The sequence below is a fragment of the Photorhabdus viridis genome (genome assembly GCF_040256935.1).
GTDB lineage: Bacteria > Pseudomonadota > Gammaproteobacteria > Enterobacterales > Enterobacteriaceae > Photorhabdus > Photorhabdus viridis.
In genome coordinates, this window is sequence record NZ_JBEJZY010000010.1 from 1 (window position 1) to 115,343 (window position 115,343).

Consider the following 115,343-nt stretch of genomic DNA (forward strand, 5'->3'; position numbering starts at 1 on the left):
TATTTGCCTGCTTCGTCTGCTTCTCATTTTCTTTAAGAAACCAGGATAAAATCTCACATTTTTAGAACGAGTATTTTATTTAAAAATAAATCACATTTAATCTTAAAAACAGACTGAATGGATATTAAAGACTATTGATAAAGCCGTATTGAATGGAATAAATTATATTAATATCTGTTTATTGGTTTTTTTTCGTAAAATCGAATCCCATCCCATCTATAAGGTTTACTAGTAATTCTGAGCAGGTTTTATAGATCATCCCCCTTTATCTTGTCTTAATAAATCAGCAGTTAAATAGCTTGATGATATAAAAATACTTCTTCCTGTTTTTTCGGATAATCCTCCCCCTTTTTTCAGGGCTTAAATCCTGCCAAATTAACCGTTTTATCCCTTTTTTTATTATGTTCTTTTTGGGATTTTCCTCATAAAATAACCGACGAGAAAGTACTTGAACACCCATCAGTTCGGAAAATGTTCTTTTGCGTGCGAATTTCTTTTCAACTTTCTATTAATGGTTAATGATGTTCGATTAAAGACAATTAATTCTTCTTCTGAAAAGCTGTATTTATTGAGTTCCGCTCTGAATATAAAAGCTTTAATGTCTCTGTAGTTGCGTTGTTAAATTATTATGGCAAATTAGGTAAATGTAAAATAAGTGAGGTATAGAACCGCTGATAAATGAATTAAACATAGCACAGTAAATAAAGTGGAATTCTGTCCTAGCATTTTTATGATGGGCAGGTTTTAAGCTGTTATTAAAAGTCATTTTTTTAGCTTATGGTTTTAATTGGTATAAAGTTTTTTACCACTTTTAACGTATGTTTTTTGTTAAGTTTAATCATAATTAAGGTGATATTTGACCAGTTAAAGAATATTCAAACACTGTAGTTCGGGTAGTTGTTGGGTTAGTTCTCTTTACTTTTTAACTTCCAAAAAAGATCCTAAATTTTATACTTTTGAAATGGTTATTTTTAAGCAGAACTAGAATTTATCAAATTAAAAAATCCCCTGAAGTTATTCGCTACAGGAGATTTAGATAAGATAGTCAGCTTTATCGATTCAATTACAGAATACGATTAATCAGTCTGTCTACCCGGATACGGCGTAAACGACGGATAAGTTTACGTACTTTGACTGGATAAAGCTGGATGCTGTCTAGTTCCTGATAATTACTGACAACAGTAGTATGAGTGCGGATGCAATTTAGTTCTTTTGTACGTTGTTCCTGCATTTCTTTATTAGGATCGTGGATAAGAATTGCATTTTCTAAATCCAATCCCCAGGCACGAGGATTAAGATTATTTCCTGTAATCAACTGCCATTTATTATCTACCCACACACCTTTCAGATGATAGCTATTATCACCATCTTTCCATAGCCGTACAGTGAGTTGATTGCTGTCCACATAGCGCTGTAGCCTACTGATAAAACGGCGCAGGTTGATTTCATATAGATATGGCAATGCACCGATAATTTTAAATGGTTCTTCTGGTGGAATATAAAAATCGTTGGCAGTTTTATCGCCAACAATAATTTCCACTTTTTTACCCTGATGAAGCAGATGAACAATCAGTCGGGCAATGATAGCTGGAAGGTTAAAATACGGAGTACAAATAACCAGCTTTTGTTCTGTACTGGCGATAAGATGACTGATGGTTTTATTGAGAAGGTTTTTCTTCCCCAGACCGGCAAGTGGAGTGACAGATAATTCGTCGTTCGTTGCCTGATTATTTATCTGATAAGTCGTGTGTCGCAGAGAAAAACGAAATTGACGGATCAGCGCTTTAATTTCAGGGCTACGGGGGCGATTCTTACAATTCAGTTTTTGTACCGCGCCTGTAGCGATAATGTAATTATCAACAAAGTGCTTCATTGCTTCTGCAAGCTTTGCATTGTGGAGCAAGTGGTAGCGATCATAACGATATTTGTCATGTTGGTGGAGATAAACATCATTAATGCTCGCTCCGCTATAAATCACAGTATCATCAAAGATAAAACCTTTTAAATGTAAAACACCCAGTGCTTCACGGGTATTTACTGGTACACCTAATACTGGAATTTTTACGTCAGAATATGTTTCTGCCATGGAACAATACCAATCGGCATTAGTTGCCATTGCGACATCACCAATTCGTCCACGTTGTGCCCGATGCCAGTCAACAAGAACTTTAATATCTAGGTTAGGGCGTTGTTGTTTAGCTGCATAAAGTGCATTAAGGATATCTCTCCCTGCGTCATCGTTTTCCAGATAGAGGGAGATGATATAAATATGTTTTTCAGCGTTAGCAATTTTTTCCAGCAGGGTGCTGCGGAACACTTCGGGTTGATAAAGTGTTTTAACATCAGCAACTGACTGAGGTAGCTTAGGCAGTTGTGCAAGGTGTTGTTGGTGTTTAGCTTGTTTGAATTTAGACAACATCACAGTGCGTTTTTTCTCTTATGTTGGATGGCTGAAAATACGATTATATAGAGCAATGAATCAAATGATCTGGCGATAATACCATTAGTTTGGCTAATTGTGAGCATGATTTAACGCTCTGCTACCTAATGATTCAAGTCTGTGCGATTCATCACGTAGTTGATTTAAAGTTCGAGGGCTAAGTTTACAATACCATCTTCAAATTGAACATCTATGGTAAATTCAAGTTTTTTAGCCAGTTTTATCATAGTACGGTTTTCTGGCATGGTGATGGCGTTGAGACGGCTTATGCCATGTTCCCGCGTATAATTAATCAGTTTGATCATAAGCTGATGCCCTAACGTAATTCCTTTTAAATCAGAGCGTACCAGCACAGCGAATTCTGCCTCGATATTATCAGGATCAGCTATGGCACGGGCGACGCCGATAATTTCCGGGGTAGTATTAGGATGACGCACGGCAACAAATGCCATTTCACGGTCGTAATCAATCTGAGTCATATTTGCTAAATCATCGTGGGTGAATTCGCTGATTTCACTGAAATAACGGTAATAAAGATCTTCTTTGGTAACCTGACCGATAAAATCTTTTAGCAATGGTTCATCTTCTGGCAGAATCGGACGTAGAAGGCATTCTGCACCACCTTTCAGTTTTATGGTTTCTTCCAGTTCGCTTGGATATGGGCGGATAGCCAATCTGGTCCGTGGATCACCTTCTATAGAAGATAATTCCATTGAAACATCCAGTAGTGTGAATTCATCGCCGGAAGCCAATAATGGATGAATATCTAGTCGTACAATTTGTGGGCAATCAAGTAACAGGTTAGATACTTGAACCAAAAGTCGGCTAAGTGCCAGCACATCTAGTGATTGAGGGGAGCCCCTGAGTTTAATTTTTCTACTTTTAATGGCTTGAATAACCAGGTATCGCGCTAATGCCATATTAAGCGGCGGCAATGCTACGGCTGCTTGTGTTTCCGGTGACCATTCAACACCACCTTCTCCCAGCATAATCAGTGGACCAAATACCTCGTCTTGTTCTACTGCAATACGCAATTCTTGTGCTCCGGCACGGTTTGCCATGCTTTGAACTAGCAGTCCCTGAACTCTTGCCTGAGGGAAATTCTGATTGACACGTTCGATAATCGCTTGAGCAGAAGCTCTGACTTCATTTGCGTTGCGCAAATAAAGCATAACACCCTGAACTTCTGATTTATGCGGGATATCTGGTGAACGTAATTTCAGGGCGACAGGATAACCGATCTGTTGGGCAATACTGACTGCTTCATCACTGTTATGTGCAATCCAGGTTGGAAGTGTATTGAGGCCATAGGCTTCCAGAATAGGTTGAACTTCATGGGTATCCAGAAGTGAATTCCCCTGTTCCAGAGCTTGTTGTATGCACTGATGGGCGTGGGCCGTATTGGTTGTGATGTTTGCTGATAATGCTGGCGTTTCTGTTAATTGTTTCTGATTGCGGCGATATTCCACCATATGCATAAAAGCAGTAACAGCGCCTTCCGGAGTTCGGTAAGTTGGAATACCTGCTTCACTGAACAGACGGCGGGCTTCTTGTGAAGAATACTCTCCGCACCAGTTGGTGAAGATAGTCAGCCATTTTCCCCGCGGATGTTTACGGATTATTTCAATGACTTTTGTGGCGGTCTGAATGCCGGGAGCAATTGCGCTAGGAGAATGAATAAGTAACAGGGCATCATGGTCATGGCTGTCTAGTAAAGGTTTTAGTGCGGAGATGTAACGTTCCACCGTAGCGTCATCTCTTAAATCCAGTGGGTTGTGTAAGGCGATAGTTTCTGGCAGATGTGTTTTCAATGTCTTCGTTGTTTCTTCACCTAACGTTGCTAACTTACCGTTACGACGGAATAACTCATCCAGCGCCATTGCCGCTGGAGCTGCACCGTTGCTAATGATAAATAGCCGCTCTCCCCGTAAAGGTGACATATGACTTAATGTTTCTACAGCAGAAAACATTTCATGTGTATCTTGCACCCGCAATAATCCAGCGCGCTGAATTGCTGCGTCATAGGCAGCATCCAGATTTTGTTGTTCACCAAGTAATTTCTGGGCCTGCTTGGTGCGGCCGCTTTTAACCACCAAAATAGGTTTATTGCGGGAAGCGCTTCTGGATGCTGAAAGAAAGCGACGGGCGTCATGAATATGTTCCAGATAGAGCAGGATAGCGCTGGTTTTACTGTCACGAGCCAGAAAATCAAGCAGATGATCAATATCAATATCTACACTGTCACCCAACGCGATAAAGTAGGAAAATCCGACTCCTCGGTGTTGAGCCCAGTCAAGAATCGTATTTGATACCGCCGCAGATTGAGAGATAAAAGCCAGTTTCCCTTTGAGTATTGGAACTGGGGAAAAGCTGGCGTTTAATCCTTGCCAGGGGGCTAATAATCCCAAACTGTTTGGTCCAAGTAGCCGGATACTATAGCGCTGGCAACACTGTTTTAGCTCAGTAAATTGGGGCTCTGGCGAGGAAAGAATAATAACTGTTTTGCAACCAAGTTGTCCCAGTTGTTCCAGACTTTGCAAATTGCGGCTATGATGAGTACAAATAACAGCCAAATCTGGTGTGATCGGTAATTTATCTATTGAAGGATAGGCTAAAACCCCTTGAACGGAATCGCTATTGGGTGTTATCGGCAGTATTGGCCCGGCAAATCCCCCTGCAAGCAGGTTGCGCATCATAACTGAACCAGCTCGTTCTGGTTTTTCTGAGGCGCCAATTACCGCAATGGATTTAGGGCGTAATAAAGCTTCAAGTCCGCGCTGGCTCATCAGGAGGCTCCTTGTTAGCGATTAATTGTGGCTACTGTAACGGATTTTGTTGAGCATTGCTGTGATTTACGCTATCGGGTGATGAGGTTTACCCGCCAGATATTGTTGATGAAAATAGCTAAAATGAGTAAGCAGCCACTTCCGCGGTATAATGTTGTTCTTCTCTAGTGGGCATCCGCAGTAAAGTAAGAAGAATGTCAGCAATCAATTTACCTGTATTACTGGGTTTCATTGGCTCGGTATCAAACATGATAAGGCAAAAGCGGCTGGCGGCATTCGCCGGTTTGATTGTATCGCACAGACAACTTTTCTGTGGCAGTAGACAATAAGAGCAACGTTCATACGATAACCACGGGCACGAAAGGGGCGAGTAGAACGAGCGAGGCGCTGCTGACGCAGTTGGAAAACGGCATTATCATTCATAAATCAGGAATCTGGGTCCTTCAGGTAAAAGGCAGGAAAAAAAATTAAAGGCATATTTTAATGGATTGTGGTTGTCAGAGGTAGCTTACCATGCACACATCAGGTAATCTTCGCGCCATAAAGTAGTTGGAGAGACGAATGAACGATTCATACAGTGGTAAAAATGGCAAAGTCAAAGTGATGTATGTCCGCAGTGAGGACAATAATGACAGCCGCAGCAATAACAAACGTCCGTCGAGCAAAGGACGCGACCAAGGTCAGCGTCGCCGGGACAATGAGCGATCATCCCGTTCTCCGCGTGTTACTGAGCGTGAAAGATCTCCCTGGAAAACAGTTTCCCGCCCTGAGAGTGATTCTTTAACGCCAGAGCATGGCGGTATCAGTGGGAAAAGCCAGATTGATCCAGAGCAGCTTCGTCGTCAGCGAATGGAAGAAACCCGGATTTATGGTGAAAATGCATGTCAGGCGATGTTTAAAAACCGTTCTGAGGCGATAGTTCGAGCCTGGTTTGTTGAGTCAGTGACACCACGTTTCCGTAATGCTCTAAAATGGATGGCTGCCAACCGTAAAGCTTATCATGTTGTGGATGAAGCTGAACTGGCGAAAGTGTCAGGTACTGAGCATCATGGCGGTGTTTGTTTTCTGATTAAAAAACGCAGTGGTTTGAGTGCGGAGGCTTACCTGAAAAGTGCTCCGGTAAAAGATTGTGTTCTGGCTCTTGAAGATGTGGGTAATCCACATAACCTTGGTGCCATTATGCGAAGCTGTGCGCATTTCGGTGTACAGGGTGTGATTTTGCAGGATGTGGCTTTGTTAGAATCTGGTGCGGCTATTCGTACAGCAGAAGGTGGCGCTGAGCATATCAAAGGTATTGATGCTGATGGTTTTACCACCACACTGAATAAATTTCGTGAAGCTGGTTACACCATTGTGACAACGTCTAGCCATAAAAGCAGCACCAATTTAGCTAAAGCTGAATTACCCGAGAAAATGGTTCTGGTACTTGGTCAGGAACATGATGGCTTGAGTGACAGTGCTTGGGAGCATGGCGATATGAGTTTGTTTGTCGGGGGCACTGGTTTGGTTGAAAGCCTGAACGTTTCTGTTGCAACTGGCGTTATGCTGGCTGAGTGGTGGCGACAGAATAGAGCCTGATGGAAAAAGCGGGAGCCGTGAGTGCTCCCGTTTTGCTATTTAAGATTTAATGGGCACCGACACTCTCTTTACTTCCTGGTGTGAATGGTGGTTTCGCGAGCCAGACGAGCATAATCAAAATTAGGAACACGCCGGCAGAGAGCCAGAATATTTCATTTGCTGAAATTATGAGCCCCTGATGAGTAATTTCTTTTGCCAGATAACCCGAAATTTGCTGGTTATTCATTCCCAAGGCTGATAATTGCTGATAAATCTGTTGAGTATCGGGGCTATACGGATTGATGTGTTCTGTAAGATGAGCATGATGCATTGATTCGCGTTGAGTCCACATGGTCGCTGTTAGTGATGTTCCTATTGAGCCAGCCAATGTTCGGATAAAGTTAGACAGACTGGATGCAGACGCCATCCTTTCTGGCCGTAAGCCAGAAAGGGTAATGGTTGTTAGCGGCATAAAGAAACAGGCGATAGCAAACCCTTGAATAAATTGAGGCCATGCGGAAGCAGCAAAATTCATTCCTGGTTCGAATGTATATGCACGCCAGTAATAACAGACAGCGTACATAACAAAGCTAAATGTCACTATGTAACGCATATCTACTCTATTACCGTACTTACCAATCAGTGGCGATATTATCAATGGCAACAATCCTACAGGCGCTAATGCCAGTCCTGACCAGGTTGCTGTATAGCCAAACACTTCCTGTAATAACTGAGGTAACAAAACAATTGTGCCGAAGTAGAGTAGATAAGCCAAACTCAAGCAGAGGCAACCAATAGTAAAATTGCGCTCTTTGAACAGCGACAAATCAATAATTGGATTGTCATCGGTCAACTCCCATACTGTCAGACATACCAAGGAGATTACGGCGATAACAGCCAATACGATAATTTCTGTAGAATTAAACCAGTCCAGCTCTTTACCCTGATCCAGCATAATTTGCAAACAACCAACCCCGACAACCAGCAACACGAGTCCTATTGTGTCGATAGGTTTGATCTCTGTTTGGGTTTCACGCCCTTTCAACGTTTTCATTGCAATCAGAATAATCGCTATACCAACAGGAACGTTGATAAAGAAAATCCATCCCCAATGATAGTTATCACTGATGTAGCCACCCAGAATAGGGCCAAAAATTGGTGCGACAATAATAGTGATGGACCATAACGCCAGCGCCATATTTGCTTTGGCGGGTGGATAGTTGTTCAATAGCAGGCTTTGCGAAAGAGGAATAAGAGGACCAGCAACTAATCCCTGAACAACCCGGAAGAAGATTAGCATTCCAAGACTGTTGGAAATTCCGCATAACCAGGAAGCGATAGCAAACAGGGCTGTTGACCAGATGAATAGCTTAACTTCACCGATGCGTTTTGCCAGCCATCCGGTAACCGGGATGGAAATCGCATTAGCGACACCGAAAGAGGTAATTACCCAGAGCCCCTGAGAATTTGATGACCCCAGATTACCTGCGATAGTGGGTATCGCTACGTTAGCAATTGTGGAATCCAAAACTTGCATGAAAGTTGCCAAGGATAGTGCAATGGTCATCCATGCAAGTTTGGCCCCTGTGAGCGGCTGTCTCATCACTGTTGCCCTCTGTCTGTATTGTTTTTAAGCGTTATTATTAATTATGTCATTGACTATTTTATTTGCAGGGGACATATCTATTGTCAGCGCAGAGGTGTGATAAGCCGATTTGGTGCGTGTTCTGTCAGACAGAACAGGGCCATCAGAACGGGTGGTATCTACTCTTACTTTAGTCGAGAGGCCGATGCGTAATGGGTATTTTTCTAATTGTCCAGGATCCAATGTAATGCGGACGGGTAAGCGTTGAACAACTTTAATCCAATTGCCACTGGCATTCTGAGCAGGCAATAAAGAGAAGGCACTGCCTGTACCCATATCAAGGCCTGTGATTTTGCCGCTGAATATTTTACTTCCACCGTAGAAATCGCTGGTGATTTCGACGGGTTGACCAATACGCATATCGGCAATTTGAGTCTCCTTGAAGTTAGCTTCTATCCACATATCGTTTGCCGAAACTATCGCCATTAGAGGTGTATTTTTATTGATTTGTGCGCCAACCTGTACACTGCGGCGTGAGACATAGCCATCAATTGGACTGACTATTTTAGTGCGTTGGAGCGCCAGCCAGGCGTTACGGACTTCTGTTGCTGCTTGTTCAACGGCAGGTTGTTTTTCTAGCGGAGTATCACGAATAATTGCTTGATTAGCGTTATATTGCTCGATAGCGATATCCAAAGCGGCTCGAGCACTGGCAACGGCTTCCTGTGCATGTTGCAGCTCCTCTTTACCAATCACTTTCTGGACGCTAAGTATTTCACGACGGTTGAGATCATTTTGAACTTTGGTCAATTCAGAGCGGCGCAGAGTGATATTAGCCTGATATTGTTTACTGTTAACTATTTGCTGATGAGTCTGACGTACACTGTTAGCCAGTGCTGTTTTTGCTTTTTCCAATGCTAACTCTGCATCACGGGGATCGAGTTGTACTAATACACTGCCGCTTTTCACAAAGTCAGTATTATCGAAGTTAACTGTGATTACGCTGCCGGTAACTTGCGACATAATCTGAACTTGATTGCCTGTAACGTAGGCATTATCGGTTTCTTGATGGTGGCGTAAAATGAGAAACCAATAAAAAAAGTAGACAACACCAAGCAGAGTAAATACAAGAGTTAGTAATACGAAGGTACGACTGCGTTGTCTTTTTTTGTTATCGGTTGGATTTTGTGGTGCTGGTACTTCAATTTCCTCATTCGTGCTCATAGTAATCTCCATGCTTGTTATCTATTTTTTGGCCACTATCATTTTTCAGCTCACTTTCCAGTAGTGGTATGTCATCACTACTGGAAAGATGAATTACACACAATCCAATGTTATCGAAGAATAATAGTTAGCTTTTGGCAGAAAAGATCATCTTGGCTAACAAGGAAATTTTTCTCGAACAACTTAACCAGAAAATTGTTGTTTGGATGAAAATTGTTCGATCAAACAATAAGTTATTTTTTGATACAATCGCCCATTGTATCAAGTCTGACCAGTAATTTTCTCATTAACGTCTCTAACTGTTTTTGTTCCTCCTGGTCAAGGCATGACCAAAGCTTTCTCAGGCAATCATGTTGAGGTGGAAGTAAACTATTTAAAAATTTTGTACCTTGATCTGTCAGGTGAAGGTGAAGACAGCGACGATCGTTATGACTTTCTTTTCTTTCAATCCACTCCTGCTTTTCTAATTCATCAGCAATACGAGTGGCGTTAGTACGAGAAGAACCTAATGCAGCACTTAATTCTGATGGTTGGATACTGTGGCTTTCTTTAGTATCAAGGATCATCAGGGCCATGAACAAAGTCTCATTGATTCCTTGAGCTTTCAACATATTATTACGGTTTTCAAGCAATTTGCTTTGGACGTGCATTGATAACCTAGTCAACAGGATCTCTTGATAAGGGATATCTTTATTTAATTTGGCTTGCTGTGCTGCACGAATATTCAGTAATTCTTCGGTAGGCGTAAACGAACTTTCCATTATTTAGATACCTTATTAGTTTCAACTGGTAAGATAACTTTTGTTATCAAACATCCAAATGGTATATTAAAAGATAAATTTAGCAATTGTAGTTATTTATTATCATCATATTTCTTTTGATATTGATACCTAATTCATAAATATTTTGAATGTTAGCCCAAAAAGTAGCGCACCGAATAGTGTTGCGAGTATAATTTTCTTTGTTTTGTAAAAAATTAAACAGATAGTTAAAAAGCCCACTAGGGTAGGAAATAGCTTTTTACTGTCTCTCATTACATCAGGTATACCTGATACGATGAGTAAAGCGCAGATAGATGCAATGCCAATACTGTCAAGAATAATGCCTGTTTTTCCGCTTTGTTTGCCGCCAGATTGACGCGCTTTACCAAAACGTAGTGGTAGATAGCGGAACAAAAAGTTGGCTAACCCAACAAATAGCCCGATGAGCAAAATTCTACTGTCAATCATTGTGTTTCCTTTTGTTCATAAGTGTCATTGCAACTGCTTCGTGGTTGTAACAATGCTGCGATACAACCACCAACAATACCTGCCAGAATGGCAACAGGGATTGAGAAAAGAGTAATTCCCAACAGTGCCCCAATCAGCGCTGCTGCAACACAATAACTGTGTTGTTTTCTGCAAGATGCAAGCAGAAAACTCAGAAATAGCGCCGGTAACATGAAAGTCATGGCAGCTTCTACCGCAGGGTAGGATTCCAGATAACCGTTGCCAAGAAATGCGCCGGCTGCTGTACCAACAACCCAGGCAAGCCAGGAACAGCCCGCAATAGCAACCATCCAGTTTTCACTCCAACTACGTTGGTTTTTAATCAGTTTTGCGGTGGCTGCGGCAAAAACTTCATCTGTTAGACCAAAAGCCCAGATAAGGGTTTTTTTCTCCGTCAGTTTACCTTTGATACGATGTCTTAAAGATGGTCCATAAAGGATATGGCGAACATCCATTGCCAGTATTGTCAGGGCAGAAACCCATAATGACATACCCGCGCTCAGTAAGGCCGTGATAACGAATTGGCTTGCGCCGGCGTAGATGATGCATGAAAAGAAAATGGCTTCTATTGGGGTGAAGCCAAGTTTGACTGCGCTAAGACCAAAAGCAAAAGCGACGGGAATGTACCCGATAACGATGGGTAAACTGTCTATTATTCCCTCAGTAAAGGAGGATTTTTGACTGGGTAAAGGCGTGAATGCGTCAGGAACAGGCATACAATATATCCGGTTATATAAATGTTGTGTAACATTAACAAAAGGAAATCAAATAGAAAATATTATCCTTACAAATGTTTCATAAATGTTTTTATTTAGACATTCTTTTGCCATAACGTGTTTCTTACAACGTTTTTGGCTCATGCTTTTTGCCTAAAAACCACACGATCAGGCTGATTATACAGATGGTCATTCCGGCGGCGGTAACGCCATACCAACCCGAATGTTTATAAGCATAACCTGAAACCAGAGAGCCGAGAGCGCCACCAATAAAATAGCTGGTCATGTAAGCAGCGGTGAGTCGGTTTCTGGCTTCTGGCATGATACGGTAGATCGTACTTTGATTGGTAACGTGAACACCCTGAACCGCAGTATCAAGGAGCAGAATACCAATTAGAAAGCCGATTAATGATTCTTTGGCGAAGCCGATCGGTATCCATGAAATAAGTAGTAGCACCAGCGAAATACTGGTGGTCAGAGAACCTTTTCCTTTATCAACCAGTTGCCCGGTTTTAGTGGCCATCAGTGCTCCTGCGGCGCCGACTAACCCAAATAAACCGATTATCCCTTCGGAGTAGTTAAAAGGAGGTGCTGAGAGCAGGAATGCCATCGATGTCCATAGAAGGCTGAAATTGGCAAATGTCAGTGCTCCCAGTATGGCGCGTACTCTTAGAAGGGGAGTTGTGGCGACGAGTTTTACAATAGAGCCAAGTAACTGGAAGTAATTGAGAGTGGTCACTTGTTTATAACGAGGCAGGCAGCGCCATAACGTCAGGGAGAGAATTATCAGTAAGATGCTGGCAACCCAAAAAATCGTTCGCCAGCCGCCAAGCGTAGTCATTGCTCCTGAGAGGGTTCTTGCCAGTAATATTCCAAGTAGCAACCCACTCATAATTATACCAACGGCTTTTCCTCGTTGATGGGGAAGAGCAAGTGTTGCCGCCAGAGGGACCAGTACTTGGGCAACTACTGAAAATAAGCCTGTCAGTGCAGTTCCCAGCAACATTTGCCAGATATTTTGTGACATAGCGGTAATCAGCAATCCAACAGCGGCTAACATTGTCATTGAGACGATCAGGTTGCGTCGTTCAAACATATCACCTAATGGTACAAGGAATATCAGGCCAACGGCGTAGCTCAACTGAGCTGTGGTTACAATAAAGCCCGCTTCGCTGACAGTCAGGTTAAATTGTAACGCGATAGTATCAAGCAGCGGTTGTGCATAGTAGTTACTGGCGACAACCAAACCTGTGGCAATTGCTATCAAAGCAATCAACCCAGGGCTTAACGGTGTACGGGAAATATTTTCTTCCATAAATGTGTTTCCTTGATGCTCGAACGGCAGGTTAGAGGGAGTGGACAACTCACTAAAAGCGAGTGCATTGTAGTGAGTTTTTATTATTAGATTCAACGATAGAACCGAGAGGATAGTAGAAAGAAATCTGCAAACATTGATTGAATTGTCCAATTTGGTGTAAGGGAAAATTGACATAAAAAATAGTGAATTGGTATAGGCCAATTCACTGTGGTATCTAGAATGTTAATTATTTTTGGCGGCTTTTGCGGCAGTTTCAATCCAGTTATCAAATAATTTTTGGTGAGTTTTGAGCCAATTGTTTGCGTGGCGCTCGATATCTGTTTGTGATGCTTCACCATTATGCATCCGCAGGTTTTGGGCGTTAATATCAGCAAGCGGTATTTTCATAATAGAAAACAACTTAGCTGCTGCTGGGTTATCTTCTGCCCATTTTCTATTGGCGGCAATATGCATAATACTTGGTGGGAAACCGTAATTAGCGCCATTTGGTAGTCTTGTGTCTGTTTTTTCACCGTCAGGCATAGCCGAGAAAGGAACTTGCAGCCAGACAACATCTCTGCCCGGTTTTAGCACATCACTGATCCAGTAAGGTGTCCATGTGTAATATAAGATGGGTTGACCTTCTTTATAGCGGGTAATGGTATCCGCCATCATGGCGGCATAATTTCCTTGATTATGTTCAATACTATTGTTCAAGCCATAAGCTTTAAGATGATGGTTAATCGCGGCTTCACAGCCCCATCCAGGGTTACAGCCGGTAAGATCAGCTTTGCCATTACCGTTGATATCAAATAATTTGGCTATTTTCGGATCTTTCAGCTGCGCAATGTTGGTGATGTGGTATTTTTCCGCTGTTTTTTTGTCGATCAAATAACCTTGAGCGGCATTTTCTACGTAATTACCAACACGATAAAATTTGGTATCTCCCCCGGCAGCCTGATATTGGTTGTTGTGTAGTGGTTCCCAACTTACCGCCATAAAAGTCGCATCACCGGAAGCGATAGAGGAATAGGCGACATTGTAGTCTACTTCTTTGATTGATTTGACATCATAGCCAAGTTTTTCCAGTGCTTTATTGACGATAAGAGTTTGAAATGTTTCTTCGGTAATGGTGCTTTGTATTGGTTGTACACTGATACCTTTACCTGGTAACTCGACAGAGAATGATTGAAAGCTTATCAGTGATGACAGGGTTATAGCCCAGATAACTATTTTGCGCATTGTTTTTCCTCCTGTAGTCGTCATCATATTTTTTAAAAACTTGCAGTTTGATATATGCCTTTGCAAAGCTATGCTTTTTTGCTGAATAAATGGGTAACTAACCCAATTGGCCCGGAGGTATACCAGTGGGTTACGCCTTTGGTGCGGCTGTCGCGACCAAGAGACTGTGTCAGACGGTCAAGGAGAATCGCAAGAATAACGATCCCGACTCCTCCTACTGCGGCAAGCCCCATATCAAGACGACCAATACCCCGCAGAACCATTTGACCTAAACCACCGACGGCAATCATTGAGGCGATAACAACCATTGACAGCGCCAGCATCAGAGTTTGGTTTATACCGGCCATAATTGTCGGCATAGCCAGTGGTAACTGAACTTTAAACAGCATTTGGCGAGGACTGGCACCAAAAGATTCGGCTGCTTCTATCAGATCTGACGGAACTTGTTTGATACCCAAAATTGTCAGACGGACAATTGGGGGTAAGGCGAAGATAATGGTGACGATAACTCCAGGTACGTTGCCGATACCAAATAGCATGACAATTGGCACCAGATAGACAAACGCCGGCGTGGTTTGCATAGCATCAAGCAGAGGTCGGATGATTTTGGCGGCTCTTCCACTGCGTGCCAGCCAGATACCAAGTGGTAAGCCAATGATGATGCAGAACAGCAGAGATGTCAGGGCCAATGCCAGAGTGACCATAGCTTCAGACCATGCTCCGATTGCACCAATAATTATCAGCGAAACAAGTGACGCAATACCCATACCAATACCTGATAGCTGCCAGGCAATCAGGGCAAAAAACAGGATTGCAACAGGTGCCGGCATTGAGGTTAGAAATTGTTCAAAATTGCTGAGAACAAAATCAATTGGGACACGCATCCCCTGAAATGCCGGGCGAAAATTCAGTACAACCCAATCAATAGCATGGGTTACCCATGAGTCTAAGGGAATAAGGGGGTGTTGGAATGGATCCATGATATTGAAATGTTCAGGTTGTACGGTTGCTGCTGGTGCATCCAGCCAGTCAGAACCGGCTGAATTGTCAACATTGGCTTCGCTACTCCAGGGATCTATGCTATCAGCCGAGGAGGGATGGGGATCCCTCGTATCTTGTGTAGGTTGAGTTTGATGTTCGTTTTGATTACCCATTTGGTGTCTCCTTATCTAAAGCCTGCAACAGCATCCCTTTGGAAATAACGCCGATGTATTTGTCGTTATCCCCAACAACCGGAATTGCACAAGGTGATTGTGCTACAACAGAAATCAATTCATTGAGAGGCATATCTGCGGTAACGGCGGTTGGCTCTGTTAGTATGGCGTGCTCGATCGGTTTTTTTTCCCATAATGCTTTTTCCAATGAATTTACGGAAACCACACCCGCGAACTTTTGCCCGCGTTCGATCAGATAACCATAATTCCTGTTCTCGTCATCCAGGACTTTCAATGCGGAAAGAGGGCCAAAACCTGGCGCAACATGAAGAAGAGAATCTGGGCGGCGGCGAGCGACATCTTTGGCACTGAATACATGGCTGATATCTACGCCCCGGAAAAAGGTTTTCACATAGTCGTTTGCCGGATTATTCAGGATTTCATCAGGTGTCCCGACTTGTACAACAACACCACCTTGCATAATGGCAATTCGATCGCCGATACGCATTGCCTCATCCAAATCATGAGAGATAAAGACGATGGTTCGTGGCTGATTACCTTGCAGACTGAGTAACTCGTCCTGCATTTCTGTACGAATTAATGGATCAAGGGCGGAAAATGCTTCATCCATCAGCAAAATATCCGGGTTATTGGCCAGTGCTCTGGCAAGCCCGATACGCTGGCGCATTCCGCCTGAAAGTTCATCAGGGTAGGATTGCGCATAGTTTTCCAGATTTACCTGTTTCAGTGCATCCAACGCTTTTTTGTGGCGTTCTTGTTTGGGGATGCCGGCAAGTTCCATACCAAAAGCTGTATTTTCTATGACGTTTAAATGTGGCATTAGTGCGAATGATTGGAAAACCATACTGATTTTGTTACGGCGAACGTCTCTTAACGCGGTTTCTGAAATCTCAGAAATATCTTCACCATCAATTAATACCTGACCACGAGTCGGTTTTATCAGACGATTGAGAAGGCGTACCATTGTGGATTTTCCGGAGCCTGATAATCCCATGATGACAAATATTTCGCCTTCTTCAATGGCCAGATTGGCATTTTGTATACCAACAGTCAGACCTGTCTTTTCAAATATCTGATCTTTATTCAAGCCAGAATTCAGTAATTTGAATGCATATTCTGGAGGGTTGCCAAATATTTTGTAGAGGTTTTTAACTTCGAGTTTAATTGCCATGAAATAGTTACTTTCCTTTCAATGGTTATTTAATGGTTTTATGCATTATTCATCTCTGCATGATTCTTTGAAGATATATACCCTAACATACTGAGAGGGCATGACAACCCTATGTTAATGTTAATTAATGTAAAAAATAGTGATATTAAATTAATTGGAGTCAATATATTTGGCATTATTTCATTATTATTAGCAAATTATTTTCTATGAATTTATTCTATTTCTGAAAGGGTGGTTTTTTCTATGTTATTGTTATTGATGTATTTTTGTGAATTATAAGTAATAGTTCGGCAATTGTATTTTAGATGGAATTGGTTATTGATTTATAATGTTGATTATATCTGATTAGAATGAAATTTAATTTACAATTAATTAGATTTATTAATGTTTATATCGTTTGATATGAGGGGAATGGTTTTTTCTGGCAACGAATGTTCACAGAAATCGTTGCAACTGTAAAAAACACCATAAAAAATATAAGGATTTTATGGCATTTTATCGTTTGAAAGACAGGCTTAATGATATTGTTTTTAAATATTATCGTATTATGGTTATCTGACGTTAAAAATATTCTATATAAAATAAAGTCATTTTCTTCAGAAATCCCAATCTTCATCCTCTGTATTAATTACTTTACCAATAACATACGATGAACCTGAACCAGAAAAGAAATCATGGTTTTCATTTGCACCAGGTGATAATGCGGAGAGTATTGCCGGGCTGACATTTGTCGTTTCTGGCGGAAATAAGGCTTCATACCCAAGATTCATTAATGCTTTATTGGCATTATAATGTAAGAATTTTTTAACATCTTCAGTCCAGCCAACAATACCATAAAGCTCTTCTGTATATTTCACTTCATTTTCGTATAAATCTAATAACAGCGAAAAGGCAAAATCTTTAATCTCTTTTTTCTCTGGTTTAGCGTATTTATCCAATGATTTTTGGAACTTATATCCAATATAATAACCATGAATAGCTTCATCCCGGATAATAAGTCGGATTAAATCGGCTGTATTTGTTAATTTTCCTCGACTTGACCAATACATCGGTAAATAGAAGCCTGAATAAAATAAAAATGATTCCAGAAAAACACTGGCGACCTTTTTCTTTAATGGATGGTTATCACAATAATAATTTAGAATAATTTTAGCTTTATTTTGGAGTGAAAAACTCTTTTCACTCCAGCGATAGGCGTCATCCACATCAGTAGTCAGACATAATGTTGAAAAGATGGAACTATAAGAACGTGCGTGAACAGCTTCCATAAAACTAATATTGGACATAACCGCTTCTTCGTGAGGTGTCAGTGCATCTTCCATCAATGCCGGAGCGCCGACTGTGTTTTGGATAGTGTCCAATAGGGTCAACCCGGTAAATACCTGGATGGTCAGTTTTTTCTCTTCTGCCGTCAGTGTATTCCATGAGGGAATATCATTAGATAACGGAATTTTTTCCGGTAACCAAAAGTTAGTTGTCAGCCGGTTCCAGACTTCCAGATCTTTGTTGTCTTCAATTCGATTCCAGTTAATTGCACATATAGGGTTACTAATCATAATAAATTTCCAGCATTAATTTTACAGTGAGCATGAAACACAGCCTTGTATTTCTGTACCTTCTAAAGCAGCTTGTCTCAGACGAATGTAATAAAGTGTTTTGATCCCTTTACGCCAGGCATAAATTTGGGCTTTGTTAATGTCGCGTGTAGTAGCACCATCTTTAAAGAAGAGTGTTAGTGACAATCCCTGATCGACATGTTGAGTCGCTGCGGCATAAGTATCAATAATCTTTTCCGGCCCTATTTCATAAGCATCTTTATAATATTCAAGATTATCATTGGTCATAAATGGAGCAGGGTAATATACTCGTCCTGTTTTGCCATCTTTACGGATCTCAATACGGGATACAATCGGGTGAATACTTGAGGTTGAATTGTTGATATATGAAATAGAACCTGTGGGAGGAACAGCCTGAAGATTCTGATTATAAATACCATGAGCCATAACTGAGGCTTTTAATTCAAGCCAATCTTGTTGACTAGGAATAGTTATTCCTGCTTGTTCAAATAGTTGACGGACTTTTTTTGTCTGAGGTTGCCATGATCTTTCCGTATATTTATTGAAGAATTCACCACTGGCATAATGGGAATCTTTAAAACTTTTAAAGTAGCTATTTCGTTCAATTGCGATCTGATTTGAAGTACGCAAAGCATGATAAGAGATGATATAGAAATAGATGTTTGTGAAATCAATTCCCTCTTCAGAACCATAGTGAATGCTTTCCCTTGCCAAATAGCCGTGAAGATTCATTTGACCCAAACCAATCGCATGAGAATCTTGATTTCCTTTCTCGATAGAAGGAACTGAACCAATATGGCTCATATCTGATACGGCAGTTAAGGCGCGAACAGCTGTTTCAATCGAAAGGGTAAAATCAGGTGAATCCATTGTATGAGCGATATTCATCGATCCCAGATTACAACTAATATCTTTTCCAATATGGCAGTAATTTAAATCATCGTTATATTCGCTGGCACTGTTAACCTGTAAAATTTCGGAACATAAATTACTCATATTGATCCGACCTTTAATTGGATTAGCATGATTCACGGTATCTTCATACATAATATAGGGATAACCAGATTCGAATTGGATTTCAGCTAACGTCAGGAAAAATTCACGGGCATTGATTTTTGATTTGCGAATTTGTTTGTTATTTACCATTTCAGCATATTTTTCTGTAATGCTAATTTCAGACATTGGTACGCCATAAACCCGCTGAATATCATAAGGTGAGAATAGATACATTTCTTCATTGTGTTTAGCCAATTTAAAAGTGATATCAGGAATGACGACCCCAATGGAGAGTGTTTTTATACGGATCTTTTCGTCGGCATTTTCCCGTTTTGTATCCAGAAAACGAAGAATATCAGGGTGATGAGCATTGAGATAAACGGCGCCTGCACCTTGGCGTGCACCCAGTTGATTGGCATATGAAAATGCATCTTCCAGCATTTTCATCACTGGAACGACACCCGATGACTGATTTTCAATCATTTTTATTGGTGCGCCGGTTTCCCGTAGATTACTTAGTAAGCAGGCGACACCGCCACCACGTTTTGAAAGCTGTAATGCTGAATTGATTGAACGCCCGATGGATTCCATATTGTCCTCAATTCGCAGCAGGAAGCAGGAAACCAGTTCTCCACGCTGCTTCTTACCACAATTAAGGAAAGTTGGCGTTGCTGGTTGAAAACGGCCACTGATAATTTCATCGACCAGACGGTCCGCCAGTACTTGATCACCTTGAGCTAAGGTCAGTGCTACCATGCATACCCGATCTTCATAGCGTTCTAGGTAGCGTTTATTATCGAAGGTTTTCAGTGTATAGCTGGTGTAATATTTGAATGCGCCAAAAAAAGTTTGAAAGCGGAATTTTTTACTATAGGCTTGCTGAAAAAGCTTTTTAACAAAAGTAAAATCGTACTGTTTTAGTACTCCAGTTTCGTAATGTCCCTTTTGCTGAAGGAAATCGAGTTTTTCTTTCAGATCATGAAAAAAGACTGTGTTTTGATTTACATGTTGGTGGAAATAGCGATGAATGGCCAGTTTGTCTTTATCAAACTGAATATTTCCTTCACTATCGTACAGATTGAGCATAGCATTGAGAGCATGATAATCCTGCCGCTCGTTAATTTGGAAAGTCATGATTATATATTCTCTGGTGAGTGATGTTGCCAGAATCTTTGGATACCATGGCGTACTTGATGCACATCTTCTTCAGTACCCAATAGTTCAAAACGGTATAGGAGTGGTATCTGACATTTTTCTGAAATTATCCGTCCAGCGATACCGTAAGCTTCGCCAAAGTTTGTATTCCCGGCGGCGATAACTCCCCGAATCAGCGCCCGGTTTCCGGCAACATTTAGAAACTGGATCACTTGTTGTGGAACCGCGCCTTTAGCACTGCCACCACCATAACTTGGTGTCAGTAAAATGTAAGGTGAAGTTACATTGAGCAGATTACCTGATTGGTTTATTGGAATACGGAGAGCTGGCATCTTTAGTTTCTGGACAAATCTGTAGCTATTTCCGGATGAACTGGAAAAGTAGACCAGCGGATTCATATTCATAGTAAACCTACAAATTCTCAGATAACGCGTTGATTTTATCAGGGCGGAACCCTGACCAATGTTGTGTGCCTGCGATGACCACGGGAACTTGCTGGTAACCCATAGTGCGGATAATCGCTAAAGCCTGTTGGTCTTCGGTTAAATCAATAATCTGATAAGGAATATTCCTTTGGTTTAGAGCCTGATAGGTTGCGTCGCATTGTACGCAGTCAGGTTTGCTATAAATAGTAATGTTCATTAATGACTCCTTTTTCAGTTTGTGAGTGTGTAATGACGAAATTTGGTTCACAGGTAACATTTTTCCAAAAGGCTATAACTTGACTTATACTATATGTAGTGAAATTTTATTTCAACCGTACTATATATAGTGTTAATTTTATATTGAGTGACTATCATCAGAATTACGGTATTGTTTATTCTCTATTTGTTGGGAGACTTTTTTCCTTTTAGGAAAATTTCAGTTTTCTAGTCGGTGGTAAGGGGGCAACTGAATTCATCATTGCAATTTATTGAAAAGACGATTTACTCTAATCCCTATAATAATTGATATTTTTTCAATGGAGGAGGTGGCTATGTATCATCAGTATTTTGATACACCTAAAGGATTCCCGAAACCGTATGTTCATATTACTGCGGATGATAAGGGAGTAACCAGTCTGTATTTTGTTGATGAAAAAACAGCGCCTGAAGTGAAAAATGATATCACTAAACAGTGCGTGAAAGAGTTACGGGGGTATTTTACGGGTAAACGTACTGCGTTTTCTGTTCCACTCAATCCGGTAGGAACTGAATTCCAACAGCGTGTCTGGTCGCAGTTATGTAAGATCCCGTTTGGCGAAGTGTGGAGTTATAAGCAGCTATCATTGGCATTAGGTTCAGTCAATTATTGTCGTGCGGTAGGAATGGCTAATTCTCGTAATCCGATCTCATTAATTGTGCCTTGTCACCGTGTTATTGGGCATGATGGTAAATTGGTGGGGTATACCGGCGGTCTGAATATTAAAAGCTGGTTACTGGAACATGAAAAAGCATAACAGTTTGCTTGTTTGATAAATTGCCTGATAAAAGACCAGGGAGGGTGATAGAATATTTACATATGTGCATTATTTGGCAGCAAAACTAAATAAAAGATAAGATCTATTGTATTTTATTACGCTTTTCGTGATCTTGGTTGTAGACAATCAACCAACTTATTTGCTGTACTGTATACGACACAGGTTTTGTGTCTTATTTTCACGTTAAAGGTAAGTTTGATGTCAAAAATTAAAGGTAACGTTAAGTGGTTTAATGAATCTAAAGGATTCGGGTTTATCACTCCAGAAGATGGTAGCAAAGACGTATTTGTGCATTTCTCTGCTATTCAGAGCAACGGATTTAAAACTCTGGCAGAAGGTCAAAAGGTAGAGTTTGAAATCACTGACGGCGCTAAAGGTCCATCTGCTGTAAACGTTGTCGCTATCTGATTTTAACTCCGTATTTTGAAAAACCCGTTGATATGACGGGTTTTTTTTGATTTTTATGATGTGTGTGTAATTTTAAAGCTCGTTCATTAGTGCGAAAGCTAAAATTGTCATCAGTAGTGAGCTGAAAAGATTAAGTAGAACTGTTCCTAATGCCCATCCCAGTTTTCCATCCAGCAACAAATAAGCGACCTCAACAGAAAACGTGGAAAAGGTTGTTAAGCCACCGCAAAAACCGGTGGTTAGCATGAGTTTCCAGATCGGATCAAGCTGGGGGGATTTATTAAAATAGGCTAACCCCAGCCCGATGATCAATGCACCAATACAATTAACGGTAAGGGTGCCAACCGCGATGTTAGTAGAAATACTATTAAGGTGGAGGCTGATAAACCAGCGTAATACACTGCCTAAGCCACCACCAATAAATACAGCCAAAATAATATTAATCATAGTAAATCTTATGATTATTTGACTTCTTCGCCTCTGGCTTGTAAATCAGCGTGATAAGAAGAACGAACAAATGGTCCGCAGGCAGCATGACTGAATCCCATAGCCAGAGCTTCTTCTTTCATTTCATCAAAGTCCTGTGGGCTGACGTAGCGCTGTACTGGTAAATGATGACGGCTAGGTTGTAGATATTGGCCTAGAGTTAACATGGTGACACCATGGCGGCGCAGATCACGCATAACATCAAGAATTTCTTCGTTGGTTTCACCAAGACCCACCATCAGGCCAGATTTGGTAGGAATATCGGGATGGGCTTCTTTGAATTTTTCGAGCAATTTCAGTGACCATTCATAGTTTGCGCCGGGGCGTACCTGACGGTAAACCCGTGGCACATTTTCCAGGTTATGGTTAAAAACGTCGGGAGGTGTTGCTGTTAATATTTCAAGTGCACGATCCATACGTCCACGGAAATCAGGAACCAAGGTTTCAATTTTAATGGATGGGTTTTTTTCACGAATAGCAGAGATGCAGTCAGCAAAGTGTTGAGCACCGCCGTCGCGCAGGTCATCACGGTCAACGGAGGTGATGACGACATAGCGCAGTGCCATATCTTTGATGGTTTGAGCCAGTTTTACCGGTTCATTGGTATCGGGCGCCATTGGGCGGCCGTGGGCTACATCACAGAAAGGGCAACGGCGGGTACAGATTGCGCCAAGGATCATAAAAGTTGCTGTACCGTGGTTAAAACATTCAGCCAGGTTAGGGCAGGAAGCTTCTTCACAGACGGAATGCAGACCATTCTTGCGCATGGCCGATTTGATACCCTGAATGCGGCTGGAATCCGCAGGAAGTTTGATTTTCATCCACTCAGGTTTACGCAAGATTTCTGTACGTTCGGTCATCACTGTTTTGACAGGGATCAGCGCCATTTTGTCTGCGTCACGGTACTTAACTCCGCGTTCCATCTGAATTGGTTTACTCATAATCGTGCTGGTTCCAGTGTTAAATTCATCAGGTTGAGATTTATCATTCAGCCTACTGTATGATAAATCCATTAAAAAATTTTTGAAAAATGTTAAAAAATTATAGCATCTTTAACTATTCGGTTTAAATCCTAACTGCTGGCAAAATTTTTCTACCAAAATGGGGTGTACTTGCTCAACAGTAATTCCAGGGACTAAATCACTCAGTTGAATCATTCTCATACCGGCATAGCCACAGGGATTAATACGCAGAAATGGTTCTAAATCCATTGCGATATTAAGTGCCAGTCCGTGGAAAGAGCAGCCTTTACGTATTCGTAATCCTAGAGAGCAGATTTTAGCTTCCTCGACATAAACACCTGGAGCATCCGGGCGGGCATAAGCTTGTACACCAAAGTGAGCAAGTGTTTTAACCACGGTATCCTCTATTGCTGTAACCAGTTGCCGTACACCAATTTTGGCGCGTTTGATGTCAATCATGATATACATAACCTGCTGGCCGGGACCATGATAAGTAACTTGCCCACCGCGATCGGATTGAATAACCGGGATATCACCGAGAGATAGCAGATGCTCAGATTTACCTGCCTGCCCTTGAGTAAATATTTTTGGATGCTGTACCAGCCAGATTTCATCGGGTGTATCAGTATCTCGCTGCTCAGTAAACAAGTGCATTGCATCAGAAATCGGCTCGTAGGGTTGTATTCCTAATTGGCGTAAGAAGATCGTTTTATGTTGCAATTGAAACATCATTTGATAGCTATAAGATTTGGTCAGTATAACCCTCAGAAGAGATTCTCACCAGTTTAGTCCACTTGAAACTATGGTGTTTCTGATAGATAAAGGATCCCCCGTGAAATTACAGGGGATTTTTCTGGCTTGTATTACAACACTACCCGTACCAGTTCAAGGTTGCCTAACTCTTCATACAGAGTTTCTACCTGTTCAATATGAGTTGCATTAATAGTAATGGATACTGAGTGGTAGCTGCCTTTGCTGCTTGGCTTCACTTGTGGGGAGTAATCGCCCGGCGCATGGCGCTGAACTACTTCAACGACCTGATTGACTAACTCAGGCTCAGCCAAGCCCATCACTTTGTAAGTGAATGAACAAGGGAACTCGAGCAGTTCATTTAATTTCGTTTTCATGGGCGCTCCTGTTTTGCTTTCCGCAATACGTACGGTCAGTCTCTTCTGTAAAATTCGATATTTTCCCCGCTTTAAATCGCGGGGATTTTTATTGTGGTCAGGCTATAAGCCTGGCTCGCTTCTATGGGTTATGTTTTTTATAGTTTAACTATTTCAAGGATTAGCCAAACCAATGATGAAATAGCAGTTTGATGTAATCGATAAAACGGCTGAAGATGCTGCCTTCTTTCACTTCATTCATGATGACTAATGGGCGTTGTTCAACAGTCTTGCCATCAAGTTGAAAATTGATGGTACCGACGACCTGACTTTTCGCTAACGGTGCATGTAATTCAGTATTATTCATGACATAACTGGCTTTCAAATCTTTCAGACGGCCACGGGGAATAGTTAGATAAACATCTTTATCAACGCCTAGCTGAACCCTATCGTTGTCTCCGAACCAAACCGGTTCAGAAGCGAATTCTTTGCCAGCTTTCAGTGGCGCGACGGTTTCAAAGAAACGGAACCCCCAAGTTAGCAGTTTCTTACTTTCTGTTTCACGACCCTTATAAGTATGGCCGCCTAATACCGCAGAAATCAGACGCATATCGCCTTCCGTTGCAGAAGCGACCAGATTATAGCCTGCGGCATTCGTGTGGCCGGTTTTTATACCATCTACATTCAGGCTTTTATCCCACAATAAGCCGTTTCGGTTTGTTTGACGGATATTATTATAGGTAAATTCTTTCTCTTTATAGATAGCATACTCTTCAGGAACATCGCGGATCAGGGCCTGACCAATCAGCGCCATATCACGGGCAGAGCTGTATTGGCCTTCCGCATCCAGACCATGAACTGTTTTGAAATGTGTATTCTGTAAGCCAAGGGATTTTGCATAGCCGTTCATTAGATTAACGAAAGACTCTTGGCTGCCGGCAACATAATCCGCCATTGCAACACAGGCATCATTACCGGATTGCAGGTTTATACCGCGGGATAACATAGAAACTGAGACCTGATCTCCTGGTTTGAGGAACATCAGGGAGGAACCTTTAAATACCGGATTACCTGTTGCCCATGCATCAGTGCCAACAGTGACCATATCATTTGGGCCGATTTTGCCTGATTTGATTGTCTGACCAATAACGTAACTGGTCATCATTTTTGTCAAACTAGCAGGATCACGGTGTGCGTCCGCGTTCATCTCAGCCAGAACTTTGCCTGAGTTATAGTCGATAAGAATATAAGCTTCAGCATCAATTTGGGGCACGCCTGGGATCATCGTTTTCAGGTTTACATCGTTCCCATCGGCAAAGGCAGAAGCACTTATTGCCAGCGCAATACCCAAGGTGGCACTTTTTATAAAACGAGAAGTGGTTGTATATTTCATGGTCGGTTGGACAACATCCGTGAGAAAAGGTTGATATCGGGCCACATCATAGCAAATGAAAAAAAATACTGACATTGGCAAATTTTAACAAGCAACAGGTTTACATTTTTTTACCTCGCTTGCTGATATCAGTGTTAAAGCCCGATATCAGCAAGCGAACAATTAAGGGCTGACGATAAAGGAAGATTGTTGTATTTGATCAGCCAGCTTCTGTTGTAAATCGGTAGCTTGCTGGCGATTGTTGAATGGCCCCAATTGTACACGATAAACGTTGCTATATTGGGTTATTCGTCCTTGAACATTAAAGCGTTGTTCCAGGGTTTGTTGCCACTCCTTTGCCCGTTGTTCACTGCTAACCGCACCAACCTGGACCATAAAACCATTTGTTGAAGGGGATGATGCAGTCGTTGTTGATATACTGTTTGTTACAGGTTTAGGCGGTTGTAACTTCATTGTAGGCAGTTGCCCAGTGACTTCCGGCTGTATCGTCAACGGTTGTGTCTGCTCCACTGGTTGATTTGCCAAAGGCTGGCTGCCCGTTTGATCGGGAATATTCTCCATTGTTGGTGTTCCCAGTGGCCCTGTTGTTAAAACTGGCCTGCCGGGTAGCGCATAACTCTGTTTAACTATCTGGCTGCCGACAGTACCGGGACCAGATAAAGAACCATCTTGGGCAACCTGAATAAAATCAATCTTAACTTTGGTACTTTGAGTCAGGTTCAGGCGTTCAGCAGAAGCTTTTGACAGATCGATAATCCGCCCCTGTTTATAAGGACCACGATCATTGATTCTGACAACCATCATACGGCCATTACTCAAGTTGGTCACACGGACATAACTCGGAATTGGCAGAGTAGGGTGGGCTGCCGTCAGAGCATAAGGATTGAAACGTTCACCAATCGCTGTCATTTTGCCGCTGGATTCTGCGCTATACCAACTGGCATAACCCGTTTCACTGAACTGAGATGGGTCTTGAACAATATGATAAATATGTCCGTTCATCTGATAATCATTATTGGCGCTGGGGTGATAAGGCTCATAATGAGGCTCGGCGCCCAGAACATCCTGCGTTGGTACTGCCGGTGACGGGGAAGATTTTTGCTCGTCAGGAGTGGTACAGCCGGATAATGAAGCCACAATCATGCCGAGTATAATCCAGTGTTGACGCATTGAAACCTCTTCTCTATAAACTTTTAGATAATAATTTTCTGTGAGTGTGAATCGACATTATAATTCCGAAACCAGCCATTAAGACGATCAATGCTGAACCGCCATAACTAACAAATGGCAGAGGAACCCCTACCACAGGCAGGATACCGCTCACCATGCCGATATTTACGAAGATATAAACAAACAAGATCAGCATCAGGCCGCCAACCATGACCCGGCCAAAAGTATTCTGTGCTCTGGTTGCGATAACCAGCCCGCGCATAATTAATAACAAATATAATGTTAATAACAGTAGCACGCCAATCAAGCCAAGCTCTTCCGATAGCACGGCAAATATGAAGTCTGTATGGCGTTCAGGAAGAAATTCCAGCTGAGATTGTGTCCCGAACAACCAGCCTTTACCTGATAAGCCTCCGGAGCCAATAGCGATTTTCGATTGAATGATGTGATAACCCTTACCCAATGGGTCAGTTTCTGGATCAAGTAACATCATTACGCGATCACGTTGGTATCCATGCATCAGAAAGAACCACAAGATAGGGATAAAACAGGCTAATAGCAGAGCAGCAATACTAATCAGCCGCCAGCTCATTCCGGCAAGGAACAGGACAAACAGACCGGAAGCCGCGACTAGAATTGAAGTACCCAGGTCTGGTTGGGCGGCGACCAGTAAAGTGGGTAGAAAAATCAGCATTAAAGCGATAGTGGTATTTTTCAGCGATGGCGGACATAAATCGCGGTTCATAAAACGGGCAATCATCAGTGGTACTGCGATTTTGGCAATTTCAGAAGGTTGGAAACGGATGATCCCCAGATCAAGCCAGCGCTGTGCCCCTTTACTGATCTGGCCGAAAGCATCGACGAAAATCAGTAAAATGACACAAACAATATATAGATAAGGCGCCCAACTTTCATAAACTCTTGGTGGGATCTGCGCCATAATGATCATAACAACAAATCCGGCGCCAATTTGGCCGATTCTGCGCTCCATCATCCCCATATCTTGGCCGCTGGCGCTCCACATAACAAAAGCGCTGTATACCAGTAGTGCCAGAATGCACAGCAGCAATGGCGGGTCGATATGTAATCTGGTCCAGAGAGGAACCTTTTTCTGGTTTTCTGTCATGGTGTTGTTCAGTCACTTTCTGTTCCGGGTGGTGCAGGGGCAGCATCCGGTAATATTGTATTGTTATCCCCTAACTGTACATGGTCGAGGATCTGGCGGACAAGAGTTCCCACTGCCGGACCTGCACCACCATTCTCTAAAATAATGGAAAGGGCTACCGTCGGATTCTCATAAGGGGCGAAAGCAATCATCAGTTTGTGATCCCGTAAATGTTCAGCAATTTTACTGGCATTGTAAGTTTCATAACTATAGACCTGTGCTGTTCCTGATTTAACGGCTGCTTTATACGGTGTGCCGATAAAACTCTTGTGTCCGGTACCATTTGGCAGGTTAGCAACACCATACATGCCACTTTTCGCCAGTTCCCAGTACCCTGAATGGATATCACCAATCTGAATATTTTTCGTTTGTTGATAAGGGATCATTTCACCTTTCAACTTTTTACCCAGTAACAGATGCGGCGTTTTCACATTACCGTCGTTAATTAAGGTTGTCAGCGCCTTGACCATTTGAATGGGGGTTGCTGTCCAGTATCCCTGGCCGATACCCACAGGAATAGTATCTCCCTGATACCAGGGTTTTTTATATTTTCTTTGCTTCCACTCTCGGGTTGGCATTATCCCTGTACGTTCTTCAGCCAGGTCGATTCCGGTGTATTCCCCATAACCAAATTTGGTCATCCACTCAGACAGACGATCAATGCCCATATCATAGGCAACTTGATAGAAGAAAGTATCGGCAGATTCCACAATGGCTTTATATGCATTGAGACTACCATGCCCCCAGCGTTTCCAGTCACGATAGCGTTTTTCTGAACCTGGCAATTGCCACCAGCCCGGATCAAAAATGGTTGTATTTTTATTGATAATGCTTGTGCTGAGTGCTGCAACGGTAATGAAAGGTTTAACGGTTGAAGCCGGAGGATAGATCCCTTGGGTCGCACGATTAATAAGCGGTCGGTCAGGGTTGTTTAATAATTCCTGATAGTTCTTATTGGAGATACCGTTTACGAACAGGTTTGGGTCATAACTAGGGTTAGATACCAGGGCCAGAATTTCCCCATTCCTTGGATCACTGACCACGACAGCGGCCCGGCTGGTTGTGAGAAGTTTCTCAATATAGATCTGCAATTCAAGATCGATAGTCAGGTAAATATCCTGTCCGGCCTGCGGCGGTTGTTCATGTAATTGACGTATCACACGGCCACGATTATTGACTTCAACTTCTTCATAACCGGTTCTGCCATGTAAAATAGACTCATAATAACGTTCAATACCCAGCTTGCCGATATCATGGGTGGCTGCATAATTGGGTAAAATCCCTTCTTTATCCAGCCGTTCCACATCTTTATCGTTAATTTTAGCGACATAGCCAATGATATGAGTCAATGCTGAACCATAAGGATAGAAACGGCGTTGATAGCCTTTTATTTCAAGGCCGGGAAAACGGTACTGGTTAACAGCAAAACGCGCCACTTGAATATGATCAAGCGACGTTTTCAATGGGATAGAGGTAAAGCGGCGTGAGCGCTTACGTTCTTTTCCAAAGTTGGCAATGTCTTCGTCAGTCAGATCGATAACATCCCGTAAATCATTTAGTGTTTGCTCAAGATGTTCTACCTTTTCAGGTACGATTTCCAACTGGTAAATTGTTCGGTTAAGTGCCAATGGTGTGCCTTTACGATCATAAATAATACCCCGACTTGGCGCGATTGGAACCAGTTTAATACGGTTTTCGTTTGAGCGTGTTTGGTAGTCTTCGTGGCGGGTGATTTGTAAATGATAAAGATTGGCAACCAAGACACCCGTCAGTACCAAGATAACAATAAACGCCACCAATGCGCGGCGGGCAAACAGGGCTGATTCAGCCGTGTAATCACGAAAAGGGGTACGTTTATTTTTCATCCCATTGCCAGAATTCGCTTTATCCGTTGGTAACCAAATTATTCCCGATGATAGGGATGATTGGTGGTAATACTCCATGCCCGGTACAGGCTTTCTGCAACTAAAACCCGGACTAAAGGATGGGGCAAGGTCAGTGGCGACAGTGACCAGCTCTGTTCTGCGGCAGCTTTACATGCCGGCGCAAGACCTTCTGGCCCGCCGATCAGCAAACTGACATCTCTGCCATCCTGTTTCCAATGTTCAAGCTGTTGCGCCAGTTGAGGTGTTTCCCAACGGGAACCAGGAATATCCAGAGTAACAATACGGTTGCTTTTGCCGACAGCAGCCAGCATTTGTTCTCCTTCTCTTTCCAGAATGCGTTTAATATCCGCGTTTTTGCCTCGTTTTCCAGCCGGAATTTCTACCAGATCAAATGGCATGTCTTTTGGAAAACGGCGCAAATAATCCATAAAGCCGGCCTGTATCCAGTCCGGCATTTTTGTACCTACAGCGACTAATTGCAGCTTCAAACTCAGCTCCAAAGCTTTTCAAGTTCATACATGCGTCGACTCTCTTCTTGCATCACATGTACAATCACTTCACCAAGGTCTACGACAATCCAGTCAGATATGCCCTGTCCCTCAACACCAAGTGGAGTCAAACCACTCGCACGACAGTCACCAACCAGATTGTCTGCGATAGACATCAGATGGCGGTTGGAGGTTCCGGTGCAGATAATCATGCAATCGGTAATGCTAGATTTCCCGTGAACATCCAGAGAAATAATATCCTGTGCTTTGGAGTCTTCAAGTTTATCAATAACAAACTGTTGGAGTTCTTTACCTTGCAAAAGGTTCATCCTTATTTTTTATTAAAATTGAGCAAATAGTGCGGAATAATAGCATGCCAGGTCACTTAAGGGTAAGCCAACTAAGTGACTAATCGGGGCAGATTTCGCTATTGGCGATATAACCCCTGTGAATCTATATACTTTTGTACTGAAGGGGGTAACAAATCATCATAACTTAGCCCTTGCTGGTGACGTTGCCGAATATCTGTTGCTGAGATACGTAACAATGGCGTATTTGCCAGATAGATATAACCGTTAGGTTTGCTACTAAGCAGAGCGGGATCGTCGATTTGATGTTGGGTAAGCCATTGCTGCATTTCGATTGTAGAAAGCTGGGTTTGATAACTGGGACGAGCACAAACTAGCAAATGGCAGATATTCAGCAGTTCTTGCCAGCGGTGCCAGGTATGTAGTGATAACAAAGCGTCTTGGCCGATTATAAATGCCAGTGGTTGATTTTCACCAAACTCTTGACGGAATGATTCCAACGTATCAATTGTGTACGATGGGGTGGTACGCTCCAGTTCACGGGTATCAATGGTGAATAGAGGATTGCCCTGTACTGCCAGCCGAACCATTTCAAGCCGTTGTTGCGCGGTGGCTTCTGGCTGTGGGCGGTGGGGAGGGATATGATTTGGCAGTAGAATCACTTGCTTTAGGCCAGTTTGATGTGCCAGGGCTTCAACTGGATGCAGGTGTCCATAATGAATTGGATCAAATGTTCCACCAAATAATGCCTGAATAACGGGATGTGTCGGACAAAGAGAATCAATGGCGTGAGACATTAAAAAAGCTCTCAGGTAATGTTTTCCCACATAACAACATGGAAATTGTTTCTAAATCTGGCCAAACGGACTGACCGTAATCTTGTTTCACCCGGAGTTCCATTTGTACAAGTAAATGGACTGCCAGCTGTAAATCATGCTGAGTTAAGCGTTGTAGTGCATTTGTTAGTAACGGACGGCGGTTTTGCCATATTCGATATTGATCTAACAGAATTTTTATAGCAGTTGTGGTGCTTTGGCGCTTTAGTGTAAGTAGCAGCAGTAATTCACGTTGTAGGGTACGTAACAGAATAACGGCCTCACAATCTTCCTGTTGTAACTGTTTCAGAATATGCCAGGCTCGTTTTGCCTTACCTGATAATAGAGAGTCTACCCAGTGATAAGGTGTAAAGTGAGCCGCGTCATTCACTGCATTTTCAATACGGTGTAAGGTCAGTTTACCATCTGGATATAGCAGGAAGAGCCGCTCAAGAGCCTGAGTCAGCGCTAATAAGTTTCCTTCATAGCAGTAACACAGCAGTTGATTGGCTTGCTCTTCCAGAGTCAATTTCATGACTTTGGCTCGTTGCGCGACCCATTGAGGCAGGCGGTTCAATTCGGGCGTTTGACAACTGATGTAAACACCGTTTCTCCCTAATGTTTTAAACCAGCTACTATTCTCCTGAGCTTTAGTCAATTTTAAACCGCGCAATATCAGCAGTATATCCGGATGAAGTAATTCCGCCAGTTTTACCAGTTGTTCAGCCATTACTGTATTAGGGCCATTTTCCGGCAACAGTAAAGTGAGTGTTTGACGACTAGCAAACAGGCTTAATGATTGGCAAACACTGAATACTTCATCCCATTCGGTATGATTATCCAGAGTATAAGTGAAGTGTTCAGTGAAAGAGTGCTGTTCAGCCGCCTTGCGAATATGATCCTGGCTTTCCTGTAATAGCAGGGGTTCATTGCCCCATATCAGATAACAGTTTCGCAGCCCTTCATTGAGCTGCGAAATCAGTTGTTCGGGATAGAGTTTGATCATTGTGCTTGCGCAGTTTGCTGTTCCGCTTGTTTTTCTCTGACTTTCTGTTTTTCTGCACTGTGAACAGTCAGTAACTGGCGAACTAACTGACGTGCAGCTTGCTCGCGCATTTCTTGATTGATCATCTCGTTTTCAGCATCTTTTGCCAGTGCTTCTAACGGGTTGTCGAAGAAAGAACGGTCAACTCTGGATCGAAGCGGGTAAATGCTACCGTTTGGCATAATAACCTGTGCATCGACATACAGTGTTAGTTGGCGTTCAGCAGCCTTACCATCCTGGAAAACGGAAACGGTGTCTTTATTTTCAGAAGAACCGATTAGCCTCAGAATAGGGATTTCGGCGCTACCATTCTCAAGAATAGTGACGTTATTCAGACGAAGTTGTTGGCGAACAGAACGGGTCAGAGGTCCATATGGATCACTGCCTGTTAATTGCAGCTTTTTGAGCTCCGGTGGTACCTGAGTGGTACCGCGCAGATGAAAACCGCAGCCAGCGGTGACTAATACCGCTAGCCCCAGCAACAACGTTAAAATACGATGCCGCACATTGCCTCCTTTATCAGCCGACGACCAGATTCAGCAGTTTGCCTGGTACATAAATGACCTTACGAATAGTGACGCTTTCAAGGTATCTCGCCACTCCATACTCTTTTACTGCCATATTATGAACATATTCTTTAGTAGAATCTGCCGGTACAGTAACACGACCACGTACTTTACCGTTAACTTGAATGACTACCAGTTTGGTGTCATCAACCATTGCTTGCTCATCAGCTTGCGGCCAGTCAGCCGTATCGATATCACCTTCACCGCCCAGAGCTTGCCACATAGTAAAACAAGCGTGAGGCGTGATTGGTGACAACATACGGACAACCGCCAACAGCGCTTCCTGCATCAGAGCGCGATCTTGCTCTGTTTCCTGTGGTGCGCGAGTCAGTTTATTCATCAATTCCATCACGGCAGCGATGGCCGTGTTGAATGCCTGACGGCGACCGACATCATCGGTAACTTTAGCGATGGTTTTGTGCAGATCACGGAACAGATCTTTCTGTTCCACGGTCAGATTTGTGATCTCCAGCGGCTGAGTTGCTCCTTTACTGCTATGTTCATAAACTAGGCGCCATATACGTTTCAGGAAGCGGTTTGCTCCTTCAACACTGGACTCTTGCCATTCCAGAGTCAATTCTGGTGGAGCAGCGAACATCATAAACAGGCGGACGGTATCGGCACCGTATTTTTCCACCATCAATTGTGGATCAATACCGTTGTTTTTGGATTTAGACATTTTGCTCATGCCGGTGTAAACCAGCTCGTGGCCTTCTCTGTCTGTCGCCTTGATGATACGACCTTTATCATCACGTTCAACAAGGGCATCAGCTGGGGAAATCCAAACTTTTTCGCCATTCTTGCCAATATGATAGAAAGCATCGGCCAGAACCATTCCCTGGCACAGCAGACGTTTTGCAGGCTCATTAGAATTGACCATACCAGCGTCACGCATCAGCTTGTGGAAGAAACGGAAATACATCAGGTGCATGATAGCGTGTTCGATACCACCGATATATTGATCAACTGGCAGCCAGTAGTTAGCCGCAGCCGGATCAAGCATACCTTTGTCATATTCTGGACAGGTGTAACGAGCGTAGTACCAGGAAGATTCCATAAAGGTATCGAAGGTATCTGTTTCACGCAGCGCTGGCTGACCGTTGATAGTGGTTTTCGCCCATTCAGGATCAGCTTTAATCGGGCTGGTGATACCATTCATGGTGACATCTTCCGGCAGAATAACCGGCAGTTGATCTTCTGGAGCCGGAACAACGGTACCATCTTCCAGCGTTGCCATTGGAATAGGAGCACCCCAATAACGCTGGCGGGAAACTCCCCAATCACGCAGGCGATAGTTGACTTTACGTTTACCTACGCCCATTTCGACCAGTTTATCAGCAATGGCGTTGAAACCAGCTTTGTGATTCAGGGCGCTGAATTCTCCGGAGTTAAACAGGACATTCTTGTCTGTCACTGGTGCTTCATGAACATTCGGTTCGTTGCCTTCACTGTCCAGAATAACCGCTTTGATTGGCAGGTTATATTTTGTCGCAAATTCCCAGTCGCGTTGGTCGTGACCAGGAACTGCCATGACAGCACCGGTGCCGTATTCCATCAAAACAAAGTTTGCAACCCAGATTGCCACTTTCTCTTTGGTTAATGGATGAATAGCAAACATGCCGGTTGCCATGCCTTTTTTATCCATTGTCGCCATATCTGCTTCAGCAACTTTGGTGTTACGGCACTCATTAATGAAAGCGGTCAGTTCAGGGTTGTTTTCTGTTGCTTGTTTTGCCAGAGGATGACCTGCGGCAACCGCGACATAAGTGGCGCCCAGGAATGTATCAGGGCGGGTGGTATAGACGGTCAGTTTCTCCTGACTGCCAGCCACATCAAAAGTAATTTCTACACCTTCAGAGCGACCAATCCAGTTGCGTTGCATGGTTTTGACCTGCTCAGGCCACTCTTCCAGTGTATCCAAATCGTTTAGCAACTCCTCGGCATAATCAGTGATTTTGATAAACCACTGTGGAATCTCTTTACGTTCAACTTTGGTGTCACAACGCCAGCAGCAGCCGTCAACCACTTGCTCATTTGCCAAAACGGTCAGATCGTGGGGGCACCAGTTAACTGCGGAGGTTTTTTTATAAACCAAGCCCTTTTCATACAGTTTAGTGAAAAACCACTGTTCCCAACGGTAATATTCAGGCGTACAGGTAGTGACTTCACGATCCCAGTCGTAACCAAAACCCAGTGTTTTCAACTGGCCTTTCATATATTCGATGTTGGCATAGGTCCATGGAGCCGGCGCGGTGTTATTTTTTACCGCTGCGCCTTCTGCGGGTAGGCCAAATGCATCCCAGCCAATAGGTTGCAGGACATTTTTGCCAAGCATACGCTGGTAGCGGGAGATAACATCACCAATAGTGTAGTTACGTACGTGACCCATGTGTAGTCGGCCAGAAGGGTAAGGTAGCATGGACAGGCAGTAATATTTTTCTTTGCTGTTGTCTTCTGTCACTTTAAAAGTTTGCTTCTCTTGCCAGTGAAGCTGAACTTGCGGCTCTATATCTTCTGGACGGTATTGTTCTTGCATGACACCGATGATCCTATGGTGAGTAAAAAGCTACGCTTGTAGCAATCATTTAGTTGGTGAAATATGAGGTCGGCATAGCATATCTGATTTGATACGCGAGCAACAGGGGTTCTGAGGGAAAATCCGGCGGCGACAGGCGCCACCACCGGAAGTGAGATAATACTAATGAAGAATTTTAGCCAGAAACTCTTTGGCGCGATCCGATTTTGGATTGGCAAAGAAATCTTCTTTCTTGCTGTCTTCAACAATTTTGCCTTCATCCATAAAGATAACCCGATTGGCTACTTTACGGGCAAAACCCATTTCGTGGGTAACAACCATCATAGTCATGCCTTCGTCTGCCAGCTTAACCATGACATCGAGTACTTCATTGATCATTTCAGGGTCGAGTGCGGAAGTGGGTTCGTCGAACAGCATGGCAATAGGGTCCATACAAAGTGCACGGGCGATTGCCACGCGTTGTTGCTGACCACCGGAAAGTTGTGACGGGAATTTGTTGGCCTGACTGGCAAGCCCGACACGCTCAAGCAGTTTCAGCCCTTTTTCTTCTGCCGCTTTTTTATCACGGTTAAGCACTTTAACCTGAGCCAGAGTAAGATTCTCAATGATGGAGAGGTGTGGAAACAGCTCAAAGTGCTGGAACACCATACCGACTTTTGAACGTAATTGCGCTAGATTGGTGTTTTTGTCATTGACTTTAATGTCATTAACCAGAATTTCACCCTGTTGGATGGATTCCAGGCCATTGACCGTCTTTATCAGGGTTGATTTGCCGGAGCCAGATGGGCCACAGACCACAACGACTTCACCTTTTTTAACTTCAGTTGAGCAGTCAGCAAGAACCTGAAATTGGCCATACCATTTGGATACATTTTTCAGGGAGATCATCAAACAGTCCTTTTCTTCAAATAGTTAACCAGCATAGATGCGGCAAAACTAATAATAAAATAGATAAAACCAGCAAACAGGATCATTTCAACCTGAGTACCATCACGCTCACCGATATTTGCCGCAGTACGGAAAAAGTCCGCTAAGCTGAGTACATACACCAGTGAGGTGTCTTGAAACAGCACAATCCCCTGTGTCAGTAATAGCGGGGTCATTGCACGGAATGCCTGAGGCAAGATCACTAGTCTCATACTTTGCATTGACGTCATACCCAATGCCAATGCCGCTGAAGATTGCCCGCGGGAAATACTCTGAATGCCCGCCCGAATAATTTCTGAATAGTAAGCTGCTTCGAAAAATGCAAACGCGACCATTGCGGAAATTAAACGAATATCTGTTTTGGGTGAAATTCCCAGAACATCTTGCAATAGGCTGGGTACAATCAAATAGAACCATAACAGTACCATAACCAATGGTACAGAACGGAACAGATTGACATATAAAGTTGCAAACCAGCTCAGGGCCTTGACAGAAGAGAGGCGCATAACGGCCAGTACAGTTCCCCAAAGGATACCGATAACGATAGCAATAATGGTGATTTTTGCTGTAATGACTAAGCCTTGCAGCAGAAAAGGGATACTGGGAACAATAGAACTCCAGTCAAACTCGTACATTTATTGACCTCCAATATTACCCGGTAAACGCACTTTCTTCTCAAGCAAGTGCATGGCAAGCATAATCACCAGATTGATTCCGATATAGGCCAGTGTGATAGCAGTAAATGACTCATAAGCATGTGCTGAGTAGTCGAGTAATTTACCTGCCTGTGCCGCCATATCCACGAGGCCAATAGTGGAGGCGATAGCGGAATTTTTTACCAGATTCATCATTTCTGAAGTCATTGGTGGAATGATGACCCGGTAAGCATTTGGCAGCAGGACGTAGCGATAGGTTTGCGGCAGGGTTAACCCCATTGCCAACCCCGCTGCTTTCTGACCGCGTGGTAATGATTGTATGGCAGCCCGAACCTGCTCACACACACGTGCAGCGGTGAAAAGACCTAAGCAGATAGTGGACGAAATAAAAAACTGGATGTTAGGATCCAGTTCAATTTTAAACCATATACTGATTTTTTCCGGCAACAGCTCAGGCATAACCAGATACCAGGTGAAAAATTGAACAATCAATGGTACGTTACGAAAAAGTTCAACATAACAGGTACCTATCCCAGATAATATTTTATTGGGAACAGTGCGTAAGATGCCGAAGAATGAACCGACAACGAAAGCGATAATCCAGGCACAGATAGACAAGGCAATTGTCACTTGAAATCCGGCTATCAACCAGCCGAGATAAGTGGTATTGCCAAAAGGGGCAGCTTGCAAAAAGATGTCCCAGTTCCAATTAATTGACATAATAATACTCCCTGCAAGGGTATGGCTTGATCCCTTGAAAACACTTGATTGGCCGAGAAAAAAAAGCGAGGTAGGGAACGGCTACCTCGCACCCTGTGATGCCAATCAAATTGTCATTTTTTTAATTATATATTTAGTTAAGTGCCTTATCATTCGGCGATTTAAATAGTTCTTTCATTTCATCAGACAAAGAGAAGTTCAAGTTCAGATTCTTGGGAGGAATCGGGTGTTTGAACCAGAGCTCAAATGATTTCTCTGCTATGCCGGAGGCTTGTGCCTGAATAATGGTTTCATCGATCAGCTTTTTGAACTCAAGATCGTCTTTGCGTAATATGCAACCGTAAGCTTCTTTAGATTGAGCTTTACCCACAATCTCCCACTGAGCGGGCTTTTTCGCTTTCGCGCGTTCACCAGCTAATAGAGCATCATCCATCATAAAGGCCACTGCGCGGCCGGATTCCAAGGTACGGAATGCGTCACCATGATCTTTTGCGCTGATGATACGCATTTTCATGTTTTTCTCATCATTGAGTTTATTCAGCAATATTTCAGAAGTCGTACCGGAGGTGACAACAACGTTTTTACCAACTAAATCTGGGAAATCTTTTACGCCGGAATCTTTTTTAGTCAGCAAACGAGTACCAACAATAAAGATGGAATTAGAGAAGGTAGCTTGTTTCTGGCGCTCAGGGTTATTGGTAGTGGAGCCACATTCGAAATCATAAGTCCCATTTTGTAGCAGTGGAATACGATTTTGAGAAGTCACTGGTATCAATTTTACTTGAAGATTTGGCATGTCCAGTTTCTTCTTTATGGATTCAACAATCAGATTGGAATAATCCTGTGAGTAGCCGACGACTTTTTGTTGATTATCGTAGTAAGAAAAAGGCACGGAGGATTCACGATGTCCCACAATGATCACGCCATCATCTTTAATCTTTTTCAATGTTCCCGTTAATTCTTCGGCTTGAGCAGCACCTGCCACGCCAAGTAACATTATGGTTAATACTAGGTTACGCATTCGCATATACAACTCCTTCGATGTGATTATCGTTTGCGATGTCATGTTTGCAAAAGTCTCTCTGTGATTTGTTTTTAATCAAGGATCATTTGCTGTTATATGTATATATGGTGTTAAAAAATAGTACAAAATGGTTAGGGAATGAAAATGAATTGTTTCCATTTCGGGAGCTGTCTCGCACTATAAATGAACAATCCTACTTATTTTGCACAATTAAGGTGTGTGATTATCACTTTTTTGGTGCACTTTCCCGTTTTTATTAGTGAAACAGGTATTTCCCTTTTTATTCATAGAGATAAAAGCAATTAACGTGCCAAAGTAATAAGGAGGGATAAAATTAATGCCAATAAATCATTTGGTTAGATTATTTTTGTAACGTCAATCATTGAGAATTGGCATGGTTAACTATTGGTGACAGTTATTTGGAGTTATTACAGAATAACCATGCCGGATTGTATCAGGAGGGGTCAATGGTGGGATTGGGCAAAGTATATTTCATACCAATTGCCAGACGATTCCAGAGATTGATAAGGCCGATCAATAACGTCAAATCGACAATCTCTTTTTCATCAAATTCAGCCAATAATGGGGTGTAATGTTCATCATTTGCCTCAATTTCGGCAATCCGGGATAAAACATCTGTCCAGCCTAAAGCGGCACGTTCCCGTGATGTGAAAATAGCGGCTTCTTTCCAGGCGCTCAGGAGGTAGAGTTTTTGCTCGCTGCTTCCTGCTTTACGGGCCGCTTTGGAATGCATATTAAGACAAAAGGCACAGCCATTGATTTGAGAAGCTCTTACCTTGATGAGTTCGATAAGCTCTTTACCGAGGGTTGATTTATAAGTTAATTCATCGACCTTGGCTATCGCGCTATAAAGTTCTGGTGAAATTTCCGCTGGCCGCGGACGGTTTGCTTGCATAACTTGTTGCTCCTTTGTTTTTTTCTATCGATTGAATGAAAAAATGGATTGAAAGTTAATTTGTTTCTGCGTGATATAAGGGAGCCATTTTGCTCCCTTTTTGTTTGTATGGATATTTGGATCAAGATTGCCGGCGGTTATAGATCAGTGCAAATAGGGTAAACAATATCGTGATTCCCCATACTGGCCAGTTACCCCAGCGTGCATATGGTGTTATCCCGGTTGCGGGTGTCACCTTAACTTCTAAAACATTACGGGTAAATTGTGGGAGTGCTGCCTGCACTTTCCCATCTGGGCCGATAACGGCTGTAATGCCATTATTTGTACCACGTAACAATGGGCGTCCTAATTCGAGGGAACGCATGCGTGCCATTTGGAAATGCTGCCAAGGGCCGATGGAGTGACCAAACCAGGCATCGTTGGAAACAGTCAGCAAGAATTCAGTATCCGGTTTGAAATTAGCACGAACTTGCTCACCAAGTATAATTTCATAACAAATGGCGGCGGTCAGATTATATCCGGCAACAGAAAGTTGTGGTTGAGTGTAGTTACCACGGCTGAATGAAGACATTGGCAAATTAAAGAATGGCGCCAGAGGTCGGAGCAGAGATTCTAGAGGAACAAACTCGCCGAATGGTACCAGATGATATTTATCGTAGCGAATGGCTGCGGGATATTGATAAGGTATTTTATCACCCAGAACAATCAAGCTGTTGTAGGTCTTATAGCTACTATCAACCGCTCTTTCATCAACAATGCCGGTAATAAGGCTGGTGTGCTGATTGCGTAATAGCATATCCAATTTTGCCAGAAAATTACGTTGGTAACTTTCCAGTGAAGGAATTGCAGATTCCGGCCAGATGATTATCGGTATTTTACCGATGTATGGCAGGCTGTTACCCATATAGATATCCAGAGTTTCACTGAGCATTTTTGGGTCCCATTTTAGGGATTGTGGGATGTTTCCCTGAACCAGCGCCACATCAACCGCTTTTTCAGACAATAGGTTGTACCACTGATAATGGCGCATTGGCCACGGTAATAGCAGAATGGCGATAGCGATAATACCAGCGACAATTTTTCGGTGCGTGATAGCCAGAACTAACAACCCGCTGATAGCCATTAACAGGAAAGTGATGGCTTCAACACCTAAGATAGGTGCAATGGCTTCCATTGGGCCATCTAACTGGCTATAGCCGAATTGTAGCCAGGGAAAACCGGTCAGAACCCAACCACGCAGGAATTCGGTGAGTTGCCATAATGCAGGTGCTGCTACCGCGAGTCTCAACCCATTCGTCTTTGCGAAAAAACGGTTGAGTAAGCCAGCAAATAAAGCAGGATAGAGTGAGAGATAGGCAGCAAGTAATATGACCAGTAGAATATTAACAGCGGTTGGCATGCCCCCAAAATTGGCAATGCTGACATACACCCAGTTTATACCTGTGCCAAACAGACCAAGCCCCCAGAAAAAAGCAATAAATGCTGCTTGCCGGACTGTTCTGTTTAAAGTCAGAAGTTGTAGCCCAAATAAGGAGATAATAGCGGCAGGCCAGAAGCCAAAAGGTGAAAAAGCCAGTGTTCCACTGGCTCCGAAAGATAGTGCCAGCAAAGAGCGAAGCCGCTGGCAATTTAGTAATGAGACTTTGTTCATCCCGATCCTATTCTTCTTCGAGGTTAGGCATTGGCGCATCGTCCGGTATCGTAACATGAACCTGAATGATTCTCCGGCTATCGGACATAGCAACTTTGAAGAGATAACCGTTGATATCAACAGACTCCCCTCTGGCGGGTAAGTGACCGAATGCCTGCATAACCAGACCACCAATAGTATCCACTTCCTCATCGCTGAATTGGGTACCAAAGGCTTCATTAAAGTCTTCAATCTGGGTTAGCGCTCTCACCGTATAGGTATGACGGCCCAAGGCCCGAATATCGACATCTTCTTCTTCATCGTATTCGTCTTCAATTTCACCGACGATCAGTTCAAGAATATCTTCGATAGTGACCAGACCCGATACACCACCAAATTCATCAATGACGATTGCCATATGATAACGCAGAGAACGGAACTCTTTCAGCATGCGGTCAACCCGCTTACTTTCAGGTACAACAACAGCCTGACGCAGAACTTTATCTATGCTGAATGGTGGGGCATCGGTGCGCATAAATGGCAACAAGTCTTTTGCCATTAAAATTCCTTCAATGTGATCTTTGTCTTCGCTGATCACAGGGAAACGTGAATGAGCCGAATCGATAATCACATCCAGACATTCGTCCAGGGTTTGATTACGTTTTAAGGTAACGATTTGGGAACGGGGGATCATGATATCGCGGACACGTTGATCGGAAATATCCATGACCCCTTCGAGCATATCGCGGGTATCAGGATCAATCAGATCGTTTTGTTCAGAGTCACGGATCAGCTCCACCAGTTCATCACGGCTTTTTGGCTCGCCGTGAAAGAGCTGGTTAAGAAGAAGTGTAAAAAACCCTTTCTTAGGGCCAGGGTTATCGTTACTTGAAGAATGGTCGTCGCTCATGGCGTTTTAATGAAAATTTCCCATTAAATAAGTTGTTGTTGGTATTTTTTAGCATAAAAATGGTGAGAGGGGTTACTCTTTTTCTGCAAGATAGGGATCAGCATAACCCAGCTTTTGCATAATTTCTGTTTCCAGAGATTCCATTTCTTCTGCTTCATTATCTTCGATATGGTCATAGCCCAGCAGATGCAGGCAGCCGTGGACAACCATATGTGCCCAATGTTCTTCTACTGTTTTTTGTTGCTCCTCCGCTTCTTTTTCAACTACCTGACGACAGATAATCAGGTCACCAAGCAGGGGTAAATCAACCTCTGGTGGTGCTTCAAATGGGAAAGACAGCACATTTGTTGGCTTATCTTTACCGCGATACGTCAGATTTAAGTCGTGGCTCTCTGCCTCATCAACAATGCGGATTGTTACCTCACTTTCAGATTGAAATTGCGGTAAAACCCTATCCAGCCAGCGCTGGAACAGGGTCTCTTCAGGAAGATTTTGTGAGTTCTCACAGGCAATTTGTAAATCAAGTATTACTGAACTCATTGTGCTTCCTGTTTACGTTGTTCACTGAGTGTCTGTTTACGTTTTTGTTCCGTGGCTTCCCACTCTTCATAAGCGATGACTACTTTGGCAACAACCGGATGACGGACAACATCATCACTGTGGAAAAAGTTAAAACTCAATTCACTGACCCCTGACAGAACCTCAATCGCGTGGCGCAGGCCGGATTTCTGTCCACGAGGCAGGTCAATCTGTGTAACGTCGCCTGTGACAACCGCTTTGGAGTTGAAGCCGATACGAGTCAGGAACATCTTCATCTGCTCGATGGTTGTGTTCTGGCTCTCATCCAGAATAATAAACGCGTCATTCAGTGTTCGTCCACGCATATAAGCTAATGGGGCAACTTCAATAACGTTTCGTTCGATCAGCTTCTCAACTTTTTCAAAACCCAGCATTTCAAACAAGGCGTCGTAGAGCGGGCGCAGGTATGGATCAACTTTTTGGCTCAGATCGCCAGGCAGGAAACCCAGTTTTTCGCCTGCTTCTACTGCCGGGCGGGTTAGCAGGATACGGCGAATTTCCTGACGCTCCAGTGCATCAACCGCAGCGGCAACAGCCAAATAAGTTTTTCCTGTACCGGCAGGGCCAACTCCGAACGTAATATCATGGCTAAGAATATTAGCAATATACTGTGCCTGATTGGGCGTGCGTGGTTTCACCATGCCACGTTTGGTTCGAATATTAACGGCTTTGCCATATTCAGGTATGTTTTCGGCAGCTTGCTCCAGAACCCGGCTCTCGGTAATCGCCAGGTGAATTTGCTCTGGTTTGATATCAGGGATAACACCACGGACAGGGGCCGTTTGCACATATAAATGGCGTAGGATATTGGTGGCGGCACTAACGCTTAACGGTTTGCCCATCAATTTAAAACGGTTGTCACGACGGCTGATTTCAATGCCCAGCCGGCGCTCAAGCTGCTTTAAATTGTCATCAAACGGGCCACACAGGCTCATCAGACGCTGATTGTCGGCCGGTTCAAGGAAAATATCCTGGGTTGCGATTTGTGAATGAGTTTGTTGAATCACTGATTATCTCTATATTTCAGGCTGATAAGTGCCGACCCCGATTTCATCTTCTTTGCGGGTACGGGCTATGACGGATTCAGGTGATTCGTGTATGCGAAGATCCATCTGATCTTCGGTACGGATAACTTTACCGCGTAGTGAGTTGGCGTAGACATCAACAATTTCAACATCAACGAATTTGCCAATCATATCCGGTTGGCCTTCAAAGTTGACGACCCGATTGTTTTCAGTACGGCCGGAAAGTTCCATCACATTTTTACGGGAAGTTCCTTCTACCAGAATACGTTGTACACTACCTAACATAGCACGGCTATAGCTCATAGCTTGTTGATTGATGCGTTGTTGCAGTAGATAAAGACGCTGTTTTTTCTCTCCTTCGCTGACGTCATCAGGCAGATCCGCTGCTGGCGTTCCGGGACGGGCGGAATAGATGAAGCTGTAGCTCATATCGAAATTGACATCAGCGATTAGTTTCATTGTTTTCTCAAAGTCATCTTGGGTTTCACCTGGGAAGCCGATGATAAAGTCAGAGCTTATTAGGATCTCTGGTCGTGCTTTACGCAGTTTGCGGATAATACTTTTATATTCAAGGGCAGTGTGCGCACGTTTCATTAGAGTCAGAATGCGATCAGAACCACTTTGTACCGGCAAATGCAGGAAACTAACCAATTCTGGTGTATCTTCATAGACAGCGATAATATCGTCTGTGAATTCAATAGGATGGCTGGTGGTAAAACGAATACGATCAATGCCATCTATAGCAGCGACCAAACGAATTAACTCAGCGAAAGAGCAGATGTCACCATCATAAGTTGCACCACGATAAGCGTTTACGTTCTGACCGAGAAGATTAACTTCACGTACACCCTGTGCAGCAAGCTGAGCGATTTCAAACAAAACATCATCACTCGGTCGGCTGACTTCTTCACCGCGGGTATAAGGTACGACACAGAAAGTACAGTATTTGTTGCAACCCTCCATAATGGAAACGAATGCAGATGGACCTTCAGCACGTGGTTCAGGTAGACGGTCAAATTTTTCAATTTCCGGGAAGCTGATATCAACAACCGGGCTGCGGGTGCCTTTAACTTGGTTGATCATTTCAGGTAAACGGTGCAGTGTTTGTGGTCCAAAAATAATATCTACACATTGGGCGCGCTGACGGATGAAATCTCCTTCCTGAGAGGCTACGCAGCCACCGACGCCAATAATGATATCTGGGTTGGTGTCTTTCAAATTTTTCCAGCGGCCTAACTGATGGAAAACTTTTTCTTGTGCTTTTTCACGGATTGAACAGGTATTCAATAGTAAAATGTCTGCTTCTTCGGCGACATCGGTTAACTGATAACCGTGAGTACTTTCGAGCAGGTCGGCCATTTTAGATGAATCATATTCATTCATCTGACAGCCCCAAGTTTTAATATACAGTTTTTTTATCGTCGACATTTTCTTGTGCATCCGGGCTTTCTACAGTGCTTAAGAAGATTATTGCACTGCAAAAGCAGTTGTGTATTAGGCATAAAGTTGCCGGATATTGTAGTCATTTGAGGGAGCAGTGACCAGACTGTTAAACAGGATATTCTCTACCGAAGGATTAAAAATCCGGTACACTGTGCCAATCAATGAGTTAATAGCATGACTGATATGAATAATTCGCAACAGATTTTTGATGTAGTGGTGGTTGGTGCTGGCATGATCGGCGCTGCGATAGCATTGGGACTGGCGCAAGAAGGCTGGACAGTTGCTTTGTTGGATCATCAGCCCCCACAATCTTATGATGCACAGAGTTATCCTGATGTGCGCGTATCGGCAATCAGTTGTGCTTCTGTAGATTTGCTCAAACAACTTGGTGCATGGGATGTGGTATTACAGATGCGCAGTGCCCCGTATCGCAAATTGGAGACTTGGGAGCAAAATGACTCTAATTTGGTGTTTGATGCACAAAGTCTGGGTCTGCCTGAACTGGGCTATATGGTTGAAAACCGTATCTTGCAGCTGGCGCTGTGGCGGCAGTTTGAAAAATATCCCAATTTGACTTTGCTGTGCCCTGCGGTAATGCAATCAATGCAGCGGCAGAAAGCGGGTTGGTTGGTCACTCTGGATAATGGAATTGAAATTAATACCCGTTTGATTGCCGGGGCTGATGGCGCCCGCTCTCAGGTTCGGCAAATGGCAGGGATTGGTAGCCGTGGCTGGCAATACAAACAGGCTTGTATGTTGATTACAGTAAAAACCGAGCAGCTACAGCAAGACATTACCTGGCAGCAGTTTTTCCCTTCTGGACCAAGAGCATTTCTTCCGCTATTTGACCAATGGGCTTCTCTGGTGTGGTATGACAAACCGGCACGTATACGGCAGTTACAGTCAATGCCAATGGCTCAACTTGAGCGGGAGATTTTTCAGTCCTTTCCTGTGCGATTAGGTAAAGTGACGCCTGTTGCCGCCGGCTCATTTCCTTTGGCTCGCCATCACGCTAACAGCTATGTGCGTGAAGGATTAGTATTATTGGGCGATGCGGCTCATACCATTAATCCATTAGCAGGACAGGGAGTAAATCTTGGTTATCGGGATGTGGATAAATTGCTTAATGTTTTGGTGAAGGCCAGAGAATTAACAGAAAAATGGGATTCACTGGAAGTGCTTATGCGTTATCAGCGTCACAGAATGCCGGATAACCTGATGATGCAGGCTGGAATGGATCTGTTTTACACCGTGTTCAGTAATGAGTTACCGGGGCTGAAAGTTGCACGTAATCTGGCACTGATGGCAGCCCAACGAGCTGGAGTAATGAAAAAAGCGGCGCTTAAATATGCGTTGGGATTGTAACGTATAGATTGGTATTGGCAGCTCACAAACACGTCGTAAATCTATTTATGGCGCGGGCTGTCCATTTTTCTTTTTATATATTCTTATGTAAGTTAAGGGAGGAAGTTGAGGGGCTTGAGAAGCGAAAAACCTGCTGGAAAGCAGGCTTTCAGAATTTGGCTGGGGTACCAGGATTTGAACCTGGGAATTCCGGAATTAGAATCCGATACAATTTTTATATAAATCAATGTGTTATAAAAATTTGAAAGAATATACAGTATAAAAACGAAAATATAAATCCTTTTATCTCAGCTATTTAACTATTTCAATTCCTCTATATTCTTTCATTTTTGCTGATTTTTGGAAGGTCCAGAGTTGGGGTTATCTTTGTCTTGCGATCATAAACGTTTACTTGAGATTCGGTTTTGTGGCCACTGAATAATTGTTTGTCTTTTGAGCTCCCCTCAAAATCCGAGATTGCTTTAGCTTTGATATCATGAAATGTGAAATCAATTTCCTGCCAAGGATTTCTGAGGCTTTTATTTTTGTTTCGTTCCAGTGATTGTCGAACCCTGACTTTGTAAATTTGTTTCCTTTTGTATTGATGATCACATATGATTCTTTTGACCCAGGCGGGAATAATTTAATTGCATAGTCTATTGACGCTTGAAGCCTGTCTGTCCATTTCTTTATTTGTTTGACGCCAGTTTTACCCTGTCTGATATATATCCCTTGTTCTGATATCTGATTATGTTTTAACTTCAATATATCACCGATTCGTGATGCACATAAATATGATATCTCCATAGCTATCTTAACAATCGGAGAGGATACATCATAAGAAACTTGGTATTCTTCATCAGTGATATATTTTTCACGAATTGGAGTACTAAACTTCTTGATCCCAGAGCATGGGTTTCTTTTACAATATCCTCTCTCATACCCCCAACCAAATGCGACAGACATATAAGATAGCTCATGATTAGCTTGTGTTTTACTTTGAGTTCCTCTTATATCCATATACTGCCTGATGTGTTCTGGTTTAATATTATCAGCATTGATATGACCGAAAACTTTCAGAATATTTTTTGCTCCCTGTAATTTATCTTTCTGAGAACGTGCTGATAATTCAGTAAATGCGGGGCTGCTTAAGTGCATTCCCCATAATTTAGAAAACGTCATTATTATTTTTTGGTTTGCTATTTCTCCATCATATTTTGCCCATAACTCGATCATGCTCATTGTTAGTGGTCCAAGTATGATAGTTTTGTTATCTTTGGTTTTTAAGTAATAAGAATATTTGTTTTTTGATACGCGCGTGGGTAGTTTGTTATCATTATGATCTTTGCGTTTCCTTGCCATTAGTTAATGCTCCAAAATCAGGTGTTTCCAAATCCGCGTTAGCTTGAGTGATATATTTACCGGTAATAGTTGTTCTGATAACAATAGGTTTACCCAGTCGATTAACATAATGATGTACGTGATTGCTTATCAGCCACTTTATTTGTTGGCTTTTTTGCTTAAATCCTGTTATTGAAAAAAGTTCAATATCAGTCAGATAAATAGGAACACTCATTTGTCCATCCTTTCTTTTTGCAAATTTCTCACATAATAAACCCTCCCGACTTGAATATTATCGTGATTGCGCTTCATTTCCATTGATCGCCAAATTTGAAACCGATTTCATATAATGATTCGTCCATTTTTTCTATGAAATCGGGAACAAGGTCGTCGAATTGCTGTATGAAATCCTTATCACGCTCAACGACGACATAATGAATTCCTTCTCTTGTCATGCGTGGATCATAATTAGCAAAGTACCATTCATTTTTGCCAGTAACCCACATGCTGAATTGAATTTGTGACATATATTCAGATTTAATAGCATCAAAACCACCCAGTCTAAATTTCATAAATACGGCAGTAGTGAAGGGGCATTTGAGTTCAAGCCCCCGTCCATCACTGCAAATTCCATCCGGGGAGCATGCAGTTCTGAGTGATTCATCTTTGAATGAAATAGAAGTTTCAGTCACATTTACATCAGCTACAAATTCAAAAGTTGCTCTTGCTGATTCTTCGTAATTTTTTCCCCACGCCAATGCTTTTGCATTTACTTCCGGCGCACCGCCTGTACATATTTCACCGAGTAACGTATAGAAATATGTCAGCTTTGTGTCAGTCCATTTTGTGCCACTGCGCGGTTTTGATATCACTTTTCCGGCTTCCGATGCCGTTATTACACCTAATCTTAACCGCTGCCAATCATAACTTCCTTGTTCGACCGTGAGCAAATCAATCCCTGTTTTGCTGAGAATGAGTTCGTTGCTGATCATTTATGATGCCTTTTTCCTTAAAAAATCAGATGCTTTAATTGCCTCCGATTCTGTTAATTCGGCGGGTGATAATATTTGTCGTTTGAATATCTTTGAGCAGAGGGGAAGTAGATCATCGTCCCAAGTCTTATTCATTGTTGTAAGTAAGTTTGTTATGCTTTCGATTGTGCTATCCGCAGCGGGAGTTACATCAATGTGAGAGTTTTGATTTTTACTAAAATCAATTCCTTCGCCCGCTTCTGTGTTTACATAGTCAATAGCTTTATCTAATCGCTCCCTGCGAGGCCAATATTTAGCAGCCTGTTTGACTACGGTTTTTAAAATCATTTGCTCCTCGTCCGTAACCCACGGGCATGATTTCCCTTTGTTTTTATATGCTATCCATGCCGATGATCTATCCCTGATATCAAATATGGATGATGCTCTCATTGTGTGAGTAATGTAATCACAGTCATCTGTTTTGATTACTGTGTACGCGCCGACAATGTCCCCCCTGGATTGCGCTGTGTCGAATTCGTTGTATTCGTGAATTGGCGCAATATCAATAGATGTGCGCTTGAATATGTCATTCTTTCGAACAACAGCCGATTGACACCATTTAATAGCGCCCGATTGTTGAGCGATATGCATCAAACCCATGTAGCTGATATCAAGACACACACTCTTGTTTCTGGGCACTAGATAAGCCAATTTTTGTGCGGGGTTTAGACTAATGCCAATTGCTGCAATGTTCATTACCGCGCTACGCGCTGAAACTGGATTATTTAATGCGGTTATGGCTAAAAAATCGTTATTTGCGAATATCTGCATAGCAAATTCAGACTCACGTTTAAATGCTATGCCCGGTTCGCTACAAACTTGCTCAAATTCAGTTTTGAGCGGGTTGATGATTTCATAAACTTTTTGTACCGCTGTACTCATACATCCTCCATTTTGACTTTCATTAAACTCAGTTCGTACAAAAGAGCATTAACGAGCTCTACGGCTTCATCGTTCTCAATGAGTAGTTCGCCAAATAACTTGTTAGTTTCGATTGAAAAGATTCCAGCAAGCTCAGGAAGCTTGTTATAAATGGTTTCGGCGTCCATGCCTTGTTGTTCTAATATAACTTCCCTGTAACATTCTTCTTCTAACCGCTTTTCTTCAATTTCATCATAAACGGCATATGGGTTCATATCATAAAGCCTCTATTTTATATCCCTTTTGCTCGAAATATTCCTTCACTTCGTTGAAACAAAGATTAGTTGAATTAAGTACTTCCTCGGAATTCCCCTGTATAGTGACATTTCCGGTTATTTCAATTTCATTTGATTCGCTAATGCGATTGACTTTAAAAGAATCACAGTTGACTATAAGCATAATTACCTCAAAAAAATTAAAATTAACGTCGAGAAGAGAACTAAACAGGCAGGATATAACATAGCGAAGAGCCACTCTTTAACCATCTTCATATGCTAATCTCAGATAGTTCATAGCTATTGACCAGTTTATTTCGCTCATCAAATGACGAGCAATATAAGCTTCACATTGAGCTAAATTGAAAAGTTGTTTGTTTATTTTCATGATATATCCCCAACGCCCTCCGCTGGCTTCATTGTTCCATGTTATTTACTTTGTGTTGTTTAAATTTTTAACTTCATTTTTGAAAGTTTCGATATCCAATAAAGTTGTTCTATAAAGCAATGAAGACAAATCTGCAATAGCAGCATTTTTTGCTTTATTAAAATCATCTTCATCTAATTCTTGAATATCACCCCAGCACTGCCTGTAAACTTCTTCAGCGGGCTTTTTAAAAACGCTTATATTAAAACTCACCTCTACTTATTTTAATTAATGCATCACAATGTTGCTGAGCAGCTTCTTTTGTTAAATGAATCAGGCCTCTTTTTAATAAAGCTATATCAATGTCATTATCACCCCAGTTACATTTATAACAACCTCCAATATTAGCAGCCACCCAGCACCTGTTTTTAATTCATAATCAACAGGCTTCGGAAAACTGACTGTTCCGATTGTAATAACGTCTGGCTTTCGGCGATATACATAACCAGGGTGCCACCACGGATTAGAAGTCAAAGCCCTCCATTCTTCATCAGCGCATAATTGTTCCCACAATTTCCAAGGCTCATCAGTCTTAGAAGCATCTATCGCATATTCAAGCATTGCATCAGCGTGCACGTGTCTTTTATTGTCTGACATTGTTTAATCCTCGATTTTGGGTATGCCAATCATTTTGTTTAAGTCTTCGACTTTTACTGACAGTGAAGTGTTTATACTTCTAATTTCTTCAGAAGGAATTAAATCTTTCGCTTCCGGCCAAATTTCAATAAGTCGCTTTGTTGTAGTGATTGAATTTAAAATAGCGTGAACGTTATTTATTATTTCCTCATTCTTATTGTTTAGCTCACTGACTTTTTTTCTATCTTCGTAAATTGAATAGAGAGTTCATGACTTGCTGGAAAAAGACAATGTTTCCGCGTGGGTGTTACTAACTTAATGGCTTTTCCCAGTTCATCCTTGCCGTAATGTAATATTCCCAGCTGTAGTCCACCAAATGCCGCATGTATACCATAATCAAGTGCATGATAAATGCAAATATCGTTGTCAATATTAACTTGTAACTCTTTAATAACTTCAATTGCAGGGTGTCCGGAATGTGGTAATGAAAGCTATGTTGTGGATGATCATTGTGAGAGTTGCGGCTATGACCCCTTGGTGGTGGTGATGCCTGCTAGATATAGACCTCAGTTTGCTTTAACGGCTGAGTTATTCAAGAAAGAGCAGCCGGTAGCATTCGATTACCAAATGGGTAAACTTTGGCATTTAGATAAAGGGGATGTGCAGCTTTTTTTAAAAAGGATTGAAGGTAAATTTGGTCGAAAAGGGAAACTTCATGGTTTCATAAAAAAAGATACTCTACCTCTTTCTACACCAGATGTTTTTTTAAAATATATAAGTAAGGATTATGACTTTGAAAAGTTTGTAAATGCGATAATGAAGAAAATGAAGTTGGTTTTTCATTGCAAGCCAACTCTTGGACTGACGGGAAATGCCCATTTTATCAAAATATTAATGATTTTTGGACAGAAACAAGAAATAGCAACGCATTGCCAGAAATATACTTTATCCTGAAAGACAAACAATCATCTATTCATGATTGTGATTTATCGATTACTTGCATAAAATGTAGTATCGAAAATAGCAAATTACTGTGTTGAGAAAGATTATATTATTTTCATACCAAATGAATCTGGAGGAAAGGAGTTAGTTATAAATATATCCTGTTCTCTCAAAGATGTTTTCAGTAACACTGATATCACCGCGTGCTTAGAAAATGCTTTGGAATTTGTTAAAGTACTTTCTATAGATGATGCTCAATCACCAGAAAGAATATCAATTATGAAGTCTGCATTGTTAGATATTTTAAATGAAGATGAGCAAAAAAATATTGTTTCTATTCTTATGAAGCATGCTAAATTTTACAAAAGATATAATGAGCTGTTAGATCTATACACAAAAAGATTCTCTGTTAATAAAATATTATCTGAAATTGAACAAAAAACTTGGAATATACGACCAGAATAAATGAGTTTATATCATCTAGTCAAAATAAGGCGTTTGCAATACCAGGTGCTTTGATAGCAATAGGTGGTTTAGTTAAGTCTCCTGATTTTTTAACTTTGCTATTGATATACATTGGGTTAATTATGGTATATAAGATTACAAAAATGGCGAATGATGTCCATATGGAATCTTACGATAGTATTACTGATGATATAGATGAGTCATTTAGTAGATATTATAAGTTTGATGAAGGCGCGGAGGTTAGAGGTTCTGCTCAAAAAACGATAGAAATTCTTAAAAGAAAAATTGTAAAAGCAAAGGGTAGATTAATTAAAATTAATGAGACAGGTGAGTGGATGCTTGTGATTGGAGCAATTTATCTCTTATTAAGACTCTTTTTTAAATAATAAACTTCGGGTAGTGTCATCCAATTGAATTTTAATCATTGCCGCGCAATATCATTCTGGTTGAGATGGAGATGGTGGAGAGGAAAACATGAATTTAAGAGTTGGCAAGTTTGAGGAAAAAATAGCAGAGATAGCGATTGATACAGCGGTCTTAAAGGCAACTGTAGCTACAGAAAGCCAGTTACATAAGGCTCTTAACTCGCAAACATGGAAAATAATCGCAGCTATAGTTGTATCTGTGGCTATGGCTGTTTTATCAAAGTATTTCCTCAAATAGCCCCTTCAAACTACACGGACGTGATTTTGCATTGATTTGCAACCGATAACGGTTAAACTTTCATCACTTAAATGAAATATGAAACGAGGTGTGTGATGAAGAGGTTTATTATATTGTTTGCTATGCCATTATTATCAGGTTCCTTTACTGCCAGTGCTGAGAAGAAAACACCAGAGGAAGTTGTTGTATCGCTTGAAACATCACTTTGCATAAAGCATACAAATCAAGCAAAATGTGGCAGAGATATAGCATATATTGTCGGTCTAACGTCTACAATTTCCCATATGAGTGGATTGTGTGAAGCATCGGGCAGGGATTCTGAAGCTTGTAAATCTGCTGAAAAAGCTTATAAGTTTTTCCAGGAAGATTTCGATAAGGTTAAGAAATAATGTGGAACTTTGATGATTCTTACGATGCGTTAATTTGTAAAGCTATTTTACATGTTTTGGATTCTCGCAGGGTTTCGATTTCTGGTGTACAGCGCCAGTTCCGTATTGGTTATAACCGTGCTGCCCGGATTGTGGAGCAAATGGAATACTTAGGTGTAGTAACTATCCCAGGAGTAAATGGAAATAGAGAAGTATTGGGGCCGCCAGTTGATATTCGTCCGTATGAAGAAAAATCAGATGAAGTGAAAATATCACCGTTTGAACATGAGCGTATGCTTGAAGCAATAACAAGTAAGAAAATTGTCATCTGGTTAATGGATACAGGGAAATATAGTGAAGATGGAACGAAGATCCTCATAGTTAATTCATTTTCACCGTTTGAATATTTAGCAAATAAGCAGAAAAGGGACAAAGACTTAGATAATGATATAAATGGTGATGTTCTGCGAGGCTATCGATTTACAGCAACCATGCAGGTTAGAACTCCTCTAAAGATACTTACTCAGCATGGAAGGATAGAGTGTAAGGTGGCGCATAAACTACCTAAAATAACCAAAGAAGATTGGCAGGGGATATGGGTTCCAGAGGCCAAGAAATGGAAAGATATAGGGATAGATATGCCTGAAATGCCCGAGGGAACTATGGCATCTCAAATTGGACAAATCCCAAGGGATGGGGGAGATTATCTAAGATTTCTTATTTATGTTAACAATATTAAGGAATCGAAAGCCAGTCGAGAAGAAAAATATCAATATATTCAGTTGGGGCGTCATATGTATGGGCAAGATGGGATGCCTTTTGCTGAACATATTGGTCAAGTAACGTTTTGGTAGCGCAATCCGCGTGATGTACTATGATGCCAAGGTTTGGGCGGTTTAAATTAAGCAGCCGTGCCTGTGATCATTGATTAAGCCATCCTTGGCTTGGGGTTAGAATGGACAATTAGGAATTCTCAGACTGTGCAATATTCGCCAGTTATCCAGTTGAATCTGAATGTGTTGCACAAAGCGAGTGGTGGTAAAGATACCAAACGACCCAAGACTTGGCTCGAAACAAAACAGGCTCAGGAGCTTGTATCGGAAGTAGAAAAAGAAACTATGCAGATTTGCACTGTTTCACTTGATGGCCGTAATGGAGGCACTTTTGCCCACGAACTTCTAGCTGTTGAGTATGCAGGGTGGATTTCGTCAAAGTTCCGTTTGCAAGTTAACCAAACTTTCATTGATTACCGTTCTGGTAAGTTGGTACCTGTGTCAGTTGACCCAATGCAGGTATTGAATGATCCCGCTGCTATGCGTGGGCTGTTGCTGACTTACACAGACCACCCTTGAGAGCCAGGTTGAAGAGATGAAGCCCGATGTTGAAGCGTATGACCGTATCGCTAAAGCTGACGGTAGTATGTGCATCACTAATGCAGCTAAACATTTGCAGATCAACCTAAGCTGTTGTTCAAAACCCTGTCTGAGAAGCATTGGATTTACAAGCGCGCTGGTGGAAAAAGTTGGCTTGGATATCAAGATAAGATTCAACAGGGATGTATTGAGCATAAGGTGACAACAGTTTCCCGAAGTGATGGTAGTGAAAAAATTGTTGAGCAGGTTTTGCTGACAGCTAAGGGTATAGCCAAAGTATCTAAAATTCTGAATGGCGCGATAGCTTAAGGATTTGAGGCCAAGGATGGCACTGTAAATAAATTCAGTAGCGCAATGTAATATTGTAGATATATATATTTTGCTTTGGTATATTTTTGGCGGGCGCTTGGGACTATCTGTCTCTGGCGTGCTGGAGCGGATAGAAGAAAGCCCCAAATGATCTTTCAATCAATTTGAGGCCAGTTCTTATGCTTTGCAACATAAGATTAGCCTCTTACACGCCGAAAGGCAAGGAGACGCTAACCATGAAACAGCAAAAAGCGATACTTATCGCCATCGTTATTTGTATTGCCGCTTTAGCGGTTGTGCTGGTCACGAGGAAGGACCTCTGTGAGGTTCGCATCCGAAGCGGCCAAACGGAGGTTGCTGTTTTCATGGATTACGAACCCAGGTAAGAGCAACGGCGGGGAGTAATCCCCGCCATCTCTTGTTGTTGAGTATGGTTCTCAAGCGCCCTATCACAACTGTTAATTGTTATCCTAGCCGCTTAATTGCGGTTTTTTTTATGGGTGAAATATGGCAGAAGAATTTAAATGGCGAACTCAGATACAGAATAATCCAGCAGGTGAGTTCGCGCACAACGTCAGAAAAGTGCAATTTGGTGATGGATATTCCCAAGTTGCTATAACTGGCATTAATTCAGAATCACAAAAGTGGCCTTTTACTTATGCTGAGCATAAAGATGAAGTAATGCCGATTCTCGATTTCATCAGACAGCACATAGCTAAAAGCTTCATATGGACACCGCCTTTTGGTCAGAAAGGACTTTACAGAGTTGACGCTAGTTCTATCTCTATGACGCCATTATCTCCTACAGCTTTAACAATTAATGCAACATTTGAACAGGCATTTTCAGCATGAATATCACATCAGATGTACAAAAATTAGAGCCAGGTAATCGAATTCAGCTTATTGAAGAAGAAGGCGAAAACCTCTATATGGAGAACTGGCAGAAAGAAGGTTTTATCGAGATCACGGACAGGCCGCAAGATGGAGACCTTGTAATCATGCAGGTTCAATCTGACGTACCCAATCACGCTGGTATTTTAGTGAACAGTGGAATGCTGCTTCATCACTTATATGGACAGTTAAGCCAAATTATTCCGTATAGCGATTACTGGCGTGATAGAACAGTGAAAATAGTCAGACATAAGGAACTGGTATGAATCAGTTAAAAACAGTTCGGCTTTATGGCGAGCTTGGAAAACAATTTGGGCGTGAACATATAATTGCAATTGATTCACCGAAAGAAGCCATAAAAGCTTTGTGTGTGCGCTGTGATGGATTTGAAAAGTTTTTGAATGAAGCTCATTTGAAAGGGCTTGAATTTGCCATATTTAAAGGCAAACGAAATATTAGCAATGAAGAGCTTCACTTAACTACTAACGAAGAAATCCGTATTGCTCCAATTATAAAGGGTAACAAGCGCGGCGGTTTCTTTCAGACTATTTTGGGTGTTGCATTGATCGGTGCTGCAATGCTAACAGGTCCGGCTGGATGGGCGGCATTTAGTGCAGCGGGTACATGGGGCGGGGCGCTTGCATTGGGTGGCGCGGCTATGGCCTTGGGTGGTGTTGTTCAGATGCTTGCTCCGCAACCACCAGGTTTATCAACGCGACAAGATGCAGATAATAAACCCTCTTATGCCTTCGGTGGTGCAGTTAACACTACAGCGCAGGGCAATCCTATACCGGTGCTTTATGGTGAGAGAGAAGTTGGTGGAGCTATTATCTCAGCTGGAATATATACCGAAGATCAGCAATAACAATATTTAATTAATTTAAGTAAGGTCGCTCACGCGGCTTTTTTTATGGGTGAAATATGGCAGCTCAATTAATTCAGGGGCGTAAAGGCGGCGGGGGCAAAGGGCACACGCCTGTTGAGTCACCAGACAACTTACTGTCTACGTCTACAGCAAAAATATTACTTGCAGTCAGTAATGGTGAGATAGCAAGCGGCTTGGATGATACAAAGATATTTTTGGATGGAACGCCGATAGGAAATACTGACGGCTCAAGAAATTTTGAAGGCGTCACATGGGAATTTCGCCCAGGCAGTCAGCAACAAGAATACATCAAAGGAATGCCAAGCGTTGATAATAAAATCAATATAGGAATGGAGCTTAAAAGTGATCAGCCGTGGATACGTTCTATTAGTAACACTCAACTGTCAGCTGTGCGTGTTCGATTTTCTGTTCCGCAATTACAGCAACAGCATGAAAACGGCGACACAACGGGTTATCGCATTGAATATGCGATAGATTTAAGTACTGATGGCGCGGGATTTAAAGAAGTAATCAATGCTGCATTTGATGGAAAAACAACATCAACTTATGAGCGCTCACACCGTATTAATTTACCAAAGGCGACTACTGGCTGGCAAATCAGAATAAGAAGGCTGACGCCAAATAAGAATTCAGGGCGGTACGCTGATAGAGTTAATATTCAAGCTATTGCAGAAGTTATTGATGTAAAGCTTCGTTATCCAAATACCGCTCTTCTATTTGTTACATTTAACGCTGAACAATTTAATAATCGAATTCCGAAAATTAGTGTCTTATCTAAAGGATTAGTAATTAGAGTTCCATCAAACTATGATCCAGTTAGTCGGACTTACTCTGGAATGTGGGATGGCGCATTTAAATTGGCGCATAGTAGTAACCCCGCTTGGGTTTTTTATGACCTTTTATTAAGTAAACTTTACGGGCTCGGCGATAGACTAGATGCGGGCCAGGTTGATAAGTGGGAGCTTTATAGAATTGCGCAATACTGCGATCAACCGGTCCCTGATGGCCGTGGTGGGGATGGGAAAGAACCGCGCTTTATGTGCGACGTGTACATACAAGCTCAGAATGAAGCTTACTCTGTATTACGTGATCTCGCAGCTATTTTCAGAGGAATGACGTATTGGTCAGATAATAAAATCGTCGCAATTGCTGATATGCCGCGCGATGTTAGTCGTATTTTCACTAAAGCATCGGTTGCTGATGGAAAATTTAATGGTGGTGGTAGTCTGCGTAATCGCTATACTCATGCCCTGGTGTCATATGGCGATCCGAGCAACCACTACAATGATGCCGTTGAAGTAGTTTCTGATAATAAGCTGGTTAGACGATATGGTGTAAACCAGACTGAAATCACCGCTATTGGTTGTACGCGACAGAGCGAAGCTAATCGGCGAGGAAGATGGGCGTTGCTAACTAATGCTAATGACAGAACAGTATCATTTGCAACCGGGTTGGAAGGAAAAATACCCCTTCCCGGAGATATCATAGGCGTTGCTGATGAGTTGTTTTCTGGTCGTGTAATCGGCGGTCGGGTATCTGAATGCAACGGCAGAAACATTACGCTAGACAGAAAACCAGATGCAAAAGTTGGTGATCGCCTGTTAATTAACTTGCCGTCCGGCAAATCGGAAGGACGTACAGTTCAGGCAATAAATGGCAAGGTAGTCACTGTCACGACAGCTTATAGTGAAACACTCGCTGTTGAATCAGGTTGGGCGATTGATGCTAATGATCTCTTTGTTCAGCAATTCAGAGTTACTAGCGTACGCGATAAAAGTGATAACACGTTTGAAGTTAGCGCGGTTCATCACGACCCTGACAAATATGCCCGAATTGACACCGGCGCCCGAATTGATGAACGCCCTATCTCTGTCATTCCCCCTGGCGTTCAGCCACCAGCAAAAAACGTTCGCATATCTTCCTACACGAAAATTATCCAAGGTCTTGCAGTCACTACACTGAGAGTAACATGGGATGCAACCGAGAACGCTATAGCATATGAAGCTGAATGGCGGAAAGATAATGGCAACTGGATATCAGCCCCGCGAACGTCAGCGTTAGGCTTTGAAGTAGACAATATTTACGCCGGGCGTTATCAGGCAAGAGTAAGGGCTATCAATGCCTCTGAGATTTCCAGCATTTGGGCCAGTGCCCCGGAAACTGTATTAAAAGGTAAAGAGGGTGATCCCCCAGTACCTTTAAATTTCAGAACAACCCCAATTGTTTTCGGGATCACAATCGACTGGAACTTCGGTGATGACACATCAGACACACAACACACCGAGATTCAGTACAGTAAGACTAATGACGGCAATGATTTGATGTTGCTGTCTGACGTTCCTTATCCTCAGCGAACTTATACTATGCAGGGCCTTGCTGCGGGTGTGGCCTTTTTCTTCCGTGCACGTTTAGTTGATAAGACTGGTAATCAAAGCCCGTGGACTGAATTTGTTCGCGGAGAGTCATCTTCAGATGCGAGCTGGATAGTCGCCGCCGCTGGAGATAAATTCTTATCAACAGACGCAGGGAAAGTGCTTCAATCTCAGATTGATGATAATGCGGCCTCAGCATTTTCAAATACTGAGGCCGCGCTTGAGAATGCCGTGGCGCGTGATGCTGATATTAAACGCTGGATGAGAGAGAACGGAGACAGAAAAGCGGAGATTGTTGAAGTTCGCGAAGTGCAAGTATCAGAACAGCAGTCATTTGCACGTTATCAACAACAAGTGTCTAGTCAGTTTGAGAATACAAATTCAAGTGTATTAAATATTAAAGAATCAGTATCCAAATTAAATGAGTCAACGGCAAAAGACATTAATCAAATTAAAGCCGAGGTTAATGATAATACAAATAAAATCACTTTAGCAAAAGGACTTATTCAAGAAAATAAAAACGCAATTGCAAACACAGATAAAGCATTCTCTGAATATCAGCAGCAAGTGAAAGCTGAATTTGCCGGAAACAAGTCTCTCATTGATGAGAATAAAACAGCAATTTCTGGGACAAACAAATCTCTTGCAGAATACAAAACTCTCACTGAATCTGAATTTCAAAAACAAAAGGCAATGATTGAAACCAAAGCAACCACTGTTTTTGACATGAAAGGTGACGGTTCATCAACATGGAGCGTAAAAGCCGGGATTAACTATAACGGTCAGTATTATGGTGCGGGGATGGTCATTGGCGCCCAAGTTAAGAATGGACAAGTCAGTACAAATATTGGTTTCAGTGCAGAGACATTCGGTGTTTTTAATCCATCAAACGGTAAACTTGAATCTGTCTTCTTCATTAAGAACGGGCAAGTGTTCATGCGCAGTGCGTTCATTGACAGTGCGACCATTCAAGAGTTGCTTGTGGGTGTTGATCTGAAATCAGTAAATTACATTCAGAACAAAAGCGGTTTTAGAATTGATGCAAACACGGGCCTCATGGAAATGAATGGAACAAGCGGAGGGTATCGAACACAACTCACAAGTGGAGGGTTTTATTTGTTTGATAAAAACGGTACAGCAATAGTTGAATGCGGGGTTTTTCTATGAGTAATTACGGACTAAAAATAACAAATCCTAATGACGGAGTGCCTTTTATCTTTAATGAAAAAACATCGCCGTGTGCGATTGTGTGGTCAAGAGCTGTGGAAGTTAGCCGGGGCGATATCTTGAAAAATCCTACGGCAGGGCAGAATGGATTTTGGTATGACTGGGAGTGTCCAGTAAAAATCCCCTCCGGTTATAGATTCACAATAATTAAAAGTGGGGGGATGGCAATAATAAAACGTCGGTACACTGGGCGTGGGGTCTTTTTTGATGGCGCACTTGAGATGATTCAGTATTCTGAAAATAACGGAATAGTGACCGTGTCGGGTTTTGGCGATGATACACAAATCTTTGTTGATCGACTGGCATTAAACAATCTTATAAAAATTATAGCATGGCCCGACCCTAAATTAAAAACGCCGGGCTTAAATTATGGGTTGCGTGTTGCGGGTAACACGGTCTTTCTCAATGAAAAACCCCCAATGGGGTATGGATATGCTTTTCATAAAAAGAAAATGAATATCAATGGGATTTTTAATCCAAAAGATGTTGATCCGTCACTCACAATAGATAATGCCATATTCTTTTTCTATACAGATAATTCAGACGCTATCATGAGAGCGAGAGAAGATTATTCATATTTGGATTATTCTGTGTGGTCGGAATATGTATGTGTAAATAAAAAGACCGGCAAAGAAATGAATGCAGCATGGTGGGTGGTGGTGTTTACTAATCCGAAAGGAAATGAGTTATCTGGAGGAACGGGGGGATTAAGAATAAGAAATATCAAGGGGGAGATTACTTTTTCATCTTATTACGGTGTCTTGTCGCTTCCTGCTCAAATGCCTGGAAATAATTTTTTTGCCGGTAAAGCGGTGAGTCTGCCAAACATTAAACGCCCGATGTATATGCCAACGGTTGTCGGGCAGTCTATATTTCAGCCGAATTATGACTACTGGAATTGGGTAGAAGAAAGGTGGGAAAGGCCGACTAATTTTTATTGGATTGGGGAATTATGTTTAGGTAATAATGACAAATATTCACTGTCTCTTTTCAATCTTGCCATGGTTCAGGATGGGGCAGGTATGCAGAACTACAAAGACGGATACAGAGAAGTAAAAACCAGTCAACCAATTTTAATATTAGATGCTGAATCTTACTTTAAATTTTAATCGTTTTACATTTCAGGTAAATTTATGACTTCATACAACTTCGGCACAATTTCAATTGCGGCCAACTCAGATATTGCCATTGGCACAAATATAAAATGGAAAGATAATAAATTCGGTGTTGCTCCGGCTCAGACTATATTAATCAAAGTCGGGAATGCTTTTAAACTATCAGCAATTAAAAACGTTAATAGCGATACTGAATTAGTCTTAATCGATAAATTTCCAGATGCTGTTTCTAATGCTACATATTTCATTCAAACCTCTGTGCCGGATACGTATTCAGATGCGGCACGAAAAGTCACAGCACAACTGGGTTATACAGATGAACTGTTATTCAACTTAAACAAGTGGATGACAGAGACCGGGGTAGTCACTGTTACAACTCCGGAAGGCAAAACAATTCAGCTTAAGTCAATCAATGCACTTGCATCAGATATCAGCAACAGACTGACAAAAGACCAGAACGGCGCAGATATCCCTAATAAAGGTGAGTTTATAAAAAACCTCCTATTGTTTGGGATATTATTAAAATCGTTAATATTACCGTATTCGTCATTGCGTACCACATACACATCTGTAGCCATAGTATCCGCACGAAAAGCCAAATCTTTACTGTCATATGACAGAGATTTGGATTTTAAAACCAACGCACTAAAATAGTTTGCAATAACACTTTCACCGGTATCGTTTGTAGAGATTATTGTTGTTCTCTGCTTATTCTGTGCGTCAGCAGAAATCTTTGGAGCACTCAATTTGCACCGTTTCCGCTAAACCGACATTTTATAGAATACATAAACTGGCAGCTATCTTAATCAGATAGAGTCTTAAGCGTATGCACGGGGTCAAAATCAGATTTATCCGTGAGTCAATTAATGACCAAAATGAAAGTTTGGTGTGAAAAGTAGTAATGAGGTGAAATTGTGAACAGAGTTAATCCTTCACTGGCGCCTGATGTTGAGTGGCCGCCAGTGCCGAAGTAAAATATTCAGAGGGCCAGAAATGGCCCTTTTTATCACACCACCCTTACGATATAGTTTTTTGCTGATATTTCAGCAGCTACTGAATTAGTAATGCGCCACATGATAATATTTCGTTTACCCGTTGCTTGTTCAAATTCATCGATAGTCATATAATATTGTATAACCCGTAAATCTCCATTCTGAAACTCTGAAATTCTCTGTTTAAGAAGCCTGCTTCTCAGATTAATAAAATCTTTGATTTCGCTTTCTACATCTTGCGGGATGGGATAGCGACCTGTTTCCCAGTATTGCCAAGTGCGCGAAGATACACCGCCTACATACTCAGCTGCTTCTTTAACGTCTAGCATTAATAATTTACGAAGTGCTTGTAATTCTTTATTGTTCATAATATAACCCTGTAATATAAGTAAGACCGCTTTACGCGGCCTTTAATTAATTATTCGGACAAGGGTTTTTCAAAATCATAATACCAGTCATTTTCTGATATAACTTCACCCGATTCGATTCGTTCATGAACAGCCTTGCAAACTGTTAATATTTTTTCCGCCTTTTCATTAGAGATGTACAAATTGAGAGCGCCATCAGCAAATTTTTAAACCTCTTTAGCGCTTTCCAAATCCTCAGCACGATACTCCTTTCTTGCTGAGCCCATGAGTGCTTCAGCAATATTCAGTAATGTAGTCATTTTAAACTTCCTCTTTAGGTTTGCTTCGAGCCGTTCTCGTAAGCTATGGATACATATTACTTCGCAATCGCGAAGTTGTAAGGTGATTTACATCACATTTTTATAAGTATGCTGATATTAATTGAGCAACATAGCCAATTTCTATACGTGTGCAGGTTCATATGTGGACGGAAGTGAGAGTGGTGTGATTGTTGACAGTGACAAGCAAGAGTTGCGAATTGAAAATTATTAGATTTTCTCATTGATGGGGCGTTAAACGATATGGTTTTTCTGATGTGCAAAAACAGAAAAGCCACTTATAATAGTGGCTTGTACATCAAAAAATATTCTACCTGTATATTCTTTTTGTATTCTTTCTGTATGTTTTTTCAACACGTTACTTCACGTAACACATTGATAAATATGGCTGGGGTACCAGGATTTGAACCTGGGAATGCCGGAATCAGAATCCGGTGCCTTACCGCTTGGCGATACCCCAAAAATGGTGGCTACGACGGGAATCGAACCTGTGACCCCAGCATTATGAGTGCTGTGCTCTAACCAGCTGAGCTACGTAGCCATTTTTTACGATGCAAGAAATCTTATCGCAAAATATCAGTGGACAACATTCAGCTAATGGCTGGGGTACCAGGATTCGAACCTGGGTATGCCAGGATCAAAACCTGGTGCCTTACCGCTTGGCGATACCCCAACTGAAAGTAATCACTGAGCAACGCATTGTGTTATCAAAACGATGGCTGGGGTACCAGGATTCGAACCTGGGTATGCCAGGATCAAAACCTGGTGCCTTACCGCTTGGCGATACCCCATTTACATGATGACAACTTGATGAAAGAAATGGTGCGGGAGGCGAGACTTGAACTCGCACACCTTGCGGCGCCAGAACCTAAATCTGGTGCGTCTACCAATTTCGCCACTCCCGCAAAGATGGTGGCTACGACGGGAATCGAACCTGTGACCCCAGCATTATGAGTGCTGTGCTCTAACCAGCTGAGCTACGTAGCCATCTTTTTCGCATTACCTTCATCGGCGTTGCGGGGCGCATTATGCGTATATCAGCTAAATGCGTCAACTGCTTTTTTCTTGAAATCTGCTTAAGGTCGCTTGTTTGTTTGGCTTATAATCATTTTGATGGTAAAATCAACAAAAAATGAATATTACCCTTCGAGTAAGCGTTGTAACAGTACGCCATTAAGCATAGCACGTTTAGTCAGAGCGAAAGCGCCAATAGCGGAACAGTGAACTAATTCAGACACAACGATTGGCAGATCTTCGCGAAATTCTTTTAAAACTTGAGTATTGATACAACTTTGAATAGCGGGTAAGAGCACGTTTTGTGCTTCAGTAATTTCCCCCGCCAGAACAACTTTCTGTGGGTTAAATAAATTAATGGCGATAGAGATGGCCTTACCAAGATAATGGCCGACATTTTTTATCACTTCAGATGCTAATGGGTCATTTTGATTAGCGGCTTGGCAGATGGCTCTGATATTGCAGTTATTCAATGTTAGCTGGCTTGGAAAACCTTGCTTTAATTGATGTTGAACCCGCGCTTCAATTGCTGAGTTAGAGGCGATAGTTTCCAGGCAACCAAAATTGCCGCAATGACAACGTTCACCGAGGGGATCAATTTGAATATGACCGATTTCACCTAAGTTCCCTCTATTATTGAGGAATATCTGGCTGTTTATAATCACCCCGGCACCGGTACCCCGATGGATACGTATCAATATCGAGTCTTCACAATCACGGGTGGCGCCAAAATAGCGTTCAGCCAGCGCTAAACTGCGGATATCATGACCAACGAAACAGGTCATGTTGAAATGTTTTTTCAGGTTATCGACCAGAGTCCAGTTAGTCACTTTAATGTGAGGCATATAACGGACGATGCCGTTATTTGGATCAACTAAGCCGGGCAGGATAACTGAAATGGCAATTAATTCACGGATCCTGCGCTGATTCTGTTGAATAAAGTTTTCTATTGCGCTGATAAGCAAGTTTTCAACTTTTTGCTGGGTGGTTTCAGGCAGTGGATAATGTTCTTCAACCAATGCCTTGCCACTCATGTCATAAAGCGCGAGAGTGGCATCATGACGGCCAAGGCGGACACCGATAGTGTGGAAATGACGATTTTCTGTAACAATTGAAATTGCGCGGCGGCCTCCGGTAGAGGCTTGTTGATCCACTTCTTTAATCAAGCCGCGTTCAAGTAACTGACGAGTAATTTTAGTCACGCTGGCGGGTGCAAGTTGACTTTGCTCTGCAATTTGAATCCGGGATATTGGCCCTTGTTGATCAATTAACCGGTATACCACAGCGCCGTTAAGTTGCTTTACAAGGTCAATATTACCAATTTGCTTTTGTGTGCTGCTGTAACTCATCGGTTATTTCGTCCCTCAAAGGTCAGTTTCTTTTCCGTTAACAATGGTCTTGCAGATTTTAAAGTCGTGATTGAAAACGGTGAGGTTAGCAATTTTACCGGCTTCAATAGTGCCGAGATATTGATCAACACCAATCGCACGGGCTGGGTAGAGTGCTGCCATCCTCAGTGTTTCATCCAGAGCAATACCAACGTGTTCAACGCTATTTTTAACGGCGTCTATCATAGTGATAGAAGAGCCGCTTAACGTGCCGTTTTCATCGACACACAATCCATCTCGATAGTATATGGTTTTACCGGCAAAGGTGAAATGCTCCATTTTATTGATAGAAGTATCCATCCCGGCAGGAAATATGGCATCTGTTACTAGAATCAACTTATCTTTTTTCAGCCGTTTAGCATTGCGAATGTTTGGCCATGAAACATGCAAACCATCGGGAATAATACCCGCGTAAACGTCTGGTGTATCAAAAATAGCGCCAATCAGACCAGGTTGGCGACCAGAAATATATGGCATCGCATTATAGAGATGGGTTGAGAGGGTTATGCCATTCCGGAATCCCTGTCTGGCTTCTTCGTAACTGGCATTGGAGTGACCGGCAGAAACCACAATCCCTGATTCAATCAACTGGTGAATGTATTTCTGTTCCACCATTTCTGGTGCGAGAGTCAGTTTGGTAATGACATCAGCGTTATCGCACAGGAAATTTATCATTTCAGGTGTAGGTTTACGGATAATTTCTGGATTGTGAGTGCCTTTTTTTACCGGATTGAGATAAGGCCCTTCCAGATGCAGGCCCAAAGCCTGAAACTTATTCTGCTTTAGATAGGTACGCATTGCCTCAACAGAGGCTATCATCAATTCATCTGTGCTGGTAATCAGGGTCGGCAAGTAGCTGGTACAGCCTGAGCGTTCATTGGTTTTTTGCATGATATCCAGCGTTTTTTCTGAAATATCTTCCAACCGTTCATTAAATTGAACACCGCCACAACCGTTGACTTGCAGGTCGATAAAGCCAGGGGAAAGAATTGCGCCATTCAGATCACGTTTTTCAATCTGTTCGGGTAACTCTTGTGTTGGGCAAACCCGTTTAATTAAGCCGTCAGCAATGATAACAGCATGATTATCCAGTCTGTCATGACCGGTATAAATAGTGCAGTTGGTTAAAGCATACATCTTAGCCTCCTATGGGATTTGGAGATGATGATTGAGGATAATCAGTCTGAGATAAGTTTCAGGCTGTGTGGATTCTTATCTTCCGCTGGCAAATATGTCGATAATGTCTGCTTCCAATAGATGGAAGTACTTAACCGTTTTTACTTTCAATTCCATTGTTGCTGGTTCGTCACAAACAATGATGGATTTAGGGTGCATTTGCAGGCAGCTTACTGTCCACATATGGTTAATATTGCCTTCAATAGTTGCCTGGATTGCTAAGGCTTTATTCAAACCGGTAGCCAGGATCATAACTTCTTCCGCATCCATCAAAGTACCTACACCTACGGTTAAGGCGTATTTCGGCACCTGATTAATATCATTATCAAAGAAGCGGGAGTTGGCAGTTCGGGTTTCTACAGTCAACGTCTTGATGCGGGTGCGGGAAGTCAAGGATGATGCGGGTTCATTGAACGCAATATGGCCGTCATTACCCACACCACCCATAAACAGATGAATCTGACCATAAGACTTAATTTTGTCTTCATAACGTTTGCATTCTGCGTCAATATCAACGGCATTACCATTGAGCAAATTGATATTTTCTTTTTTAATATCAATGTGATCAAAGAAGTTATGGTGCATGAAACTATGGTAACTTTGCGGATGATTTTCGGGGATGCCGACATATTCATCCATATTGAATGTAACGACATGTTTAAAACTGACTTTTCCTGCTTTGTACAGAGTAATCAATTCCTTGTAAGTTGCCAGTGGCGTGCTGCCGGTTGGTAGTCCCAAAACGAAAGGACGCTCTGCGGTTGGGTTAAATGCATTGATTTTACTAACGATATAGTGAGCAGACCATTTACCGACATCACTTGCATTCGTTAGGGGGATTAGTCTCATAATTACCTCTTAAATCAATAAATTATCATAGTTAAAATAGAGTTATGCATTATTCTCTTAATTAATCATCTATAACCTGAATACTAAATCATTTTCATTGGCAGAGACACTCTGCGCGTTATGATATTTTAAATGATAAAATAAGATTTGTGTGTTAGCTAGCATTTTGACCAAACACTTGGCGTTTATGGTGATATTCATCACATATAATGAGGAATTAATTTGCGACGAAAAATAAATTTTCTACACTAAAATTGTAGAATAAATGTCCTTATTGCTTACTTTGATAATAATGCAGTCATAAGTAGTAAGAGACTCTGGTAATTGAGGATATAAGGGGGAGCAAGGTGAATATTCTGAGTTATTTGCAAAGAGTGGGGCGAGCATTAATGGTACCGGTAGCCACACTGCCTGCTGCTGCAATACTAATGGGGATAGGTTATTGGATCGATCCAGTAGGCTGGGGAGCAGATAATGCATTGGCAGCTTTGCTGATTAAATCTGGTGAAGCCATTATTAAGAACATGCCAATGTTATTTGCTATTGGTGTGGCTTATGGCATGTCTAAAGATAAGGATGGTGCGGCAGCACTGACAGGTTTTGTCGGTTTTTTAGTCGTAACGACACTTTGTTCTCCGGCAGCGGTATCTATGATCCAAGGTATTCCGGTTGGCGATATACCAAAAGCCTTTAGTAAAATTGATAACCAATTTGTTGGTATTTTAGTGGGTGTTGTGTCTGCTGAGCTGTATAACCGCTTTAGTGGTGTTGAACTGCCGAAAGCATTGTCATTCTTCAGCGGTCGTCGTTTGGTGCCCATCTTGATCTCTTTCCTGATGATTCTGGTTGCTTTCATCCTGATGTATGTGTGGCCGGTGGTTTATAATGCATTGGTCACTTTCGGTGAAAGTATTAAAGATCTCGGTGCGACAGGCGCCGGTATCTATGCCTTCTTTAACCGCTTGCTGATTCCTGTTGGTCTGCATCATGCCCTGAACTCTGTATTCTGGTTTGATGTTGCGGGTATCAACGATATTCCTAATTTCCTCGGTGGTCAGAAATCCATAGTTGATGGTAGCGCGATTGTTGGTATTACCGGCCGTTATCAGGCGGGTTTCTTCCCTATTATGATGTTTGGTCTACCGGGTGCGGCATTAGCGATGTATCGCTGTGCACGTCCTGAAAATAAGGCCAAAATTGCAGGTATTATGATCGCGGGTTCATTCGCTGCATTTTTCACGGGTATTACTGAGCCTCTGGAGTTCGCCTTTATGTTTGTTGCGCCAGTGCTTTATGTGCTGCACGCGATCTTGACCGGTGTTTCAGTGTTTATCGCAGCGACAATGCAGTGGATTGCAGGTTTTGGTTTCAGTGCCGGTTTGGTGGATATGGTACTCTCTTCCCGTAACCCATTGGCGACACATTGGTACATGTTGATCCCGCAAGGTCTGGTATTCTTTTGCCTGTATTATTTCGTATTTAGTTTTACTATCAAAAAATTCAACCTGATGACTCCAGGGCGTGAATTGGCTGCTGATGGTGAAATTGATGGCTATGATGTTGATGTGGACAAAAATGGTAAAACTACAGTAAATAACATCCACAATGAAGCTCATCAATATCTTGCCGCAGTGGGTGGTTCAGATAACCTGACTGCTATTGATGCTTGTATTACTCGTCTGCGTCTATCTGTAAAAAATGTCGATCAGGTCAATGACAATCTGATTAAACGCCTGGGTGCCTCCGGTATTATCCGCCTGAATAAACAGAGTGTGCAGGTTATTGTTGGTACTCGTGCAGAACTGATTGCCAGTGCTATGCGTGATGTTCTGGCAAAAGGTCCGGTTGCTGCGGCGACTGTAAGCTATCAACATCAGACAGTACAGAAAGCGAAGCCTGAAGGCGAGCGTAAAATCCTGCTGACTCTGATTGCTCCGGTCAGTGGTGAATTAATCGATTTGGCAGACGTGCCTGATGAAGCCTTCTCCAGTAGAGTTGTTGGTGATGGTATTGCTATCAAACCAACATCAAATACTGTACTTGCGCCTGTGTCCGGTACGATTGTGAAAATTTTCGATACCAATCATGCTTTCTGTATTGAAACTGATGAAGGTTTAGAACTGATTGTCCATTTGGGCATTGATACAGTTTCCCTTAACGGTAAAGGTTTTAAACGGTTGGTGAATGAAGGAGCAACGGTGAAAGTTGGGGAGCCTGTATTGAATTTGGATCTTGATTATCTGAATGCTAATGCCAAATCTATGATTAGCCCAGTTATCGTCAGCAATATTGATGATTATATCGGTGTTAATATTTTGGCAAAAGGCCAGGTAAAAGCAGGACAGACAAAATTATTTGATGTGCTGAGATAAACAACAGACAAATCCGTAAAAGTTGATAAAAAATTTTCAATAAAATGAAAAACGGGAAAAGCGCCACTTTTCCCGTTTTTCGCTTCAACTTTACTCTGAATCGCCATTTGGCAGTAACAAACGGTTGTTTCTCAGCACTGCTTGTTGGATTATAGGCGGTTATGTGACGCGCTTTCGGCATTATTGAGGTATAAAACAATGAGTGAGGCAGATGCCCGCCCGACAAACTTTATTCGTCAAATAATTGATGAAGATTTGGCAATTGGTAAACATACATCCGTACATACCCGCTTCCCGCCTGAACCCAATGGTTATCTGCATATTGGTCATGCAAAATCAATCTGTCTGAACTTTGGGGTTGCAGAGGACTATCAGGGTCAGTGTAATCTGCGTTTTGACGATACCAATCCGGTTAAGGAAGATGTTGAGTACGTTGATTCTATTAAAAATGACGTTCAATGGTTAGGTTTTGAGTGGAGTGGTGATATCCGCTACTCTTCCAATTATTTTGATACGTTGTATCAGTATGCTATTGAATTGATCAATAAAGGCCTGGCTTATGTTGATGAATTGTGCCCGGAAGAGATCCGTGAATATCGCGGCACATTGAAAGAGCCAGGTAAAAACAGCCCGTATCGTGACCGTAGTATTGGTGAAAACCTGGCACTGTTTGAAAAAATGCGTGCCGGTGAATTTGGTGAAGGTAAAGCTTGCCTGCGAGCCAAAATTGATATGGCATCACTTTTTATTGTGATGCGCGATCCGGTTCTGTACCGTATTAAATTTGCAGAACATCATCAGTCTGGTAACAAATGGTGCATCTACCCGATGTACGATTTTACTCACTGTATTTCTGATGCGCTGGAAGGTATTACACATTCGCTGTGTACACTGGAATTCCAGGATAATCGTCGTTTGTACGACTGGGTGTTGGATAACATCACCATTGATTGTCATCCGCGTCAGTATGAATTCTCGCGTCTGAATCTTGAATACACGGTTATGTCCAAGCGTAAGTTGAATCTATTGGTGACCGACAAGATTGTTGAAGGCTGGGATGACCCACGGATGCCGACTATCTCAGGTTTGCGTCGTCGTGGTTATACTGCCGCTTCCATTCGTGAATTCTGCCGTCGTATTGGTGTGACTAAACAGGACAATAATGTGGAAATGGCCGCATTAGAGTCCTGTATCCGTGATGATCTGAACGAAAATGCCCCTCGTGCAATGGCTGTTCTCGATCCGGTCAGGCTGGTGATCGCAAACAGGCCGGAAGGGGAGCAGATGCTGAATATGCCTAATCATCCGAATAAACCGGAGATGGGCAGCCGTGAAGTGCCATTCAGCCGTGAGATCTATATTGACCGGGCAGATTTCCGTGAAGAAGCTAACCGTCAATATAAACGCTTAGTTTTGGGTAAAGAAGTTCGTCTGCGTAACGCTTATATCATCAAAGCAGAGCGTGTTGAAAAAGATGCTGATGGCAATATCACGACAATCTATTGTAGCTATGATGAGCAGACGCTGAATAAAGATCCGGCAGATGGTCGTAAAGTGAAAGGTGTTATTCATTGGATCAGTGCGTCCCATGCTGTCCCTGCTGAATTCCGTCTGTATGATCGTCTATTCAGCGTACCAAATCCCGGTGCAGAGGATGATTTTCTGGCGACAGTTAACCCAGAATCACTGGTGGTCCGCCAGGGCTTTGTTGAGCCAAGTTTAGTGAATGCCAAGTCAGAAAAAACGTATCAGTTTGAGCGTGAAGGTTATTTCTGTGCTGATAGTTGTTATTCCAGAGCAGAAAGCCTGGTATTTAACCGTACTGTTGGTCTGCGTGATACCTGGACAAAAATTTCTCAGGATTAATTGAGATAATAAACTGTACCCAACGAGTTGGACATGAGGCCAACAGTTGAGGTGCAGTTTTTTTGCTAATTTCTCTTCTAATCGGGATATGATTATGAAGAAGCATTTCGATATCAATTTATTGTGTTTGCAGTAGCGGCAGCCATTACCATAATCTCAGTATTTATTTTGTTGAGGAAAGTAAAATCCCACAGTGAAAGCAAATAAAAATAATAGATTCAAAGTAATGGCTTTTTCATTCGTTAATTATATTAATAATATAGATAACCATCCTTCGGTAGCAGGAAAATGGATTGGCAATGAAACTTGAAGGATTTACGTTAATTACATAACTATTGAATATTGATTATCTTTTGATTTGTGGATTTTCATTTCATAATTATTATAGTAATTGAAATTATCTATTGTGTTTGTGCGATGGTGTGGTTTTTTTACACATTTATTCATTTTAGAAAAATAATAAACAATGTATTTTGTGAAATATCACTATACTGATTCTTGAGGTTATAAAATAAAAAATTACAGTCTGGATGTCTTATAGATATGAAAAAATAAGATATGATAATAATAAATTGATATTAATTAAGAAAAATGACCAATGAAAGCTATTTACGCACTACGTGTATGCCTAGGCTTTTTGAGTTGTTTGTGTTTACCGTTTATTCAAAGAACGGCCAGCAATAATTATGACGACTAGGATAGTTTCTAAAATATTATCATTGATAAATAATTTTGCATCTATTTTAGTTGAAAAACATTTATATTAATAAATCTATTTTTTAATGTGTATTTTATATTGTTAAGTTTTTATGGTTGTATTGTTTTTTGTTTTAATATCAATTCGATTTATAACTATTAATGTATTTTTCTTGTAATGTGTTCTTTGTCATGTTTTGTAAAAAATCCCTTTTTTACCATTGATAATTCGTGATGTGAAAAATAATCTGTATATATGTTGATCAGGTGATTTTAATTTTCTTTTTCAATTTAAATTTTTATTTTACGGATAGATTTGCATTTTTGGTTGTGATTTATTTTACTTAAAAAGTAATTAATTTTATGGTTACACATAGTACAAAAATCAGCACTAATCCAATCTATGACCAGAGTGTGTGTTTTCAAGGATTTGCCTGGAATTTTTCGGGATGAGAAAGAGATTAAATTCAACATCATCATGCCATTTATTGTCTTCTAATGGCTTGTTGCCGCTGTTTTTATATTTCTGGGCAGTGGCTTACCTTACATAACATTTGTGTTTGAAAGAGGTGACAATGAAGAAATTTAAATTGTGCACACTCGCGGCGCTTACGGCGACTGTTGGCCTGATGGGGTCTGTCTATGCCAATAATACAGCGCAGCAATTGGTTGATTCACTGAGTCAATTGAAAGTTAATTATAAGGTTGTTGATAATCAGGCTGGAGATCATGGTGTTAATTGTGCGGTATTGGGGGCGGATTGGGCCACTTGCAATCGGGTCGATATTACTTTAACCAATGGTAATCAGGCCATTAACTCATCTGACTGGGCGATTTATTTCCACAGTATCCGCCAGGTCCTGAGTGTCGATAATGAGCAGTTTAAAATTACGCGTATCACGGGTGATTTACATAAACTGGAACCAACTGAGAAGTTCACCGGTATTAAAGCGAATCAGCAGGTAAAACTACCTATTACCGGAGAGTACTGGCAGATTTACAGCACTGACTTTTTGCCGCGTTGGTATGCAACGTCAGGCGATGCGAAACCTAAAGTCCTTGTGAATACGGATACAGAAGATCTGAGCCAATTTTTATCTGTTTTCACCGGTGATCAATGGAAACGTACAAACGCGGATAACAACATTCTGATGACGCCTGAAAATCGTTATGCGAAGAATTTGCAGGTTAAAAAAGTTGAGTCAGAAAAATTACGTGGGCAAATAATCCCGACGCCAAAAGAAGTTCAGATTTATTCAGAAGACGCTGATTTATCTGGGGGTGTAAGACTGGAATTTGGCGGTTTGAATGACGAGGCGGTTATTCTTGTCAGAAAACGTTTTACCGATCAAGGCATTAAATTAGAGAATAGTGGCTATCTGGTTGCGACTCAGATTGTCTCTTCAGACTTTACCGGTGAATGGCAGGTTAAAGGGGCTTACCGCCTGAATATTACCCAGAATGGCGCTCAAATTGTTGCTTCTGACCAATCTGGGGTGTTTTACGGCCTTCAATCTCTACTGTCATTGATTCCTGTTGATGGCAGCGCGAAGATTGCGACTCTGATGGTAAAAGATGCTCCGCGCTTTGAGTATCGTGGGGTTCTCCTTGATGTCGGGCGTAATTTCCACAGTAAACAGGCAGTTCTGCGTTTGCTTGACCAAATGGCAAGTTACAAACTGAATAAATTCCATTTCCACCTGAGTGATGATGAAGGCTGGCGTTTGGAAATTCCGGGATTACCTGAGCTAACGGAAGTCGGTAGCCAGCGTTGTCATGATTTGAGTGAAACCAAATGCTTGTTGCCACAACTGGGGTCTGGCCCTGATAACAACAATATGGGGAGTGGATTCTTCAGCCGTCAGGACTACATCGACATTTTGAAATATGCCAAAGCCCGCTATATTGACGTTATTCCCGAAATTGACATGCCGGCTCATGCTCGTGCCGCAGTGGTTTCTATGGAAGCTCGTTATAAAAAGTTGATGGATCAGGGTAATGTGAAAGGCGCGAATGAATACCGCTTGCTGGACCCAACTGATACCACCAGAGCAACTTCTGTGCAGCTTTATGATCGTCGTAGTTATTTGAACCCATGTATGGATTCTTCAAAACGATTTGTTAAGAAAGTCATTGGCGAAATTGCCGCTATGCATAAAGAAGCGGGCTTGCCATTAGAGACCTGGCATTTTGGTGGTGATGAAGCGAAGAATATTCGTTTGGGAGAAGGGTTTCAGGATAAGAATGGTCCTATAGTACCGGGTAAAGGCATTATTGATAAGAGTATAGAAGATAAGCCGTGGGCTAAGTCCCAGGCTTGCCAGAAGTGGGTGGCGCAGGGTGTGGTGAAAGATATTGAGCATCTTGCCAGCTACTTTGCAATTGAAGTGAGCAAAATTGTGAATGCTAATGGTATTGAGAAGATGCAGGCGTGGCAGGATGGCCTGAAACATGCTGACAGCGCTAAAGATTTTGCGACCAAACGCGTTGGTGTGAATTTCTGGGATACTCTCTACTGGGGTGGCTTTGATTCAGTCAATGATTGGGCGAACAAGGGCTATGAAGTGGTTATATCCAACCCGGATTATGTTTATTTGGATATGCCATATGAAGTTCATCCGCAGGAACGTGGATATTATTGGGCAACCCGTTTTAATGATGAAGCCAAGATCTTTAGTTTTGCGCCAAATAATATGCCGCAAAATGCGGAAACGTCTGTTGACCGTGATGGTAATGCATTCCGTGCGAAAAGTGACAAACCGTGGCCGGGCGCTTATGGGCTGTCAGGGCAAGTATGGAGTGAAACCGTCCGTACTGATGAGCAGATGGAATATATGCTTTATCCTCGCTTATTACCGTTGGCAGAACGAGCATGGCACCGGGCTGGTTGGGAGCAGGATTATGTTCCAGGCCAGGAATATAAGGGAGGAGAAACGAATAAAGTTGATATAGATGCACTGAATCGTGACTGGATCCGGTTCGCTAACCTGATAGGGCAGCGTGAGCTTGTCAAACTGGATAGAGCAGGAATTGCTTACCGTCTACCGGTACCCGGAGCTAAGGTAAAACGCGGTGTTCTGAAAGCCAATATTGCTTTGCCAGGGTTGGTTATTCAGTATTCAACTGATGGCGGTAGTAGCTGGAAGATTTATGACAATTATAAACGTCCGAAAGTGAAAGGTAATGTGTTGATCCGTTCTATTAGTCCGGATGGTCAACGTTACAGCCGGATTGATCATGTAAGGGCATGATTTTGTCTCATCAAAAAGGAACCCATTAGGGTTCCTTTCAGAACGCTGTTGACTCCCATCGAATGTAGGCGTCCCCCGACGATTTGAAAATACTATTTACACAGGAATTTCTCACTGTTCAGATAGTCCTTTAGTCATATAGTATTCATCTGTCAGTTCACCATTTATAAATAGTGAGCTAGTTCTGATGCCAGAAAAAATAAAACCTGATGACAAATACAGCTTTATTGCCAATGTATTTTTTATTGCAACGGTTAACTCAAGTCTATTAACTCCATTTTTCCGTGACCAATCTTGTGCTTTGTCGAGTAGGGTCCTCGCTATGCCTTTATTTCTATATTCTTTTTTTACGCCAAGAGCAATAGAACCCAGATGCCTGTTTCTATTGAACACCCCTCTAGATACAACAATAAATCCAACAATGTTTTTGCTATCTTCACATATTAACATTTGCCTGTCTTTTCCGAATCCTTTTATTATATCTGCCTGTTCTTCAATACTTATTTTTCTTTCTTCCGGCTCAAGCAACATAAATTCCGATGTGTTATCCAAATCGTTAAAAAAAACAATGAGATTATTTGCGTCTTCTACGTTAACTTCTCTAAAAACAAAGATTTCTTTTTCCATAGCAGATACCATATTAATGAAATTAGCGTATATAATATATTACTGCATACAAAAGTCAATAAGATCTCGAATGATGTTGGACTAATTAATGTAGAGGTGACCACAAGAACGGTAATAATAGGAATTACTTTAAGATATACAGATTTTGAGTTTGGTGATTTGCTCCTTATTCTGTTAATAATAGATACAGAAGTCAAGTCAAAGAATATAACTAATGCACAAGTTATTATGTTTATTGTTTCTGTTAGCGTGTTGAATACCATCAAACTAATTAATGGTGAGGTGGCTGAAAAGATAATAAGGTAAAATAAGTTGGTACCTATCGCGATATTTAAAAAATTGTTCTCACCATTTCTGTAATTTGAAGCCAATGAAATAACAGCAGAAAAGCCCGTGACAAATAGGTAATTCATAATCCCCATGTAAACAAATAATTTTGATAATTCTATGTTTGAAATTAATGTTGAGACAAACCTTATTAAAATAGACATCAATATTACTAATGATGTAGATGTCAAAGCTTCGTTTATTCCTATATTCACAATATCCTTAATGTAAGGCAAGTCAACTTTTTTCCATTTTATAAATTTTATTAATGGGATTGAAGATGAGATGGCCATATATACTCTTGAAATACTGATAGCAAGAGCAATAGAAAATATTAAATCACCAGTAAATAAGTATAATGCAATCAAGGCGAATAAATTTGTTAATATACTGAATAAGTTGACTTTTACCATGTACCTTTCTTGTTTTGTAGACTCTAGAATTGCACAGTTAACAGAATATATACATAATGGTATAATGCCGATTGATAGTATCAATGCTGTTCTTTTTGTTACTGCATGGTCACTGTAATAATGTATTGATATCCCAGATATTAGAGTTATTAATAAACCTATTATCGTCGCTGTTATTAAAAGCCAAGTGTAGTTTTCGTAAGTGTAGTTTTTATTTTTAATGTCTGATTTTATATTAATGCCTATGAAAAAGGTACATGAGGCAACAACAAATATCTGAACCAACTGTGATGATAGTAAAAAAAATCCAGCATTGTTTGCAGACAATTGATATATTAGTGCGGTAATAATGAGTTGCATTGCCATGTTTAGCATTCTACTCTTAAACATTGTTATCGATGGCAATATAATACCCTTGTCAAATATATATAATTTCTTTTCTTCTATCATGAGATCCATCATCCATAATATCAATCTTGGCTATGTATAATTTTCTCGCAATTGACGCTTTTTTTGACTTTTTTGCTATAAACTTATATCCTTCTTTAATTTTGGAGTATATTATTACCTCTTCTTTGTCGCTTTTATCAAAATAAGTCCATTGGCTTGCTGAGAAGATTAATAAATCATTAATCATTTCATCTGTAAGGTTTTTTTTATTTTCATGTCTGAAAGATAAAAAGTATGAAAATATTCTCCAGTCGAGATGATATTTCCTCTTGTTTGCCCAACGTATAAATTCCTCTGCTTCTTCAAAAGAAACTTCAGCTTTAGATCTGCTCAGAGGATTGTTTAATATACTAGTTATATTATAGATCATGAGTTTAGATAGAGAGTCTGATTTGTTTTTTGGTAGTTCTGATGCGGACTCTCCAGTTACAACATAAGAGTAACAATTTCTATTGTCTGCATAATTCGATGTCATTAATCCAGTCTCCTAATACAAAATTATCATCTCTTTCAACAGATAGTGATGTAAGGTTGCCCTTACTCTCTGTTTCTAATTTATTAAAATACTCTAATGAAAGATTAGATATTCTATGTGCATGAGTGTCAACTAAGAAACCAGGACGTAATGATGTTTCTGCATAACCACCAATGTGAAGATGGTTTATTTCTATATCAAGCCATTCTTTAAATGGGGTTCCCGTGTTTTCTTGTGCAATTACAGCATTTGATATATCAAACAAAAGTCCATTGCCGCATTTTTTTGTCATTTCTTTAAAGAAATCTGGTTGTAGCCTAGCGTTTTCATCAAGTATTGAAGGGAAGTTTTCTAAATTTTGTTTTCTTTTTGAACAATGTTGGTTCTGTAGCCTATCTCACTGATTTTACGGATCGCTTAGATGAAAAGGCTGTATTTTTTGGTATTCAAGGGTTGGTTGGAAGTGGAGCATAATTATGAAATCTTATTTAGTACTACAGCCGTAGATACCAGAAAGTTGCATTTTCCTTGATGCTCACAACTCTGAGAAACCGCATGAATTAAGCTTTTCTATGAGTGTCTTTTCTGTTGAAAAAAGTAAGTACGGCTGTAGTACTAGGCTGTGTCCCGTAATAGATTGAGATAGGATAATCATTTGGCTCTGACTTTCGGGAAAAACATGTTATAGCTCGTTATGACCTTCCTGATGAATGTTCTAGGTCAGGAATATAAGGGAGGAGAAACGAATAAAGTTGATATAAATGCACTGAATCGTGATTGGACCCGGTTCGCTAACCTGATAGGGCAGCGTGAGCTTGTTAAACTGGATAGAGCAGGAATTGCTTACCGTCTACCGGTACCCGGAGCTAAGGTAAAACGCGGTGTTCTGAAAGCCAATATTGCTTTGCCAGGGTTGGTTATTCAGTATTCAACTGATGGCGGTAGTAGCTGGAAGATTTATGACAATTATAAACGTCCGAAAGTGAAAGGTAATGTGTTGATCCGTTCTGTTAGTCCGGATGGTCAACGTTACAGCCGGATTGATCATGTAAAGGCATGATAATGTTATAGCAAGAGGGGAACCCTGACGGGTTTCCCTCTCTAGGTAGATAAAAAATTATCGGCTCAGGAATGAATTACTTCTCGTCATGTGCACTACTGTCTTCGCGGCAATTACCTGCGGAGCAATGACCATATAAATAAAGACTGTGGTTTGAGAGTTTAATCCCATAACGTTCAGCGATATTCTTTTGGCGTTTTTCGATCTGTTTGTCACTGAATTCAATGACTTTACCGCAATCCAGACAGATCAAATGGTCGTGGTGGTGTTGTTGAGTGAGTTCAAAAACCGATTTGCCACCTTCAAAATTATGACGGGTGACAATGCCGGCATCATCAAACTGATTCAACACGCGATAGACAGTAGCGAGGCCAATCTCTTCACCGTTATCAATCAGTTTCTTATAGAGATCTTCCGCACTGACGTGGTGGTATTCAGGATCCTGTAACACTTCCAGTATTTTCAATCGTGGAAGTGTTACTTTAAGTCCAGCATCTTTTAATGCCTTATTGTTGTCGGTCATGCGGATTCAGTCCTGTTACTCAGTAAAGTGAACTTAGCGATACTTCAAAAAGTACCAGTTAGTTATCAGATTATGATTATAGGCATGGCTAGTGGAAATGAAAACCACGTTAACCTTAACTATCATTACACATTTTGCCAGAATAATCATTTGTAAAACGCAGGAATAACCTTACTATTTATAATGTTTAGGTTGTTTTTTTGCCATTTTTCGTAATAAAAAGAGCGGATATGAGCAGAGTGTTGACAAAAGCGATACCACAGTGTGAGCAAAGCGAATGACTACTCACCTACTGCGTATTCACTATTGATAAGGAATGGTCTGCAACAATATACGCCTATCGGGGTAAATTCCTATCCGGCAATAATTTCCGCCAGACTCATCTCTTCGTAGATCTGTTTAGCCCAGGAATTAACGCGTTCTTCGGTTAATTCTGGTTGGCGGTCTTCATCAATAGCCAGCCCAATAAAATGGTCATCATCAGCCAGACCTTTTGATTCTTCAAAGTGATAACCCGCCGTTGGCCAGTGACCAACAATAATTGCTCCACGGGGTTCAATAATGTCACGGATAGTTCCCATCGCATCACAGAAATATTCCGCGTAATCTTCCTGATCGCCGCAACCGAAAAGAGCAACCAGCTTCCCGTCAAAATCGATCTCTTCTAGAGTAGGGAAGAAATCATCCCAGTCACACTGAGCTTCTCCGTAGTACCAGGTGGGGATGCCGAGCAGCAGAATATCGAACTGTTCGATATCTTCTTTACTGCTCTTGGCAATATCGTGGACTTCAGCAACATCGGAACCCAGAATTTTCTGGATTTTTTTGGCAATATTTTCTGTGTTGCCGGTATCGCTACCAAAGAATATACCTATAATTGCCATAAAATTATATAACCTCTTGTTTTATTCGTGTATTTCCGTTTGAGATGTATGTGTAAAATGTTAAAATCAGCAGAAAAATTCTGATTGTATTAATAAAAAAATAAAATCCTATTCTGACCAAACAGCAAGGACAATTCTGTCAAATTTGTGTGATTTCGTGCCTTCAATGCTATCAGGCAGTGATATCACTTTCTGCTAACTGGGCCAGCAAAATTTGCTCAATGAGTTCACTGCGGCTGATATTGCGTTGCTGCGCAAGAAAGTTCAGCGCATCGACTGCGTCAGCATTTATTTTCAATTCCACACGACGCAGACCACGCACCTTATCACGGCGAAGCTGGTTACGTTTATTGACTCTGAGCTGTTCATCCCTGGAAAGTGGGTTGGTTTTTGGGCGCCCCGGTCTGCGTTCATTTGCGAACAAATCCAGAGTAGTGCGATCCATTTGTTCTTTTGCCATAAATTCAACTACTAAAGGGCGTATACCATAAAATATAGCACGCCATGATACCCCAGCTTCCCGTGTATCGCTACTGCCTGACAAAGATAAAAAGCCGTGTCACTGTTTATTCGTAAAGGATGTCCATTGCGTTCCGATTTTAACGGTACTGGTATTTTCTGCGGTACTCGATTGGTGTTAATCCATTCAATTTCTTAAATAACTCTCTAAAGTAGCGAGTATCTTCATAGCCAACTTCATGGCTGATTTCTTCTATAGTCTTATTCGATTTTTCTAAGCAGTATTTTGCCAGGGATAACCGAATTTGCTGGATATATTGAATCGGTGTCTGGCCGGTCGCTGTTTTAAAGCGCCGCTTCATCTGCCTTTCACACAAATGAATTTTATCTGCCAAATCGCTGACCGATAATATGTCTGATGGAGTAGAATGCATCCAATCCTGTAGTTTGTGGATTAATGTGTCTGAATGCTGGCGGTATGGTACAAAACTTGCCAGAGTATGCGGCGGGACCCCTTTTAGATCACCAAATATCAGTTGGCTACAGGCTTCTCTGGTATTTTGACCATATATCTGTTCAATAATATGCATCATCACATCATTGTATTCATAGGTGCCGGAAGTACAAAAAATGTTGTTATCGCTGGTGACTTTTATTTCTGAATGTAATTGTACTTGCGGAAACATGTCCTTAAATAAGTTGGTAAATAGCCAGTGTGTGGTGGCTTTGCGGTTATTGAGTAAATTAGCTTTAGCCAGTACAAAAGAACCTGTACTAACGGAAACGATAGGGATATTTTTTTCTTCCATCATTTGAAGCCAATCCAAGGTTTCTTGGGTACAAAAATCGAAATCGCAATAAGGGACCCCAATTGAACCCACCAGGATAATATCTGTTTGTTTAATCTCTCCTATCAGTTTATTGGGTTTTAGCCGAATACCGCCCAGTCCGACAGCATCCTGATTATCCTGTGTGACAATATTGATTTCTGGCTCCGGCGCGCTAGCTAAACGAGCAGCAATGGTTAAAATTTCTATTGGGCCAGTAATAGAAGTTAGAGATCCTCCTGAAAATACTAACACGCTTAAAGAAACTGGGTTCCTGTCCATAAGAATTCTCCAACTTAAAAATTAAGATGTATCAAGATATTTCATTGTCTAACATCTTAATAACTTATTGTAACAATTTAAATAATTTAATTACATTGAGATATTTTTTTGAACAAATAAGTAAAATAAGAAATAGTTTCAGCCAAAACTTATTCCGTCTCTGTTAAGGATTGGCTGAATTGTTATTTAGTTTTCGCCAACTTGTTGATGCCACAGATGCGCGTATAAGCTGCCTTGCTGGAGCAATTGGTCATGCGAGCCAAATTCGACAATTTGTCCCTGATCTAACACACAAATTTTATCCGCGTGGCGAATTGTATTGAGTCTGTGAGCAATGCTGATAACTGTTCTGTTACGGCATATTTCGTCCATATTTGCCATGATTGCCGCTTCGGATTCATAGTCCAATGCTGAGGTGGCTTCATCAAGGATCAGAATAGTTGGGTTAACCAGGAGCGCCCTCGCTAATGCGATTCTCTGTCTTTGACCACCAGAAAGATTTGCTCCTTTTTCTCCAACTGGATGCGCAAAACCGTGAGGAAGGGATTGAATAAATTCAATGGCCCCGGCTAACTCAGCGGCACGATAGACTTCCTCGTCTGTTGCGTTGGGCTTACACAGCCGAATGTTATCGGTGATGCTGCCAGAAAACAGGATGCTTTCCTGGAGTACAACACTCATATTGCGGCGTAAAGAGACGGGATCAGCAATAGCTAAATCCATGTTATCAATCAAAACTTGTCCATGTTGAGGTACGTACAGCCTTTGTAGCAAACGGGTGAGAGTACTTTTACCTGAACCGGATGGTCCAGTTATACCAATAAATTGACCCGATTTTATCAATAACGATAAGTTCGCCAGAACTTCCGGTGTGTCGTCATGGTAGCGGAAGCGAATATTTTTGAATTCAATCCGGCCTTCCAGCTCAGGTACAGAAGCCAATCCCTGTTTACTGTTTTCCATTGGCTCATCAAGAATATCCCCCACACGTTTCAAGGCGATTAACGTATGCTGAAAATCCTGCCAAACCTGTGCGAGCCGGAGGATAGGCTGCGTGACGTGTCCGGCTAGCATATTGAAGGCGATAAGTTGCCCCGGAGTCAGTTCACCGCGTAAGACTTCTGTCACTCCCCACCATAGGAGGATCGCGGCGGTAAATTTCTGGACAAAATCGATTCCCTGTCCTGCGATTAAACCACTTTTCTGTGCCGCGAAGCTTTTAGTCAACTGTTGGCTGAGAATACGTTGCCACTGATGTAAGAAACGGTTTTCAGTGGCGGTGGTTTTGATGGTTTCAATTCCGGTGACGGCTTCGGTTAGAAAGCTTGTTGCATTTGCATCGGTTTCATATTCTGCTTCTACTTTGCGGCGAATAATCGGCCCGGCGGCGACCCAGAATACGAAGTAAACAAAAAGTGAGCCAATAACAATCCAGGTTAGTATCCAGGCATAATAAAACATGATGCCAATAAACATGATGACGAAAATTAAATCCAGCAACAGCATCAGGGTAGAACCTGTCAGAAACTGGCGGATTTGAGACATCTCTCTGACTCTGGCAATAATCTGCCCTGTTTGCCGTTGCTTAAAATATTGCAGCGGCAATCCTGCCAGATGACGATACAGTCGCCCGGAGAGCTCAGAATTTATCTGGCTTGCCATGTGCCCAAATACGGTATTGCGCATAAAACTATACAAAGGCTCGGCAAGGGCGATCGCCAGCATAGCTATACCTAATACATGCAGGCTGGATAAACTTCGACCTACCAAGACTTTGTCGATGATGTTTTCAAACAGGATCGGGCTAACCAGTGCAAATAACTGGAGAACGATGGCAAACAAAAACAGATCTCTTATCTGACTTTTTTGCCGGAAAATTGAGGGATAAAACCAGCTCAAGCCGAATTTGACATGTTTCTTAGTTAATTCCTGATCTGCGATTAAAAGAATCTTATATACATTCTCTTTATTACCAGTAGATGTAGATAAGGAAAGCAATTGTGTTTGTTCAGTCGCAGGATCGAGAACGGTAATATTGTCATTATCGACTTCAATAAGTACCCACCACTGTTGTCCCAATTCGATCAATGCCGGTAAGGGCAGCGTCGGTGCTGTATTGGCGGTTAACCGATCAATTTTACTGTGCAGCCCAATCGCGTTGGCGGCTTCACGCAGCTGTAAATCACTCAGATATAAGGAGTCAAAACCCAGGCTGTGTTGAAGTTGATTGATAGTGGCTGACTTATGAAATTGTTTCCCCACATAGACGATGCAATTCAGCGCCTGATTATGAGTGTCGTTACTGGAATCAGTAGCAGAAGAAGATAATAGGTTCACGATTATTTCTCCCTCAATGCTTCAGATTGATATTCTCTGATAGGGCTCAGGAGATAATCGATAACACGGCGTTGATCAGTTTTTATTTCGGCGACAATGGACATACCCGGGGTAATTTCAACCTGGGTATCGTCTATGGCAATGCTATTACGTTTAAGACTGACTTGAGCGGGAAAGACCAATCCTAACTGTTCATCTGTGGTTGAATCTCTGGATATGCTCAACAGTTCGCCGTCGATAGTGCCGTAACGTGTATATGGGAAGGCATCAACCTTAATAGTGACTTGCTGCCCCGAATAAACAAATCCGGCGTCTTTGTTCAAAATTTGCACTTCCGCCAGTTGCACATTGTCATCAGGAACGATCACCATCAAGTTTTGAGCCGGTTGCAATACTGCACCTAATGTATGGACGCTGAGTTGTTGAACTGTTCCTGTGACGGGTGAGCGAATGACTTCAAGTTGTTCTCGTACCTGAGCTTTTGCAAGCTCTTGCTCTAAAACGACTAATTGAACTTCGGCCTGTTTTCTTTTATCAAACCATTCGCGTTCTTTTTGTGTTTTCAGACTGTTTAAACGTTCTTCCAGGCTAATATATTGCGATTGCAGAACATGAAGCTCCGCATTTTGTTGGGCAATCAGGCGTTCTGTTTCCAGAAACTCTTTTTCCTGTTCAAGATATTCAACTTTACTGATCACTTGTTTTTGACTTAAGGTCTGACGTGCTTTTAAACGCTGGCTAATATTTTGCCGGAGCTTAGTGAGCGCATTGAGATCGCTTTTTCGTGATTGTTGAGAAGAGAGATTCACGTTCATCTCTGCTTTCAGATTTGTTACAACAGCGTCATATTCTCTTTTCTCACGGGAATAGTTTTCAGCAACTTGTGTTTGCTGAGATGCCGGCAAAGACTGAAACAGTTCTTGTTCTGTTGGTTCCTGTCTTTCTGTCAAAGCCTGATAACGAATTTTTTCGTGGGCTTGATATTCGATCTGTTTTAATAACCGGGTGATATCTTGGTTAACACCGAGTGTGTTGAGTGTCAGAAGTGGGGTGTTTTTCTCTACCCGCTGCCCATTCTGGACATGGATAGCGGTCACCCGGCTCTGTTCGTATGCCTGAATTATCTGAGAACGACCAGAGACAATCAGGCGACCGGTTGCGGTTGCCTGAACATCCAACTTACCCAGATAGGCCCAGAGTAAGGCTATGATGATACCGACACTGAGCGTTATCGCAGTGTAGCGGGCGAAAGGTGACGGTGGGCGTTGTGATAACGCTAAATGTGTCGGTAAAAAGTCATAGTGCTGTGGGCGATAGCGCAGCCGTGATTTTATTTTATCCTTAAACGCCTTAATCATGGCAAGGCACCTCCTGTTTTAATTCCTGTTGTAATCGCCAGAGCTTCCGGTACTGTTTGCCGTGGTTAAGCAACTGATCGTGAGAGCCTTGTTCGATAATTTCCCCCTGATTAAGCACAATAATGCGATCACAATGACGCACGGTTGAAAGCCGGTGTGCGATAGTGATAACGGTTCTGCCCCGGGCAATTTCTGCCATATTTGATTGAATGCGTGATTGTGATTCGTCATCAAGCGCACTAGTTGCTTCATCAAGAATGAGGATTTTGGGGCCAGCAAGGAGAGTCCGGGCAATAGCAAGCCGCTGACGCTGACCACCAGACAAAGAGTGCCCGCCTTCTGCGATGGTTGTGTCATATCCCATCGGCAGCCTGAGAATAAATTCATGAGCGCCTGCCAGTTTGGCGACTTTAATCACCGACTCTAGGCTGGTATCGGGTTTCGACTGAGCGATATTTTCATATACTGTTTTGTTAAATAAGAAATTTTCTTGCAGAACGACACCAACTTGTTGTCTGAGTGTTTCGATACCTATGTTTTGCAATGGAATACCGTCTATGGTGATTGTGCCTGTTTCCGGGGTATAAAGGCGGAGTAATAAACGTGCTAGCGTGCTTTTCCCGGAACCGGAAGTACCCACAATACCAATGGTTTCTCCGGCTCTGATATCAAGGGTCAGTCCTTTGATAGTTAGCGGAATATTAGGTTGATAGCGAAAGACAATATTGTTAAATGAAACTGCACCATGCAGCGTTACCTGTTGCTGGCCGGATTGCTGCTCGGTGGGCAGATTTAACATATCTCCTAATTTATCTACGGCTACCCGTGTTCTAATGAATTGTCCCCACAGCTCCACCAGCCTGGCTAATGGCTGGGAAGTGTGATTGACCATCATATTGAAGGCGATCAACTGACCGATGGTTATTTGCAGTGATAAAACCTCCGACGCACCTAACCAGAGAATCGCGGCATTAGTAACTTTTTGCAGTAGCATGACAATATGGTTTGAGCGATTATTCAATTGCTGTACTGCATAACTGGTCTTGACCATCTTCTCAGTCTGGCTATCCCAGCGGCGAATGAATCTCGGTTCTACTGCCAGGCTTTTAAGGGTTTCAGAGCCGGAAACAGTTTCAGTCAGAAAAGAGGTATTTATCGCTGCATGAGTGAACTGCTCTTCAACGGCCTTCTCCATACGGGGAGTCAGCCACCACGCCAGAATGACATAAAAAGGGATAGTGGCGATAAAAACCCAGGTAAGTGTGCTGGATAACAGGCTCATCACATAGATAAAAACAAACATAAACAGGACATCGACGGATAAAGTAAACATCGAGCCGGTCAGAAACTCCCTGACGGTATCCAGTTCACGAACCCGTGTGACAATCGCACCCACCTGACGGGATTTAAAAAAGAGTAAAGGCAGACCGAACAGATGCCTGACCAGTTTTAATCCCAGTTTGATATCGATACGGTTGGCGGTATGAGCGTATTGGTATTCACGTAACCCACGTAAAATCACCTCTATTATGCCCGCGATAATTAAGCCAAAGACTAATACATCAAGGGTTGATAATGCCTGATGGATTAAGACCTTATCCATAACTACCTGAATAACTAATGGTGAAATTAGGGCAAGAATTTGCAGTACAAAAGAAAATAACAATACTTCACCCAGGTTTTTCTTTTGTGCCAGAAATTCTGGAATAAACCAGCTGATGTCAAATTTAGTTTGTTTTTGTTTTACTTTAATCCATTTCCCATTCCACTCTTCCATTAGTTTTTCTGTAGACCACACTTCTGGGGTTTCTTCATTCACTTTCTGAATGAGTGAATTATCTTTGTTCGATTTGGCTAAAACAAAAGGCAGGCCATTATTATCAAACAAGATTGCAGGTAACGGTATGTCATGATATTTCTTTCTGACGGAGTGCTTATTTACAAGAGATAAGTTAAATTTTTTCTCTATATCCTTTATATAAGTACGGTAACAATTAGAATTTTTTAAGTTATCAATATCACTGATATTGTTCTTGCCATTGTAGATCATCAGTATTAATTTTAATGATGATAGGGTTAATTTCTCAATCTCATTCATGAATAAATGTCTTTAGAATTTGTATAAACAATATTTGCATAATATATTGATAGAAACAGATTGTTATGTTACCTGTTTGTTATGTTGTAATTTAATGTCACTTAATTATCTTATATTTGCTGTCGGTAACAGTGTGGGTAAATAGGACTATATATGGGGGGTAAAGAGACTTTTTATGTATAAAATATTGATTTTGAGTTTTTGCTCTATATTATTTTATTGATTCACTCACCCATCAAGCATTATGGATATATAAATTCAGGACATTTTTAAATTAAATTTTAATTGTTGGAAATGTTGTTTAATTTTGTTGATAAATCGTTTATTATTTGGTAAATAAAAGTATGTCTGAAAAATTCGTACAAACTATCTCTAGTGTCAATTATAACAAGGGCGTTTTTTCTCTTTATTTCGTTGGTCAGGAACAAAACCGGATGGCGAATGGAATAATGGCAGAAAATGATAATGAACTTGAATTAAAGCAAGTCATCCATATGCCTGCATCGGGATTCATGTATATGGTTTCAATGGTTAAAAATATGTTGGAAGATCCACGTATGGCGGCTGAATTTGATAAACTGGTCACGGCAGGGTTTTTACCTGCTCCGCAAGTCACAGAAGAGCAAACAGCATCAGAATCTATGGTGGAAGAACCTGCTAATTCTAAGAAACGCCCATCTAAAAACGTAAAATAACACTTGGCGGTTAGGTAACGCATGGCGATTATACATCAACCAGCGAAACTGAATGCCGCAGAAATTCAGGCAATGATCGGAGGAGTGATGCTGCTGAGCCAATATTCTCCTCTGCATCGAAGATATCTGGTGTCCGAGTGGCAACAGCGAATCTTGCCTGCGTTTGAACTGAATCAGTTTTGCTACTATGCAGATGAACAAGGGCACCCAATTGCTTTTTGTAATTGGGCTTTTTTATCTGAACAAAATCGGGAAGAGATTCTTTCTGGAGAAAGAGAGCTTACCCATACAGACTGGCGATCAGGTCCACATATCTTTTTTCCCGAAATGATTGCTCCTTTTGGTCATGGGCGTGAAATTGCCAGAGATTTGCGCCGCCGTGTATTTTTGCCGTGGAAAGGCCAGAAAGCTTGTACTGTCCGTGGAAAACTGGATGTTCAAAATAACCGCTGTATTCGTCAGGTGCAGTGGTTCTTTGTTTAATTTCTATATTATTATTTAAAGGCTTTCTATTGACATCCTCCCCCACTTTCGCACTTCGTGACTCAAGAGGGGGATCCCCGTTAGTGGGCGATGGCTGATCGCTTTGCGTCTGGTTCCTGCTTCAACGGGCGGCCTGACAGCACCGTCCCTCCACAGGCAAGCACGGCATGCCCTGCCGCTAAAATGTTACGAGCGCCGTTTACATCTGCGTTCGCGGTATATCCACATACCTGGCACTCAAATTTACTCAATAGTGAAACAATACATTCAACATCAGCGTGGCTGATGATTCTACGGGCTTTTTAAGCCCATCCAAATTCCCCTCCCGCCTGATGTTAGCGGGAGTACCCTTTGGAGGTAAAGATGGGGAAATCATCGAATAGAAGTACAGAGTATTTCTTTACTGGAAAGTATTACGACGATAATGATGGTAATAATATTACTGCAATTGGTGTTGGTGGTGATGTTTATGCTTATGGCGGAAATGATGATGTTACTGTTGGTTCATTTAAAGTCGATGTATACCATACCGATGGCGACCTTTCGGTAAAGGGAGCTTCAGGTTACACCGGCATTCGTAAAACGGGAAATGGCAGTCTGTCATTTGCGGGTGCAGCCGGTGCGGCTTTTATTGATCACACCGGTGAAAAGGGAAATTTAAATTATTCGGGTGCTGCTGGCTATAACAAACTAGTTCGTAAAGGTTTGTCTGGTGATACAAGTTTTAAAGGGGCTGGTGGATACAATAAGTTATGGCATGAAGCTAACCGGGGAGATTTAGATTTTGCCGGTGTAGGGGCATACAATAACATTGACCATACTTGGTTTAACCATTATCAAGGTTCACAGGGAAATGTGACTTTTAATGGCGCAGGCGCTGCAAACAGTATCAGTTCACGAGTAGAAAGCGGTAACGTTACATTTAGTGGGGCAGGTGCTGATAATTACATCATACGTAAAGGTAAAGAAGGTAATATTATTTTACGTGGTGCGGGGGCATCGAATCGAATTGAGCGTGTACGCCAAAATAAAGATGGGTATGAACAAACGCGTGGTGATATTACTTTTGAAGGTGTGGGAGGTTATAACAAACTTTATTCTGATGTCGCACATGGCAATATTAATTTCTCCGGTGGTGGTGCTTACAATGAAATCACCAGATTAGGTACGAATAGCGATTTCTATGGTGAAACACTGGAATTTGCTAAAGTCGAAGAGATCGTATTAACGAAGGCAACGATGGGAGGAAGCTGGATCCAAGAGTCCCATCAAGTTACAGGTATTAAATCAACCATCGAACCGGATACCTATCTTTTTGCGTTTGCTGACAAAACGTACACTAAAATCAGCAAAGTCCAGCTTCAAAATAATCCCACCACAGGTAGACTCGGTTATCATGCCACTTCTTGGTATAAAGCAGGTAACCACCTTAAAAATCTTGCTGTGAAAGAAATTTCGTCAGGCAATGGATTTGTCGCGGTAAACGCTAATGGCGCTTACCGTCTCTCCAGTTTGATCTTTGAGCATCAGCAACCCATTAAGATTCATGTTATTGAGGAAAGCCTATTAATAGATAAGTGGGTAACCTATGCGGGTGGCATGGTGATTAAAGCAGAGGATATCTCGCTAGGTGATGCCAAAATGGGGGGATATGCGATCTTCTCTGATGGTCGAAAAGTCGATGTTTCCGCAGTCAAATCGAACCGGAAGCTCAATACTTATGTGTATGCCAAGGTAATGGGGCGGTATACCAAAATCGTTGAAGTTCAGTTGAAAAACGATCCTGATACAAGGCAACTGAAATACAAAGCAATAGCATGGTACAAAGCAGGCAATCATACACGTAATTTGGCTAATGAAGTGTTTTCCTATGCTAACGGATATACCTCTATTGGTCCCGGTTACACGTTAAGCCAGCTTCAATATAACGTTAAGACGGTGCGCCGTACCTCCCATCGATTAGTACATAGTGAAGAATATAGTCAGCAAGACCTGGTAAAGTCATCCACAAGCAGCGGTTACGTGAATTTTAGCGGTGTGGGTGGTGGAAATGTTATTAAATCTAATGTCGCGCGGGGAAATGTTAATTTTAAGGGGGCTGGGGCGGCGAATGTCATTTTGCACGGCTCAAAATTCGGTGATACGAATTTTGATGGTGCTGGTGCAGCTAACGTCATTGTAAAAAGTGGTGAAAAGGGTGATCTGACATTTCATGGTGCGGGTTTAGCCAATGTTCTGGTTCACCAAAGCCAGCATGGCGAAATGGATATTTATGCCGGCGGTGCAGCAAATGTTCTTGTGCGCGTTGGGGATGGGCGATATCTGGCTCATCTTTTGGCTTATGGCAATATCTCGATCCATAAAGGTGGCGGTAACAGCCGGGTGCTGATGTTGGGCGGGTACAACACTCATACCCAAATTGGTAATGGCAATGGGAGCTGGTCCGGTGTGGGCGGTTTTAACGTCATCACCCAGGCGGGAACAGGGGATATCTCCTCCGTACTTTTGGGCGGTGCTAACGTGCTCACTAAGCTCGGTGCGGGAGATCTAGTTTCCGGTATGTTCGGTGGCGCCAATATTATCACCCATCTCAGTGATGAGACCGAAATTGCCGACACCACCATCATTGCGTTGGGCGGAGCCAACATCTTTACCAAGAAAGGGAAAGGCAATGCGCTGGCGGTAATGGGCGGTGGTACGAACGTTCTCACGCATATCGGTGATGGTAATACCACGGGCGTTATGCTCGGTGGCGCTAATGTTTTGACCAAAGTCGGAAAGGGGGACATGACCGGCATCATGTTTGGCATTGGCAGCGTGTTGACCCATGTTGGCGACGGTTTGACATTGGGCGTGATGGCTGCGGCAGGAAATGTCTTCACCAAAGTTGGGGAGGGGACATCAATTGCGGCCATAATTGGCGCGGGCAACCTGTTTACCCATGTTGGCAAAGGGGATGCCTGGACGTTAATGGGTGGTGCGGTGAACGTCTTTACCAAAGTGGGTGACGGTAATGCGCTGGCATTGATGGTAGCCGCAGGCAATGTGTTTACTCATATTGGGGATGGCGCAAGTGTTGCTCTGATGCTGGCAAAGGGCAATATCGCAACGAAAGTGGGTAATGGCATGACCTTGGCGGCGATGACCGGTAAGGCCAATATCTTTACCCATGTGGGGGATGGCAATACCTTTGCGGCCATGATTGGTGGCGCCAATGTGTTGACCAAGGTCGGTAATGATCTGACTGCTGCCTTAATGATAGGGAAAGCTAATATCTATTCGCATGTGGGTGATGGCGCCAGTATCGGTTTGTTTGCCGGTGAATTGAACGTCATGACCAAAGTCGGTGATGGCACAACACTGGCGGCAATGTTTGGCAAAGCTAATATCATGACACATGTGGGTAATGGTTTAACGGGAGTTTTAGCGCTGGGTGAGGCCAATATTGTCACTAAAGTGGGTAATGATTTTATGGGTGTTGTCGCATCGGCGAAAGCGGACGTTATTACGCATGTCGGGGACTCGACAACCGCAGGTATCCTGTTTGGCAAAGGCAATATTCTGACCAAAATAGGAGACGGTCCTACAGTCGGTCTGCTTACTTCCGATGTGGGTAACGTGATGACTCATGTTGGCGAGGGCACGACGGTGGGTTTCGCCAAAGGTAAAGCCAATATCATCACGAAGGTTGGTAATGGTACCGGCGTAAATGCCGCTTGGGGTGAGGCGAATATCCTGACCCAAGTGGGAAATGGCGACCGTTACAACTTCGCGAAAGGTAAAGCCAACCTCATCACTAAAGTGGGGACTGGACAAGAAGTCACGGTGGTTCAGGGGGATGTCAACATTATCACCCATGTGGGTAACGGTGATGATTACACCGGTGCCTGGGGCGAAGCCGACGTTATCACTAAAGTTGGTGACGGGCGCAATGTGGTGCTGGCTAAAGGTAGGGCTAACATTGTCACTCAGGTGGGTAAGGGAGACAGTTTTAACGCCTTATGGAGCGAAGGTAATATCGTCACCAAAGTAGGTGACGGTATGCAGGTGACGGCGGCAAAAGGTAAAGCTAACGTTACCACGACAGTAGGCAATGGCTTAAATGTAACCGCTGCTCATGGTGATGCAAACATTAACACCCATGTGGGTGATGGTGTTTCGGTTAACGTGGCGTGGGGTAAGTACAATGTTAATACCAACGTTGGTCACGGCTCCAATGTTGTGGTAATGAAAGGCCAAAGTAACGCTAATATCCAGGTTGGTCATGGCTTATACGTTAATGCCTCTTATGCACGCAATAACGTAGCGATTAAGATTGGTGATGGTGATTTTTACAGCTTGGCTGTTGCATCGAGTAATACAGAAAGCAACAAACTTGCCTCTTTTTTCGACAATATCAAACAAACTGTACTCGGTGTGGTAGGCAGTCAGGCGATTAACTATCTGGTGCATGGGGATGAGGCTAACACGTCAGGCACTCACAAGGGCAGAGGTGCAATTAATTTAACCGAAGTTTCTGCCATTGATGGTTTTAAGATAGATGAAATTGATCAAGTTGGTTCGGATTTAAGCGGTCGTCTAAGTAGCTCTGTAACAGCGGTAGAAGTGCCTGATATTGGCTCAATAGAAAGTTCTTTAGCAAGTTCGTTGAATCGAAAAACGCGATCGGTATCAGATCGGAACGAAAATCTGATCGTCAATGGTGACTTTGAACAAGGTAATCAAGGTTGGCAGTCAACTCATGGTGTTGAGGTATATAATCCGGCGAATGCTTACGGCCTTAATAATGCTGGTCATGGAAAGCGAGTTAGTGAACTTGATGTGGATATCAGTACCATTATTTACCAGGATCTGAAAAACCGATTTGAAGGTGAAGTTATTTCACTGAGCTTTGATTTTGCGAAACGTGCAAATATTGTTAGTTCTAATGAAGGTATGGAAGTTATTTGGAATGGTGAAAGTCAATTTACCATTACTAATGGTGATACTGCATGGCAAAGTAAAACACTGGAATTAATCGCCAAAGCAGGTACTAACCGCATCGAATTTAAAGGTATCGGTGATAATAATGGTATTGGTTATATTTTAGATAACGTTGTTGCAAAATCTGTAGGTAGATTGCCAGCTAAAATTATTACTGAACATGCTAAGCAAGACCAAGCGGCCAAAAATGCGTTAAGTGATAAAGAAAAAGCCGAAAAAGATCGCCAGTTCCTGGAGCAAGAAAAAGAAAAACAACTGGCAGCGATTGAAAAATCGCAATCTCAATTGGAATCAACGGATCAGGAAGCGCTTAACCGGAATGGGCAAGTGCAAAGCGATGCGATAAAAGAAGAAGCTCAGGTAGTGACTGAAGAGCTGACTTTAATCGCTGACAGGTTTAAACAACTTAAAGATCAGACTGATAATAGCCGTGAGTTAGATAACCACTATCTCGACTACGCGGGTGGAATCGCTGAGGAGATCCAGAAGCGGTTGGATGATATCAAGCCGACATTAGAAAAACGGCTGACGGATATACATCGGGATACTCTTAATACACAGCAAAAAGTAAAAGAGGCTGTGGCGCGATCAGAAGCAGGCGCCGAAAAAGGTAAACAAAATCGTGATAAGGCGATGCTTGATGGTGTAGACGCGCAATTCAAAGCAGATCAGAGAAAAGAAGAAGCACTTTCACAGCAGCAGCAGGCAGAAAAGGCGAAGGATAACGCTAATATTGCGTATCAGAATGCAGAAAGCCGCGGTAAGCGTGAGACCGCGTCGGCGGAAAGTAAAGCAACTCAGACCCAAGCTGATGCTAAAGGGGCGAAACTGCGTGATTCCAAACCTGCTCGCATTGGTGCAAGTGGCAGCGGCTTGTCCGGAGAAAAAGCCTATGAGTCAACAGGAGCGGGAGAAACCGGCAGCCATATTGATCCTGAATTGATGCCAGAAGCGAGAAACAGATATTATCAAGGGTTGACCGAAGAAGAATTGCAAGCGTTAGAGAATGCTAAACAAGCTGTTAACCGGTTGCAGATCAATGCGGGAATTCGTGCGAAAAATACCGGCGTTTCGTTTATTCCGCAGTCTGTTGAAACACAATCTGACAGCATTGTGGTACCTCCTTTACATGAGACGCGTGAACTCATCAGAAAAGCGCCGATAGTTTCTGGGATTAATCTGGAAGGATTGGCTGGAAGCAAAAAAAGGGAGAGCGGTTCTTCCGTACTCAGTCGTGCACAAAAAGTCGCCCACATCTACCGTTGGCTTGATAATGGCAATGCGCCGGACGGATATATTCCTGTTCCCGGATTTAAACGTGTTAATGCAGATATTTCTGATAAAACTAGGCAACGGATAGTGACTTTTATTGAAAGGTATCTCAGAAATACCAATGCCAAAAACAAAGTACCTGAGGGTGAAGCCGCATCTTTAGCGAAACTGTTTGTTGACGCTACTCTGGATTATGACTGGAATAAACGAGTTGAGTTTATTGCAAAACTAGACAGCTATGATTATAGCTTTGAACCTGCCCGCGATGACAAAAGTATTGTTTCATTCTGGTCTGGAAAGAGTTTTAGAAGTCATCGAGATGTTCTTGAGGCAGCACAACCGGATGGTAAGAAAATTGTTTACGATGTTGATGTGCAAGGAAATGCTTTTGCGATTCAACTCAATCAGCAACTCATGCGCTGGGGAATTATGTACCTCGCCGATCCGGAAAATAATGAGCATAAAGCGCTAAGAGCGGCAATTGATGCTGCTACGTATAGCAATACTGGTTTCTGGAGTTCCGTTTATGCCGCAGGATCGCGTGGTGATGTTTATTTGATCTCTGAGGGGGGCTTACGTCTTGGTAACTATTTCTGGAATGTTGAATTACCTGTATTGCGTAAATTGCAACGTGAAGGATTGGTGGGTGAAATTCGATTGCTAGATAAGCCGGCAAGTGAATATGCAGGGCTACCTACAGAAGCTATTGGCCGTAACTTAACAGAGTCGGGTATTGCTGTGCAGGCGCGCTTTGATACTTTGACTATTAAAGAACAGAAAAAACGGCTGGAGGTTAACCCTAATGGCTATAAAGCCGATACCATTGTTGATCTTGATATTAATCTCAGTGCTGTCGACAGTATGCTGAATCGAGCATTGCCGTTTTATGGATTACGTACAGAACGTAACTTATTATTGCAAAAGAGTAATGAAGGATTTGAGGTGCGTTCATGGCCTGGTAATGGTAATGAATCTAAGAGAATTATTGTAACAAATACTACCAGTAATAATCTGCTTAAAGCAGTTGAACGTTTTATTCTTGCTAATTATGACAATTATGCGCAATTACCTGATGAGTTATATTTCATTGAAGATCAGATTATATCTCATCATCAAGGACATACCCGAATTCTTACTAAGAAAGTGAATGGCGTTTGGAGGCCGGTGCCAGCATTGATGTCGGTGAGTGAGTTCCAGGAAGCTGCATCCATTGCGGGTAAAATTCGTGGTGACAGTTACCAAAAAGTAATTGATGCATTAGATAGTTATCAGAATGTCTTGCAAGGAAGGAAAGACGATGAATTGGATGTGATTGAAACATTATCCAATTTGCGCCGGCAGGTTGAAGGATATCTCTTAGGTCATCCTGACTCAGGTCGTGTACCCGCAATGAAGGCCCTGTTGTCTCAAATTGACACGCGTTTTGAAGAGTCGATGGTGCTTGCTGAATCCACTGTAAGAACCCCATACCAAGGCGATTTCAGTAGGTTGTACGATAAGCTTGTCAATGCCAATCTTAAGGATTCAAAACACCTTTATATTGATGAAAATGGTGATTTTGTGACTCGAGGTAAGGCAAATATTAATCAGAAAGTGGAAAGTGCTGATAAAGCGGTTGAGCAAGTCAAAGCGGCGGTTATTAAAGAATATGGTCAGGATGTTTCTGATGCTGTCTTCTCGAATCTGAAAGCTAGCGATTTATCGCAAGATGGTAAAGGCATTGATGTGTCTGGTTTAAGAAAGATCCATCAGGCGATTGAGAATGTGCCGATACTTTCTGGTTCTCAGAGCAAAGATCATAATGTGGAAAAGAAAAACTTATTCCAGGAAGTGGGTTATACCATTTTTGACATTAAAGCAGGTGGAAAACAATTGGCTGATTACTCATTCCACTTTAGTCAGAATAAGGATTTATTGGGGGTGCTTAAGAAGCTTATTCCAGAAATTGGTAATGTGCTCGTGACCAATGGTAATGACGTTCAGTCCAAAGAGTTTCTGGAAGGAATATGCTTTGCTCTGTCTTCCCGCTATATGATGGAAGAGCGTGTGAATGGCGCGGGAGGCGGAAAAGCTTATATGGAGTGGTTGAAGGATGTAGCTAAAGCTTACAATGACAACTCCGTGAATAAGAAAACTGATATCAACTCTATTGAATCCTCTTTGCTTAACCGATATCGCCGTCAGAAAGTCGGCCCGACTATTGAAGGATTGTTGTCAATACAACATTTTCAACATCTTGATGCTGGCAGTTTGATCGAGAAAGCGAAGGGGAATATTGATTATAGTGCAAGGCTAAAAGCAAATGGGTTAACAGGGGTGAGGATCGGTGATCCACTGAATTATGAGGTTGGTGGCTATGAATCTGTTATGGAGCAACTGCGCAATGTGAAGCAATCGACTTATATGATGTTTATGTCTGAAGATCACGCCATGTCAGTTGTTGTACATAAGAGTGAAGCTCAAACAATCTGGTCATTCTTTGATCCTAATTTTGGTGCTAAATCGTTTGATAACTATGATAATTTCCACCGTTTTATGGATTCTTTCCATAAGGGCATGATCACGGGTTACCGATCTCCTATAGGTTATAAATATGCTTCTGCCAGCCCTGAGGCCAGCGCAAAATTGAGCTTCAATATTAACTATAATACATTTGAAGATAGTGCTATTACGGGTTATGACAATACTTGGAAACAGGCGCGTGAGGGTGAGCAAAGTCATGTATTGCATGCACTGAAAGAGCGGGGAGTAATGTTTTCGCTGGATTCAGGTGCTGAAGGGTGGATCGCGGATTACCGTGAAGATGTCGTCACTCTGGAAGTCATGGATAAGAAAGGCCAAAAGGTTTCTGTTGAAGTTGAAAGCAACAACTTTAAACAAGCAGCCAGTTTCGTACAGTTGAATATTGGTAAGGTATTTGCTGACCCAACCGCCAGTAAATTGGCATTGAAAGGCTCGGAGAATAGTGATGCTACGGTATCTGTGCTGGAAAAATTATCGTCGGACGCTGTTCTAAAAAGCAAAGATGTCGAATCTTGGGGGCGTATTTCAGTCACACCACAAACCGATGGTCGAGAAACCCGCTTTGATGGTCAAATCATTATCCAGATGGAGGATGATCCTGTCGCTGCTAAAGCAGCGGCAAATCTGGCAGGTAAACACCCAGATTCTAGCGTAGTTGTTCAGCTTGATTCTGAGGGTAAATACCGTGTTGTCTATGGTGATTCATCTCAATTTAAACCATCAGACGAGTTGCGTTGGCAGATTGTGGGGCATGGTCGTAGCGAATCAGAGCAGAATAACACTCGTCTGAGTGGTTACAGTGCAGATGAGCTGGCAATAAAACTCAAACAATTTACTCAGAGCTTTAGTCAGGCGGGTAAACCAGACCACATTAGCATCGTGGGTTGTTCGCTGATTAATGATGACAAACGAGATGGCTTTGCTCGTCGCTTTATCACCGCCTTAAAAGGGCTAGATATTCACACGACTGTTTCGGCTCGTCGTAGTGAAGTTGCCGTTGATGTGACGGGCCGTAAGTTCACTCAGGATGAAAATAATCAATGGATCAATAACCTGGATGATAACAAAGTCGTATTGAGTTGGAATGAAAAAGGTGAACTTGAAACTCGTTCAGAGCGAGTGCGTCGCAATATTGCTGAAAGCGACATCAATCTTTCTCATGTCGGTATAGCGGATGCCGATACGCCACCTAAAGGTGCGATTGTGGATAATGCAGATATTTTCACTGCACCCGAGAAGCGCAAAAATCAAATTGCAACCGATTCAAGTCATCTACCGAATAACTCGCTAAGTTACTCGGGTAATATTCAAGTGGATGTGGGGAATGGTGAATTTACTGTGCTTAATTGGGGAACATCGAACGTTGGCATCAAAGTAGGTATGGGTGGTTTTAAGTCATTGGCCTTCGGAGATAATAATGTGATGGCGCACATTGGCAATGGTGACAGTAAACACAGCTTCGATATTGCAGGTTATCAAGCGCTTGAAGGAGCGCAAATGTTTATTGGTAATCGTAACGTCAGTTTCAACAAAGGTCGTAGTAATGATCTGATTGTGATGATGGATAAATCCCTGCTGACACCACCGTTGGTTAATCCATTTGATGGTGTGGCACGTATTTCTGGCGTATTGCAAGACATTGCTCATTCTGGTGAAGAGCAGGATTGGCTAGTGGTGCAAGAGCAGCAATGGACAATCGCTGGGGCGAAAAAATTTGTTCAGGATATGTCTGGTTTGGACCAAACCAGCAACGTCGATTATAAAACTCTGGTTGATTTGGATTCTCAGCATGAACGTAGTAGCCGAGGTCTGAAAAATGATATTGAAGCAGCACTGAATAAGCAATTTAACCAGTGGTTAAGCAGTAATGGCAACAGCGTTGATATGAGCAAAATGAGCCGTGCGGATAAGTTCCGCCAGGCCAACCAGAAACTGGCATTCAACTTTGCGGTAGGTGGCCAGGGAGCGGATATTCAGGTGACCACGGGTAACTGGAACTTTATGTTTGGTGACAATATCCAGTCGATTCTGGATACTAACCTAGGTTCACTATTTGGTTTGATGACTCAACAATATTCGACAACCGGTATAGCGAGAACAACGTTTACCTATAATCCGCAGGATTTGCCTCGTCAGCTTAAGAATAAATTCCTTGGTCGGTTAGCCAGTGTGAATGCAGATACCACTTTAGCGGATATCTTTGCGGTGGATTACACTGCGGATGGCCGTATTGTTTCCCGTGGAGACGAGTCAGTGGATGGCGTGGCGATTCTAAAAGAGATGATTGAAGTCATTGGAAAATTCGGTGGTGAACAACTGAAAGCCTTCACTGATCCAGATAAATTGCTCGACGGCTTGAAATCTCACCTCAATATGGGGACGGATGGTATTAAATCCTTTGCTGAGAGTCATGGTTTGAAACAGAAAGAACCTGATGGAAATGAAAAAGCGCAGAGCAGCACGCCAGCGACTGCGGTGACGGAGAACACCAAACCAGAGAGTACATTTGGCTTTCATTCGCTGAATTTACCTAACCTGTTTGCGACGATGTTCAGCAAAGATAAACAAGAAGAGATGATGTTATTAGTGACCAATCTGAAAGAAAATCTAACAGCGGATTTGCTCAATATGGAGCAGAAAACGTTTGATTTCTTACGTAACAGCGGTCATCTGCAAGGAGATAGCGATATTCATGTATCGTTGGGGAACTATAACTTTAACTGGGGCGGTGACGGTAAAGATCTCGGTGCTTACCTGGGAGACAACAACAACTTCTGGGGTGGTCGCGGTGATGATGTTTATTATTCAATCGGTACTTCCAATATCTTTGCGGGCGGTGAAGGTCATGATCTGGGTGTCCTGATGGGACGTGAGAACTGGATGTTTGGCGGTCATGGCGATGATACCGCAATAGTTGCTGGACGTATTAACCATATATTTATGGGTGAAGGTAATGACCAGACGTTTGTCTTTGGCGAAGGTGGCTTAATTAATACCGATAAGGGACAGGATTACGTTGTTACCTCAGGCAACTACAATCGAGTGGATACTGGCGAAGACCAGGATTATACCGTGACCATCGGTAATAATAACCGGGTTGAATTGGGTGCAGGCCATGACTTTGCCAAGATATTTGGTAATGACAACAGGATTGACGGCGACGCTGGTAGCGATGTGATTAAACTGATGGGCTACCATGCAATGATAAGTGGTGGTGACGGAGATGATCATCTGATAGCGGAAACTATTTCGAAGTTCAGCCGGTTTGATGGCGGTGATGGTCAGGATCTATTGGCGCTGGGCGGTTATCAGAACAAATTTACAGGCGGCTCAGGTGTAGACAGCTTTGTGGTCAGCGGCAAGGTGATTGATAATCTGGTAAATGATATCAGTGCGGAAGATATGATCGTCTTTAATGATATTAACTGGCAAAACCTATGGTTCCAGCGAAGTGGATACGATTTGGTGTTATCAGTGAACCGTCATACTCAAGACAACACGGCTCAGGGTATATTTGAATCAGTAGGCTCAGTCACCTTTAATAATTACTTTAATGGTAATCGTGCCAAACTGGTGGCTCAGATGAGTGATAAGAACACATCGGGAGAGCGTGAATTTACTGCGCTTTCAGATAACGCGGTTGATTCATTGATCCAAGCAATGAGTAGTTTTGCACCTACCGCGGGCGATAAGGGTTTTATTGAGAATTTAGACAATAAAGCGAAAGTTGCTATTACGACGGCATGGGCAGATACCACTATTGGGAAAGGAAAATTTGCTTAATTAACCTGAATTTCGCTTAAGAAGGGAATTAAAGTACTTGCAGCAAGAGTTGGTCATACTGCTGACGTATGCCAGAGTGAGCTTGAACACATGTCCGACAAACTTACTGGTTGATACGTTATTGGCATAAAAATGCTTGAGTCAATGCACGAAACGCATAGAAGCGGCATATTATACATGCCAAGCGATAAGACTGAGTCTGAATCTATGTGCTTCTGAAATTTCTGTTCTTAAGCAGAACTAAGGTTAATTAATTCTCTATACTAATAAGTATCATGAATAATGAAAATGGCTCACAGAATAGGTGAGCCATTTTCTTACATATGAATAACGAGTGGTTATTATAGATTTCTCGTTAACTAATTGTTATTTATTTGATGAATTTTTTTGCTAAAAAGTAGGATGTTATTATCTAATTTACTTACATGACTTTAATCGTTATAATTTTTAATGATTTTATGGTCATGGAATGAAGTAATTGGTTGTAATTAATAAGAATTTATATCTTAGTTTAGAAATGATTTTATTATATTCACTGTATTTTAGTTTCCTTTTGGAAGAAGACATTTACGTTAAATGCTTTTGAATTTTTATTTATTTAATTTTTCTGGGGTAAAGTAGGATAATGGATAAAATAACTTTGAATTGGTTTTTTATATAAGGGATATAATTGGTTTTTATTATTGGCACTTTTCCTGTTAAAAGATCAGAAAATTTGAACTGTTTCGTAGGAAATTGAATATCCAAAGCAACCGCTGTATTCATCAAATGCTGTGGTTTTCTGCTTAACCTCAACGATAAATTAAAGGATTATTTATGGGGAAATCATCAAATAGAAGTACAGAGTATTTCTTTACTGGAAAATATTACGACGACAATGATGGTAATAATATTACTGCTATTGGTGTTGGGGGTGATGTTTATGCTTATAGCGGGGATGACAATGTTACTGTTGGTTCATTTAAAGTCGATGTATACCATACAGATGGTGACCTTTCGGTAAAAGGCGCTTCGGGTTACGCAGGTATTTGTAAAACAGGAAATGGAGGTTTGTCATTTGCGGGTGCAGCAGGTGCGGCTTTCATTGATCATACGGGTGAAACGGGGGATTTGTATTATTCGGGGGCTGCCGGCTATAACAAACTGGTTCGTAGAGGCTTATCGGGTGACACCCGTTTTAAAGGGGCAGGTGGATATAATGAGTTATGGCATGAAACTGACCAGGGTAATTTGTATTTTGTCGGAGCAGGAGCGGCTAATGATATTGATCGTACTTGGTTTAATCATTATCAGGGAACTCAGGGGGATGTGACATTTAATGGCGCGGGTGCGGCAAATAGCATCAATTCGCAGATAGAAAGTGGTGATATCACTTTTGAAGGTGCCGGTGCGGATAATCATATTGTGCGGAAAGGCAGAGAAGGCAGCATTATCTTACGTGGCGCAGGGGCATCAAACCGCATTGAGCGTATACGCCAAAGTGAAGATGTGTATAAACAGACTCGTGGTGATATCACTTTTGAAGGTGCCGGTGGTTATAATAAACTCTATTCCGATATTGCCCATAGCAATATTCATTTCTCTGGTGCAGGAGCTTATAACGAAATTACCCGGGTGGGTGTGGAAAATGAAATAGAGTTTGCTCAAGCTCAAGATATTATCATGACATCGGCGACAATGGAGGGGCTTTGGATTCAGCAATATCAGCAAGTTAATGCGATTAAATCCACCATAGAGCCTGATACATATCTCTTTGCATGTGCCGATAGTATTAGTACTAAAGTTATTGCAGTGCGGCTTCAAAATAATCCTGAAACCGGTAAGCTCTATTATTACGCCACCTGCTGGCATAAAGAAGGAAATCATCTTAAGGAGTTAGCGGCGGAAAGGATCTCAGTAAGTAATGGATTTCTTCCGATTAAAAATGAAGGTGCTATTGGTCTTTCCAATATCAGTCTTGTTTATCGACAAAAAAACACGATACATGGCGTCGAGAAAGAGTTATTAACAAGTAAGTGGGTAACTTATGCCGGTGGTACGAAGATTAAAGCAGAAAATGTCACATTGAGTGATGCCAAAATGGGAGGATATGCAATATCTTCGGATGGTTCGAAAATTGATGTATCCGCAGTTAAATCAAACAATCTGCCGAATACTTATGTGTATGCGGCCTTTTTGGAACCCTATACCAAAGTGGTTGAGGTTAAACTGGAAAATGATTATGGAACAGGGCAACTAAAATATATTGCCAGATCTTGGTATAAAAAGGGTGACTATACTGATCGTTTAGCGAATGAAATATTTTCTTATCCTCGTGGCTACAAATCAATCGGAGCGGGTTATACGTTAAGCCAGCTTCACTATGATTTAAATGTTGATCGCAGTATTACTGATCATTTAACTTATCTTGAAGGTTATTCTGAACAAGATGTTACCCAATCATCAATAACCAGTGGTGATAGCTCCGGCGATATTTATTTTAGCGGGGCAGGTGGTGGGAACGTTATTACATCCAGTGTTACAGACGGTGATGTTAATTTCAACGGTGCGGGGGCGGCTAACGTTATTTTGCACAGATCAAAATTCGGTAATACGCATTTTGAAGGCGCTGGCGCCGCCAATGTCATTGTGAAAAGCGGTGAAGAGGGCAATCTGACATTTCGTGGCGCGGGTTTAGCTAACATCCTTGTTCACCAAAGCCTGCGGGGAGAAATGAATGCTTACGCCGGCGGTGCGGCAAATGTTCTTGTGCGGATTGGTGACGGGCGATATCTGGCTCATCTTCTGGCTTATGGCAATATCTCGATCCACAAAGGTCATGGTGATAGCCAGGTACAGATGTTAGGAGGTTACAACACCCATACCCAAATAGGTGATGGCAGTGCGAATTGGTCAGGGGCAGGCGGTTTTAACGTCATCACCCAAGCAGGAAAAGGGAATCTCTCCTCGGTACTTTTGGGCGGTGCTAACGTGCTGACTAAACTCGGTGCGGGTGATCTGGTTGCTGGTATGCTTGGCGGCGCTAACATTATCACGCATCTCAGTGATGAAATTGAAACATCAGACACCACGGCGATAGCACTGGGCGGAGCCAATATTCTCACCAAAAAAGGATCGGGCAATACACTGGCGGTAATGAGTGGCGGTACAAACGTACTGACTCACATCGGTGACGGCAACACGACTGGGGTCATGTTGGGTGGCGCCAATATCCTGACCAAAGTAGGCGACGGCAATACGACCGGGGTCATGCTTGGGGTGGGTAATGTGTTTACCCATGTCGGTGGCGAGCAGACATTGGCTGTCATGGGCGCCGCCGGCAACATCTTCACTAAAGTTGGAGATGGCGCTGCGATTGCGGCTATGCTTGGTGCGGGGAACATTTTTACTCATGTTGGCAACGGTGACGCGTGGGCGCTGATGGGGAGTGCCGCAAACATCTTTACTAAAGTGGGTGATGGCGACGCATTAGTACTGATGATAGCCGCTGGTAACGTGTTTACCCATATTGGTGATGGCGTCAGCGTTGCCTTGATGCTGGCAAAAGGCAATATCGCGACCAAAGTGGGTAACGGCGTAACGCTGTCGGCGATGATTGGCAAGGCGAATATTTTTACCCATGTGGGTGATGGCAATACCTTTGCTGCCATGATTGGCGGCGCCAATGTGTTGACAAAGGTCGGTGATGATCTGACGGCTGCCTTGATGGTGGGTAAAGCCAATATCTACTCGCATGTGGGTGATGGCGTCAGTATTGGCTTGTTTGCCGGTGAGCTGAATGTCATGACTAAGGTCGGCGATGGCGCAACGCTGGCGGCAATGTTTGGCCGGGCTAATATCATGACTCATGCCGGCAAGGGGTTAACCGGTGTTTTGGCGCTGGGTGAGGCCAATATTGTCACCAAGGTGGGTGATGATTTTATGGGGGTTGTCGCTGCGGCGAAAGCTAACGTCATCACGCATGTCGGCGACTCGGCGACCGCGGCTGTACTGCTTGGCAAAGGCAATATACTGACGAAAGTGGGAGATGGCACGACAGTTGGCCTGCTTATTTCCGATGTGGGTAATGTCATGACACATATTGGTGATGGCGCAACCGTGGGTTTCGCCAAAGGTAAAGCCAATATCATCACTAAAGTGGGGAACGGCACTGGGGTGAACGCCGTTTGGGGGGAAGCCAATGTCCTGACTCAGGTGGGGGATGGCGATCGTTACAACTTTGCGAAAGGTAAAGCGAACATCATTGCTAAAGTGGGGGATAAGCAGGAAGTCACGGTCGTTCAGGGTGATGCCAATATTATCACCCACATCGGTAACGGTGATGACTACACGGGAGCCTGGGGCAAAGCTAACGTTATCACCAGAGTAGGCGACGGGCGTAATGTGGTGCTGGCTAAAGCCGACGCAAACATAGTGACTCAGGTTGGTCAGGGTGACAGTTTTAATGCGTTGTGGAGTAAAGGCAATATCGTTACCAAAGTGGGTGATGGTATACAGGTTACCGTTGCGAAAGGCGAAGCCAATGTCACGACCACGGTGGGGAATGGCTTAAGTGTGACTGCCACGCATGGCGACCTTAATATGAATACCAAAGTGGGTGACGGTGTTTCAGTTAACGTGGTGTGGGGTGAATATAACGCTAACACCAAAGTCGGAAATGGTCTGAATGTGGCGGTCATGAAAGGCAAAGGCAACGCCAATATTCATGTTGGTGATGGTCTGGGTATCAACGCCTCTTATGCCCGCAATAACGTGACGATTAAAATTGGCAACGGTGATTTTTACAGTTTTTCTGTTGCAGAAAGCAACAAACGCTCTTCCCTCTTTGAAAATATCAAACAGACTGCGTTAGGGGTGGGCGGCAGTCAGGCGATCAACTATCTGGTTCAGGGTGATGAAGCTAACACGTCTGGGACACATAAAGGCAGAGGCGCAATTAACTTAGTGGAGGTTTCTGCAATTGATGGTTTTCAGATGGATGAAATTGCGCCGGTAGATTCAGATTTAAGCAGTCGTCTCGGTGGTTCTGTAACCGAGGTGGAAGGGCCTGATATTGATTCAATAGAAAGCGCTTTAAATCGAAAAACAGGATCGGCGCCAAGCTGGAATGAAAACTTGATCGTCAATGGTAACTTTGAACAAGGTGGTTTGGGGTGGCAGTCAACCAATGATATTGAGGCATACAGCCCGGCGAGTGTTTATGGTCTTGATAATACCGGTTATGGCGAACGAGTCAGTGAGCTTGATGTTGATAAAAACACCACTATTTGGCAGGAATTGCAAAATCTGTCTGAAGGAGAAGTGCTTTCACTGACTTTCGATTTTGCAAGTCGTTTAAATGAGATAGGTCACGATCTCAGTGACAATGGAATAATGGTGTTGTGGAATGGTGAGTCTGTATTCTCAGCTTCTGGGGAACGGGCTATATGGCATACGCAAAAACTCGATTTAATGGCAAAAGCGGGTACTAACCGGATTGAATTTAAAGGTACAGGTCAGGATGATGGATTAGGCTATATCTTAGACAATGTCGTTGTGAAATCTAAGCACCCACAACAAACCAATGCGGTTACCGAACACGCGAAACAGGATAAAGCGGCGCAAAATGCGCTAAATGATAAAGAAAAAGCTGAAAAAGATCGCTTACTGCTGGAGCAGGAAAAATCTAAGCAACTGACAGCTATTGAAAAATCGCAATTCCAATTGGAATTAACGGATAAGAAAGCCCTTAACCAAAATGGATTGAGGCAGCGCAATGCGATAGAAGCAGAAGCGCAAATGGAGACTGACAAACTGCTTTCCATGACTCAGGGCCTGGAGGTGCTGGATGATTATGCCAATTACGACGGTGAGGCAAGTGACCAGCGGCGTGATCAATTTGCTGCCGAGTTTTTGGAATGTGTTCAATATAAGTTGGGTGATACCAAATTTATTGCCCAGAAAAAATTGGCAACTGCTCAACAGTATATTACTGATAACCAACAACAAATAGAACAAACGGTTGCTAAATCAGCAGCAGGTGTAGAAAAAAGTGAACAGCATCGCGCCAGTGCAAAACAAGATATTGCCGACGCCCAGAAAAAAGCCGGGTTAAGAAAAGAAGAGGCGTTATCGCAGCAACAGCGGGCCGAAAAAGCTGAAGATGACGCTAATATTGCGTATCAGGACGCGAAAAAACGGGGTGAACGCGATACGGCTACGGCTGAAAGTAAAATTGTTCAGGTACAAGCAGATGCTAAAGGCGCTAAACAGCGCGATTCCAGACCTGATCGCGCTGGGGCTGGTGGTAGTAGTTTATCTGGCAAAGCCTGCGAATCAACAGGGGCAGGGGAAACCGGTAGCCATATAGATCCCGAATCTATGCCGGCAGTTAAAGGCAAATTCTACAAGGGATTGACCGAAGAAGAGCTACAGGCGCTGGCGGGCGCTAAACAAGCGATTAATCGTCTACAGATAAATGCAGGCGTTCGCACAGCTTTGGATACATCAAGGTTTGCCAAAGCACAAGCTGACAACATGGCGGCGCCTACCTTAAACAACCCAGGTGAGTTTGTTAGAAGATCCCTGCGAATTTCGGGCGTTGATTTGCAATCGTTAGGGAATGACTCGCAAGGAGAGCAGCATAATTCCGTTATTTTTGACAAGCTAAAATTTAATTTATTGAAAGAAGGAAACAAGCTGTTTATCAATCCCGGAGTGGGAACATTAGGCCGGAAAAATCAGCTTAGCAAAGCGCTGATCGCTGTACGTGAAATTTTCAACAAAAAAATGATATCTCATTTTGATGAAGAACATGTGTTGCAGTTTGAACAGGCGCTTTCTCATTGGCAACAGCGTAACCCAGCGGAATTTGCCCTGCATAGCAGTCAAGTGGATTTAGTACGCTTTAAGATAGGCCGGATGATTGAGCACTTGCAGGCCCAGAGAGCCGAATCCGTTGGGATCCTTGGGATTACAGTGGCGCCTCAACATACTGAACAACTTAGTCCGCAGATAATACTTGATGGTATTGGACGTGTTGTGGGTCTGAAAAGCGGTGTAACACAAGACGACATTGATCGCCTTATGAAATGGCAAATTACACCGTTAACCCGAACGAACTCAATTGCTGAACGGGAAGCGCCTAGAACCGAAAGTGAAAGCCTCATTGCTTTCATGAGCCGATTGGAAGAGGCTGATATCCCGGAAACTACGCCTTTGCTTGAACGAGCCAGGGAACTCTGGCTCACCGGGCAGGTGACATCCAAAAAAACCATCAGGTTATTTAATGACGCCGCCACTCAGTTAAAGGCATATCCTGAGTTACATGCTTTGGTGCTTTCATTGCAGACTGATGCCCGCAGAAAAAAGGCGACCACTCAATATATTGATAACTTATTTGGCCGCCGTTTTGATTCAGAATTGGCCCATGCGTTGGTGAAAACCGTGTCACCGGATGGGATCGCGGCAGCCAGACAGACAGGCCAATTCCTGGTGCAGGAGTTTGAACAATGGATGCACAATACCTCTGTTGCACCCATGCGTGATATTGCCATCAGAATGCAAGCCTTCGCCAATACCATTAAGAAGGATATTCGCCCCTGGTTCAGCCGGGTACCTGAATTGACTACATTCCTGCAACAGCCGACCTTTGATAACTTTAAAACCATGATGACCAAGGTGGATAACGGCTTTGAAATGATCAAAATACCGTTTCTGGCGGTGAAAATGTCGAACGTGGATGGCATGGGGTTGAGTTCATCTCAATGGAAGGCGGAAGGGGATATTTTCTATCGGGAAGAAATCTACAAGGCCCGTTCGACCAGCAGTCAGTTAGCTAAATGGGCTGGTGTAACACACAAAGTGAAGATAACGGAGCAGAAAACCAATGATTACGGTATTGCGCTGCCTTACCAGCCATCAGGTGATCGGTACGAAGACTTTCTATCTGGCAGGAAGGTTGCTGCGGGCAGAATTCTGACGCCCGGACATGAAACAGCGCTTGAACGTAACGCGCTGGAGCAAGGACATTCCGTCGTGACGGGGGCTTCTGGTTCGACCAATATCATGGTTCACCTCAATAAATATATCGCCAGTCAAGATCCCACTTTCCCGGTGGGTCAGGGGTATCTGAATACATTGGTGTTCCTGGTGTTTGATGGCGGTCATTCAGTTAATGAAAGTCTGGTTGTTTACAAAGCGTTACAGGCGACCGGTAATGAACGCAGGCAGGTACTGCAAAACTACACAGCCAGTTATATGGACCTGATGGATATCGCCGGAGATAAAAGGAATCTATGGATAAGTCAGGCATTAAATAGTGCTTTTGAGAAAACTCAGCACCTCTATCGGCAATATGATTTGGAGAAAAAACAGGGTGGTTCTCCTGTGGAAGTGTTACAAGCGTTATCTGACAAAAATAACGTTTCAGAGTCAGTAGTAATCAGGAATGATGATGCTCCGCCACGCGATAATGAATCTTTAGATCCGCTGACTCAATTCTTTAACGGCGAACTTTATGGTCTTAAAGAAGATCGCCGTTATATCAGTGATGAGACTCAGGCGAGCTTGAACGAGGCTGTTGATAATGGCAAATCAAGCAAAATCACCCTAAAAGGCGGGCAGGGGCGTTTAACTGGCTATTATCATCTGGGTGACGTAGAACCTGGCAGTCCTTCAACAACGGCAGCGAAAAAAGTGGTGCTTTTTATTCATGGTTCAGGTTTATCCACTGAAGAACAAGCCGGCGCTATCCAAAATCATTATCAAAAGCAAGGTATTGATATGCTTGCCATCAATATGCGTGGCTATGGTGGCAGTGATGGCGGGCCAAGTGAAAAAGGGCTCTATCAAGATGCCCGGACGATGTTCCGGTATTTGGTGAAAGATCGCGGAATTGATCCGGATAACATCATCATTCATGGCTATTCCATCGGTGGGCCGGTCGCGGCTGATCTTGCCCGCTATGCAGCGCAAAATAATCAAGCAGTGTCTGGTTTGTTACTCGACAGACCGATACTGAGTATGGCTGAAGCCATAACAGCGCATGAAACACCAAACCCTGGCGGCATTACTGGGGCATTGGCAAAAGTGATGAATGGGCAGTTTTCAGTAGAAAAAAACCTTAAAGGTCTGCCGATCAATACACAAATCATGTTATTGACTGACAATCAAGTGTTGGGCCATGAGGGGGAAAAGTTACGTGCGAAACTGATGGCTTCCGGTTACCCCGTATCGGGTGAACAAACCTTCTATGGTCATGAAGAAAGCCGTGCTTTGATGAATCAATATGCAGACAGAATAGTATCGACTTTCTCTGGCGCTCAAAATAAACATCGTGATGTGATAAAGCACCTTGCGCAAAAGAGTGAAGCTAGTGGGACTCGTTTTGATGGTCATATCATTATTCAAATGGAAAATGACCCGATTGTCGCGAAAGCCGCGATCAATCTGGCGGGGAAACACCCGAGGTCCAGCGTCGTCGTTAAACTTGATTCCGACGGTAAATATCATGTTGTTTATGGTGATCCCGACAGATTATCAGGCAAATTACGCTGGCAGATTGTCGGTCATGGTCGCGATGAATCGGCCCAAAATAACACACGTCTAAGTGGCTACAGTGCCGAAGAATTGGCGATAAAACTGAAACAGTTCAAACAGAACTTTAGCCAGGTGGGTGAACCTGAACGTATCAGTATCGTAGGGTGCTCACTGATTAGTGATGATAAACGGGATGGCTTTGCCTATCGTTTTATTGCTGCTTTAGATAAACAAGGTATCCGTAGTGAGGTTTCAGCGCGTTGCAGTGAAGTTGCGGTTGACGCGACAGGTCGTAAATTTACCCGCGATAAAAATAATCAGTGGGTTAACAAGCTGGACGATAACAAACTGGTCTTGCGCTGGAATGAACAAGGTGAACTGGCGACCAGAACAGAAAAAGTTCGTCGTGGCATTGCAGAAAGTGATATCAACCTTGCCAAGGTGGGGGACACAGAGGCTGATGCCGTAAGCAGAGGGACAATTGCGGATAACGTTAATGTTTTCACTGCACCGGGGAAGCGCAAAAACAGGATTGAAGTCAGCTCAAACCTTCAGTCGGATAAACTGCTGACTTACTCCGGCAACATTCAGGTGAATGTGGGTAATGGTGAATTTACCGCGATCAACTGGGGAACATCAAACGTGGGTGTCAAAATCGGGACCGGTGGTTTTAAATCACTGGCTTTTGGTGACAACAATGTGATGGTTCACATCGGTGATGGTAACAGTAAGCACAGCGTCAATATTGGTGGTTATCAAGCGCTTGAAGGGGCGCAGATGTTTATCGGTAACCGCAACATCAGCTTCAACCAGGGCCGCAGTAATGACCTGATAGTGATGATGGACAAATCAATCCCAACGCCGCCGTTGGTTAATCCATTTGATGGCGCTGTTCATATTACAGGTGTACTGAAAGCCATTGCGCATTCTGGTGAAGAGCGGGATTGGTTGGCGGCACAGAATCGGCAATGGACGCTGTCTGGCGCGAAGAAATTTGTGCGTGATATGTCTGGTCTGGACCAAACCAGCAGTGTGGACTACAAAACGTTGGTTGATTTGGATTCGCAACATGAACGCAGTAGCCGTGGCTTAAAAAGTGACGGGGAAGCTGCATTGAACAAGAAATACAACCAATGGTTAAGCAGTCACGGCAACAATATTGATACGGGCAAAATGAGCCGTGCAGATAAATTCCGTCAAGCCAATGAAAAGTTGGCCTTCAATTTTGCGGTTGGTGGTCAGGGGGCGGATATTCAGGTTACAACTGGTAGTTGGAACTTTATGTTCGGTGACCATATACAATCGATTCTGGATACCAACCTGGGTTCACTGTTTGGTTTAATGACGCAACAATACTCGACAACCGGTATGGCGCGGACCACGTTTACCTATGACCTACGGGATTTACCGCGTCAGCTTAAGAACAAACTGCTTGGCCGATTAGCGAGTGTCAATACAGATACCACCTTAGCGGATATCTTTGGTGTGGATTACACTGCGGAGGGGCGGATTGTTTCCCGTACTGGCGAACGTGTTGATGGCAAGGCTATTTTGCAAGAGATGCTGTCAACTATTGGGGAATTCAGTGATGATCAACTGCGAGCCTTTACTGATCCGGATAAATTAAATGAGGGTTTAAAACAGAACATCAAGATGAATGCGGATAGTGTGGAATCCTTTTTTGTGAGCCATGGCCTGAAAGAGAAAGCGCCTAATGAACATCAGGAAAAAAGATCGCCGGTTGCCATTAACGGAGGGAAGATACAGGTTGATGACCAATCAGAACATGCATTTGGTTTTAATTCGTTGAACTTGCCTAACCTGTTTGCGACGATATTTAGCGAACATAAGCAAGAAGAGATGAAATCATTAGTCACCAATTTGAAAAAGAATCTGACCGCAGATCTGCTCAACATGAAGCAGAAAACCTTTGATTTTCTGCGTAATAGCGGTCACTTGCAAGGGGATAGCGATATCCATGTATCGTTGGGAAACTATAACTTCAACTGGGGCGGTGATGGCAAAGATCTCGGTGCTTATCTGGGAGACAACAACAACTTCTGGGGTGGCCGCGGTGATGACGTTTATTACTCAATTGGTACATCCAACATCTTTACGGGTGGTGAAGGTAATGACCTGGGCGTCCTGATGGGACGTGAAAACTGGATGTTTGGCGGTCATGGGGATGACACTGCGGTGGTAGCTGGACGCATTAACCATGTCTTTATGGGAGAGGGGAATGATCAGACATTTGTCTTTGGCGAAGGCGGCTTTATTGATGCTGGTAAAGGCCAGGACTACGTTGTGACTTCCGGCAACTATAATCGGGTGGATACCGGGGAAGATCTGGATTATGTCGTGACCATCGGTAACAACAACCGGGTTGAATTGGGTGAAGGCCATGATTTTGCCAGAGTGTTTGGTAATGACAACCGCATTGATGGCAACACAGGTAACGATGTAATTAAGCTGATGGGCTACCATGCGGTGATTAACGGTGGAGACGGCGATGATCACCTGATAGCGACGACTATTTCGAAATTCAGTCGGTTTGATGGCGGTGCGGGGCAGGATTCGCTGGTACTGGGGGGATATCAAAACAGTTTCCTGGGCGGCGCAGGTGTAGATAGCTTTGTGGTCAGTGGTAAGGTGATAGAAAGTCAGGTTAATGATATCAGCGCAGAAGATATGATTGTCTTTAACGATATTGACTGGCAAAACTTGTGGTTCCAGCGCAGCGGATATGATTTGGTGTTATCAGTCAATCGTCATACTCAGGATGGAACTGAGCAGGGCATATTTGAGTCAGTGGGTTCCGTCAGTTTTAATAATTACTTTAATGGCAATCGTGCCAAAGTAGTGACTCAGATGGGGCGTAAGGACAGATCAGGCGCACGTGAATTTACTGCGCTTTCTGATAATGCGGTTGATTCCTTGATTCAGGCCATGAGTGGTTTTTCCCCGACAGCGGGTGATAATGGTTTTATTGAAAGCTTGGACAGTAAATCGAAAGCTGCCATTACGGCGGCGTGGACGGATACCACGATGGGAAAAGGGAAATTTGCCTGATTAATTTGCTAATAAGTAAGTAAAAAAGTTGTTGTAAGAGTAAATAGCATACTTAAAGAACAACCATATTGTTGAAACAACAGAAATAAGTTGTTGTTGAGTATGCTATTGAATTTCCCGTTCATAGTCATTGCCGTGTCTACATTGAGTGAATTCAGTTTATTTTTTCTTTGCTATAGTGTGTACATCTCAACTTCACGGATGCTAGGGCAAAACTGTCCGATGTTCACAAAACCGCGGTTGGCGGTGAGCCAGTGATCATTCGCCATAAGTCATTTGGTAAGGCGGTACTCATTTCGGAGGCTGAATATCGTGAGTTTGCAGCCAAT

General features: G+C 42.5%; 86 protein-coding genes, 6 tRNA genes and 8 pseudogenes (1 of these 100 running past the window's edge). 28 read left to right on the plus strand and 72 right to left on the minus strand.

Annotation, left to right across the window (positions count from 1 at the left end; translation table 11 throughout):
• Nucleotides 1-1,063: 1,063 nt before the first annotated feature.
• The 3 genes and pseudogenes from pssA to ABR397_RS05615 all read right to left on the minus strand — a co-directional run.
• Entirely contained in the window at nucleotides 1,064-2,419 is a 1,356-nt protein-coding gene (pssA, locus tag ABR397_RS05605) for a CDP-diacylglycerol--serine O-phosphatidyltransferase (protein ID WP_350304849.1), read from the minus strand.
• 164 nt (nucleotides 2,420-2,583) lie between these two features.
• Nucleotides 2,584-5,226 (minus strand): bifunctional acetate--CoA ligase family protein/GNAT family N-acetyltransferase, encoded by a 2,643-nt coding sequence (locus ABR397_RS05610; protein ID WP_350304850.1) that lies wholly within the window; start codon nucleotides 5,224-5,226, stop codon nucleotides 2,584-2,586.
• A 190-nt stretch (nucleotides 5,227-5,416) separates the two neighbouring features.
• A pseudogene (locus tag ABR397_RS05615) lies at nucleotides 5,417-5,649 on the minus strand (DTW domain-containing protein); the annotation flags it as partial.
• 138 nt (nucleotides 5,650-5,787) lie between these two features.
• Between ABR397_RS05615 and ABR397_RS05620 the strand changes: the two are divergent.
• Nucleotides 5,788-6,804: a tRNA/rRNA methyltransferase gene (locus tag ABR397_RS05620; protein WP_350304851.1), complete on the plus strand. Its 1,017-nt coding sequence runs from the start codon at nucleotides 5,788-5,790 to the stop codon at nucleotides 6,802-6,804.
• 46 nt (nucleotides 6,805-6,850) lie between these two features.
• Here ABR397_RS05620 and emrB read toward each other — a convergent pair whose 3' ends face one another.
• From emrB to nrdH, 13 genes are all read right to left on the minus strand, one after another.
• Nucleotides 6,851-8,386 (minus strand): multidrug efflux MFS transporter permease subunit EmrB, encoded by a 1,536-nt coding sequence (gene emrB / locus ABR397_RS05625; protein WP_407072865.1) that lies wholly within the window; start codon nucleotides 8,384-8,386, stop codon nucleotides 6,851-6,853.
• A 27-nt stretch (nucleotides 8,387-8,413) separates the two neighbouring features.
• Entirely contained in the window at nucleotides 8,414-9,592 is a 1,179-nt protein-coding gene (emrA, locus tag ABR397_RS05630) for a multidrug efflux MFS transporter periplasmic adaptor subunit EmrA (protein WP_350304853.1), read from the minus strand.
• A gap of 233 nt (nucleotides 9,593-9,825) precedes the next feature.
• On the minus strand, nucleotides 9,826-10,353 hold the full coding sequence (mprA, locus tag ABR397_RS05635) for a transcriptional repressor MprA (protein ID WP_133816158.1): 528 nt from the start codon (nucleotides 10,351-10,353) through the stop codon (nucleotides 9,826-9,828).
• A gap of 129 nt (nucleotides 10,354-10,482) precedes the next feature.
• Complete coding sequence (ygaH, locus tag ABR397_RS05640) at nucleotides 10,483-10,818, minus strand: L-valine transporter subunit YgaH (RefSeq protein WP_350304925.1); 336 nt, start codon at nucleotides 10,816-10,818, stop codon at nucleotides 10,483-10,485.
• Entirely contained in the window at nucleotides 10,818-11,576 is a 759-nt protein-coding gene (locus ABR397_RS05645; protein ID WP_350304854.1) for an AzlC family ABC transporter permease, read from the minus strand. The genes ygaH and ABR397_RS05645 overlap by 1 nt, the downstream gene beginning before the upstream one ends.
• A gap of 124 nt (nucleotides 11,577-11,700) precedes the next feature.
• Nucleotides 11,701-12,891, minus strand: a complete 1,191-nt coding sequence (locus tag ABR397_RS05650) for an MFS transporter (protein ID WP_350304855.1) — start codon at nucleotides 12,889-12,891, stop codon at nucleotides 11,701-11,703.
• Between the two features lie 225 nt (nucleotides 12,892-13,116).
• On the minus strand, nucleotides 13,117-14,115 hold the full coding sequence (gene proX, locus ABR397_RS05655) for a glycine betaine/L-proline ABC transporter substrate-binding protein ProX (protein WP_350304856.1): 999 nt from the start codon (nucleotides 14,113-14,115) through the stop codon (nucleotides 13,117-13,119).
• A gap of 68 nt (nucleotides 14,116-14,183) precedes the next feature.
• On the minus strand, nucleotides 14,184-15,269 hold the full coding sequence (gene proW, locus ABR397_RS05660) for a glycine betaine/L-proline ABC transporter permease ProW (protein ID WP_350304857.1): 1,086 nt from the start codon (nucleotides 15,267-15,269) through the stop codon (nucleotides 14,184-14,186).
• The gene (gene proV / locus ABR397_RS05665; protein ID WP_350304858.1) at nucleotides 15,262-16,461 is read right to left on the minus strand and encodes a glycine betaine/L-proline ABC transporter ATP-binding protein ProV; all 1,200 of its coding nucleotides are present in this window, start codon (nucleotides 16,459-16,461) and stop codon (nucleotides 15,262-15,264) included. Before proV ends, proW begins: the two co-directional genes overlap by 8 nt.
• 596 nt (nucleotides 16,462-17,057) lie before the next feature.
• A complete protein-coding gene (gene nrdF / locus ABR397_RS05670) occupies nucleotides 17,058-18,017 on the minus strand; it encodes a class 1b ribonucleoside-diphosphate reductase subunit beta (protein WP_350304859.1) in 960 nt (319 codons plus the stop codon).
• Nucleotides 18,018-18,038: 21 nt separating this feature from the next.
• Nucleotides 18,039-20,168, minus strand: coding sequence for a class 1b ribonucleoside-diphosphate reductase subunit alpha (nrdE, locus tag ABR397_RS05675; RefSeq protein WP_350304860.1), 2,130 nt, complete (start codon nucleotides 20,166-20,168; stop codon nucleotides 18,039-18,041).
• 2 nt (nucleotides 20,169-20,170) lie between these two features.
• A complete protein-coding gene (nrdI, locus tag ABR397_RS05680; RefSeq protein ID WP_350304926.1) occupies nucleotides 20,171-20,587 on the minus strand; it encodes a class Ib ribonucleoside-diphosphate reductase assembly flavoprotein NrdI in 417 nt (138 codons plus the stop codon).
• 13 nt (nucleotides 20,588-20,600) lie between these two features.
• A complete protein-coding gene (gene nrdH / locus ABR397_RS05685) occupies nucleotides 20,601-20,831 on the minus strand; it encodes a glutaredoxin-like protein NrdH (RefSeq protein WP_350304861.1) in 231 nt (76 codons plus the stop codon).
• A 334-nt stretch (nucleotides 20,832-21,165) separates the two neighbouring features.
• Here nrdH and ABR397_RS05690 point away from each other — a divergent pair, with 334 nt between their 5' ends.
• Nucleotides 21,166-21,627, plus strand: coding sequence for a methylated-DNA--[protein]-cysteine S-methyltransferase (locus tag ABR397_RS05690; protein ID WP_350304862.1), 462 nt, complete (start codon nucleotides 21,166-21,168; stop codon nucleotides 21,625-21,627).
• Between the two features lie 219 nt (nucleotides 21,628-21,846).
• A complete protein-coding gene (cspE, locus tag ABR397_RS05695) occupies nucleotides 21,847-22,056 on the plus strand; it encodes a transcription antiterminator/RNA stability regulator CspE (protein WP_021323071.1) in 210 nt (69 codons plus the stop codon).
• A gap of 72 nt (nucleotides 22,057-22,128) precedes the next feature.
• On the opposite strand, the gene crcB is transcribed toward cspE, so the two are convergent.
• From crcB to miaB, 24 genes are all read right to left on the minus strand, one after another.
• Complete coding sequence (gene crcB / locus ABR397_RS05700; RefSeq protein WP_350304863.1) at nucleotides 22,129-22,503, minus strand: fluoride efflux transporter CrcB; 375 nt, start codon at nucleotides 22,501-22,503, stop codon at nucleotides 22,129-22,131.
• 14 nt (nucleotides 22,504-22,517) lie between these two features.
• Entirely contained in the window at nucleotides 22,518-23,483 is a 966-nt protein-coding gene (gene lipA, locus ABR397_RS05705) for a lipoyl synthase (RefSeq protein ID WP_350304864.1), read from the minus strand.
• A 111-nt stretch (nucleotides 23,484-23,594) separates the two neighbouring features.
• Complete coding sequence (gene lipB, locus ABR397_RS05710) at nucleotides 23,595-24,236, minus strand: lipoyl(octanoyl) transferase LipB (protein WP_350304865.1); 642 nt, start codon at nucleotides 24,234-24,236, stop codon at nucleotides 23,595-23,597.
• Between the two features lie 131 nt (nucleotides 24,237-24,367).
• Complete coding sequence (ybeD, locus tag ABR397_RS05715) at nucleotides 24,368-24,631, minus strand: DUF493 family protein YbeD (RefSeq protein ID WP_350304866.1); 264 nt, start codon at nucleotides 24,629-24,631, stop codon at nucleotides 24,368-24,370.
• Between the two features lie 160 nt (nucleotides 24,632-24,791).
• A complete protein-coding gene (gene dacA / locus ABR397_RS05720; protein WP_350304867.1) occupies nucleotides 24,792-26,003 on the minus strand; it encodes a D-alanyl-D-alanine carboxypeptidase DacA in 1,212 nt (403 codons plus the stop codon).
• Nucleotides 26,004-26,165: 162 nt separating this feature from the next.
• Nucleotides 26,166-27,173: an endolytic peptidoglycan transglycosylase RlpA gene (gene rlpA / locus ABR397_RS05725; protein WP_350304868.1), complete on the minus strand. Its 1,008-nt coding sequence runs from the start codon at nucleotides 27,171-27,173 to the stop codon at nucleotides 26,166-26,168.
• A 13-nt stretch (nucleotides 27,174-27,186) separates the two neighbouring features.
• Nucleotides 27,187-28,299: a peptidoglycan glycosyltransferase MrdB gene (gene mrdB, locus ABR397_RS05730; RefSeq protein ID WP_350304869.1), complete on the minus strand. Its 1,113-nt coding sequence runs from the start codon at nucleotides 28,297-28,299 to the stop codon at nucleotides 27,187-27,189.
• Nucleotides 28,300-28,307: 8 nt separating this feature from the next.
• On the minus strand, nucleotides 28,308-30,203 hold the full coding sequence (gene mrdA, locus ABR397_RS05735; RefSeq protein ID WP_350304870.1) for a peptidoglycan DD-transpeptidase MrdA: 1,896 nt from the start codon (nucleotides 30,201-30,203) through the stop codon (nucleotides 28,308-28,310).
• Nucleotides 30,204-30,241: 38 nt separating this feature from the next.
• Entirely contained in the window at nucleotides 30,242-30,712 is a 471-nt protein-coding gene (gene rlmH, locus ABR397_RS05740) for a 23S rRNA (pseudouridine(1915)-N(3))-methyltransferase RlmH (protein ID WP_350304871.1), read from the minus strand.
• A gap of 2 nt (nucleotides 30,713-30,714) precedes the next feature.
• Nucleotides 30,715-31,041: a ribosome silencing factor gene (rsfS, locus tag ABR397_RS05745; RefSeq protein ID WP_350304872.1), complete on the minus strand. Its 327-nt coding sequence runs from the start codon at nucleotides 31,039-31,041 to the stop codon at nucleotides 30,715-30,717.
• A 98-nt stretch (nucleotides 31,042-31,139) separates the two neighbouring features.
• Complete coding sequence (gene nadD, locus ABR397_RS05750; RefSeq protein ID WP_350304873.1) at nucleotides 31,140-31,817, minus strand: nicotinate-nucleotide adenylyltransferase; 678 nt, start codon at nucleotides 31,815-31,817, stop codon at nucleotides 31,140-31,142.
• Entirely contained in the window at nucleotides 31,801-32,841 is a 1,041-nt protein-coding gene (holA, locus tag ABR397_RS05755; protein WP_350304874.1) for a DNA polymerase III subunit delta, read from the minus strand. The genes nadD and holA overlap by 17 nt, the downstream gene beginning before the upstream one ends.
• On the minus strand, nucleotides 32,838-33,386 hold the full coding sequence (lptE, locus tag ABR397_RS05760) for an LPS assembly lipoprotein LptE (protein ID WP_350304875.1): 549 nt from the start codon (nucleotides 33,384-33,386) through the stop codon (nucleotides 32,838-32,840). Before lptE ends, holA begins: the two co-directional genes overlap by 4 nt.
• A gap of 13 nt (nucleotides 33,387-33,399) precedes the next feature.
• Complete coding sequence (gene leuS / locus ABR397_RS05765) at nucleotides 33,400-35,982, minus strand: leucine--tRNA ligase (protein ID WP_350304876.1); 2,583 nt, start codon at nucleotides 35,980-35,982, stop codon at nucleotides 33,400-33,402.
• 162 nt (nucleotides 35,983-36,144) lie between these two features.
• On the minus strand, nucleotides 36,145-36,870 hold the full coding sequence (locus ABR397_RS05770) for an amino acid ABC transporter ATP-binding protein (RefSeq protein ID WP_350304877.1): 726 nt from the start codon (nucleotides 36,868-36,870) through the stop codon (nucleotides 36,145-36,147).
• Nucleotides 36,870-37,544 (minus strand): glutamate/aspartate ABC transporter permease GltK, encoded by a 675-nt coding sequence (gltK, locus tag ABR397_RS05775; RefSeq protein WP_021323057.1) that lies wholly within the window; start codon nucleotides 37,542-37,544, stop codon nucleotides 36,870-36,872. The genes ABR397_RS05770 and gltK overlap by 1 nt, the downstream gene beginning before the upstream one ends.
• Nucleotides 37,545-38,285, minus strand: a complete 741-nt coding sequence (locus ABR397_RS05780) for an amino acid ABC transporter permease (RefSeq protein ID WP_021323056.1) — start codon at nucleotides 38,283-38,285, stop codon at nucleotides 37,545-37,547.
• 133 nt (nucleotides 38,286-38,418) lie between these two features.
• Nucleotides 38,419-39,312 carry an amino acid ABC transporter substrate-binding protein gene (locus ABR397_RS05785; protein ID WP_350304878.1) on the minus strand — a complete coding sequence of 298 codons (894 nt, stop codon included), beginning with the start codon at nucleotides 39,310-39,312 and terminating at the stop codon, nucleotides 38,419-38,421.
• A 451-nt stretch (nucleotides 39,313-39,763) separates the two neighbouring features.
• Nucleotides 39,764-40,225, minus strand: a complete 462-nt coding sequence (locus ABR397_RS05790; protein WP_350304879.1) for a carboxymuconolactone decarboxylase family protein — start codon at nucleotides 40,223-40,225, stop codon at nucleotides 39,764-39,766.
• 121 nt (nucleotides 40,226-40,346) lie between these two features.
• Nucleotides 40,347-41,876 carry an apolipoprotein N-acyltransferase gene (gene lnt / locus ABR397_RS05795; RefSeq protein WP_350304880.1) on the minus strand — a complete coding sequence of 510 codons (1,530 nt, stop codon included), beginning with the start codon at nucleotides 41,874-41,876 and terminating at the stop codon, nucleotides 40,347-40,349.
• A gap of 7 nt (nucleotides 41,877-41,883) precedes the next feature.
• Nucleotides 41,884-42,765 carry a CNNM family magnesium/cobalt transport protein CorC gene (gene corC / locus ABR397_RS05800; protein ID WP_350304881.1) on the minus strand — a complete coding sequence of 294 codons (882 nt, stop codon included), beginning with the start codon at nucleotides 42,763-42,765 and terminating at the stop codon, nucleotides 41,884-41,886.
• Nucleotides 42,766-42,837: 72 nt separating this feature from the next.
• The gene (gene ybeY, locus ABR397_RS05805) at nucleotides 42,838-43,305 is read right to left on the minus strand and encodes an rRNA maturation RNase YbeY (protein WP_350304882.1); all 468 of its coding nucleotides are present in this window, start codon (nucleotides 43,303-43,305) and stop codon (nucleotides 42,838-42,840) included.
• Complete coding sequence (locus ABR397_RS05810) at nucleotides 43,302-44,279, minus strand: PhoH family protein (RefSeq protein WP_350304927.1); 978 nt, start codon at nucleotides 44,277-44,279, stop codon at nucleotides 43,302-43,304. Before ABR397_RS05810 ends, ybeY begins: the two co-directional genes overlap by 4 nt.
• Before the next feature lie 81 nt (nucleotides 44,280-44,360).
• Nucleotides 44,361-45,797 carry a tRNA (N6-isopentenyl adenosine(37)-C2)-methylthiotransferase MiaB gene (gene miaB / locus ABR397_RS05815; RefSeq protein WP_350304883.1) on the minus strand — a complete coding sequence of 479 codons (1,437 nt, stop codon included), beginning with the start codon at nucleotides 45,795-45,797 and terminating at the stop codon, nucleotides 44,361-44,363.
• Between the two features lie 198 nt (nucleotides 45,798-45,995).
• On the opposite strand from miaB, the gene ubiF reads away from it, so the two are divergent.
• Nucleotides 45,996-47,177, plus strand: a complete 1,182-nt coding sequence (gene ubiF / locus ABR397_RS05820; RefSeq protein ID WP_350304928.1) for a 3-demethoxyubiquinol 3-hydroxylase — start codon at nucleotides 45,996-45,998, stop codon at nucleotides 47,175-47,177.
• A 313-nt stretch (nucleotides 47,178-47,490) separates the two neighbouring features.
• Here ubiF and ABR397_RS05825 read toward each other — a convergent pair.
• From ABR397_RS05825 to ABR397_RS05870, 10 genes and pseudogenes are all read right to left on the minus strand, one after another.
• Nucleotides 47,491-48,518: pseudogene (locus ABR397_RS05825) on the minus strand (tyrosine-type recombinase/integrase).
• Nucleotides 48,493-48,732, minus strand: coding sequence for a DUF4224 domain-containing protein (locus ABR397_RS05830; RefSeq protein ID WP_350304884.1), 240 nt, complete (start codon nucleotides 48,730-48,732; stop codon nucleotides 48,493-48,495). Before ABR397_RS05830 ends, ABR397_RS05825 begins: the two are co-directional and overlap by 26 nt.
• Nucleotides 48,729-48,815, minus strand: a complete 87-nt coding sequence (locus ABR397_RS05835; RefSeq protein ID WP_350304929.1) for a DUF1317 family protein — start codon at nucleotides 48,813-48,815, stop codon at nucleotides 48,729-48,731. The genes ABR397_RS05830 and ABR397_RS05835 overlap by 4 nt, the downstream gene beginning before the upstream one ends.
• Entirely contained in the window at nucleotides 48,806-49,489 is a 684-nt protein-coding gene (locus ABR397_RS05840; protein WP_407072866.1) for a lambda exonuclease family protein, read from the minus strand. The genes ABR397_RS05835 and ABR397_RS05840 overlap by 10 nt, the downstream gene beginning before the upstream one ends.
• Entirely contained in the window at nucleotides 49,490-50,410 is a 921-nt protein-coding gene (locus ABR397_RS05845) for a recombinase RecT (RefSeq protein ID WP_350304885.1), read from the minus strand. It abuts the gene before it with no gap.
• Complete coding sequence (locus tag ABR397_RS05850) at nucleotides 50,407-50,664, minus strand: hypothetical protein (protein WP_350304886.1); 258 nt, start codon at nucleotides 50,662-50,664, stop codon at nucleotides 50,407-50,409. The genes ABR397_RS05845 and ABR397_RS05850 overlap by 4 nt, the downstream gene beginning before the upstream one ends.
• 262 nt (nucleotides 50,665-50,926) lie before the next feature.
• Nucleotides 50,927-51,052: a hypothetical protein gene (locus ABR397_RS05855; RefSeq protein WP_350304887.1), complete on the minus strand. Its 126-nt coding sequence runs from the start codon at nucleotides 51,050-51,052 to the stop codon at nucleotides 50,927-50,929.
• A 45-nt stretch (nucleotides 51,053-51,097) separates the two neighbouring features.
• On the minus strand, nucleotides 51,098-51,304 hold the full coding sequence (locus ABR397_RS05860) for a hypothetical protein (protein ID WP_350304888.1): 207 nt from the start codon (nucleotides 51,302-51,304) through the stop codon (nucleotides 51,098-51,100).
• Between the two features lie 81 nt (nucleotides 51,305-51,385).
• Nucleotides 51,386-51,688 carry a hypothetical protein gene (locus tag ABR397_RS05865; RefSeq protein WP_350304889.1) on the minus strand — a complete coding sequence of 101 codons (303 nt, stop codon included), beginning with the start codon at nucleotides 51,686-51,688 and terminating at the stop codon, nucleotides 51,386-51,388.
• A gap of 3 nt (nucleotides 51,689-51,691) precedes the next feature.
• Entirely contained in the window at nucleotides 51,692-51,922 is a 231-nt protein-coding gene (locus ABR397_RS05870) for an Nmad5 family putative nucleotide modification protein (protein ID WP_350304931.1), read from the minus strand.
• A 168-nt stretch (nucleotides 51,923-52,090) separates the two neighbouring features.
• Between ABR397_RS05870 and ABR397_RS05875 the strand changes: the two genes are divergently transcribed.
• The 15 genes and pseudogenes from ABR397_RS05875 (at nucleotide 52,091) to ABR397_RS05945 (ending at nucleotide 62,932) form a co-directional block, all read left to right on the plus strand.
• Entirely contained in the window at nucleotides 52,091-52,621 is a 531-nt protein-coding gene (locus ABR397_RS05875) for a hypothetical protein (RefSeq protein WP_350304890.1), read from the plus strand.
• A gap of 207 nt (nucleotides 52,622-52,828) precedes the next feature.
• Complete coding sequence (locus ABR397_RS05880; RefSeq protein ID WP_350304891.1) at nucleotides 52,829-53,074, plus strand: hypothetical protein; 246 nt, start codon at nucleotides 52,829-52,831, stop codon at nucleotides 53,072-53,074.
• Nucleotides 53,053-53,460, plus strand: coding sequence for a hypothetical protein (locus ABR397_RS05885; RefSeq protein WP_350304892.1), 408 nt, complete (start codon nucleotides 53,053-53,055; stop codon nucleotides 53,458-53,460). The genes ABR397_RS05880 and ABR397_RS05885 overlap by 22 nt, the downstream gene beginning before the upstream one ends.
• Before the next feature lie 88 nt (nucleotides 53,461-53,548).
• On the plus strand, nucleotides 53,549-53,737 hold the full coding sequence (locus ABR397_RS05890; protein WP_350304893.1) for a hypothetical protein: 189 nt from the start codon (nucleotides 53,549-53,551) through the stop codon (nucleotides 53,735-53,737).
• Nucleotides 53,738-53,832: 95 nt separating this feature from the next.
• A complete protein-coding gene (locus ABR397_RS05895; RefSeq protein ID WP_350304894.1) occupies nucleotides 53,833-54,126 on the plus strand; it encodes a hypothetical protein in 294 nt (97 codons plus the stop codon).
• An 11-nt stretch (nucleotides 54,127-54,137) separates the two neighbouring features.
• Nucleotides 54,138-54,332: pseudogene (locus ABR397_RS05900) on the plus strand (DNA translocase FtsK); the annotation flags it as partial.
• Between the two features lie 753 nt (nucleotides 54,333-55,085).
• Complete coding sequence (locus ABR397_RS05905; RefSeq protein ID WP_350304895.1) at nucleotides 55,086-55,457, plus strand: KilA-N domain-containing protein; 372 nt, start codon at nucleotides 55,086-55,088, stop codon at nucleotides 55,455-55,457.
• Nucleotides 55,458-55,571: 114 nt separating this feature from the next.
• Nucleotides 55,572-55,787 (plus strand): phage antirepressor KilAC domain-containing protein, encoded by a 216-nt coding sequence (locus ABR397_RS05910; RefSeq protein WP_407072867.1) that lies wholly within the window; start codon nucleotides 55,572-55,574, stop codon nucleotides 55,785-55,787.
• 236 nt (nucleotides 55,788-56,023) lie between these two features.
• Nucleotides 56,024-56,173 carry a Hok/Gef family protein gene (locus ABR397_RS05915; RefSeq protein WP_350304896.1) on the plus strand — a complete coding sequence of 50 codons (150 nt, stop codon included), beginning with the start codon at nucleotides 56,024-56,026 and terminating at the stop codon, nucleotides 56,171-56,173.
• A 121-nt stretch (nucleotides 56,174-56,294) separates the two neighbouring features.
• A complete protein-coding gene (locus ABR397_RS05920; RefSeq protein WP_350304897.1) occupies nucleotides 56,295-56,639 on the plus strand; it encodes a phage tail protein in 345 nt (114 codons plus the stop codon).
• 56 nt (nucleotides 56,640-56,695) lie between these two features.
• Nucleotides 56,696-56,944, plus strand: a pseudogene (locus tag ABR397_RS05925) (NlpC/P60 family protein); the annotation flags it as partial.
• Nucleotides 56,941-57,543, plus strand: a complete 603-nt coding sequence (locus ABR397_RS05930; protein WP_350304898.1) for a tail assembly protein — start codon at nucleotides 56,941-56,943, stop codon at nucleotides 57,541-57,543. The pseudogene ABR397_RS05925 and the gene ABR397_RS05930, both read left to right, overlap by 4 nt.
• A 56-nt stretch (nucleotides 57,544-57,599) precedes the next feature.
• On the plus strand, nucleotides 57,600-61,103 hold the full coding sequence (locus ABR397_RS05935; protein ID WP_350304899.1) for a host specificity protein J: 3,504 nt from the start codon (nucleotides 57,600-57,602) through the stop codon (nucleotides 61,101-61,103).
• Nucleotides 61,100-62,272, plus strand: coding sequence for a hypothetical protein (locus ABR397_RS05940; protein ID WP_350304900.1), 1,173 nt, complete (start codon nucleotides 61,100-61,102; stop codon nucleotides 62,270-62,272). The genes ABR397_RS05935 and ABR397_RS05940 overlap by 4 nt, the downstream gene beginning before the upstream one ends.
• Nucleotides 62,273-62,296: 24 nt before the next feature.
• A complete protein-coding gene (locus tag ABR397_RS05945) occupies nucleotides 62,297-62,932 on the plus strand; it encodes a hypothetical protein (RefSeq protein ID WP_350304901.1) in 636 nt (211 codons plus the stop codon).
• Nucleotides 62,933-63,284: 352 nt separating this feature from the next.
• Here the strand turns inward: ABR397_RS05945 and ABR397_RS05950 are convergent, their stop codons facing one another.
• The 10 genes from ABR397_RS05950 to nagB form a co-directional block, all read right to left on the minus strand.
• Entirely contained in the window at nucleotides 63,285-63,638 is a 354-nt protein-coding gene (locus ABR397_RS05950) for an Aca2/YdiL-like domain-containing protein (RefSeq protein ID WP_350304902.1), read from the minus strand.
• Between the two features lie 702 nt (nucleotides 63,639-64,340).
• Nucleotides 64,341-64,415: transfer RNA gene (locus ABR397_RS05955), tRNA-Gln, on the minus strand.
• 4 nt (nucleotides 64,416-64,419) lie between these two features.
• Nucleotides 64,420-64,496 (minus strand) — tRNA-Met (locus ABR397_RS05960).
• Nucleotides 64,497-64,553: 57 nt separating this feature from the next.
• Nucleotides 64,554-64,628, minus strand: a tRNA-Gln gene (locus tag ABR397_RS05965).
• Between the two features lie 43 nt (nucleotides 64,629-64,671).
• Nucleotides 64,672-64,746, minus strand: a tRNA-Gln gene (locus tag ABR397_RS05970).
• A gap of 29 nt (nucleotides 64,747-64,775) precedes the next feature.
• A tRNA-Leu gene (locus tag ABR397_RS05975) sits at nucleotides 64,776-64,860 on the minus strand.
• Nucleotides 64,861-64,865: 5 nt separating this feature from the next.
• A tRNA-Met gene (locus ABR397_RS05980) sits at nucleotides 64,866-64,942 on the minus strand.
• Nucleotides 64,943-65,094: 152 nt separating this feature from the next.
• Nucleotides 65,095-66,318, minus strand: coding sequence for a DNA-binding transcriptional regulator NagC (gene nagC, locus ABR397_RS05985; RefSeq protein ID WP_350304903.1), 1,224 nt, complete (start codon nucleotides 66,316-66,318; stop codon nucleotides 65,095-65,097).
• A 15-nt stretch (nucleotides 66,319-66,333) separates the two neighbouring features.
• Nucleotides 66,334-67,494: an N-acetylglucosamine-6-phosphate deacetylase gene (gene nagA, locus ABR397_RS05990; protein WP_350304904.1), complete on the minus strand. Its 1,161-nt coding sequence runs from the start codon at nucleotides 67,492-67,494 to the stop codon at nucleotides 66,334-66,336.
• A 75-nt stretch (nucleotides 67,495-67,569) separates the two neighbouring features.
• Nucleotides 67,570-68,382: a glucosamine-6-phosphate deaminase gene (gene nagB, locus ABR397_RS05995; protein ID WP_350304905.1), complete on the minus strand. Its 813-nt coding sequence runs from the start codon at nucleotides 68,380-68,382 to the stop codon at nucleotides 67,570-67,572.
• A gap of 347 nt (nucleotides 68,383-68,729) precedes the next feature.
• Here nagB and nagE point away from each other — a divergent pair, with 347 nt between their 5' ends.
• The 3 genes from nagE (at nucleotide 68,730) to ABR397_RS06010 (ending at nucleotide 76,567) form a co-directional block, all read left to right on the plus strand.
• A complete protein-coding gene (gene nagE, locus ABR397_RS06000; protein ID WP_350304906.1) occupies nucleotides 68,730-70,754 on the plus strand; it encodes an N-acetylglucosamine-specific PTS transporter subunit IIBC in 2,025 nt (674 codons plus the stop codon).
• Between the two features lie 198 nt (nucleotides 70,755-70,952).
• The gene (gene glnS / locus ABR397_RS06005) at nucleotides 70,953-72,620 is read left to right on the plus strand and encodes a glutamine--tRNA ligase (protein WP_350304907.1); all 1,668 of its coding nucleotides are present in this window, start codon (nucleotides 70,953-70,955) and stop codon (nucleotides 72,618-72,620) included.
• Nucleotides 72,621-73,891: 1,271 nt separating this feature from the next.
• Complete coding sequence (locus tag ABR397_RS06010) at nucleotides 73,892-76,567, plus strand: beta-N-acetylhexosaminidase (protein WP_350304908.1); 2,676 nt, start codon at nucleotides 73,892-73,894, stop codon at nucleotides 76,565-76,567.
• A 111-nt stretch (nucleotides 76,568-76,678) separates the two neighbouring features.
• Here ABR397_RS06010 and ABR397_RS06015 read toward each other — a convergent pair whose 3' ends face one another.
• From ABR397_RS06015 to ABR397_RS06030, 4 genes and pseudogenes are all read right to left on the minus strand, one after another.
• Nucleotides 76,679-77,194, minus strand: coding sequence for a GNAT family N-acetyltransferase (locus ABR397_RS06015; protein ID WP_350304909.1), 516 nt, complete (start codon nucleotides 77,192-77,194; stop codon nucleotides 76,679-76,681).
• Entirely contained in the window at nucleotides 77,155-78,384 is a 1,230-nt protein-coding gene (locus tag ABR397_RS06020) for an MATE family efflux transporter (protein ID WP_350304910.1), read from the minus strand. The genes ABR397_RS06015 and ABR397_RS06020 overlap by 40 nt, the downstream gene beginning before the upstream one ends.
• Nucleotides 78,353-78,859, minus strand: coding sequence for a hypothetical protein (locus tag ABR397_RS06025; RefSeq protein ID WP_350304911.1), 507 nt, complete (start codon nucleotides 78,857-78,859; stop codon nucleotides 78,353-78,355). Before ABR397_RS06025 ends, ABR397_RS06020 begins: the two co-directional genes overlap by 32 nt.
• A pseudogene (locus ABR397_RS06030) lies at nucleotides 78,834-79,229 on the minus strand (multinuclear nonheme iron-dependent oxidase); the annotation flags it as partial. The pseudogene ABR397_RS06030 and the gene ABR397_RS06025, both read right to left, overlap by 26 nt.
• 348 nt (nucleotides 79,230-79,577) lie before the next feature.
• Between ABR397_RS06030 and ABR397_RS06035 the strand changes: the two are divergent.
• Nucleotides 79,578-79,919: pseudogene (locus tag ABR397_RS06035) on the plus strand (chitobiase/beta-hexosaminidase C-terminal domain-containing protein); the annotation flags it as partial.
• Nucleotides 79,920-79,995: 76 nt separating this feature from the next.
• On the opposite strand, the gene fur reads toward ABR397_RS06035, so the two are convergent.
• From fur to ABR397_RS06070, 7 genes are all read right to left on the minus strand, one after another.
• Entirely contained in the window at nucleotides 79,996-80,442 is a 447-nt protein-coding gene (fur, locus tag ABR397_RS06040; protein WP_021326440.1) for a ferric iron uptake transcriptional regulator, read from the minus strand.
• A 353-nt stretch (nucleotides 80,443-80,795) separates the two neighbouring features.
• Entirely contained in the window at nucleotides 80,796-81,326 is a 531-nt protein-coding gene (fldA, locus tag ABR397_RS06045; RefSeq protein WP_350304912.1) for a flavodoxin FldA, read from the minus strand.
• A 172-nt stretch (nucleotides 81,327-81,498) separates the two neighbouring features.
• A complete protein-coding gene (gene ybfE / locus ABR397_RS06050) occupies nucleotides 81,499-81,786 on the minus strand; it encodes a LexA regulated protein (protein ID WP_036836823.1) in 288 nt (95 codons plus the stop codon).
• Between the two features lie 139 nt (nucleotides 81,787-81,925).
• Nucleotides 81,926-82,894, minus strand: a complete 969-nt coding sequence (locus tag ABR397_RS06055) for a GlxA family transcriptional regulator (RefSeq protein WP_350304913.1) — start codon at nucleotides 82,892-82,894, stop codon at nucleotides 81,926-81,928.
• Between the two features lie 186 nt (nucleotides 82,895-83,080).
• Nucleotides 83,081-85,231: a type I secretion system permease/ATPase gene (locus tag ABR397_RS06060; RefSeq protein ID WP_350304914.1), complete on the minus strand. Its 2,151-nt coding sequence runs from the start codon at nucleotides 85,229-85,231 to the stop codon at nucleotides 83,081-83,083.
• A gap of 2 nt (nucleotides 85,232-85,233) precedes the next feature.
• A complete protein-coding gene (locus ABR397_RS06065; RefSeq protein ID WP_350304915.1) occupies nucleotides 85,234-86,589 on the minus strand; it encodes an HlyD family type I secretion periplasmic adaptor subunit in 1,356 nt (451 codons plus the stop codon).
• Nucleotides 86,582-88,687, minus strand: a complete 2,106-nt coding sequence (locus ABR397_RS06070; RefSeq protein ID WP_350304916.1) for a peptidase domain-containing ABC transporter — start codon at nucleotides 88,685-88,687, stop codon at nucleotides 86,582-86,584. Before ABR397_RS06070 ends, ABR397_RS06065 begins: the two co-directional genes overlap by 8 nt.
• A gap of 344 nt (nucleotides 88,688-89,031) precedes the next feature.
• Here ABR397_RS06070 and rtxH point away from each other — a divergent pair, with 344 nt between their 5' ends.
• A complete protein-coding gene (rtxH, locus tag ABR397_RS06075; protein ID WP_350304917.1) occupies nucleotides 89,032-89,382 on the plus strand; it encodes a protein RtxH in 351 nt (116 codons plus the stop codon).
• 21 nt (nucleotides 89,383-89,403) lie between these two features.
• A complete protein-coding gene (gene rtxC / locus ABR397_RS06080; protein ID WP_350304918.1) occupies nucleotides 89,404-89,865 on the plus strand; it encodes an RTX toxin-activating lysine-acyltransferase RtxC in 462 nt (153 codons plus the stop codon).
• Nucleotides 89,866-89,945: 80 nt separating this feature from the next.
• On the opposite strand, the pseudogene ABR397_RS06085 reads toward rtxC, so the two are convergent.
• A pseudogene (locus ABR397_RS06085) lies at nucleotides 89,946-90,113 on the minus strand (zinc ribbon domain-containing protein); the annotation flags it as partial.
• Nucleotides 90,114-90,228: 115 nt separating this feature from the next.
• Between ABR397_RS06085 and rtxA (ABR397_RS06090) the strand changes: the two are divergent.
• The 3 genes and pseudogenes from rtxA (ABR397_RS06090) to ABR397_RS06100 all read left to right on the plus strand — a co-directional run.
• Complete coding sequence (rtxA, locus tag ABR397_RS06090) at nucleotides 90,229-102,426, plus strand: MARTX multifunctional-autoprocessing repeats-in-toxin holotoxin RtxA (RefSeq protein WP_350304919.1); 12,198 nt, start codon at nucleotides 90,229-90,231, stop codon at nucleotides 102,424-102,426.
• A gap of 816 nt (nucleotides 102,427-103,242) precedes the next feature.
• Nucleotides 103,243-115,014, plus strand: a complete 11,772-nt coding sequence (gene rtxA / locus ABR397_RS06095) for an MARTX multifunctional-autoprocessing repeats-in-toxin holotoxin RtxA (RefSeq protein WP_350304920.1) — start codon at nucleotides 103,243-103,245, stop codon at nucleotides 115,012-115,014.
• Nucleotides 115,015-115,223: 209 nt separating this feature from the next.
• Nucleotides 115,224-115,343, plus strand: a pseudogene (locus tag ABR397_RS06100) (hypothetical protein) (its annotated part continues 72 nt past the right edge of the window); the annotation flags it as partial.

Coding starts and splice junctions, on each gene's coding strand:
- ABR397_RS05890 (WP_350304893.1), top strand. CDS start 53,549: ATGAATTTAAGAGTTGGCAAGTTTGAGGAAAAAATAGCAGAGATAGCG.
- rtxH (WP_350304917.1), top strand. CDS start 89,032: ATGTCTGAAAAATTCGTACAAACTATCTCTAGTGTCAATTATAACAAG.
- mprA (WP_133816158.1), bottom strand. CDS start 10,353: ATGGAAAGTTCGTTTACGCCTACCGAAGAATTACTGAATATTCGTGCA.
- lnt (WP_350304880.1), bottom strand. CDS start 41,876: ATGAACAAAGTCTCATTACTAAATTGCCAGCGGCTTCGCTCTTTGCTG.
- ABR397_RS05920 (WP_350304897.1), top strand. CDS start 56,295: ATGGCAGAAGAATTTAAATGGCGAACTCAGATACAGAATAATCCAGCA.
- nagB (WP_350304905.1), bottom strand. CDS start 68,382: ATGAGACTAATCCCCCTAACGAATGCAAGTGATGTCGGTAAATGGTCT.
- emrB (WP_407072865.1), bottom strand. CDS start 8,386: ATGAGACAGCCGCTCACAGGGGCCAAACTTGCATGGATGACCATTGCA.
- ABR397_RS05835 (WP_350304929.1), bottom strand. CDS start 48,815: ATGGAAATGAAGCGCAATCACGATAATATTCAAGTCGGGAGGGTTTAT.
- lipA (WP_350304864.1), bottom strand. CDS start 23,483: ATGAGTAAACCAATTCAGATGGAACGCGGAGTTAAGTACCGTGACGCA.
- ABR397_RS06065 (WP_350304915.1), bottom strand. CDS start 86,589: ATGATTAAGGCGTTTAAGGATAAAATAAAATCACGGCTGCGCTATCGC.
- ABR397_RS05855 (WP_350304887.1), bottom strand. CDS start 51,052: ATGAAAATAAACAAACAACTTTTCAATTTAGCTCAATGTGAAGCTTAT.
- ABR397_RS05850 (WP_350304886.1), bottom strand. CDS start 50,664: ATGAACCCATATGCCGTTTATGATGAAATTGAAGAAAAGCGGTTAGAA.
- ABR397_RS05620 (WP_350304851.1), top strand. CDS start 5,788: ATGAACGATTCATACAGTGGTAAAAATGGCAAAGTCAAAGTGATGTAT.
- ABR397_RS05770 (WP_350304877.1), bottom strand. CDS start 36,870: ATGATCTCCCTGAAAAATGTATCCAAATGGTATGGCCAATTTCAGGTT.
- ABR397_RS05650 (WP_350304855.1), bottom strand. CDS start 12,891: ATGGAAGAAAATATTTCCCGTACACCGTTAAGCCCTGGGTTGATTGCT.
- holA (WP_350304874.1), bottom strand. CDS start 32,841: ATGATCAAACTCTATCCCGAACAACTGATTTCGCAGCTCAATGAAGGG.
- rtxC (WP_350304918.1), top strand. CDS start 89,404: ATGGCGATTATACATCAACCAGCGAAACTGAATGCCGCAGAAATTCAG.
- ABR397_RS06010 (WP_350304908.1), top strand. CDS start 73,892: ATGAAGAAATTTAAATTGTGCACACTCGCGGCGCTTACGGCGACTGTT.
- nrdI (WP_350304926.1), bottom strand. CDS start 20,587: ATGAATCCGCTGGTCTACTTTTCCAGTTCATCCGGAAATAGCTACAGA.
- ubiF (WP_350304928.1), top strand. CDS start 45,996: ATGAATAATTCGCAACAGATTTTTGATGTAGTGGTGGTTGGTGCTGGC.
- glnS (WP_350304907.1), top strand. CDS start 70,953: ATGAGTGAGGCAGATGCCCGCCCGACAAACTTTATTCGTCAAATAATT.
- rsfS (WP_350304872.1), bottom strand. CDS start 31,041: ATGAACCTTTTGCAAGGTAAAGAACTCCAACAGTTTGTTATTGATAAA.
- ABR397_RS05840 (WP_407072866.1), bottom strand. CDS start 49,489: ATGATCAGCAACGAACTCATTCTCAGCAAAACAGGGATTGATTTGCTC.
- ABR397_RS05780 (WP_021323056.1), bottom strand. CDS start 38,285: ATGTCAATTAATTGGAACTGGGACATCTTTTTGCAAGCTGCCCCTTTT.
- crcB (WP_350304863.1), bottom strand. CDS start 22,503: ATGATTAATATTATTTTGGCTGTATTTATTGGTGGTGGCTTAGGCAGT.
- pssA (WP_350304849.1), bottom strand. CDS start 2,419: ATGTTGTCTAAATTCAAACAAGCTAAACACCAACAACACCTTGCACAA.
- rtxA (WP_350304920.1), top strand. CDS start 103,243: ATGGGGAAATCATCAAATAGAAGTACAGAGTATTTCTTTACTGGAAAA.
- corC (WP_350304881.1), bottom strand. CDS start 42,765: ATGAGCGACGACCATTCTTCAAGTAACGATAACCCTGGCCCTAAGAAA.
- gltK (WP_021323057.1), bottom strand. CDS start 37,544: ATGTACGAGTTTGACTGGAGTTCTATTGTTCCCAGTATCCCTTTTCTG.
- ybeY (WP_350304882.1), bottom strand. CDS start 43,305: ATGAGTTCAGTAATACTTGATTTACAAATTGCCTGTGAGAACTCACAA.
- rtxA (WP_350304919.1), top strand. CDS start 90,229: ATGGGGAAATCATCGAATAGAAGTACAGAGTATTTCTTTACTGGAAAG.
- ABR397_RS05690 (WP_350304862.1), top strand. CDS start 21,166: ATGTATCATCAGTATTTTGATACACCTAAAGGATTCCCGAAACCGTAT.
- emrA (WP_350304853.1), bottom strand. CDS start 9,592: ATGAGCACGAATGAGGAAATTGAAGTACCAGCACCACAAAATCCAACC.
- ABR397_RS06025 (WP_350304911.1), bottom strand. CDS start 78,859: ATGACATCGAATTATGCAGACAATAGAAATTGTTACTCTTATGTTGTA.
- rlpA (WP_350304868.1), bottom strand. CDS start 27,173: ATGCGTCAACACTGGATTATACTCGGCATGATTGTGGCTTCATTATCC.
- nadD (WP_350304873.1), bottom strand. CDS start 31,817: ATGTCTCACGCCATTGATTCTCTTTGTCCGACACATCCCGTTATTCAG.
- fldA (WP_350304912.1), bottom strand. CDS start 81,326: ATGGCAATTATAGGTATATTCTTTGGTAGCGATACCGGCAACACAGAA.
- proV (WP_350304858.1), bottom strand. CDS start 16,461: ATGGCAATTAAACTCGAAGTTAAAAACCTCTACAAAATATTTGGCAAC.
- nrdE (WP_350304860.1), bottom strand. CDS start 20,168: ATGACTTTCCAAATTAACGAGCGGCAGGATTATCATGCTCTCAATGCT.
- ABR397_RS05790 (WP_350304879.1), bottom strand. CDS start 40,225: ATGCAAGCAAACCGTCCGCGGCCAGCGGAAATTTCACCAGAACTTTAT.
- proW (WP_350304857.1), bottom strand. CDS start 15,269: ATGGGTAATCAAAACGAACATCAAACTCAACCTACACAAGATACGAGG.
- ABR397_RS05610 (WP_350304850.1), bottom strand. CDS start 5,226: ATGAGCCAGCGCGGACTTGAAGCTTTATTACGCCCTAAATCCATTGCG.
- dacA (WP_350304867.1), bottom strand. CDS start 26,003: ATGAAATATACAACCACTTCTCGTTTTATAAAAAGTGCCACCTTGGGT.
- nrdF (WP_350304859.1), bottom strand. CDS start 18,017: ATGATTAGTAACCCTATATGTGCAATTAACTGGAATCGAATTGAAGAC.
- nrdH (WP_350304861.1), bottom strand. CDS start 20,831: ATGAACATTACTATTTATAGCAAACCTGACTGCGTACAATGCGACGCA.
- ABR397_RS05895 (WP_350304894.1), top strand. CDS start 53,833: ATGAAGAGGTTTATTATATTGTTTGCTATGCCATTATTATCAGGTTCC.
- proX (WP_350304856.1), bottom strand. CDS start 14,115: ATGCGCAAAATAGTTATCTGGGCTATAACCCTGTCATCACTGATAAGC.
- nagC (WP_350304903.1), bottom strand. CDS start 66,318: ATGAGTTACAGCAGCACACAAAAGCAAATTGGTAATATTGACCTTGTA.
- ABR397_RS05930 (WP_350304898.1), top strand. CDS start 56,941: ATGAATCAGTTAAAAACAGTTCGGCTTTATGGCGAGCTTGGAAAACAA.
- ABR397_RS05945 (WP_350304901.1), top strand. CDS start 62,297: ATGACTTCATACAACTTCGGCACAATTTCAATTGCGGCCAACTCAGAT.
- ABR397_RS05865 (WP_350304889.1), bottom strand. CDS start 51,688: ATGTCAGACAATAAAAGACACGTGCACGCTGATGCAATGCTTGAATAT.
- mrdA (WP_350304870.1), bottom strand. CDS start 30,203: ATGAAAAATAAACGTACCCCTTTTCGTGATTACACGGCTGAATCAGCC.
- ABR397_RS05845 (WP_350304885.1), bottom strand. CDS start 50,410: ATGAGTACAGCGGTACAAAAAGTTTATGAAATCATCAACCCGCTCAAA.
- leuS (WP_350304876.1), bottom strand. CDS start 35,982: ATGCAAGAACAATACCGTCCAGAAGATATAGAGCCGCAAGTTCAGCTT.
- ABR397_RS05785 (WP_350304878.1), bottom strand. CDS start 39,312: ATGCGAATGCGTAACCTAGTATTAACCATAATGTTACTTGGCGTGGCA.
- ABR397_RS05810 (WP_350304927.1), bottom strand. CDS start 44,279: ATGAGCCTGTGTGGCCCGTTTGATGACAATTTAAAGCAGCTTGAGCGC.
- miaB (WP_350304883.1), bottom strand. CDS start 45,797: ATGTCGACGATAAAAAAACTGTATATTAAAACTTGGGGCTGTCAGATG.
- ABR397_RS05935 (WP_350304899.1), top strand. CDS start 57,600: ATGGCAGCTCAATTAATTCAGGGGCGTAAAGGCGGCGGGGGCAAAGGG.
- lipB (WP_350304865.1), bottom strand. CDS start 24,236: ATGATGTTTCAATTGCAACATAAAACGATCTTCTTACGCCAATTAGGA.
- cspE (WP_021323071.1), top strand. CDS start 21,847: ATGTCAAAAATTAAAGGTAACGTTAAGTGGTTTAATGAATCTAAAGGA.
- ABR397_RS06070 (WP_350304916.1), bottom strand. CDS start 88,687: ATGAATGAGATTGAGAAATTAACCCTATCATCATTAAAATTAATACTG.
- ABR397_RS06055 (WP_350304913.1), bottom strand. CDS start 82,894: ATGGACAGGAACCCAGTTTCTTTAAGCGTGTTAGTATTTTCAGGAGGA.
- ybeD (WP_350304866.1), bottom strand. CDS start 24,631: ATGAAAACGAAATTAAATGAACTGCTCGAGTTCCCTTGTTCATTCACT.
- ABR397_RS05940 (WP_350304900.1), top strand. CDS start 61,100: ATGAGTAATTACGGACTAAAAATAACAAATCCTAATGACGGAGTGCCT.
- ABR397_RS05830 (WP_350304884.1), bottom strand. CDS start 48,732: ATGAGTGTTCCTATTTATCTGACTGATATTGAACTTTTTTCAATAACA.
- ABR397_RS05950 (WP_350304902.1), bottom strand. CDS start 63,638: ATGAACAATAAAGAATTACAAGCACTTCGTAAATTATTAATGCTAGAC.
- ABR397_RS06015 (WP_350304909.1), bottom strand. CDS start 77,194: ATGGAAAAAGAAATCTTTGTTTTTAGAGAAGTTAACGTAGAAGACGCA.
- ABR397_RS05915 (WP_350304896.1), top strand. CDS start 56,024: ATGAAACAGCAAAAAGCGATACTTATCGCCATCGTTATTTGTATTGCC.
- ABR397_RS05645 (WP_350304854.1), bottom strand. CDS start 11,576: ATGCCTGTTCCTGACGCATTCACGCCTTTACCCAGTCAAAAATCCTCC.
- nagA (WP_350304904.1), bottom strand. CDS start 67,494: ATGTATGCTTTAACCAACTGCACTATTTATACCGGTCATGACAGACTG.
- fur (WP_021326440.1), bottom strand. CDS start 80,442: ATGACCGACAACAATAAGGCATTAAAAGATGCTGGACTTAAAGTAACA.
- ABR397_RS06020 (WP_350304910.1), bottom strand. CDS start 78,384: ATGATAGAAGAAAAGAAATTATATATATTTGACAAGGGTATTATATTG.
- ybfE (WP_036836823.1), bottom strand. CDS start 81,786: ATGGCAAAAGAACAAATGGATCGCACTACTCTGGATTTGTTCGCAAAT.
- mrdB (WP_350304869.1), bottom strand. CDS start 28,299: ATGACAGAAAACCAGAAAAAGGTTCCTCTCTGGACCAGATTACATATC.